Annotated in this window: 91 protein-coding genes, 2 tRNA genes and 1 riboswitch; of the genes, 52 read left to right on the top strand and 41 right to left on the bottom strand. The window is 70.0% G+C overall.

Annotated features, from left to right (window positions below):
• The 3 genes from BFN33_RS54965 to BFN33_RS44215 form a co-directional block, all read left to right on the top strand.
• A partial coding sequence (locus BFN33_RS54965) for an AIM24 family protein (protein WP_256123040.1) occupies positions 1-919 on the top strand: 919 nt, incomplete at its 5' end.
• A gap of 4 nt (positions 920-923) precedes the next feature.
• Complete coding sequence (locus BFN33_RS44210; protein WP_057612239.1) at positions 924-1,601, top strand: AIM24 family protein; 678 nt, start codon at positions 924-926, stop codon at positions 1,599-1,601.
• 19 nt (positions 1,602-1,620) lie between these two features.
• On the top strand, positions 1,621-2,358 hold the full coding sequence (locus BFN33_RS44215; RefSeq protein ID WP_069765878.1) for an AIM24 family protein: 738 nt from the start codon (positions 1,621-1,623) through the stop codon (positions 2,356-2,358).
• A 49-nt stretch (positions 2,359-2,407) separates the two neighbouring features.
• Here the strand turns inward: BFN33_RS44215 and BFN33_RS44220 are convergent, their stop codons facing one another.
• Together BFN33_RS44220 and BFN33_RS44225 are read right to left on the bottom strand one after the other, a co-directional pair.
• Positions 2,408-2,929: an NUDIX hydrolase gene (locus BFN33_RS44220; RefSeq protein WP_069765879.1), complete on the bottom strand. Its 522-nt coding sequence runs from the start codon at positions 2,927-2,929 to the stop codon at positions 2,408-2,410.
• On the bottom strand, positions 2,926-4,356 hold the full coding sequence (locus tag BFN33_RS44225) for a zinc-dependent metalloprotease (RefSeq protein WP_069765880.1): 1,431 nt from the start codon (positions 4,354-4,356) through the stop codon (positions 2,926-2,928). Before BFN33_RS44225 ends, BFN33_RS44220 begins: the two co-directional genes overlap by 4 nt.
• A 194-nt stretch (positions 4,357-4,550) precedes the next feature.
• Between BFN33_RS44225 and BFN33_RS44230 the strand changes: the two genes are divergently transcribed.
• The 4 genes from BFN33_RS44230 to BFN33_RS44245 all read left to right on the top strand — a co-directional run bounded on the left by BFN33_RS44230 (position 4,551) and on the right by BFN33_RS44245 (position 7,690).
• Positions 4,551-5,666: an SDR family oxidoreductase gene (locus tag BFN33_RS44230; RefSeq protein WP_069765881.1), complete on the top strand. Its 1,116-nt coding sequence runs from the start codon at positions 4,551-4,553 to the stop codon at positions 5,664-5,666.
• A gap of 115 nt (positions 5,667-5,781) precedes the next feature.
• On the top strand, positions 5,782-6,243 hold the full coding sequence (locus BFN33_RS44235; protein WP_069765882.1) for a molybdenum cofactor biosynthesis protein MoaE: 462 nt from the start codon (positions 5,782-5,784) through the stop codon (positions 6,241-6,243).
• Positions 6,244-6,367: 124 nt separating this feature from the next.
• Entirely contained in the window at positions 6,368-6,556 is a 189-nt protein-coding gene (locus BFN33_RS44240; RefSeq protein ID WP_069765883.1) for a hypothetical protein, read from the top strand.
• 36 nt (positions 6,557-6,592) lie between these two features.
• Positions 6,593-7,690 carry a PDZ domain-containing protein gene (locus BFN33_RS44245; RefSeq protein ID WP_069765884.1) on the top strand — a complete coding sequence of 366 codons (1,098 nt, stop codon included), beginning with the start codon at positions 6,593-6,595 and terminating at the stop codon, positions 7,688-7,690.
• Between the two features lie 90 nt (positions 7,691-7,780).
• On the opposite strand, the gene BFN33_RS44250 is transcribed toward BFN33_RS44245, so the two are convergent.
• Positions 7,781-8,323 (bottom strand): PPA1309 family protein, encoded by a 543-nt coding sequence (locus tag BFN33_RS44250; protein WP_069765885.1) that lies wholly within the window; start codon positions 8,321-8,323, stop codon positions 7,781-7,783.
• Between the two features lie 200 nt (positions 8,324-8,523).
• On the opposite strand from BFN33_RS44250, the gene BFN33_RS44255 reads away from it, so the two are divergent.
• The 4 genes from BFN33_RS44255 (at position 8,524) to BFN33_RS44270 (ending at position 13,748) form a co-directional block, all read left to right on the top strand.
• Positions 8,524-11,433, top strand: coding sequence for a UPF0182 family protein (locus tag BFN33_RS44255; RefSeq protein WP_256123041.1), 2,910 nt, complete (start codon positions 8,524-8,526; stop codon positions 11,431-11,433).
• Positions 11,434-11,487: 54 nt separating this feature from the next.
• Positions 11,488-11,561, top strand: a tRNA-Met gene (locus tag BFN33_RS44260).
• 207 nt (positions 11,562-11,768) lie between these two features.
• Positions 11,769-13,604, top strand: coding sequence for a tetratricopeptide repeat protein (locus tag BFN33_RS44265; protein ID WP_069765887.1), 1,836 nt, complete (start codon positions 11,769-11,771; stop codon positions 13,602-13,604).
• A gap of 70 nt (positions 13,605-13,674) precedes the next feature.
• Positions 13,675-13,748 (top strand) — tRNA-Met (locus tag BFN33_RS44270).
• Positions 13,749-13,797: 49 nt separating this feature from the next.
• Here the strand turns inward: BFN33_RS44270 and BFN33_RS44275 are convergent.
• The 6 genes from BFN33_RS44275 to hisN form a co-directional block, all read right to left on the bottom strand.
• Positions 13,798-14,943 (bottom strand): ABC transporter substrate-binding protein, encoded by a 1,146-nt coding sequence (locus tag BFN33_RS44275; RefSeq protein ID WP_069765888.1) that lies wholly within the window; start codon positions 14,941-14,943, stop codon positions 13,798-13,800.
• Positions 14,940-15,800 (bottom strand): ABC transporter permease, encoded by an 861-nt coding sequence (locus BFN33_RS44280; protein ID WP_069765889.1) that lies wholly within the window; start codon positions 15,798-15,800, stop codon positions 14,940-14,942. Before BFN33_RS44280 ends, BFN33_RS44275 begins: the two co-directional genes overlap by 4 nt.
• Positions 15,797-16,567 carry an ABC transporter ATP-binding protein gene (locus BFN33_RS44285; protein WP_069765953.1) on the bottom strand — a complete coding sequence of 257 codons (771 nt, stop codon included), beginning with the start codon at positions 16,565-16,567 and terminating at the stop codon, positions 15,797-15,799. The genes BFN33_RS44280 and BFN33_RS44285 overlap by 4 nt, the downstream gene beginning before the upstream one ends.
• A gap of 208 nt (positions 16,568-16,775) precedes the next feature.
• Positions 16,776-17,192 (bottom strand): Fur family transcriptional regulator, encoded by a 417-nt coding sequence (locus BFN33_RS44290; RefSeq protein WP_069765890.1) that lies wholly within the window; start codon positions 17,190-17,192, stop codon positions 16,776-16,778.
• Between the two features lie 80 nt (positions 17,193-17,272).
• Positions 17,273-17,671 carry a cyclic nucleotide-binding/CBS domain-containing protein gene (locus tag BFN33_RS44295; RefSeq protein WP_069765891.1) on the bottom strand — a complete coding sequence of 133 codons (399 nt, stop codon included), beginning with the start codon at positions 17,669-17,671 and terminating at the stop codon, positions 17,273-17,275.
• A gap of 195 nt (positions 17,672-17,866) precedes the next feature.
• Positions 17,867-18,667: a histidinol-phosphatase gene (hisN, locus tag BFN33_RS44300; RefSeq protein WP_069765892.1), complete on the bottom strand. Its 801-nt coding sequence runs from the start codon at positions 18,665-18,667 to the stop codon at positions 17,867-17,869.
• A 211-nt stretch (positions 18,668-18,878) separates the two neighbouring features.
• On the opposite strand from hisN, the gene BFN33_RS44305 reads away from it, so the two are divergent.
• Entirely contained in the window at positions 18,879-19,484 is a 606-nt protein-coding gene (locus BFN33_RS44305; protein ID WP_069765893.1) for a TetR/AcrR family transcriptional regulator, read from the top strand.
• A gap of 144 nt (positions 19,485-19,628) precedes the next feature.
• Here the strand turns inward: BFN33_RS44305 and BFN33_RS44310 are convergent, their stop codons facing one another.
• The 4 genes from BFN33_RS44310 to BFN33_RS44325 all read right to left on the bottom strand — a co-directional run bounded on the left by BFN33_RS44310 (position 19,629) and on the right by BFN33_RS44325 (position 23,196).
• Entirely contained in the window at positions 19,629-19,952 is a 324-nt protein-coding gene (locus BFN33_RS44310) for a multidrug efflux SMR transporter (RefSeq protein WP_069765894.1), read from the bottom strand.
• Positions 19,953-20,028: 76 nt separating this feature from the next.
• Complete coding sequence (gene rsgA / locus BFN33_RS44315; protein WP_069765895.1) at positions 20,029-21,039, bottom strand: ribosome small subunit-dependent GTPase A; 1,011 nt, start codon at positions 21,037-21,039, stop codon at positions 20,029-20,031.
• Positions 21,040-21,051: 12 nt separating this feature from the next.
• Complete coding sequence (aroA, locus tag BFN33_RS44320) at positions 21,052-22,377, bottom strand: 3-phosphoshikimate 1-carboxyvinyltransferase (RefSeq protein ID WP_069765896.1); 1,326 nt, start codon at positions 22,375-22,377, stop codon at positions 21,052-21,054.
• A gap of 96 nt (positions 22,378-22,473) precedes the next feature.
• Positions 22,474-23,196: a M50 family metallopeptidase gene (locus tag BFN33_RS44325; protein WP_069765897.1), complete on the bottom strand. Its 723-nt coding sequence runs from the start codon at positions 23,194-23,196 to the stop codon at positions 22,474-22,476.
• Positions 23,197-23,246: 50 nt separating this feature from the next.
• Here BFN33_RS44325 and BFN33_RS44330 point away from each other — a divergent pair, with 50 nt between their 5' ends.
• The 10 genes from BFN33_RS44330 to BFN33_RS44375 all read left to right on the top strand — a co-directional run bounded on the left by BFN33_RS44330 (position 23,247) and on the right by BFN33_RS44375 (position 33,217).
• Complete coding sequence (locus BFN33_RS44330) at positions 23,247-24,062, top strand: SOS response-associated peptidase (protein WP_069765898.1); 816 nt, start codon at positions 23,247-23,249, stop codon at positions 24,060-24,062.
• 9 nt (positions 24,063-24,071) lie between these two features.
• A complete protein-coding gene (locus tag BFN33_RS44335; protein ID WP_069765899.1) occupies positions 24,072-24,701 on the top strand; it encodes an alpha/beta family hydrolase in 630 nt (209 codons plus the stop codon).
• Positions 24,702-24,958: 257 nt separating this feature from the next.
• Positions 24,959-25,642, top strand: a complete 684-nt coding sequence (gene sigR / locus BFN33_RS44340; RefSeq protein ID WP_007384596.1) for an RNA polymerase sigma factor SigR — start codon at positions 24,959-24,961, stop codon at positions 25,640-25,642.
• A complete protein-coding gene (gene rsrA / locus BFN33_RS44345; protein WP_069765900.1) occupies positions 25,639-25,950 on the top strand; it encodes a mycothiol system anti-sigma-R factor in 312 nt (103 codons plus the stop codon). The genes sigR and rsrA overlap by 4 nt, the downstream gene beginning before the upstream one ends.
• A 115-nt stretch (positions 25,951-26,065) precedes the next feature.
• A complete protein-coding gene (locus BFN33_RS44350) occupies positions 26,066-27,406 on the top strand; it encodes an HD-GYP domain-containing protein (RefSeq protein WP_069765901.1) in 1,341 nt (446 codons plus the stop codon).
• Positions 27,403-28,671, top strand: coding sequence for an HD-GYP domain-containing protein (locus BFN33_RS44355; RefSeq protein ID WP_069765902.1), 1,269 nt, complete (start codon positions 27,403-27,405; stop codon positions 28,669-28,671). Before BFN33_RS44350 ends, BFN33_RS44355 begins: the two co-directional genes overlap by 4 nt.
• Before the next feature lie 104 nt (positions 28,672-28,775).
• Complete coding sequence (locus BFN33_RS44360) at positions 28,776-29,756, top strand: hypothetical protein (protein WP_069765903.1); 981 nt, start codon at positions 28,776-28,778, stop codon at positions 29,754-29,756.
• Positions 29,757-29,829: 73 nt separating this feature from the next.
• Entirely contained in the window at positions 29,830-30,480 is a 651-nt protein-coding gene (gene def, locus BFN33_RS44365; RefSeq protein ID WP_069765904.1) for a peptide deformylase, read from the top strand.
• A 281-nt stretch (positions 30,481-30,761) separates the two neighbouring features.
• Positions 30,762-31,847, top strand: a complete 1,086-nt coding sequence (gene cyc1 / locus BFN33_RS44370) for an epi-isozizaene synthase (protein WP_088245520.1) — start codon at positions 30,762-30,764, stop codon at positions 31,845-31,847.
• Entirely contained in the window at positions 31,844-33,217 is a 1,374-nt protein-coding gene (locus BFN33_RS44375; protein WP_069765906.1) for a cytochrome P450, read from the top strand. Before cyc1 ends, BFN33_RS44375 begins: the two co-directional genes overlap by 4 nt.
• A gap of 1 nt (position 33,218) precedes the next feature.
• On the opposite strand, the gene BFN33_RS44380 is transcribed toward BFN33_RS44375, so the two are convergent.
• Positions 33,219-34,184, bottom strand: a complete 966-nt coding sequence (locus tag BFN33_RS44380) for a GlxA family transcriptional regulator (RefSeq protein WP_069765907.1) — start codon at positions 34,182-34,184, stop codon at positions 33,219-33,221.
• A gap of 92 nt (positions 34,185-34,276) precedes the next feature.
• On the opposite strand from BFN33_RS44380, the gene BFN33_RS53505 reads away from it, so the two are divergent.
• Both BFN33_RS53505 and BFN33_RS44385 read left to right on the top strand, forming a co-directional pair.
• Positions 34,277-34,447 carry a hypothetical protein gene (locus BFN33_RS53505; protein ID WP_176742622.1) on the top strand — a complete coding sequence of 57 codons (171 nt, stop codon included), beginning with the start codon at positions 34,277-34,279 and terminating at the stop codon, positions 34,445-34,447.
• 30 nt (positions 34,448-34,477) lie between these two features.
• A complete protein-coding gene (locus tag BFN33_RS44385) occupies positions 34,478-35,254 on the top strand; it encodes a hypothetical protein (RefSeq protein WP_256123042.1) in 777 nt (258 codons plus the stop codon).
• Here BFN33_RS44385 and BFN33_RS44390 read toward each other — a convergent pair.
• From BFN33_RS44390 to BFN33_RS44420, 7 genes are all read right to left on the bottom strand, one after another.
• Positions 35,247-35,705 carry a hypothetical protein gene (locus BFN33_RS44390; RefSeq protein WP_176742624.1) on the bottom strand — a complete coding sequence of 153 codons (459 nt, stop codon included), beginning with the start codon at positions 35,703-35,705 and terminating at the stop codon, positions 35,247-35,249. The genes BFN33_RS44385 and BFN33_RS44390 overlap by 8 nt on opposite strands.
• Positions 35,706-35,756: 51 nt before the next feature.
• Positions 35,757-36,767 (bottom strand): ribonucleotide-diphosphate reductase subunit beta, encoded by a 1,011-nt coding sequence (locus tag BFN33_RS44395; RefSeq protein ID WP_069765909.1) that lies wholly within the window; start codon positions 36,765-36,767, stop codon positions 35,757-35,759.
• Positions 36,767-39,127, bottom strand: coding sequence for a ribonucleoside-diphosphate reductase subunit alpha (locus tag BFN33_RS44400; RefSeq protein WP_069765910.1), 2,361 nt, complete (start codon positions 39,125-39,127; stop codon positions 36,767-36,769). Before BFN33_RS44400 ends, BFN33_RS44395 begins: the two co-directional genes overlap by 1 nt.
• 123 nt (positions 39,128-39,250) lie before the next feature.
• Positions 39,251-39,410: riboswitch (cobalamin riboswitch) on the bottom strand.
• A 22-nt stretch (positions 39,411-39,432) separates the two neighbouring features.
• Positions 39,433-39,930: a GNAT family N-acetyltransferase gene (locus tag BFN33_RS44405; protein ID WP_069765955.1), complete on the bottom strand. Its 498-nt coding sequence runs from the start codon at positions 39,928-39,930 to the stop codon at positions 39,433-39,435.
• A gap of 73 nt (positions 39,931-40,003) precedes the next feature.
• On the bottom strand, positions 40,004-41,614 hold the full coding sequence (mctP, locus tag BFN33_RS44410) for a monocarboxylate uptake permease MctP (protein ID WP_069765911.1): 1,611 nt from the start codon (positions 41,612-41,614) through the stop codon (positions 40,004-40,006).
• Positions 41,611-41,862: a DUF3311 domain-containing protein gene (locus tag BFN33_RS44415; RefSeq protein WP_079141343.1), complete on the bottom strand. Its 252-nt coding sequence runs from the start codon at positions 41,860-41,862 to the stop codon at positions 41,611-41,613. Before BFN33_RS44415 ends, mctP begins: the two co-directional genes overlap by 4 nt.
• A 176-nt stretch (positions 41,863-42,038) precedes the next feature.
• Positions 42,039-42,800 (bottom strand): GntR family transcriptional regulator, encoded by a 762-nt coding sequence (locus tag BFN33_RS44420; RefSeq protein WP_069765913.1) that lies wholly within the window; start codon positions 42,798-42,800, stop codon positions 42,039-42,041.
• A 306-nt stretch (positions 42,801-43,106) separates the two neighbouring features.
• Here BFN33_RS44420 and BFN33_RS44425 point away from each other — a divergent pair, with 306 nt between their 5' ends.
• The 4 genes from BFN33_RS44425 (at position 43,107) to BFN33_RS44440 (ending at position 47,835) form a co-directional block, all read left to right on the top strand.
• A complete protein-coding gene (locus BFN33_RS44425; protein ID WP_069765914.1) occupies positions 43,107-44,390 on the top strand; it encodes an extracellular solute-binding protein in 1,284 nt (427 codons plus the stop codon).
• Positions 44,391-44,489: 99 nt separating this feature from the next.
• Positions 44,490-45,470, top strand: coding sequence for a carbohydrate ABC transporter permease (locus BFN33_RS44430; RefSeq protein ID WP_069765915.1), 981 nt, complete (start codon positions 44,490-44,492; stop codon positions 45,468-45,470).
• A gap of 5 nt (positions 45,471-45,475) precedes the next feature.
• Entirely contained in the window at positions 45,476-46,342 is an 867-nt protein-coding gene (locus tag BFN33_RS44435) for a carbohydrate ABC transporter permease (RefSeq protein WP_176742626.1), read from the top strand.
• An 8-nt stretch (positions 46,343-46,350) separates the two neighbouring features.
• Positions 46,351-47,835 carry a glycoside hydrolase family 3 protein gene (locus BFN33_RS44440; RefSeq protein WP_069765917.1) on the top strand — a complete coding sequence of 495 codons (1,485 nt, stop codon included), beginning with the start codon at positions 46,351-46,353 and terminating at the stop codon, positions 47,833-47,835.
• A gap of 90 nt (positions 47,836-47,925) precedes the next feature.
• Here BFN33_RS44440 and nagB read toward each other — a convergent pair whose 3' ends face one another.
• Positions 47,926-48,711: a glucosamine-6-phosphate deaminase gene (nagB, locus tag BFN33_RS44445; RefSeq protein ID WP_069765918.1), complete on the bottom strand. Its 786-nt coding sequence runs from the start codon at positions 48,709-48,711 to the stop codon at positions 47,926-47,928.
• Positions 48,712-48,885: 174 nt separating this feature from the next.
• Here nagB and BFN33_RS44450 point away from each other — a divergent pair, with 174 nt between their 5' ends.
• Both BFN33_RS44450 and BFN33_RS44455 read left to right on the top strand, forming a co-directional pair.
• Positions 48,886-49,959 (top strand): SIS domain-containing protein, encoded by a 1,074-nt coding sequence (locus BFN33_RS44450; protein ID WP_069765919.1) that lies wholly within the window; start codon positions 48,886-48,888, stop codon positions 49,957-49,959.
• A 538-nt stretch (positions 49,960-50,497) separates the two neighbouring features.
• Positions 50,498-51,973 carry a sensor histidine kinase gene (locus BFN33_RS44455; RefSeq protein WP_208612928.1) on the top strand — a complete coding sequence of 492 codons (1,476 nt, stop codon included), beginning with the start codon at positions 50,498-50,500 and terminating at the stop codon, positions 51,971-51,973.
• Positions 51,974-52,155: 182 nt separating this feature from the next.
• On the opposite strand, the gene BFN33_RS44460 is transcribed toward BFN33_RS44455, so the two are convergent.
• Positions 52,156-52,413: a WhiB family transcriptional regulator gene (locus tag BFN33_RS44460; protein ID WP_006142322.1), complete on the bottom strand. Its 258-nt coding sequence runs from the start codon at positions 52,411-52,413 to the stop codon at positions 52,156-52,158.
• A gap of 320 nt (positions 52,414-52,733) precedes the next feature.
• Entirely contained in the window at positions 52,734-53,702 is a 969-nt protein-coding gene (locus BFN33_RS44465; RefSeq protein ID WP_069765920.1) for a diacylglycerol kinase family protein, read from the bottom strand.
• A 169-nt stretch (positions 53,703-53,871) separates the two neighbouring features.
• Here BFN33_RS44465 and BFN33_RS44470 point away from each other — a divergent pair, with 169 nt between their 5' ends.
• Positions 53,872-54,321 carry a hypothetical protein gene (locus tag BFN33_RS44470; protein WP_069765921.1) on the top strand — a complete coding sequence of 150 codons (450 nt, stop codon included), beginning with the start codon at positions 53,872-53,874 and terminating at the stop codon, positions 54,319-54,321.
• Positions 54,322-54,837: 516 nt separating this feature from the next.
• On the opposite strand, the gene BFN33_RS44475 is transcribed toward BFN33_RS44470, so the two are convergent.
• The 3 genes from BFN33_RS44475 to BFN33_RS44485 all read right to left on the bottom strand — a co-directional run bounded on the left by BFN33_RS44475 (position 54,838) and on the right by BFN33_RS44485 (position 56,935).
• Positions 54,838-55,983, bottom strand: coding sequence for an RNA polymerase sigma factor SigF (locus tag BFN33_RS44475; protein ID WP_079141344.1), 1,146 nt, complete (start codon positions 55,981-55,983; stop codon positions 54,838-54,840).
• A gap of 17 nt (positions 55,984-56,000) precedes the next feature.
• Positions 56,001-56,414, bottom strand: a complete 414-nt coding sequence (locus tag BFN33_RS44480; RefSeq protein ID WP_004925829.1) for an anti-sigma regulatory factor — start codon at positions 56,412-56,414, stop codon at positions 56,001-56,003.
• A 260-nt stretch (positions 56,415-56,674) separates the two neighbouring features.
• Entirely contained in the window at positions 56,675-56,935 is a 261-nt protein-coding gene (locus BFN33_RS44485; RefSeq protein WP_069765922.1) for a UBP-type zinc finger domain-containing protein, read from the bottom strand.
• Positions 56,936-57,025: 90 nt separating this feature from the next.
• On the opposite strand from BFN33_RS44485, the gene BFN33_RS44490 reads away from it, so the two are divergent.
• Positions 57,026-58,621: a Na+/H+ antiporter gene (locus BFN33_RS44490; RefSeq protein WP_069765923.1), complete on the top strand. Its 1,596-nt coding sequence runs from the start codon at positions 57,026-57,028 to the stop codon at positions 58,619-58,621.
• 64 nt (positions 58,622-58,685) lie between these two features.
• Here the strand turns inward: BFN33_RS44490 and BFN33_RS44495 are convergent, their stop codons facing one another.
• Positions 58,686-59,597, bottom strand: a complete 912-nt coding sequence (locus tag BFN33_RS44495) for a 1-aminocyclopropane-1-carboxylate deaminase/D-cysteine desulfhydrase (protein ID WP_069765924.1) — start codon at positions 59,595-59,597, stop codon at positions 58,686-58,688.
• A gap of 10 nt (positions 59,598-59,607) precedes the next feature.
• Entirely contained in the window at positions 59,608-60,198 is a 591-nt protein-coding gene (locus tag BFN33_RS44500; RefSeq protein WP_069765925.1) for an N-acetylmuramoyl-L-alanine amidase, read from the bottom strand.
• A gap of 311 nt (positions 60,199-60,509) precedes the next feature.
• Between BFN33_RS44500 and BFN33_RS44505 the strand changes: the two genes are divergently transcribed.
• From BFN33_RS44505 to BFN33_RS44540, 8 genes are all read left to right on the top strand, one after another.
• A complete protein-coding gene (locus tag BFN33_RS44505) occupies positions 60,510-61,916 on the top strand; it encodes a family 2B encapsulin nanocompartment shell protein (protein WP_069765926.1) in 1,407 nt (468 codons plus the stop codon).
• Between the two features lie 323 nt (positions 61,917-62,239).
• Positions 62,240-63,346 (top strand): family 2 encapsulin nanocompartment cargo protein polyprenyl transferase, encoded by a 1,107-nt coding sequence (locus BFN33_RS44510; RefSeq protein ID WP_079141348.1) that lies wholly within the window; start codon positions 62,240-62,242, stop codon positions 63,344-63,346.
• Positions 63,347-63,513: 167 nt separating this feature from the next.
• Positions 63,514-64,119: a GNAT family N-acetyltransferase gene (locus tag BFN33_RS44515; RefSeq protein ID WP_069765928.1), complete on the top strand. Its 606-nt coding sequence runs from the start codon at positions 63,514-63,516 to the stop codon at positions 64,117-64,119.
• A 366-nt stretch (positions 64,120-64,485) separates the two neighbouring features.
• Positions 64,486-64,683, top strand: a complete 198-nt coding sequence (locus tag BFN33_RS44520) for a hypothetical protein (protein WP_069765929.1) — start codon at positions 64,486-64,488, stop codon at positions 64,681-64,683.
• A gap of 85 nt (positions 64,684-64,768) precedes the next feature.
• Positions 64,769-65,182, top strand: coding sequence for a YciI family protein (locus BFN33_RS44525; RefSeq protein WP_069765930.1), 414 nt, complete (start codon positions 64,769-64,771; stop codon positions 65,180-65,182).
• 5 nt (positions 65,183-65,187) lie between these two features.
• Positions 65,188-66,393 (top strand): RNA polymerase sigma factor, encoded by a 1,206-nt coding sequence (locus tag BFN33_RS44530; RefSeq protein WP_069765931.1) that lies wholly within the window; start codon positions 65,188-65,190, stop codon positions 66,391-66,393.
• 10 nt (positions 66,394-66,403) lie between these two features.
• On the top strand, positions 66,404-66,733 hold the full coding sequence (locus BFN33_RS44535; RefSeq protein WP_069765957.1) for a DUF952 domain-containing protein: 330 nt from the start codon (positions 66,404-66,406) through the stop codon (positions 66,731-66,733).
• A complete protein-coding gene (locus tag BFN33_RS44540; protein ID WP_256123043.1) occupies positions 66,730-66,960 on the top strand; it encodes a hypothetical protein in 231 nt (76 codons plus the stop codon). Before BFN33_RS44535 ends, BFN33_RS44540 begins: the two co-directional genes overlap by 4 nt.
• Here the strand turns inward: BFN33_RS44540 and BFN33_RS44545 are convergent.
• From BFN33_RS44545 to BFN33_RS44555, 3 genes are read right to left on the bottom strand one after another with little or no spacing between them, the layout of a single operon-like run.
• Positions 66,947-67,690, bottom strand: coding sequence for a VOC family protein (locus BFN33_RS44545; protein ID WP_069765932.1), 744 nt, complete (start codon positions 67,688-67,690; stop codon positions 66,947-66,949). The two genes, BFN33_RS44540 and BFN33_RS44545, sit on opposite strands and share 14 nt — an antisense overlap.
• Positions 67,691-67,708: 18 nt before the next feature.
• Complete coding sequence (locus BFN33_RS44550) at positions 67,709-68,122, bottom strand: VOC family protein (RefSeq protein ID WP_069765933.1); 414 nt, start codon at positions 68,120-68,122, stop codon at positions 67,709-67,711.
• A gap of 9 nt (positions 68,123-68,131) precedes the next feature.
• On the bottom strand, positions 68,132-68,527 hold the full coding sequence (locus tag BFN33_RS44555) for a helix-turn-helix transcriptional regulator (protein ID WP_069765934.1): 396 nt from the start codon (positions 68,525-68,527) through the stop codon (positions 68,132-68,134).
• A 103-nt stretch (positions 68,528-68,630) separates the two neighbouring features.
• Between BFN33_RS44555 and BFN33_RS44560 the strand changes: the two genes are divergently transcribed.
• The 5 genes from BFN33_RS44560 to BFN33_RS44580 all read left to right on the top strand — a co-directional run bounded on the left by BFN33_RS44560 (position 68,631) and on the right by BFN33_RS44580 (position 73,636).
• Positions 68,631-69,785, top strand: coding sequence for an inorganic phosphate transporter (locus BFN33_RS44560; protein ID WP_069765935.1), 1,155 nt, complete (start codon positions 68,631-68,633; stop codon positions 69,783-69,785).
• Between the two features lie 20 nt (positions 69,786-69,805).
• Entirely contained in the window at positions 69,806-70,042 is a 237-nt protein-coding gene (locus tag BFN33_RS44565; RefSeq protein ID WP_069765936.1) for a hypothetical protein, read from the top strand.
• A 26-nt stretch (positions 70,043-70,068) separates the two neighbouring features.
• On the top strand, positions 70,069-70,941 hold the full coding sequence (gene ppk2, locus BFN33_RS44570) for a polyphosphate kinase 2 (RefSeq protein ID WP_069765937.1): 873 nt from the start codon (positions 70,069-70,071) through the stop codon (positions 70,939-70,941).
• Between the two features lie 149 nt (positions 70,942-71,090).
• Positions 71,091-72,836, top strand: a complete 1,746-nt coding sequence (locus tag BFN33_RS44575; RefSeq protein WP_069765938.1) for a histidinol-phosphate aminotransferase family protein — start codon at positions 71,091-71,093, stop codon at positions 72,834-72,836.
• On the top strand, positions 72,833-73,636 hold the full coding sequence (locus BFN33_RS44580; protein WP_176742625.1) for a phosphatidate cytidylyltransferase: 804 nt from the start codon (positions 72,833-72,835) through the stop codon (positions 73,634-73,636). Before BFN33_RS44575 ends, BFN33_RS44580 begins: the two co-directional genes overlap by 4 nt.
• A gap of 71 nt (positions 73,637-73,707) precedes the next feature.
• Here BFN33_RS44580 and sodN read toward each other — a convergent pair whose 3' ends face one another.
• The gene (gene sodN, locus BFN33_RS44585; RefSeq protein ID WP_069765939.1) at positions 73,708-74,103 is read right to left on the bottom strand and encodes a superoxide dismutase, Ni; all 396 of its coding nucleotides are present in this window, start codon (positions 74,101-74,103) and stop codon (positions 73,708-73,710) included.
• Positions 74,104-74,248: 145 nt separating this feature from the next.
• Between sodN and sodX the strand changes: the two genes are divergently transcribed.
• A complete protein-coding gene (sodX, locus tag BFN33_RS44590; RefSeq protein WP_069765960.1) occupies positions 74,249-74,686 on the top strand; it encodes a nickel-type superoxide dismutase maturation protease in 438 nt (145 codons plus the stop codon).
• Here sodX and BFN33_RS44595 read toward each other — a convergent pair.
• Positions 74,590-75,219, bottom strand: coding sequence for an ABATE domain-containing protein (locus BFN33_RS44595; protein ID WP_069765940.1), 630 nt, complete (start codon positions 75,217-75,219; stop codon positions 74,590-74,592). The two genes, sodX and BFN33_RS44595, sit on opposite strands and share 97 nt — an antisense overlap.
• Before the next feature lie 99 nt (positions 75,220-75,318).
• On the opposite strand from BFN33_RS44595, the gene BFN33_RS44600 reads away from it, so the two are divergent.
• Positions 75,319-76,077 (top strand): trans-aconitate 2-methyltransferase, encoded by a 759-nt coding sequence (locus BFN33_RS44600; RefSeq protein ID WP_069765941.1) that lies wholly within the window; start codon positions 75,319-75,321, stop codon positions 76,075-76,077.
• A gap of 71 nt (positions 76,078-76,148) precedes the next feature.
• Here BFN33_RS44600 and BFN33_RS44605 read toward each other — a convergent pair whose 3' ends face one another.
• From BFN33_RS44605 to BFN33_RS44615, 3 genes are read right to left on the bottom strand one after another with little or no spacing between them, the layout of a single operon-like run.
• Positions 76,149-76,949, bottom strand: coding sequence for an amino acid ABC transporter ATP-binding protein (locus tag BFN33_RS44605; protein ID WP_069765942.1), 801 nt, complete (start codon positions 76,947-76,949; stop codon positions 76,149-76,151).
• Positions 76,946-77,875: an amino acid ABC transporter permease gene (locus BFN33_RS44610; RefSeq protein WP_069765943.1), complete on the bottom strand. Its 930-nt coding sequence runs from the start codon at positions 77,873-77,875 to the stop codon at positions 76,946-76,948. The genes BFN33_RS44605 and BFN33_RS44610 overlap by 4 nt, the downstream gene beginning before the upstream one ends.
• A gap of 32 nt (positions 77,876-77,907) precedes the next feature.
• Positions 77,908-78,873, bottom strand: coding sequence for an ABC transporter substrate-binding protein (locus BFN33_RS44615; RefSeq protein WP_069765944.1), 966 nt, complete (start codon positions 78,871-78,873; stop codon positions 77,908-77,910).
• A 646-nt stretch (positions 78,874-79,519) separates the two neighbouring features.
• Here BFN33_RS44615 and BFN33_RS44620 point away from each other — a divergent pair.
• The 4 genes from BFN33_RS44620 (at position 79,520) to BFN33_RS44635 (ending at position 83,148) form a co-directional block, all read left to right on the top strand.
• Entirely contained in the window at positions 79,520-80,743 is a 1,224-nt protein-coding gene (locus BFN33_RS44620) for an NADP-dependent malic enzyme (protein ID WP_069765945.1), read from the top strand.
• A 562-nt stretch (positions 80,744-81,305) separates the two neighbouring features.
• The gene (locus BFN33_RS44625) at positions 81,306-82,271 is read left to right on the top strand and encodes a zinc-binding dehydrogenase (protein ID WP_069765946.1); all 966 of its coding nucleotides are present in this window, start codon (positions 81,306-81,308) and stop codon (positions 82,269-82,271) included.
• A 104-nt stretch (positions 82,272-82,375) separates the two neighbouring features.
• Positions 82,376-82,585: an HTH domain-containing protein gene (locus BFN33_RS44630; RefSeq protein ID WP_007384656.1), complete on the top strand. Its 210-nt coding sequence runs from the start codon at positions 82,376-82,378 to the stop codon at positions 82,583-82,585.
• The gene (locus BFN33_RS44635) at positions 82,585-83,148 is read left to right on the top strand and encodes a Clp protease N-terminal domain-containing protein (protein ID WP_069765947.1); all 564 of its coding nucleotides are present in this window, start codon (positions 82,585-82,587) and stop codon (positions 83,146-83,148) included. The genes BFN33_RS44630 and BFN33_RS44635 overlap by 1 nt, the downstream gene beginning before the upstream one ends.
• A gap of 44 nt (positions 83,149-83,192) precedes the next feature.
• Here BFN33_RS44635 and BFN33_RS44640 read toward each other — a convergent pair whose 3' ends face one another.
• Together BFN33_RS44640 and BFN33_RS44645 are read right to left on the bottom strand one after the other, a co-directional pair.
• On the bottom strand, positions 83,193-84,269 hold the full coding sequence (locus BFN33_RS44640; RefSeq protein WP_069765948.1) for a PadR family transcriptional regulator: 1,077 nt from the start codon (positions 84,267-84,269) through the stop codon (positions 83,193-83,195).
• Between the two features lies 1 nt (position 84,270).
• A complete protein-coding gene (locus BFN33_RS44645; protein ID WP_069765961.1) occupies positions 84,271-85,305 on the bottom strand; it encodes a DUF4097 family beta strand repeat-containing protein in 1,035 nt (344 codons plus the stop codon).
• Between the two features lie 147 nt (positions 85,306-85,452).
• Here BFN33_RS44645 and BFN33_RS44650 point away from each other — a divergent pair, with 147 nt between their 5' ends.
• Positions 85,453-86,295: a hypothetical protein gene (locus BFN33_RS44650; protein ID WP_069765962.1), complete on the top strand. Its 843-nt coding sequence runs from the start codon at positions 85,453-85,455 to the stop codon at positions 86,293-86,295.
• A 74-nt stretch (positions 86,296-86,369) separates the two neighbouring features.
• Here the strand turns inward: BFN33_RS44650 and BFN33_RS44655 are convergent, their stop codons facing one another.
• Together BFN33_RS44655 and BFN33_RS44660 are read right to left on the bottom strand one after the other, a co-directional pair.
• Positions 86,370-86,549, bottom strand: coding sequence for a DUF6104 family protein (locus BFN33_RS44655; protein WP_003992906.1), 180 nt, complete (start codon positions 86,547-86,549; stop codon positions 86,370-86,372).
• 87 nt (positions 86,550-86,636) lie between these two features.
• Positions 86,637-90,110 (bottom strand): multifunctional oxoglutarate decarboxylase/oxoglutarate dehydrogenase thiamine pyrophosphate-binding subunit/dihydrolipoyllysine-residue succinyltransferase subunit (locus tag BFN33_RS44660; protein WP_079141349.1); only part of this gene is annotated, 3,474 nt, incomplete at its 5' end.

Consider the following 90,110-nt stretch of genomic DNA (forward strand, 5'->3'; position numbering starts at 1 on the left):
CGCCGCGCCGGTCGCCGGGACCACCCCGCCCGCGCCCGCCGCGCCGACGAGCCCGCAGACGTTCACTCCTCCGGGGCAGACCTTCACGCCGCCCGGAACGCCTCCGGCGGGTCAGTACGCGCCCCCCGGCGCACCCGCGGGCCAGTTCACGCCGCCGGGCGCCGTCGCCGGCCAGTTCGCGCCTCCCGGTGCGCCCGGAGCCTTCCCCGGCCAGGCGAAGCCCTTCGGTGGCGGCACCCAGCTCGCCCCTGTGCCGCCCGAGGCCAACGTCCGGGTCGTCCTGACGAAGTACGCGGAAGCCCCCGTCGGCGACCGCTGGACCGAGCAGAACACGAACCTGGTGCGGGCCACCCTCACCAAGGACGCCCCCATCCTCGCCAAGCAGGGCAGCATGGTCGCCTACCAGGGCGACATCGACTTCGCCCACAAGGGCTCGGGCCTGCTCGGCAAGCTCACCGGGGCGCTCACCGGCCAGGGCATGTCCCTGATGCGCTGTACGGGCAACGGCGAGGTGTTCCTCGCCGACGAGGCCAGCCGTGTCTTCGTCATCCGCCTCCAGGGCGAGCAGATCTACACCAGCGCCCAGGGCGTGCTCGCCTTCGACGAGTCTCTGGAGACCGAGGTCCGCCGCATCGAGGGCGCGGGACTGCCCGGCGGGGGCTTCTTCAGCATGCTCTTCTCCGGGACGGGAGCGGTTGTCGTCAAGACACGCGGCGTGCCCGTCGTCCTCCCCGTCGGCGCGGCCACCTATGTCGACGGCAACGCCGTCATCGCCTGGTCCGCCGGTGCGCAGGCGGTCACCACGACCTCGCTCAGGCTGCGCCGCTCCGGGTACGCCCGGCAGACCACCGAGGCCGTGAACCTCCAGTTCCGCGGCGCCCCCGGCAACTTCGTCGTCGTACAGCCCTTCGAGGTGTGAGGCCATGGACTCCCAGACTCTGAGTGCGCACCGCGCCGCCGCGACCGGCGTCCGCATGAGTGTGCACAGTTCCAAGACGCTCAAGGTCACCATGGTCACCGGGCAGGACCTGATCGCCAAGGCCGGCTCGATGATCGCGTACGACGGCTATGTGCAGTTCGACGGGGCGCCCGCGAGCCTGCGCCGCTCGGCGGAGGAGATGGTCAGCGGCGAGGGCGGCAAGCTGATGCTGGCCCGTGGCGACGGCGACCTGTATCTCGCGGACTACGGCGGCGACATCCTCGTCCTGCACCTCAACGGCGAGGCTCTGTCGGTCAACGGCGCCACGCTGCTGGCCTGCGACGCCTCGCTGGAACTGGCCATCGAGCCGGTCAAGGGACTCGCCAAGCTGTCCGGCTCCGGCCTGACCAACCTCGTGATCAAGGGCACCGGCTGGGTCGCCCTGGTCAGCCGGGGCATCCCGATGGCCCTGGACTGCGCCGAACGCGAGACCTACGTCGACCCGGACGCCCTCGTCGCCTGGACGACCGGCCTGGAGATGAAGGCCCGCCGCACCATCAAGGCGAGCGCCCTCATCGGCCGCGGCAGCGGCGAGGCCTTCCAGATCGGCTTCAAGGGACAGGGCTTCGTCGTCGTCCAGCCGAGCGAGGACACCGGCGACCGATTCAAGATCCGGGGCTGAGGGGAGCACCAGGCACATCATGCACAGCACACTCTTCGCACACGTCCCGGTCGAGTCGACCGGGCGCTACACCCTGCAGAACCCGCAGCTCCTGAAGACGGACGTCACTCAGGGCAGCAGCCCGATACTCGCCCGGCAGGGCGCCATGGTGGCCTTCGAGGGGCAGGTCGAGTTCGACAGCCAGTACCGCAACCGCAGCTGGCGCAACGTCGAGCGGATGACCGGCGAGCGCCTCGAACTCATGCGCTGCAAGGGCAACGGCGTCGTCTACCTGGCCAACCTCGCCCAGCACCTGCACATCATGGAGGTCGGCAGCGGCATCACGGTCGACAGCTCGTATGTGCTCGCCTTCGACGGCTCCCTCGGTGTCGGCATCGTCGCGGTGGACAGCGCCGTCGAGGTGGCCGCTGCGGGCGCCTACAACCTGGAGCTGTCCGGCTCCGGCCAGGTCGTCCTCATGACCTCCGGCGAGCCGCTGGTGCTGGAGGTGGGACCGGACAAGAACGTCTGTGTCGACTCCGACGCCGTCATCGCCTGGTCCACATCCCTGCGCACCCAGCTCCAGGCGCCCACCTCCACCTCCGGAGTGTGGCGCCGCCGGGGGACCACCGGCGAAGGCTGGGAGATGCACTTCGGCGGCACGGGCCATGTCCTGGTCCAGCCCAGCGAACTGCTGCCGCCGCAGGGCATGCGCAACGGCGGGGTGATCGGTCAGTTCGGCATGCGCGGCAACTCCCTGGGGGGCAGCAACAGCTAGCCATGCGTAAGGGGCGCCTGTCATTGCCGGGCGCCCCTTACCCGTGCGCTCACAGCCTCGCGCGGGTCGCTTCCAGAAGTCGTACGACGGACTCGTCGGCCACATCCGCCACCTCGTCGTAGGCGAACCACCGCACGTCGAGCGATTCGTCGCTGACCGTCTCCACGGCCCCAGGCGGAGCGAGCGCCGCGTACTGGACGTCGAAGTGGCAGTGGCACGGCGGCGGAATCGGATGCCGGTCCAGGCGCACCGGACCGCCCGGCAGCAGGGTCAGGCCGGGGATGCCGGACTCCTCCGTCGCCTCGCGCTGGGCCGCCGCCTCCAGGGAGGCGTCGGCCGGTTCGCAGTGGCCGCCCATCTGCAGCCACATGCCCAGCTTCTTGTGGAGGGTCAGCAGGGCCCGTTCGCGCTCCGGGTCGACGACCAGGGCACTCGCCGTGATGTGGCCCTCCTGGCAGGCCTTCCACATGCCGTCCGGGTGAGCCGCCAGATGGTCCAGGTAGGCCTGGCGAAGATCCGCCTGGTCCTCGTATCCCTTGAGGACCAGGACGGCGTCGTCATAGAGGCTCACTCTTCGCTGCCGCCCTCGGCGGAGTCGTCCTTCTTCTTGAGGTCGGGCTTCTCCGCGGCCTCGCCGAGCATCTTGTCCAGCTCGGAGAAGTCCAGCTGCTCGCGGTGCACGAAGCCATCCGGGTCGTCCAGGTCGGACGCGGTCGGCAGCATGTCCGGGTGGGACCACAGGCCGTCACGGCCGTCGACACCGCGCGCGTCGGTGAGCGAGGCCCACAGACGCGAGGCGTCCCGCAGCCGGCGCGGACGCAGCTCCAGCCCGATCAGCGTGGCGAACGTCTGCTCGGCCGGACCGCCCGAGGCGCGGCGGCGGCGCAGGGTCTCGCGCAGCGCGTCGGCGGACGACAGGCGCGGCTTGGCGGCCGCGTGGACCACCGCGTCCACCCAGCCCTCCACGAGCGCCAGCGCGGTCTCCAGACGGGCCAGGGCCGCCTTCTGCTCCGGCGTGTCCTCCGGCTGGAACATCCCCTGCTGGAGGGCGTCCTGCAACTGCTCGGGGTTCTGCGGGTCGAACTGGCCGACCACGTCCTCCAGCTTGGCGGTGTCGACCTTGATCCCGCGCGCGTAGCCGTCGACCGCGCCGTACAGGTGCGAGCGCAGCCACGGCACGTGCGCGAAGAGACGCTGGTGGGCGGCCTCGCGCAGGGCGAGATACAGCCGCACCTCGTCCTTGGGCACCCCGAGGTCCTTGCCGAAGGCCTCGATGTTCGCCGGCAGCAGCGCGGCCTTGCCGGCCGGGCCGAGCGGCAGACCGATGTCGGTGGAGCCGACGACCTCGCCCGCGAGCACGCCGACGGCCTGTCCGATCTGGGTGCCGAACATGGCACCGCCCATCGAGCGCATCATGCCGATCAGCGGGCCCGCCATGGCCTGCATCTCCTCCGGCAGGACATCGCCCATGGCGTTGCCCACGCGCTCGGCGACCGGGTCGACGAGCTCCTTCCACGCGGGCAGGGTCGCCTCGACCCACTCCGCGCGGGACCACGCCACCGCGGAACCCGCGCCGGACGGCAGCGACGTCGCGTCGTCGAGCCACAGGTCCGCCAGGCGCACGGCCTCCTGGACCGCGGTGCGCTCGGCGGGGCCGATGCTCGCGTCCTTGGTGCCGTCCGCGGTGCCCTGGGACACCGTCTGGCGGGCGATCTGTTTGGCCATGTCCCAGTTCACGGGACCGCCCTCGTACGAGAGCATCTGGCCCAGCTGCTGGAAGGCGGCGCCCAGGTCGGTGGGGTTCAGCGAACCGAACATGGCTGCGAGCGGATTGTCCGCACCGGGGCCGCCAAAGCCTCCGGCTCCGGGCAGACCGCCGAAACCGAACGGGTTGGCCGGTCCCTGACCACCACCGCTCTCCTGGTCCTTCTTCTTGCCCTCGTCGCCGTCGTCCGGCTCCTCCGGCGGAAGGCCGAATCCGAATGGGGTGTCACTCACGGGATTCCTCGGCTGGTAAGGCCACCGGTTTGACCCCCGGCGGCGCGGCTGCCCGATAACACCACCCAGCGTAGACACCGACGGCCGTTCGGGCCTCGGTGCTCCGCCGACTCTCCGCCTGCGGCAGGATGGATGCCACCTGGTACGTACGCGTCACTCGCGTTCCTACTGAAGACAACCGCTGGAGACGCCCGGTGAGTTCCCCTGATCCGCAGGTTCGCGCAGCGCGAAACCAGTCAACCAACCCCGCCGCGCGCCGGCCAGTCGTCGCGGTCACCGGCGCCGCGTCCGGCATCGGAGCGCTGCTCACCGAGCGGCTGGCCGCCTCGGAGGAGATCAAGCAGGTCATCGCGCTGGACGAGCGGCGTGGTGAGTGCGCCTCGGCGCAGTGGCACATCCTGGATGTGCGGGATCCGGCCATCGCGGAGAAACTGCGCGGGGCCGACGTCGTGGTGCATCTGGCGCTCGACCTCGATCTGGAGACGGACCCGGCCGCGCGTACGGCGTACAACGTCCGGGGGACGCAGACCGTGCTGACGGCCGCGGCGGCCGCCGGCGTCCACCGGGTCGTGCTGTGCACCTCCGCCATGGTCTACGGAGCGCTTCCGGACAACGAACTGCCCCTCTCGGAGGACGCCGAGCTGCGGGCCACCGCGGAGGCGACCGGGGTCGGGGACCTGCTGGAGATCGAGCGGCTCGCACGCCGGGCCCCTCGGGCGCATCCCGGGCTCAATGTCACCGTCGTGCGGCCCGCCGTGCTGGTGGGCGGAGGGACCGACACCGCGCTGACCCGGTACTTCGAGTCCCCGCGGCTGCTGGTCGTGGCCGGGTCCCGGCCTGCCTGGCAGTTCTGCCACGTCGAGGATCTGTGCAGCGCTCTGGAGCACGCCGTCCTGGAGAAGGTCGACGGGGAGCTGGCCGTCGGGTGTGACGGGTGGCTGGAGCAGGAGGAGATCGAGGAGCTCAGCGGGATCCGTCGGATGGAGTTGCCGTCGGCGGTCGCCCTGGGGGCGGCGGCCAGGCTCCACCGGATCGGGCTGACGCCGTCTCCGGCGGGCGATCTCGCGTACACGATGTACCCCTGGGTGGTGAGCGGGAGCCGGCTGCACGACGCCGGGTGGCGGCCGCAGTGGACCAACGAGGAGGTGCTCGCGGAGCTGCTGGAGGAGGTCGCCGGGCGTCACACGGTCGCCGGACGGCGGCTGGGACGCAAGGACGCGACGGCCGCGGGGGCCGCGGGGGCGACGGTGGCGCTGCTGGGTGCGGCGGCCGTGGTGCGGCGGGCCCGGAAGGCACGGCGGCGGATCTGAGGGTGCCGGGGCCCCTGAGGGCTGAATTGCCTGTAGGTCGCTCCAAGCTTCCACGCACGCGTGCCGGACGATCACGCTATTCCCCGTTGTCTCCGGCGTGCGGCACGATGGAGGCATGGCACCGACTTACGACCATCCAGGCGAGCAGGCCGCGCAGGATCCCCTCAAGCTGATCGCGATCCGTGAGACCCCGCTCTCCCTCGACGAGGTCTTCCGGGCGGTCGGGGACGACTCGGCCGGGGGGACCGCCCTGTTCGTCGGGACCGTCAGGAATCACGACGGGGGAGCCGACGTCGACAAGCTCGGGTATTCGTGTCACCCCAGTGCCGAGGCCGAGATGCGGCGGGTCGCCGAAAAGGTCGTCGCCGAGTTCCCGGTGCGGGCCCTTGCCGCCGTGCATCGGGTCGGGGATCTCGGGGTCGGGGATCTCGCCGTCGTCGTCGCCGTGTCCTGCCCGCACCGGGGAGAGGCCTTCGAGGCCTGCCGGAAGCTGATCGACGATCTCAAGCACGAGGTGCCGATCTGGAAGCACCAGACGTTCTCCGACGGCACGGAGGAATGGGTCGGCGCCTGCTGAACCCTTCCTTCACCCCTCCGGTTGCGTAACCGCACCCCTGGCGTGAGCGTTGTCCGTGCGGATGGTTAATCTGCTGATCAGTCAGTTTTTTCGCGGTCGCTCAGCGTGGGGTCGGGAGGTCGGCATGGGGGCGCTCATCTGGTTGTTGATTCCGTTCGTGGCCGCGGTCGCCGCCGGGTTGTGGGGCAGCTGGGCCAACCGGACCCGGCGGATGCGCGGCGACGGCCCCGAGCTCGACGGCTACGCCCGTTTCCGCGCCGCGATGGAGAAGTCGCACTCCGGCCCTGACGACCGGGTGACGACGGCGCCCTGACGATGGTCCGACAGGAGTGTCCCGTACTGTCGTGCCATGCCACGCCGCACCGCGACGATGCTCGCCTCCACCCTGATGCTGATCGCGCTCCTGTGCGCGGGAGTCTTCATCAAAGTGCCCTACGCCGAGATGTCACCCGGCCCCACGGTGAACACCCTCGGGGACCACGGCGGCGAGCCGGTGCTGCAGATCTCCGGGCGCAAGACGTATCCGACGAGCGGTCACCTGAACATGACCACCGTCCGGGTCACCAGCGCCGACTACAAGATGAACCTCGTCGAGGCCGTGTACGGCTGGCTCGCGCACGACAACAAGGTCGTACCGCACGACACCCTCTATCCGGACGGCAAGACCGAGGAGCAGTCCACCCAGGAGAACGCCGAGGAGTTCAGCCAGTCCCAGGAGAGCGCCAAGGTCGCCGCCCTGAAGGAACTGGACGTCCCGGTGCAGGCCTGGGTGATCGTCTCCACCGTCGTGAAGGACTCCCCGGCCGAGGGCAGGCTGCACGCCGGTGACGTGATCAAGGCCGTCGACGGTACGACGGTGAAGGCGCCGGGCGACGTCGCCAAGCTGGTGACCAAGCACAAGCCCGGCGAGGACGTCGTGTTCACGGTCGTGCCCGCGAAGGAGCAGGCCGCCGCGGAGAAGGCGAACCGGACGGCGACGAAGACCGAGAAGATCACGATCACGACCAGGACGTCCGACGACGAGGGCGAGAAGCGCGCCATCGTCGGGATCGCCGCCGGGACCGACCACACCTTCCCGTTCACCGTCGACATCAAGCTCGCCGACGTCGGCGGCCCGAGCGCCGGTCTGATGTTCGCCCTCGGCATCTACGACAAGCTCACCCCGGGCAGCCTGACTGGCGGCAAGTTCGTCGCCGGCACCGGGACGATCGACGACGACGGCAAGGTCGGCCCGATCGGCGGCATCGAGATGAAGACGGTCGGCGCGCGCGACAAGGGCGCCCAGTACTTCCTGACGCCCGCCGACAACTGCGCGGCCGCCGCCAAGGACACCCCCGGCGGGCTCACCCTGGTCAAGGTGAACACCATCGACGACGCCCTCGGCGCGCTCAAGGACATCCGCGAGGGCAGGACGTCCGACCTGCCGAAGTGCACGACCAAGAGCTGACCGGCACGCGCGTGTACGGCGACGGGGGCGCCCCTCACACAGAGGGCGCCCCCGTCGCCGTACAAGAAGATCCGGAAGGCCGGGTAGACCTCAGTCCGCGAACGTCGCCGACAGGGCCTCCGCCAGGCCGGGAACCAGGTCACGGCCCGTGCGGACCTCCGTCGGGGAGTCCTTCTCACGCAGGCGCAGGGCCGAGTCGCGGGTGCCGTCGCGCAGCACCGCGACCGTCATACGGACCTCCTGGCGCGCCGGGTGCTCGGCGACCCACTTCGCCAGCCGGGCCTCGCTCAGCCCCTCCGGGACGGACGCCTCGGCGGACGGGGGCAGCATCAGGCGCTCCACGGTGAGCGCGCAGCCGACGACCGCGTCGGGCCAGGCGATGGTGCCGAGGAACTCGTCGAGCGGCTTGCCCGCGGGAATCTCGTCCTGCTCGATGGGGGTCAGACCCGAGGACTCCTGCGCGTCCTCCAGACCGAGCTGGCTCGCGAGAGCGGGTTCCTGAGCGCGCAGCTGTGCGGTGTCTACGAGGGCGAAGAGGCGAGCGGGCTGGTCCCAGCCGAGGCCGGAGGCGTACTCGTCGATCTCGAGTACGGCCCGGGTGAGCGGGCTCGCTGCCATGGGGGTGTTGGACATGGTCACAATCCTGCCTCGTTCGTGACCGGAATCGGGAACCGAGTAAACGGTGAGTAAGTTGCATAGGTGTGGGCCCGCGATCACGGGGGCTCTGGAGGGGCTCGCGAACACGGGGGCCTGACGGATCGACAGCGAACTTCGAGGTGCGCACCTTGGCTTTCCAGATGCCGGACCGCGGCGGAGGCCCGACGGGGCCGCGGATGAGAGTGGGCCGCCCGTCCCGGCGCGCCCGGACCCTGCTCATGACGCTGGGCGTCCTTGCCGTTCTCGGCATGGCGTTCACCATGTTCGCGGGCTTCTGGACGGACTGGCTCTGGTACCGCTCGGTGAACTACTCGTCCGTGTTCACCACCACGCTGTGGACCAAGATCGGGCTGTTCTTCGTCTTCGGGCTGCTGATGGCCCTCGCGGTCGGCTTCAACATCTGGCTGGCCCACCGGCTGCGCCCGCCGCTGAGCGCCATGTCCATGGAGCAGCAGAACCTCGATCGCTACCGGATGGGCATCGCGCCCTACAAGAAGTGGCTGCTGCTGGGGATCGTCTCCCTGGTGGGCCTGATCGCGGGCGCCTCCGCCTCCAGTCAGTGGCGGACCTGGCTGATGTGGGTCAACGGCGTCTCCTTCGGCCAGAAGGACCCGCAGTTCCACCTCGACATCTCCTTCTACACCTTCGATCTGCCCTGGTACCGGTTCCTGCTCGGCTTCGGCTTCGCCGCGGCGATCCTCTCGGTGATCGCCGCCGCGCTCACCCACTACCTGTACGGCGGTCTCAGGATCACCTCCCCGGGTGCGCGGGCCACGGCCGCCGCGACCGGGCACCTGTCGGTGCTGCTCGGCGTCTTCGTCGCCCTGAAGGCGGTCGCGTACTGGCTCGACCGGTACGGCCTCGCGGTCAAGTCCAGCGACTTCAAGGCGACCGACAGCTGGACGGGCCTCAGGTACGTCGACGCCAACGCCTATCTGCCGGCCAAGACGATCCTGTTCTGCATCGCCGTCATCTGCGCCCTGCTGTTCTTCGCCACCCTGTGGCGGCGCACCTGGCAGCTGCCCGTGATCGGCTTCGGTCTGATGGTGCTCTCGGCGATCCTGATCGGCGGGCTCTACCCCGCGATCGTCCAGAAGTTCCAGGTCCAGCCGAATGAGCAGGCCAAGGAAGCGCCGTACGTCACGAAGAACCTCAAGGCGACGCGTGAGGCGTACGGCATCGATGACACCCAGGTCACCGAGTACGACGGCAAGTCCACCACCACGGACAAGACGAAGCTGCGCGACGACGTCGACGCCACGGCGAGCATCCGGGTCGTGGACCCCAACGTCGTCTCGCCGACGTTCCAGCAGCTCCAGCAGATGCGGAACTACTACGCGTTCCCGACCAACCTGGACGTCGACCGGTACAGCAAGGACGGCAAGAACGCCGGAGATCAGGACACGGTCATCGGTCTGCGCGAGCTGAACCTCGCCGGTATCCCGAAGAACAACTGGATCAACGACCACTTCCGCTACACCCACGGTTACGGCGTGGTCGCCGCGAAGGGCACCGAGGCCGACGCCGAGGGCCGCCCGGTCTTCACCGAGTCCAACCTGCCGTCCAAGGGCGACCTCGGGACGTACCAGCAGCGCGTCTACTACGGCGAGAAGACCACCGAGTACTCGATCGTCGGCGGTCCCCAGAAGGAGATCGACTACTCCGACGACGACGGTGAGAAGACCTACAGCTACAAGGCCAAGAGCGGGGTCAACCTCTCCAACCCGGTCAACCGGGCCGCGTACGCGGTGGCGTTCAGCGAGCCGCAGATCCTCTACTCGGGAGCGATCGGCGAGGGCTCCAGGATCCTGTACAACCGCACGCCCAAGCAGCGCGTCGAGGCGGTCGCCCCCTGGCTGACCATCGACGGCGACGCCTATCCGGCGGTGGTGAACGGCAAGATCCAGTGGATCGTCGACGCGTACACGACGACCAACGGCTACCCGTACTCCTCCCGCACGACCCTCGGTGACACGACGGCCGACTCGCTGACCGCGACCAACAACTCGCGCGCGGTGGTGGCCCAGCAGAACCAGGTCAACTACATCCGGAACTCGGTGAAGGCGACCGTCGACGCGTACACCGGCGAGGTCAAGCTCTACCAGTGGGACACCAAGGATCCGGTCCTCAAGACCTGGATGAAGGCGTTCCCGGGCACGGTGGAGCCGAAGACGGACATCTCCACCGACCTGATGGCTCATCTGCGGTACCCGCAGGACCTGTTCAAGGTCCAGCGTGAGCTGCTGGCGCGCTACCACGTCGAGGACGCGGACACCTTCCTCAGCGGCAGCGAGGTGTGGCAGGTGCCGGACGACCCGACCAACAAGTCGGGTGACGCGGTGCCGCCGTACTACCTGAGCATGAAGATGCCCGACCAGTCGGCACAGGCGTTCTCGCTCACGACGACGTTCACGCCCAACGGCCGGGACAACCTCAGCGCGTTCATGTCGGTCGACGCCGAGGCGGGCACCGGCGACTACGGCAAGATCAGAATCCTGAAACTGCCGACCAACACCACGGTCAACGGGCCCAAACAGGTGCAGAGCCAGTTCAACTCCGAACAGGACATCGCCGAGACCATCAGCCTCCTCAACAGAGGCGACTCCAATGTGGAGTACGGCAATCTCCTGACGGTGCCGCTCGACGGAGGACTGCTCTATGTGGAGCCGGTCTACGTACGCGGTGGTGGACTGAAGTACCCGCTGCTGCGGAAGGTGTTGGTGACCTACGGCGGCAACACCGCCTTCGAGGACACCCTCGACGAAGCCCTGAACAAGGTCTTCGGAGCGGTCGGTTCGACGACCCAGCCACCGGATGACGACGGCGGGACCACCAAGCCGCCGCCGACCTCCAGCAACCCGACGGTCCAAAAGGCGCTGAACGACGCCCAGAAGGCCTTCGACGCCGGCCAGGAAGCCCTGAAGAAGGGCGACTGGGAGGCGTACGGCCTGGCCCAGAAGGACCTGCAGGACGCGCTCAAGCGGGCCGAGGACGCGCAGGCCGCGGCGGACAAGAGCGGCAGCAGCGCGAAGCCCAGTAGCAGCCCGAGTCCCAGAAGCAGCCCCAGCAGTAGTCCCAGCGGCTGAGCAGCCGCTGGTCAAATGCCCACCCCGCGCCGTGATACGGTTGCAACACAACGGCGCGGGGTGGAGCAGCTCGGTAGCTCGCTGGGCTCATAACCCAGAGGTCGCAGGTTCAAATCCTGTCCCCGCTACTGAAAACGAAGGCCCGGATCCTCAAGAGGATCCGGGCCTTCGTGATGTGCGAACGCATGTGCCGACCCCGAGGACGGCCGTGCCGCCTCGGGGAGTTGAGGGTGACCGTGTTTGACTTGTCTCTCTGTGGGCATGTCGACAAAACGCTGAAGTGACCTCACTGGCTGCGGTATACCAGGTGTACCCGGGTTGCAGGTGGTGCGACGATGGACGTTATGGGGGACAAGGCAACTCTGTTGGAGACAGGGAGTTTTGTGCAGCCTGCCGACTTTTCGGAGTCGACGGGCGACTTGTCGCAGCCCATGGACCGGGACGAAACCGGGGAGGCTGCCGAGGAGGCACGTCAGCGTCTTGCCGCGCAGACCGGTGACGTCGAGGCGATGAGCGTCCTCGGCGCCCTCCTGCTGCGCCGCGGTGACCTCGACGGAGCCGAGCCCCATCTGCGTGCCGCCACCGCCGCGGGCGACCGGGCCGCCGCCAACAACCTGGGTGTCCTGCTGCACCAGCGCGGTTACGCCGAGGACGCCGCCGGCTGGTGGCGGATCGCCGCCGTCGCCGGATCCGCCGCGGCCGCGCACGCACTGGGACGCCACCACCGTGAGCGGGGCGACGAGCCCGCCGCCGAGTACTGGCTGCGCCAGTCCGCCGAGCAGGGGCACGCGCTGGGCGCCTACGCGCTCGCCGACCTCCTGGAGCACCGCGCGGACACGGGCGCCGAACAGTGGATGCGGATCGCCGCCGAGCGGGGGCACCGGGAGGCGGCCTACCGGCTGGCCCGCGCGCTCGACCGCCGGCTGGGTCCCGAGGGGGACGTCGGGGACGACCACGGTGCCGGGGCCGAGGCCGAGCAGTGGTACCGGCAGGCCGCCGCGCGGGGACACCGTCGGGCGGCGCTGCATCTCGGGGCGATACTGGAGCGGCGCGGTGCGCTCAAGGAGGCCGGGCGCTGGTATCTGACGTCCGCCAAGGACGGGGAGGCACGGGCCGCCTGCGCCCTGGGGTTCCTGCTGCGGGACGCCGGTGACACCGAGAGCGCCGCCGTGTGGTGGCTGCGCGCCGCCCAGGACGGGGACGGCAACGCGGCCAACGCGCTGGGCGCCCTGCACGCCGAGCGCGGCGAGTCGCAGACCGCCGAGCGCTGGTACCGGGCGGCGATGGACGCCGGTGACGACAACGGCGCGTACAACCTGGGGCTGCTCTGCGCCGAGCAGGGGCGGACCGCGCAGGCCGAGCAGTGGTACCGGCGGGCCGCGTACGCGGGGCACCGGGAGGCGGCCAACGCGCTCGCCATTCTGCTGCTCCAGGGCGGGGACACGGCCGGGGCGGAGCCCTGGTTCTCCAAGGCCGCGGAGGCCGGGAGCGTCGACGCCGCGTTCAACCTCGGGATCCTGTTCGCCGGGCGGGGCGAGGAGGCCGTCGCGCTGCGGTGGTACGAGCGGGCGGCCGCCGCCGGGCACACCGAGGCCGCGCTGCAGGTGGGCATCGCCCGGCTGCGGGACGGGGACGAGACGGAGGCCGAGCGGCACCTGCGGTGTGCGGCGGGGGGCGGCAGCGCGGAGGCCGCGTACCGGCTGGCGACCGTGCTGGACGCCCGGCGGCCGCCGGTGCCCGCGCACTCGCTCGGTGAGCCGGTGCACACGGGCAAGAGCGAGTGCGAGGAGTGGTACGAGCGGGCTGCCTCCCAGGGCCACCGGCGCGCTCAGGTCCGTGTGGGCATGCTCGCCGCCGCTCGGGGTGACGTCGTGGAGGCGGCCCGCTGGTACCGGGAGGCCGCGGAGGCGGGTTCCCGGAACGGGGCCTTCAATCTGGGGCTGCTGCTCGCCAGGGAGGGAAGCGACCCGGAGGCCGCCGTGTGGTGGACCCGGGCGGCCGACGCGGGGCACGGACGGGCGGCGTTGCGGTTGGCGCTCGTCTACGCGCGTCGGGGCGAGCTGGCCGAGGGGCAGCGGTGGGCCGACCGGGCGGTGGCCCTGGGGCCGGCCGAGGTGTCCGAGCGGGCCGCTCGGCTGCGGGACGCGCTGCGTGAGGAGCTGTCGGCGTAGCGCTCCGCGGCGGGGCGACGGAAGCGATTTGCCTCTGGCCTCCTCCTTCACGTAACGTTGCATTCATCGCCGCGGGGTGGAGCAGCTCGGTAGCTCGCTGGGCTCATAACCCAGAGGTCGCAGGTTCAAATCCTGTCCCCGCTACTGATGGCCGAGGGCCGGAATCCGAAAGGGTTCCGGCCCTCGGTGTTTCTCAGGGGCGATGGCCCACCGCCTCCTCGTACAGGGTTCTGTTCACCGTCTTCGACTCCGGCAGCGGCTCGCCCGCCGCCACGCCCTGTGACGTGTACGCCGCCTGCAGCCGGTCCGTCGTGCCGGACCTGATCTCCCAGTCCATGCGCAGGGACGGGGTGGACCTGAGGATCGCCTCGTCGGTCTTCAGGAGTTTCGCCAGGTAGGTGACGAAGGTCGCATCCGACTTGTAGTCGGCCGCGAAGTAGGTGTTCACCGTGCGGATGTACGCCCGCAGCAGGGCGACCCCGGCGTCCACGTCGTCGTTCAGCAGTCCGGGACCGTAGAGCATGCCGCCCAAGGGCTCGCCGAGCGGCTGGCCGCCCAGGAAGGCGTAGCCGGGCTCGCCGTCCACCCTGCGCCAGACCGGGTCCAGCAGCCAGGCCGAGTCGACACCGCCGTTCTGCAGGGCCGTGAGGACGTCGGCCGAACCGAGCTGCTGGTACTGGATCTCGTCGAGGCCGCCGCCGTGCCGTTCGAGGGCCTTCTCCATGGGATACGCGATCACCGAGCCCTTGCCGATCATCGTGCCCATCCTGCGGCCGGCCATCTTCACCTGGTCGCCGCTCTCGCCGTCCTTCAGCCGCACCCACAGGCCGCTCTTGGACTTGGGGTCGGGCGAGAAGTTCGCGGCGACCCAGCGGATGTCGAAACCGCCCCGGAGGCCGTTCATGACCGCCGCCTCGGGGGCCGCCCACAGCGCGTCGATGTCGCCCTTGGCGAGGAGGGGCAGCGAGTCCGGGGTCGGCAGCACCTTCAGGGTGACCTCCAGGCCCTCCTTCTTGAACTCGCCTTTGTCCAGCGCCACTTGGAGTGGTGCCACGTACTCCGCGCTCAGTGTGCCCGTAGCGATCGTGATCTTGCGGGGCTCGGGGAGAGGGACGGGGGCAGGGGTGCCGGGCTCGCAGCGGGCCGGGGTGCGGGTCGCGGAGAGGTCGGCGGGGTCCGTCCAGGAGTTCGCGCCGCAGCCCGCCACCGGGCGGACGGTCCGCGTGCCGCCCCCGCCCGCCTTCGACTCCGAGCTCCTCGCGTCATGTGACGCCGTGCAGGCCGGTGACGTCAGCAGGATGGCTGCGGTCAGTGCTGCGCCGTAGAACCGTGTTTTCACGACTGGCCCCTTCCGCGGTCCCTCGGTGCCCACGGGGTGAGCAGGCGGCCCACGACGCGGACCAGTTCGGAGAAGAGGACTCCCAGGGCGGCCACGCAGACGATGCCGACGAACATCACGTCGTTCTGGAACAGGGCGCGTGAGTCGAAGATCAGGTGGCCCAGGCCGTTCGTCGCGGCGATCTGTTCCGAGGCGACGATCACCAGGACCGCCACGCCCGCCGCGATCCGGGCGCCGACCAGGACGGACGGGAGGGAGGCGGGGAGCAGGACGTGGCGGAACATCTGCCACGGTGAGGCGCCGAAGACCTGGCCCGCGTCGCGGTGGCCGGAGGGGATCGAGATCACCGCCGACATCGTCTGGATCCACACGAAGAAGAAGACCGTCGCCGCCACGAGGGCGATCTGAGGGCCCTCGCCCAGGCCGAACATGTTGAGGAAGACGGGGAGCAGGGCCAGTTTCGGTACTACGTACAGGGCGTCCAGCAGGGGTTCCAGGGCTGCCCGCACCAGAGGCAGCGAGCCCATCAGCAGGCCGAGCGCGTAGCCCGTGGCCGTGCCGATCGCGTAGCCCGCCAGGACGCGTTGCGTGGTCGCCCACACGTCCGGCCACAGGTCGCCGGCCGCCGCGCGGTCCCAGCCGTCGGCGAGGATCGTGGAGGGGGCGGGGTAGACGCGGTCGTCCAGCCAGGCCTGGGTGGCGGCCAGCTGCCACAGGAGGACCAGGAGCAGCGGGACCGCTGTCGCCAGGGCCAGTTCCAGGGCTCGTCTGCGGCGGTGGGTGCGTACCGGGTGCAGCTCTTCCGGGCCCGGGCGGCGTACGAGTACGGAGACCTTCTCGGGAGCCATGGTCGTCATGCCGGTATCGCCTCCTTGCGCAGCAGGTCCCACAACTCGCTCTTCAGGGACGTGAATTCGGGTGCCGAGCGGATGTCGCCGGTGCGCGGGCGGGGGAAGGGCGGGCGGTGTTCGGCGATCAGACGGCCCGGACGGGCGGACATCACCAGGACGCGGTCGCCGAGGACGATCGCCTCCTCCAGGCTGTGGGTGATGAACAGGGTGGTGGTGCGCAGGGTTTGCGTGATCTCCAGCAGCTCGTCCTGGAGGATCATGCGTAGCTGTGCGTCCAGGGCCGCGAACGGCTCGTCCATCAGCAGGAGTTCCGGCTCCACGGCGAGGGCGCGCGCTATCGCGACCCGCTGGCGCATGCCGCCCGAGAGGGTCGCCGGGTACGCGTCGGCGAAGTCCGACAGGCCCATGCGGGCCAGCCACTCGTCGGCACGGGTGTTCGCCTCGCGGCGTGGGACGCGCTGGACGTCCAGGCCGAAACGGACGTTGGCGCGGACGGACTTCCAGTCGTAGATGCCGTAGTCCTGGAAGATCATGGCCGCCGGGCGCGGTGCGGTCGTGCGGATCTCCAGGGTGCCGGCGCTCGGGCGGAGCAGGCCCGCGGCGATGCGCAGCAGCGTCGACTTGCCGCAGCCCGAGGGGCCGACCAGGCAGACGAACTCGCCGGGCGCGACGGTGAGGTCGAGCGGGCCGAGGGCTTCGACGGAGCGCGGCGGGCGGCCGAAGGTGCGGGTCAGGGCGGTGGCGTGGAGTTTGGGGCGCGGAGGGTCCGGGATGGGCTGCGGTGGCTCCGGGGCGGGGTGCGGTTGTCCCGCGGTGGGTTCGGGGTGCGGATCTCCCACGGTTGCTCCTTGCGGAGTTCGGTACGGAGAGGGGGTGGCCGCATGACGATATGACGGTCCGTCAGATTCAGGAACCCCGTGGGCAGCACAAAGCCCCGGCGTCCGCGAAGGATGCCGGGGCTTGGTGATGCGGTGAAGACCGTTACGCCGCCGCGCAGTTCGGGCAGACGCCCCGGTACGTGACCTCGACGCCCGAGACTGTGAAGCCGAAGCGCTCCGAGTCGGGAAGCTCGGTCAGCGGGTCGCCCGTGGGGTGGACGTCCCGGATGGCGCCGCACTGGGCGCAGACCAGGTGGTGGTGCGGTCGGTGGGCGTTCGGGTCGTACCTCTTGGCGCGCTTGTCGGTGGCGACCTCGAGCACCTCGCCGAGGGTGACCAGTTCGCCCAGCGTGTTGTAGACGGTCGCCCGGGAGATCTCGGGCAGCTTGGCCACGGCGCGCGCGTGGACCTCGTCGGCCGTCAGGTGGACGTGTTCGCCGTCGAGGACCTCGGCCACGACGCGCCGCTGCGCGGTCATCCGCCAGCCGCGGCCGCGCAGTCGTTCCAAAAGGTCGCTCATGCGTCCCAGCCTAACAGCAAGGGACCAGAATCCGAATGGGTGTGATTTTGGATGCCTACTGGACTTGGATCGAGTCCAGATCAGGAGCGGGCCGGTACGCGCTGTCGGACGGGTGCCCAGCAGCGGATGATGTCGCGGACCGAGACGATGCCCGCGGGCTCGCCGTGGTCCAGGACGATGAGGTGCCGGAAGCCGCCGTGGGTCATCGCCTGCGCCGCCTCCTCCAGGGTCCAGGTCGGGGCGGCGAAGACGACGTCGGTGGTGGTGTGGGCGTGGGCGTACTCCGCGTCCGGGCTCTGGCCGAGCCCCACGGAGTTGAGGATGTCGCGCTCGGTCAGTATGCCGATACCGGTGCCGTCGGGATCGAGGACCACGGCCGCGCCCACCCGGCGGGTGGACATCAGGGCGGCGGCCTGGCGGAGAGTGTGGGCGGGGCCGATGGTGAGGACCACCGTGCTCATGGCGTCGCGGACGAGCATGGGTTCGCTGTCACCTCCTGGGAGCCGGTGTTAGTTCACCGGTTCACAAGTTCACAAATGAGGGTCCTCTCAGAGTCGCAGGTAAAGCGAGGGTCAACAAGAGGGCGCGCGCCGCCGATTGAGGGCGTGCGCGCTCAGATGTGCTCCCCGGAAGCGCCCCTCGGTCTCCGTCAGCGGCTTTCCGTCAGCGACTCTCTAGTAGCGCTCGTTGAGGTAGCCCAGGAACTCGTCGTGGAGCAGGCCGTTGGAAGCGGCCGCGTTGCCGCTGTGCGGGCCGGGACGGCCGTCGAGGCCGGTGAAGGTGCCGCCGGCCTCCGTGACGACGATCGCGTTCGCGGCCATGTCCCAGAGGGAGAGCTCCGGCTCCGCGCAGAGGTCGACCGAGCCCTCGGCGACCATCATGTACGGCCAGAAGTCGCCGTACGCGCGCGTGCGCCACACCTCGCGGGTCAGGTCCAGGAAGCCGCCGAGGCGCCCCTGGTCGTCCCAGCCGGTGAGGGAGGAGTACGCGAACGAGGCGTCCGAGAGCCGGCCGACCTGTGAGACACGCAGGCGGGAGGCGGAGGAGAGGCTGCGGCCGGTGTAGGCGCCGTGGCCCTTCGCGGCCCACCAGCGGCGGCCGAGGGCGGGGGCGGAGACCACGCCGACGACGGGCTGGTAGCCGCCCTCCGCCGCCTCCATCAGGGAGATCAGAGTGGCCCAGACGGGAACGCCCCGTACATAGTTCTTGGTGCCGTCGATGGGGTCGATGACCCAGCGGCGGGGGCCGGTGCCCTCGATGCCGAACTCCTCGCCGAGGATGGCGTCGCGGGGACGGGCGCGCTTGAGGTGGCCGCGGATGAGTTCTTCCGCAGCCTTGTCCGCCTCGCTGACCGGGGTCATGTCCGGCTTCGTCTCGACCTTGAGATCCAGTGCCTTGAAGCGGGCCATGGTGGTCGCGTCGGCCGCGTCCGCGAGGACGTGGGCGAGACTGAGGTCGTCGAGGTAGTCGGGCATGTTGCGAACGGTATCTGTCGGTGTCGGTACGGGGCCAGCGGGGCCGGTGTGTGGACGGTGCGGGGGTTCGTGCAGACGGGGCCCCGTTTCGCTCGCCCACGCCGGCGAAGGCGCCGCCGCGCACGCCCCTTCGTGTCCCCGCGAACCCTTGACAGTGCTCCCGTGCGCGTCAAATCTGGGCGCAGAGCTGCTTGCTCCCTGGGAGGCGCTGATGCCTGCTGCGCGGGAATCGCTGCTGGACGCCGCTTACACGGCGTTGGCGCGTCGGCCATGGTCCGCCGTGCGGATGGTGGACGTCGCGGCGATGGCCGGAGTGTCCCGGCAGACGTTGTACAACGAGTTCGGGAGCAAGGAAGGGCTGGCCCGGGCGCTGGTCAGACGAGAGGCCGACGGGTATCTCGTCGGCGTCGACCGGGCGCTCAGCACGCACGGCGACGTCCGGGAGCGACTGACCGCGACCGCCGAGTGGACCACCGTCTCCGCCCGGGAGAACGCGCTGGTACGGGCCATGCTCACCGGCTGCTGGAGTGAGCGGCTGCCCTCGCCGACGCTCTCCGCGGTGCCGTCCTCCTCCGCGGTGCCGGCGCAGCGCCGGGCCGACGGAGCGCTGCCGTCGCCCGGCGACTTCGTGGCACTGGTGCGCGACCGTGCCGTCTCCGTCCTCTGCGGACCCGGAGTGCACAAGTCGGACGTCCCCGACCTCACCCGCTCCTGCGAACTGGCCGTCCGGCTCGCCCTGTCCTGCGTGGCGGCCCCGCCGGGTGAGGGCGGAGTCGGCGACCTGGTCCGCAGCGCGCTGCACCGGCAGCCGGTGTGATGGGCCCCAGGGCCTGTCCGGCGGATCATGCCGACGTCGCGGGGCCCGGCACGCACTCCCCCAGAGGAGGGACCCCCATGACCCCGCTCACCTGCGCTGATCAGGCACCGTTGCTTGAAGTCGGCCTGATCCGCCGGACAGGCCCTAGTGCGAGGACCCCGACAGCTGGAGACCGATCACGCCGATGATCACCAGGCTGATCGAGACGATCTTCAGTGTCGAGACGAGGTCGTCGAAGAAGATCATTCCGTAGATCGCGGTGCCCGCCGCGCCGATGCCGGTCCACACCGCGTACGCGGGGCCGACGTCCAGCTTCCGCAGGGACAGGGTCAGCAGGCCGAAGCTGCCGAGGGCGAAGATGCAGAACGCCACCGTCGGCCACAGTCGGGTGAAACCGTGAGAGAGCTTCAGACACACGGCGAAACCGGTCTCGAGCAACCCGGCCACCACCACCAGCAGCCACGCCATGTGCTGTCCTCCCGTATGTCCGGCTCGGTGCGATTATGCACTTACCGAACTCGCGTACAGCCAAACACCGCGGAGGTCAGTCCCCTTCGGTCCGTTCCCGTGTCGAGAGCAGCCGCCGCAGGGAGTACAGCCGGGCCGGATCGGCGTGCCCCTCGGCCACCCACGCGTCCAGCGCGCAGTCCGGCTCATCATGACTGCACGCGCGCGGACAGCCCTCGGTTCCCGGTACCAGGTCGGGAAACGCGAGGATCACGCGCGAGGGATCCACGTGATGGAGGCCGAACGACCGTACGCCCGGGGTGTCGATCACCCAGCCGGCGTCGCCCGCGAGGGGAAGCGCCAGCGCCGAGGTCGTGGTGTGGCGGCCGCGGCCGGTCACCGCGTTCACATGACCCGTCACCCGGCGCTGCTCCACCGGGACCAGCGTGTTGACCAGTGTCGTCTTGCCCACACCCGAGTGACCGACGAAGGCCGTGATCTTGCCGTCGAGATGCTCGCGCACCACGTCCGCCGCGCCGCCGTTCTCCAGCTCCTCGCGGCTGGTGACGACGTACGGGATGTCCAGGTGGCCGTACAGCTCCAGCAGCTTGTCGGGCTGGGCCAGGTCCGACTTCGTCAGGACCAGGAGGGGGGTCAGGCCACCGTCGAAGGCGGCCACCAGGCAGCGGTCGATCAGACGGGGGCGGGGTTCCGGGTCGGCGAGGGCCGTGACGATGGCGAGCTGGTCGGCGTTGGCGACGACCACGCGCTCGTACGGGTCGTCGTCGTCCGCCGTGCGGCGCAGGACCGAGGTGCGCGGCGCGATGCGGACGATGCGGGCCAGGGTGTCCTTCTCGCCGGAGAGGTCGCCGACGATGGCCACCCGGTCGCCGACGACCGCGGCCTTGCGGCCCAGTTCGCGGGCCTTCATCGCCATGACGACCCTGTTGTCGACCAGACAGGTCAGACGGCCCCGGTCGACGGTGAGGACCATGCCCTCGACCGCTTCCTCGTGCTTGGGGCGGATGTTCGTACGCGGACGGTTGCCCTTGCGGTTCGGGCGGCTGCGGATGTCGTCCTCGTCGGTGTGCTTGCCGTAGCGGCGCATGGCGTGAGTCCCCTACGCCTTCTCGCTCCCGAGCATCCCGCTCCACATGTCGGGGAAGTCCGGCAGGGTCTTGGCCGTCGTCGCGACGTTCTCGATCTGTACGCCCTCGACCGCGAGGCCGATGATGGCGCCGGCCGTGGCCATGCGGTGGTCCTCGTAGGTGTGGAAGATCCCGCCGTGCAGCCGGCGCGGGCGGATGTGCAGACCGTCGGCCGTCTCGGTGACGTCACCGCCGAGTTCGTTGATCTCCTTGGTGAGCGCGGCCAGCCGGTCCGTCTCGTGCAGGCGCAGATGGGCGACCCCGCGCAGGCTGGAGGGGGAGTCCGCGAGGGCCGCCACGGCCGCGATGCCGGGGGTCAGCTCGCCGACCTCGCCGAGGTCGACATCGATGCCGTGGATCGCACCCGAACCGGTGAACACCAGGCCGTACTCGGTGAGTTCGCAGGAACCGCCCATCTCGGTGAAGATCTCGCGCAGCCGGTCACCGGGCTGGGTGGTGTGGTGCGGCCAGTCCGGTACGACGACCTTGCCGCCGGTCACCAGTGCCGCCGCCAGGAACGGCTGGGCGTTGGAGAGGTCGGGCTCGACGGTGAGGTCCCGGCCCAGCAGGGCACCCGGCGTGACCCGCCAGACGTTCGGCTCGCCGCCCGACTCCGGGGTGTCCACCTGGGCGCCCACCGCGCGCAGCATGTCCACGGTCATCCGGATGTGCGGCATCGACGGCAGGGCGGAGCCGACGTGGCGGACCTCGACGCCCTGGTTGAAGCGCGGCCCGGACAGCAGAAGCGCCGACACGAACTGGGACGACGAGGACGCGTCGATCTCGACCGGGCCGCCGTCCAGGGCGCCCCCGCCGTGCACCGTGAGCGGCAGCGCGCCGCGGCCGTCGTCGTCGATCCGGGCGCCGAGGACACGCAGGGCGTCGATCACACCGTGCAAGGGGCGTTCGTACGACCTCGGGTCACCGTCGAAGTGGATCGGGCCGTCGGCGAGCGCGGCGACCGGTGGCAGGAAGCGCATCACCGTGCCGGCGTTGCCGACATCGACCGTGGCCGGGCCGGCGAGGCCCGTCGGAAGCACCCGCCAGGCCTCGCCCGAGCCGTCCGGGCCCACACCCTCCTCGATCGCCACGCCCATCGCCCGCAGGGCGCCCGCCATCAGCAGGGTGTCCCGGGAACGCAGCGGGCGGCGCAGCCAGCCGGGCTCGGAGGCGAGGGCGGCCAGTACGAGGGCTCGGTTGGTGACCGACTTCGACCCCGGCACGTGGACCGTCGCGTCGACGGCTGCGCTCGCGTGGGGGGCGGGCCAGAGGGCGGTGTCTGCGGGGTTCGAGGCCATGGGGTCCACTTTAGTGGGGGGTCGTCCGTCGGGGCCGCGCCATCGAGGCTGGTCGCGCCCGCGGCGGAGCCGGCCCCGCACCTCCGAGCCGGCTGGTCACACCTCCAGCAACCACCTTCCGCCGCCTATCAAGGAGCACAGGCTCACCGCGTGGAACAGGAACAGCCACAGCCCCGCCGGTACGTGCGTCAGGCGGGACAACTGGTCCGCGTCCGAATCACCCGTACCGCCCCGGGCTCGCTTCGCCTGGAGTTCGAAGGCCGGACGCACCCCGCCGAGCAGCAGGAACCACACCACGGCGTACGCGAACGCGGCCTGCACCTGGGGGCCGGCGAGCCAGGACACCACCACGAAGGTGCCGCCCGTGAGCACCACCGTCAGCGCCCCGTACGCGTTGCGGATCATCACCAGCATCACCACCAGCAGGGTCGTCGCCACCCACAGCAGCAGGGTGATCCGGCCGGCGGCCAGCAGGGCGGCGCCGCCGAGGCCGAGCAGCGGGGGAGCGGTGTATCCGGCCGCCGCCGTGAGGATCATGCCGATCCCGTGCGGCTTGCCCCGGCTGACCGTCAGTCCGCTGGTGTCGGAGTGCAGGCGTATGCCGGTGAGCTGACGTCCCGTGAGCAGGGCGACCAGACCGTGGCCGCCTTCGTGGGCGATGGTGATGGCGTTGCGCGAGAGCCGCCACAGCGTATGCGGGACAACTATGGCGAGTGCCGCCACCATGGTGGCCAGAACCACCCACAGGTCGGGGTCGGGCTGCAGGCCGACGAGGCGGTCCCAGAGGTCGGGCAGCGCGGTCGATGCGGTGCTGTCCATGTTTCCCGGTGGCTCCCTCTCCTCGTACGGAGTCTGGCAGTGTGGCACGTATGTGCGGACGGTATGCAGCGAGTCGTAGGCCCGAGGATCTCGCAGGAATCTTTGAGATCGAGATGTGGGAACCCGAGGAAACCCTGGAGCCCGACTACAACGTGGCCCCGACCAAGGAGGTTTACGCCGTCCTGGACCGTCCTCTCAAGGACGTCGAGGACCCGCGCCCGGTTCGGCAGCTGCGGAAGCTGAAGTGGGGGCTGGTGCCGAGCTGGTCCAAGACCCCCGAGGGCGCTGCCCGGATGATCAACGCGCGCGCCGAGACCGTGCACGAGAAGCCGTCGTACAAGAGGGCCTTCGCCACCCGCCGCTGCATCATCCCGGCCGACGGCTACTACGAGTGGGTCACCGGCTCCGGCGAGCGGGAACTGGAGGTCGAGGGGAAGAAGAAGCGGCCGCGCAAGCAGCCCTACTTCGTGCTGCCCGCCGACGGTTCGGTGTTCGCGATGGCCGGACTCTACGAGTTCTGGCGCGACAAGACCCTGCCCGACGACCATCCGCAGGCCTGGTGGACGACCTGCTCCGTGATCACCACCGAGGCGGAGACGGGCCCGCTGGCGGTCTCCCCGGCCGACGGCCCGCGCTCGCTCGTCGACATCCACCCCCGGATGCCGCTGATGCTGACCCCGGACCGCTGGGACACCTGGCTCGACCCGTCCCACACCGACCTCGACGACCTGCGCGGCCTGCTCGCACCGCCGCCCGAGGGGCTGATGTGGGCCTATCCGGTGAGCACGGCCGTCAGCAACGTCCGCAACAACGGGCCGGAGCTGCTCAAGGAACTGGAGGGGCCGGAAGAGGGCACCCTCTTCTAGCCTTCTGGTGTGAAGACCGAGATCATCAGCACCGAGGCGGGGGACGCCCGCATCACCTGGCACCCGGCGCGAACGGCGCGGCTCGTGCTGGCCGTGAGCCATGGCGCCGGCGGCGGCATCGAGGCACGGGACCTCCAGGCGCTCGCCCGGGTGCTCCCCGGCCAGGGCGTGAGCGTCGCTCTGGTCGAGCAGCCCTGGCGGGTGGCCGGCAAGAAGGTCGCGCCCGCGCCGAAGACGCTGGACGCGGGATGGCGGGGCGTCTGGCCCGCGCTCGTGGGGCCCGGCCTGCCGGTGATCTCCGGCGGGCGCAGTGCCGGGGCCCGGGTCGCCTGCCGTACGGCCGTGGAGCTGGGCGCCGCCGCCGTCCTCGCCCTGAGCTTCCCGCTGCACCCGCCCGGCAGGCCGGAGAAGTCCCGCGCCGGGGAACTGCTCGGATCCGGAGTGCCCACCTTGGTCGTACAGGGCGGCAACGACCCGTTCGGGAAGCCGGAGGAGTTCCCTGACGGATCCTTCGAACTGGTCGAGGTGCCCGGCGGCGATCATGGCTTCGTCGTGCCGAAGCGGGCGCGGATCACTCAGGAGGAGGCCGTGACGGTGGTCACGGACGCGGTCGTGAAGTGGCTCGGGTCACTGGGGTGAAAGCCCGGGAATGCTGAGCCGCGGACCTCTGTTGAGGCGGACAGAAGCGCTGAAGAGCAGCGCAGACCGTCGTAGGAGAGGAAGTCCGCCGCATGGGTTCGACCTTCTGCCCGAGGCGCACCAGTCGCGCTGACCTGGACTGGACGGTGCTGCATGCGGCCAAGACCACGCCCATTCGAGGGGCGGCCGGGACGGGTAGTCGTCTATCCTCCAATTCCGGTGGCATCGGTTTCGATGCTGCCCGGAATCTTGAGGAGGTGGGTCCGGTCACTGGGATCGACGCAGGGACCGACAACGGCCAGGCGGAGCAGCCCGAGGGCCAGGGCGCGAGCACGGAGTCGACCGCGGAGCGCACCGCGCGCTTCGAGCGGGACGCGCTCGAATTCCTCGACCAGATGTACTCGGCCGCTCTGCGTATGACGCGCAACCCGGCCGACGCCGAGGACCTGGTGCAGGAGACGTATGCCAAGGCGTACGCGTCCTTCCACCAGTTCCGTGAGGGGACCAACCTCAAGGCGTGGCTGTACCGGATCCTCACCAACACCTTCATCAACTCGTACCGCAAGAAGCAGCGCGAACCCCAGCGCTCCGCGGCCGAGGAGATCGAGGACTGGCAGCTCGCCCGCGCCGAGTCGCACATGTCGACCGGTCTGCGCTCCGCCGAGTCGCAGGCGCTCGACCACCTGCCCGACTCGGACGTGAAGGAAGCGCTCCAGGCGATCCCCGAGGAATTCCGCATCGCCGTCTACCTCGCTGACGTAGAGGGCTTTGCGTACAAGGAGATCGCGGACATCATGGGGACACCCATCGGAACGGTGATGTCCCGACTGCACCGGGGCCGCCGCCAACTGCGCGGCATGCTCGAGGACTACGCCCGTGAGCGCGGGCTCGTCCCGGCCGGTGCCGGAGAGTCGAACGAAGCGAAAGGCTCGGGCTCATGAGCTGCGGAGAGCCGCACGAGACGGACTGCAGTGAGGTACTCGATCATCTCTACGAGTTCCTCGACAGTGAGATGCCGGACGTCGATCGCGTCAAGTTCAAGCAGCACTTCAACGAGTGCTCTCCGTGCCTGGAGAAGTACGGTCTCGAAGAGGCCGTGAAGAAGCTCGTCAAGCGGTGCTGCGGCCATGACGACGTGCCGACCGACCTGCGCTCCAAGGTGCTGGGGCGGCTCGACCTGATCCGCTCAGGACAGGCCGTGCCCGATCACGACGTGACGGCCTCGCCGGTGACACCGCAGGAGTCCTGAGCAGTCCGGTCGCCGTTCACTCGAACGTGCTAATCGGCGGGTGATCAGCCCACACCGCCTCCCCTCGCCGCCCTAGGCTCCTCGCAGCTGTGCGGACTTGGGCTGGAGGGGCGAGATGGAGGCGGTACCGGCTCGCGCGCGTGTGTACGTCGCCTGTGTCGCCGTAGCCGCACTGCTGTGTCTGCTGCCGTTGTCGGCCGTACGCACCCCCTGGTGGGAGGTCGCGCTGCTCGCCGCGGTCGCTGCCGGATGTGAGCGGGCCGCCGCCCGCTGGCGGTTCGCCGGCACCTTCTATCCGGTCCTGCTCGCCGGCGCCTTTCTGCTGCCGCCCCCGGCCGCCGCCCTCGTGGCGCTGCCGGGGGCGCTGCTGTCCCCGGTCGAGCAGCGCCCGCGGGGACTCCGCCGTGTCTGGCGGGCCGCGCAGCTCACGCTGGGTGCGTGGGCGGCCGCACGGGTGCACGGGGCGACGGGCGGCCGGGACGCGGTCGCGGCCTCCGACTTCCCGTACGCGCTGGTCCCGGCCGGACTCGCGGTGCTCGTCTTCTGCCTGGTGCTGAGCCTGCTGGACGGGGGGATTCTGGCGCTCGCCGTGGGGGCACCTCCCACGCCCTTCGGGCAGTGGGGGACGATTCCCGTACGGCGGGCCTGGCGCGGCCTGTTTCTGCGCTCCCTGGCCCCCGTCGCCGTACACGGGCTGGCCGGGCTCATGATGGCCGTCCTGTGGCGCAGTCCCTACGGTCCCGTCGCCGCGTTGCTCGTGCTGCTGCCGATGTGTGTGTCGTGCTGGGTGTTCGCGCAGTACCACCGGGAGCGCGCCGCCCACCAGGCCACCATCCGGGCGCTGGTGCAGGCCGTCGACATCAAGGACGAGTACACGCGCGGGCACAGCGAGCGGGTCGGGCAGGCGTCGATGATGATCGCGCGGGAGCTGGGCATGGAGGACGCCCGGATCGAGGTGCTGCGGTTCGCCGGGATCCTGCACGACGTGGGAAAGCTCGGGGTGCCGACGCGGCTGCTCAGGAAGGACGGGCCGCTGACCCCGCAGGAGCGGCGGATCATCGAGCTGCACCCCGAGTACGGGCACGAGATGGTCCGGGGCATCTCCTTCCTCGGGGAGGCCCGGGCCGCCGTGCTGCACCACCACGAGCGGCTGGACGGAAGCGGGTACCCGTACGGACTGACAGGGGGTCAGATCCCGGAGTCCGCGCGGGTGGTGGCCGTCGCCGACGCCTTCGACGCCATGACGTCCACGCGCTCCTACCGGCGGGCCCGGCCCGTCGGCGCCGCGCTGGAGGAGCTGGAGCGGTGCGCGGGCAGCCAGTTCGACCCACGGATGGTGACGGCCCTCGTCCGCGCCCTTTCCCGGCACGGCTGGCATCCGGCGGTCACGGCCGACGAGCCCGGGGTGCCGCGTCCTCGCCCGACCGTCACGGGGCGGCCGGGGGTACACCGGTGAGCGCCCGCAGCGCACCGCAGACCTCCTGCCGGGTACCGCCGCTCTTCACCCTGGTCCACACCTCCGCCGCCCTCCTCGCCACCGGCTCGCTCGCCTTCGTCCTCTGGACCGGTCTCGAGGAGCGCGGCACCGCCCTCACCTTCGGGGTGCTGATCGCGGCCGGTGAGCTCAACCGGCGCAGCGGTCCCCATGTCAGGGAGGCCGCGCCCCTCGGTGCCGCCGGGGCGCTGTCGTACGCCCTGCTCGGCGAGAACGCCGGTACGCCCACGCAGCACGGCGCCGCCCAGGTGGTCACCGTCGTCGTCGCCGCCTCGCTCGTCGGCAGCGTGCCGCACGTCGGACGCGGACAGGGCCCCACCGCCGACCAGCTCGCCCGCCGCGTCCTGACCGTCGGATTCGCCGCCGTGTGCTTCCAACCCCTGTACAACCAGGGGACCTTCGCACAGTGGAGCGGTCCCGCGTACGCCCTGCTCCTGCTCGCCCTGCTCTCGCTCACCGCGCTGTGCGACGCCGTGCTCGCGGCCGCCCTGGCGCACTCCCGCACCCGCTGGCCCTTCGGCCCGCTGCTCAGGGACGAGCTGCGGACCCTGCTCGGCATCGGGTCCGCCGTCGTGGCCACCGGGGCCGTGATGGCCCTCGCGGTCGCCGTCGCGGGACTGTGGGCGCTGCCCGTCTTCTCGGTGCCGCTGCTGCTCACCCAGCTCTCCGTCCGCCGGTACGCCGCCGTCCGCTCCACCTACCGGCAGACCATCGCCTCCCTCGCCCGTGCCACCGAGATAGCCGGATACACGCCCGCCGGGCACGCCCGCAGGGTCGCGGCGCTCAGCCGGGAGGTCGGGCGCGACCTGGGACTGTCCCGGCCCGAGCTCACCGTCCTGGAGTACGCCGCACTGATGCACGACATCGGCCAGCTGAGCCTCGTCGACCCGGTGGCCGCGGGCGCCACCGCGGGCCTGCCCCTCGTCGAACAGCGCCGTATCGCGCTCCTCGGCGGGGCCGTCGTACGGCAGACCGGGGTGGACGCGGCCGTCGCCGTGGTCGTGGAGCGGCAGGCCGACCCCTGCGGGGAGCAGCCGCTGGCCGCGCGGATCGTGCGGGCCGTGAACGCGTACGAGGAGAAGGCGCGGGACGCCGGACCCGGCGGTCCACTGACCGCGCTCGAGGAGCTGCGCCTGGGCACCGCGGGGGACTACGCTCCGGAGGTCGTGGAGGCGCTGGCCAGGGTGCTGTCGAGAGACTGTCTGACCTCCCCCGTGACGGGGTAACCCATGGGTAATGAGCGCCCTTCCAAGCACACGTGGTTGGATGCGAGAGAGAGGGTGTCCGGGGGCACAGCCAGCCCACTCGACGGAACTGGCAGGCGGGAATCGTGAGGATCTTCGGCAAGGGACGGCACCGGCCCTCCGCCTCCTGGCGGCAGGCCACGGACCGCGCGTTCACGCTGATCGGCGACGGCCGCTACGAGGACGCGGGCGCGCTGCTGACACGTGCCGCGGACCTGGAGCCGTGGCTGTCGGAGTCCTGGTTCAACCTCGCCCTGCTGCACAAGTTCCGGCACGACTGGGAGCAGGCACGGGCCGCCGGCCTCAGGGCCGTGGCGCTGCTCGACCGGGAGACCGGGGCGCCCGACTGGTGGAACGTCGGTATCGCCGCGACCGCGCTCCAGGACTGGTCGCTGGCGCGGCGGGCCTGGCAGGCGTACGGGCTGCGGGTGCCCGGTGGGGCGACCGCGGCCGGTGAGCCGCTCGGCATGGACCTCGGCAGCGCGGCCGTACGGCTGTCTCCCGAGGGGGAGGCCGAGGTGGTCTGGGGGCGGCGGCTCGACCCGGCCCGTATCGAGGTGCTGTCCATTCCGCTGCCGTCCTCCGGGCGGCGGTGGGGCGAGGTCGTGCTGCACGACGGGGTGCCGCACGGCGAGCGGACAACGGCGTCCGGGCATGCGTATCCCGTCTTCGACGAGATCGAGCTGTGGGCCCCCTCACCCGTCCCCACCTGGGTGGTTCTCCTGGAGGCGGCCACCGAGGCGGACCGGGACGCGCTGGAGCAGCTCGCGGCGGACGCCGGGTTCGCGGCGGAGGACTGGTCGTCGTCGGTGCGGCTGCTGTGCCGGATGTGCTCCGAGTCGCGGATGCCGTCGGACGAGGGCGACGGGGAGCACCTGGACCCCCATGACCACAGCGAACCGGGACACCCGGGGCCGCTGGGGCACCGCACGGACGGTCAGCTGTGGGTGCCGGAGCGGGAGTGTGGGGTGGCCGCGCCGGCCTCGCTGGTCCGGGGATTGTTGGACGGATGGGTCGCGGACAGTCCGGATTCCCGTGACTGGCGGGATCTGGAAGAGGTCTGCTGACCGTTCGCCGTACCCTGTATCAGCGTCACACCCTCTTTGTTCTTTGTTTGTGCAGGAAGGCGATCCGTAGGTCATGGCCCAGCAGGACACCGATCAGCAGCACGCGGGCGTGCTCCCCGTCGACGACGAGGGGTTCGTCATCGACACCGAGGACACCGAGGAGCGGGAGAACGCCTGGCGTGAGCGCGGCACCTCGCGGCCCATCACCGTCGTCGGGAACCCCGTGCTGCACAAGGAGTGCAGGGACGTCACCGAGTTCGGTGAGGAGCTCGACCAGCTGGTCGCGGACATGTTCGCCAGCCAGCGGACCGCCGAGGGCGTCGGCCTCGCCGCCAACCAGATCGGCGTCGACCTGAAGGTCTTCGTGTACGACTGCCAGGACGACGAGGGCCGGCGGCACGTGGGTGTCGTCTGCAACCCGAAGCTCGTGGACCTGCCCGCGGACAAGCGCCGCCTGGACGACAGCAACGAGGGCTGTCTGTCGGTGCCCACCGCGTACGCGCCGCTCGCCCGCCCCGACTACGCCGAGGTCACCGGGCAGGACGAGAAGGGCAACCCGGTCAAGGTCCGCGGCACCGGCTACTTCGCCCGGTGCCTGCAGCACGAGACCGACCATCTGTACGGCTACCTCTACATCGACCGCCTCTCCAAGCGCGAACGCAAGGACGCGCTGCGGCAGATGGCCGAGAACGAGCCCCGCTACGCCGTGGTCGCGAACGACTGACGTCCCACAACTCCCGCCCGCACGGCGTCTGTTCAGGAAGCACTCCCCGAACAGGCGCCGTTCGCATGTGCGTCGCACATTCGATCGGATGTGCTCACATAGTGATCCGATTCGAGTCACACATGGGGAGAATCCCGACACCACGGGGTAGTGAATGAAGCAAATCCGTTCCCAGAATGCTCAGTTGTGGTGCTGAATGGGAAGAGCGGGGATACGCAACGGCGCACGCCCGGTTCAGCGGCAGGGGCGTGCGTCAACTGGCGGCTGGAAGGGGTTTGTTCGTGCCTGCTTTCCCACACAGCACCACATCGACGCCGACGGCGATCGCGGTTCCACCGTCGCTCTCTCTCCCGGTGATCGAGGCAGCGTTTCCCAGGCAACTGCATCCGTATTGGCCCAGGCTCCAGGAGAACACCCGTACCTGGCTTCGGGAAAAACGGCTCATGCCGGCGGACAAGGTGGCGGAATATGCCGACGGACTGTGCTACACGGACCTCATGGCGGGGTACTACCTCGGCGCCCCCGACGCGGTCCTCCAGGCGATAGCGGACTTCAGCGCGTGGTTCTTCGCCTGGGACGACCGGCACGACCGCGACATCGTCCACCGCCGTCCGCGCGCGTGGCGGCGGCTGAGGTTCCGCTTGCATGCGGCGCTCGACTCCCCACGGGATCATCTGCACCACGAGGATCCGCTGGTCGCCGCCTTCGCCGACAGCGTGGTGCGGCTGTACTCGTTCCTGCCGCGGACGTGGAACACCAGGTTCGCCGGGCACTTCCACGATGTGATCGAGGCCTACGACCGGGAATTCCGCAATCGCACCAGGGGAATCATTCCCCCGGTCGGCGAATATCTGGCACTGCGCCGCCTCACCTTCGCACACTGGATCTGGACGGATCTGCTGGAGCCGTGTGCGGGACGTGAACTCCCGGACGTGATAAGGGAACACCCGGCGTACCGGCGGGCGGCGCTGCTGAGCCAGGAATTCGCCGCCTGGTACAACGACCTCTGTTCGCTGCCCAAGGAAATCGCGGGAGACGAGGTCCACAATCTCGGTATCAGTCTCATCAAACACGAGGGGCTGACTCTGGAAGAGGCGATCCGGGAAATGCGGCGGCTGCTCGGGAAATGCGTGGACGCATTCCTCGTCGCCGAGGCCGACGCCCTCCGTTTCGCCGACGGTCTCGACGACGGCACCGCGCGGGGAAAAGAACTGAGCGCCGCCGTCAGGACCTGCGTCCGCAATATGCGCAACTGGTTCAGCACCGTCTACTGGTTCCACCACGAGTCCGGCCGTTACATGGTCGACAGCTGGGACGACCGGTCCACGCCCCCGTACGTCAACAACGAAGCGGCAGGTGAGAAATGACCGTCGAATCCGTGAAACCCGAGCCCACTGTGACTGCCGAGTTGCGTGAGCCGCCGTTCGCCGGCGGACGCGTCCCCCTCCTCGGCCACGGCTGGCGCATGGTCCGCGATCCGCTGAGCTTCATGTCCGGGCTCCGGCGGCACGGCGACGTCGTACGCCTCAGGCTCGGCCCCAAGACGGTGTACGCGCCCACCACCCCGGAACTGACCGGAGCGGTGGCGCTCAACCCGGACTTCATCATCGCCGGGCCGCTGTGGGAGTCCCTGGAGGGACTGGTCGGCAAGGAGGGCGTGGCCACCGCGAACGGCCCCCAGCACCGGCGGCAGCGGCGCGTCATCCAGCCCGCCTTCCGGCTCGACGCCATCCCGGCGTACGGGCCGATCATGGAGGAGGAGGCGCATGCGCTCGCCGAGCGCTGGCGGCCCGGTGAGACCGTGGACTGCACCTCCGAGGCCTTCCGGGTCGCCGTGCGCGTCGCGGCCCGCTGTCTGCTGCGCGGGGACTTCATGGACGAGCGCGCCGAACGGCTGTGCGTCGCGCTCGCCACCGTCTTCCGGGGCATGTACCGGCGGATGGTGATACCCGCGGGGCCGCTGTACCGGCTGCCCCTGCCGGCCAACCGAAAATTCAATCGAGCGCTGGCCGATTTGCATCTCCTCGTCGACGAGATCGTCGCCGAGCGCAGGGCATCCGGTCAAAAGCCGGACGATTTGCTGACGGCATTGCTGGCGGCGAAGGACGGGAATGGCGAGCCCATCGGGGAACAGGAGGTCCACGACCAGGTCGTCGCGATACTCACCCCCGGCAGCGAAACCGTCGCCGCCACGGTCATGTGGTTGCTCCAGGCTCTTGCCGCACACCCGGAACACGCGGACAAGGTGTGCGCGGAAGTCGAATCGGTCACCGGCGGACGTCCCGTGGCATTCGAGGACGTCCGGGCGCTCACGTACACGAACTATCTGGTGGTCGAGGTCATGCGTTTACGGCCCGCCGTATGGATATTGACGCGTCGGGCGGTGCGGGACACGGAACTCGGTGGCTGTCGCATTCCAGCCGGGGCCGACATCGTGTACAGCCCGTACGCGATCCAGCGCGATCCGAAGTCGTACGACGACAGCCAGGAGTTCGATCCCCTGCGCTGGAGTCCCGAGCGGGCCGGGGCCGTGCCGAAACACGCCATGAGCCCGTTCAGCACGGGCAACCGCAAGTGCCCGAGCGACCACTTCTCGATGGCCCAGCTGACGCTGATCGCGGCGGCGCTGGCCCGGAAGTACCGCTTCGAGCAGGTGCCCGGATCCGACGACACGCCACGGGTGGGCATCACGCTGAAGCCGGCCGGGCTGCTGCTGAAACCCGTGCCGAGGACGTAGGTCAGGCGGCCGCCTCCGGGCCCTGGAAGGTGCGCCGGTAGGCGTTCGGGGTGGTGCCCACCGCGCGCAGGAACTGATGACGCAGCGCGGCCGCGGTGCCGAACCCCGCGTGCCCCGCGATCGCGTCCACCGTCTCGTCCGTCGCCTCCAGCAACCGCTGGGCCAGCAGCACCCGCTGGCGCAGGATCCAGCGGTAGGGAGTCGTACCGGTCTCCTGCTGGAAGCGGCGGGCGAACGTGCGCGGGGACATGTGCGCGCGCTCGGCGAGCTGCTCCACGGTGACCTCCTCGTCGAGGTGCCGCTCCATCCACACGAGCACCTCGCCGACGGTGTCGCACTTCGACCGGGGCAGCGGCCGCTCGATGTACTGCGCCTGTCCGCCGTCCCGGTGCGGCGGTACGACCATGCGCCGGGCGATCTTGTTGGCGACCTCGGGGCCCTGCTCCTTGCGCACGATGTGCAGACAGGCGTCGATACCGGCGGCGGTGCCCGCGGAGGTGATCACCGGGTCCTCGTCGACGTACAGGACGTCCGGCTCGACCGTCAGCCGCGGATACGCGAGCGCGAGCTCCTCCGCGTGGTGCCAGTGCACAGCGCAGCGCCGGCCGTCGAGCAGTCCGGCCGCGGCCAGCACGAAGACGCCGGAGCACACGCTGAGCACCCGGGCCCCGCGGTCGACCGCGCTGCGCAGGGCATCGAGCAGCTCGGGCGGGAAGTCCCGCGTCTCGTAGCGGGCGCAGGCCGGCACGGCGATCAGGTCGGCCGACTCCAGCCGCTCCAGACCGTGTTCGACCTGTACGGCGAAACCCGCCCGCGCGGTCAGCGTCGGGCCCTCGGCCGAGGCGACCGCGAAGTCGTACACCGGCAGTCCGTCGTCGCTGCGGTCGGTCCCGAAGACCTCGCAGACAACTCCGAGTTCGAAGGGGTTCACACCGTCCAGGACGACGGCGGCCACGTTCTCCAGCATGCTGCCAGTGTGCCTCAAGGGTGGCAGTAAATCGAGGGTGTGCGGCAGTCCTGCCACTGTTTGTCAGGAGTCTGCGGCGCGACAGTAGTGACATGACTTCAGCGCAGACAGAAGGACTGATCGCCATGCTGACTGTTTTCGCCATCTTCGTCCTGCTGGTCCTCCCGTCGGTGATCGGGATCGTGCACGACAAGCGCGTCGACCGGCAGATCAGGAAGGCGCACGAGTACCGGACCAGCCACGGGGCGACCCGAACGGTCTAATCTCTCCTGGATCACCAACAGGGGAGGACCATGAGACACAGACTGTGGGCCGTGGCAGGCGGGGCGGCAGCCCTGACCCTGCTCACGGCCACCGGCGCCCATGCCGAGGGCGAGGGTGACATCAGGGTCACCAAGACCGTCGTGAACAAGGGCGGCAACGTGATCATCGGTACCGCGAAGACCATCAAGTACCCGATCGCGATCACCATCAAGGACGATTCGGGCGTCAAGAAGATCACCGATCTCAGCACGTTCAACAGATCCAACGGCTACGGCTTCATCGAATGGAACGGCGACTCTTCCTGCGTGAAGAAGAGTTCGACGACCTCCGTGTGCACGGGCACGATGACGGTAGACCCCGGCTGGATCGCTGCGAGCGACGACATCGACAGCAACAGGGTCGCCGGTGTCTGGCAGGTCAACGCCACCGTCAAGGCCAACGACGGCGACTACTGGATCTCGGACCACATCGCCGAGTACAAGGTCAAGCGGGCCGCGCAGCTCACCACGGACGCGACCCCCGAACCCGTCGCCAAGGGCGCCCAGCTCACCGTCAAGGGCAAGCTCTCCCGGGCCAACTGGGAGGACCTGAAGTACCACGGCTACCCGGGCCAGTCGGTCAGGCTCCAGTTCCGCGCGGCCGGCGCCGCCCTCTACAGCACGGTCAAGACCGTGAAGACGGACAACGTGGGCCGGCTCAGCACCAAGGTGACCGCCACGTCGGCGGGCAGCTGGCGCTGGTACTTCCCCGGCACCACGACGACCTCGCTGAAGGTGTCGGTCGGGGACGCGGTCAAGCTCAGGTGACCAGCACGGTGACCCGCCACTCCTGAATCCCCTTGCACGAGACCTGGCCGGCCTCGGTTGCGCACAGCGGCCGCTGTGAACTCAGCCGCACCTGTCCCGCCGAGACCGCCTTGTAGGCGGAACTCGCGTCACCGGGCAGCAGGACGATGCCGCTGTTGGTGGCCTCCAGGCCGCTGCCGTCGACGGTGACCGGCTTCCAGGGGCGGTTCCTGGTCCCGTCCAGGCTGATCCGGATCGTGTCGCCCACCGCGAGGCACACGGTGTCCCCGCTGTCGGTGGCGCCGAGTTCCGAGCGGGTCGTACACCCCGTCGCGGTGGGCGTGGAGGTGGGGGAGGACGGCGACACACTGTCGCCGCCTCCCCCCTTTCCGTTCCCGGCTTCGGTGCCGCAGCCCGCGAGGAGCAGCGTCAGCGTCGCGAGGGCGAGGGTCGTCTTGCGGATCGGGCGCATGAATGGCCTCCTTCCCTCTTGGACGTACCACGCACCTGCCCGGATCCCGGCCTAGAAGTCCTCGTCCAGATCGACCGTGCCCTCCACCGCCACCTGATAGGCGGACGGACGCCGCTCGAAGAAGTTGGTCAGCTCCTGGACGCCCTGCAGCTCCATGAAGGAGAAGGGGTTCTCGGAGCCGTACACCGGGGCGAAGCCGAGGCGTGTCAGGCGCTGGTCGGCGACGCACTCCAGGTACTGCCGCATCGACTCGGTGTTCATGCCCGGCAGCCCGTCCCCGCACAGGTCACGCGCGAACTGCAGCTCCGCCTCCACGGCCTCCGCCAGCATGTCGGTGACCTGCTGCCGGAGCCGGTCGTCGAACAGCTCCGGCTCCTCCTTGCGGACGGTGTCGACCACGTCGAAGGCGAAGGACATGTGCATGGTCTCGTCGCGGAACACCCAGTTGGTGCCGGTGGCGAGGCCGTGCAGCAGGCCCCGGCTGCGGAACCAGTAGACGTACGCGAAGGCGCCGTAGAAGAACAGGCCCTCGATGCACGCGGCGAAGCAGATCAGGTTGAGCAGGAAGCGGCGGCGGTCGGACCGGGACTGCAGACTGTCCAGCTTCTCCACCTCGTTGATCCACTTGAAGCAGAACTCGGCCTTCTCGCGGATCGAGGGGATGCTCTCGACGGCGTCGAAGGCCGCGGTCCGGTCCTCCGGGTCGGGGAGGTAGGTGTCCAGGAGCGTCAGATAGAACTGGACGTGGACGGCCTCCTCGAAGAGCTGCCGGCTCAGGTAGAGCCGCGCCTCGGGGGAGTTGATGTGCTTGTACAGCGTCAGCACCAGGTTGTTCGCGACGATCGAGTCGCCGGTCGCGAAGAACGCGACCAGCCGGCCGATCATGTGCTGCTCACCCTCGGACAGCTTCGCCAGGTCGGACACGTCCGAGTGGAGGTCGACCTCCTCGACGGTCCAGGTGTTCTTGATCGCGTCCCGGTAGCGCTCGTAGAAGTCGGGGTAGCGCATGGGACGCAGAGTGAGCTCGAAGCCGGGGTCGAGCAGGTTCTGGTTGCTGGACATTACTGGCAGGCCTCGCAGGACTCGGGGTTCTCAAGGGAGCAGGCGACCGCGTCTTCGGGGGCCGGCTGCTGGACGGGGACCGTCGCCCGGGCGGCGCGGGCGATACGGGTCGCCGGGCGCGAGCGCAGGTAGTACGTCGTCTTCAGCCCGGACTTCCAGGCGTACGCGTACATCGAGGAGAGCTTGCCGATGGTCGGCGTCTCCAGGAAGAGGTTCAGGGACTGGGACTGGTCGAGGAACGGGGTCCGCGCCGCGGCCATGTCGATCAGACCGCGCTGCGGGATCTCCCACGCCGTGCGGTACAGCGCCCGTACGTCCTCGGGGATCCACGCGAAGCCCTGCACCGAGCCGTTCGAGTCGCGCAGCGCCTCACGGGTGCGTGCGTCCCAGACGCCGAGCTTCTTCAACTCGGCCACCAGATACGAGTTGACCTGGAGGAACTCCCCGGACAGCGTCTCGCGCTTGAACAGGTTGGAGACCTGCGGCTCGATGCACTCGTACACACCGGCGATCGACGCGATGGTGGCGGTGGGCGCGATGGCGAGCAGTAGCGAGTTGCGCAGTCCGGTGACGGCGATACGGTCGCGCAGGGCCGCCCACCGCTCGGGCCAGGTGAGTTCGACGCCGTAGTGGTCGGGGTGCAGGACACCCTGGGCGGTACGGGTCTTCTCCCAGGCCGGCAGCGGGCCGCTCCGTTCGGCGAGGTCGGCGGATGCCTCGTAGGCGGCGAGCATGACGCGCTCGGCGATCCGGGTGGAGAGTTCCTTCGCCTCCGGGGAGTCGAAGGGCAGCCGCAGCTTGAAGAAGACGTCCTGGAGACCCATCGCGCCGAGCCCCACGGGACGCCACTTGGCGTTGGACCGCCCGGCCTGCTCGGTCGGATAGAAGTTGATGTCGACGACCCGGTCGAGGAAGGTCACGGCGGTGCGGACGGTGGCGTCCAGCCGCTCCCAGTCGATGTCGCCGGTCGCCGTGTCGACGAACGCGCCCAGGTTCACGGACCCCAGGTTGCACACCGCCGTCTCCCCGTCGTCCGTGACCTCCAGGATCTCCGTGCAGAGGTTGGAGGAGTGGACGACATGGCCCGGGACGGCCGTCTGGTTGGCCGTGCGGTTGGCGGCGTCCTTGAAGGTCATCCAGCCGTTGCCGGTCTGCGCGAGGGTACGCATCATGCGGCCGTAGAGGTCACGCGCGGGGATCGTCTTCTTCGCGAGCCCCGCGGCCTCGGCCTTCCGGTACGCGGCGTCGAACTCCTCGCCCCACAGGTCGACCAGCTCGGGCACGTCGGCGGGGGAGAAGAGGGACCACTCGGCGTCCGCGTTCACCCGGCGCATGAACTCGTCCGGGACCCAGTGCGCGAGGTTCAGGTTGTGCGTACGGCGGGCGTCCTCACCGGTGTTGTCCCTGAGCTCCAGGAACTCCTCGATGTCGGAGTGCCACGTCTCCAGGTAGACGGCGGCCGCACCCTTGCGCCGGCCGCCCTGGTTCACGGCGGCGACCGAGGCGTCGAGGGTCTTGAGGAACGGGACGATGCCGTTGGAGTGCCCGTTGGTGCCCCGGATCAGCGAACCGCGGCTGCGGATACGGGAGTACGACAGACCGATGCCGCCCGCGTGCTTCGAGAGGTTGGCGACCTGGTGGTAGCGGTCGTAGATGGAGTCGAGCTCGTCCTTCGGGGAGTCGAGGAGGTAGCAGGACGACATCTGGGGGTGCCGGGTGCCGGAGTTGAAGAGGGTGGGGGAGGAGGGGAGGTAGTCGAGGCGGCTCATCAGCGCGTAGAGCGCGGCGACCTCGTCCAGTGCCCGGACCGTGTCGTCCTCGGCGAGTCCGGACGCCACCCGGAGCAGGAAGTGCTGGGGCGTCTCGATCACCTTGCGGGTGAGGGGGTGCCGGAGGAGGTACCGGCTGTGGAGGGTGCGGAGGCCGAAGTAGCCGAAGCGGTCGTCGGCGTCCGTGTCGACCAGGGCGTCGAGCCGCTCGGCGTGGACCCGCACGAACTCGGCGGTGCGGTCGGCGATGAGACCCTCGCGGTGTCCGACGGCCACCGATCCGGTGAACGACGTGACGCCCTGCGAGGCGGCCTCCGCGGCGATGGTGACGGTCAGCAGCCGGGCCGCCAGCCTGCTGTACACCGGGTCCTCGGAGATGAGACCGGCCGCCGCCTCGGTGGCCAGCTCGCGCAACTCCGTCACGTCCGCCCGAGCGGACCGGCCGCGGAGCGTGGCGGCGGCGACCCGTCCGGGGTCGGCGTCGGGCAGGTCGGCGGTCAGCTCTGTCAGGGTCCGCAGCAACGCGGTTCCGGGACCGTCCTCGTCCACAAAGGTGGTCGCTGAGGCCGGGTCGGCTGGCGCGATGGTCACGTGGGGCTCTCCCTCGCTGGGCACGGGGCCTTGCGGAGGGCAGGCGGCAGCACACGAGCGCACACGGCGTCGCGCCCACCGGCCCATTCCACGAGGCCCGGACGTCAGGACACCCGGGCCGTATGGCTCGGGCGTGCTGTCGGCAGGTCCTCGGACTGACTCTCATATGTGCTTACACACGCATGAGTACACCGTTGCGGGACAGTTCCGGATTCACACCGGATTCCCCTGCGGCGACAGCGAGCATGAGCATACATCTTGTGCCGGGTGAGGAAAGCAGGCCCATATGTTGTGTCGCGGTGACTTCAGAGCGTCAACTCGTAGGCGAGAAGCGTGAAGTCGTCGCCGGGTATCGGGTGCCAGTCGCGTTCGGGGGCGCGGGTGAAGCCGAGGCGTTCGTAGATGCGGTGGGCGGTGTGCATCGTGGGCTGGGTGCACAGGACGACGCCGGTGGCCGCGCCGCTCGCGCGGTCGACGCAGGCCTGTACGAGGGCTTGACCGACGCCTCTGCCGCGGGCCGCGTGCGCCATCGCGAGCATGCGGATCTCGGCCTCTCCGGGGCGGGCGAGGTCGGCCAGGGGGCCACCGGAGGGGACGAAGGTGACTCCGCCGAGGATGTTGCCGTTCTCCGTGGCCACCAGGACCTCCGCGGCGGACGCCCGCTTGGCCACGTCCTTGAGTTCTTCGAGGTACCAGTCGCTCTCACCGAACAGGAGAAGGCCGTCCTGGAGGTAGGCCTGGGCGGTGATCTCACCGAGGGCTTCGTAGTCGGCGGGTTCCGCGGGGCGGATCAGGATGTCCATGCGGGTGAGTGTGCCCGACGGACACGACAACGGGCCGCCGGAGGAGAACTCCGACGGCCCGTGCACACCGTGACTAGTGGCTCGTACCCGCGGTCGCCGGCGGAAGCTCCACCTGGACCCCCGGGTCGCCCGCGTCCGCCGTGTAGTCCTCCGGGCTGGTCTCGTCCACCCCGTCGGGGACCTTGGCCGCCTTCAGGGCGAAGGTCAGGACCACCGTCACGACGACGTTGAGCACGAAAGCGGTCAGGCCGATGTAGCCGATCTCGCCGATGCCCGGGATCTCCTTCGCCGAACCGCCGAAGTGCTTCTGGGTCGGGGAGGCGACGCCGTACGCGGCGACCGTGCCGTAGACCATGCCGACCGCCCAGCCGGCGAGCAGAGCCCAGCGGTGGAACCAGCGGGTGAAGAGACCGCCGACCAGGGCCGGGAAGGTCTGCAGGATCCATATGCCGCCGAGCAGCTGGAAGTTGATGGCGACCGTCTTGTCCATCGTGAGGACGAAGACCAGCGCACCCACCTTCACCAGCAGGGACACCAGCTTGGAGACCTTGGTCTCCTGCGCGGGCGTGGCGTCCGGCTTGATGAAGTCCTTGTAGATGTTGCGGGTGAACAGGTTCGCGGCCGCGATCGACATGATGGCCGCCGGGACCAGCGCGCCGATGCCGATCGCCGCGAAGGCCACGCCCGCGAACCAGTCCGGGAACATGTCCTCGAACAGTTGCGGGATCGCCAACTGCGGGTTGGTGACCTTGACTCCGGCCGCGATCGCCATGAAACCGAGCAGCGCGAGCAGGCCCAGCATCAGCGAGTACAGCGGCAGGATCGTGGTGTTGCGGCGGATCACCTCACGGCTGCGGGAGGAGAGCGTCGCGGTGATCGAGTGCGGGTACATGAAGAGCGCGAGCGCGGAGCCCAGTGCCAGCGTGGCGTACGTCCACTGGCCCGCCTCCAGCGGGACGAGGCCGCCGGCCTTGGCCGCCGTGTACTTCTCGCTCGCCGCGCCGAAGACGTCGTCGAACCCGCCCAGCTTGACCGGGACGTAGATGATCGCCACCGCGATGACGATGTAGATCAGCGTGTCCTTCACGAACGCGATCAGGGCGGGGGCCCGCAGGCCGGAGGAGTACGTGTAGGCCGCGAGGACACCGAAGGCGATCAGCAGCGGGAGGTCCTTGACGAACCAGTTCGTGTTCTCGCCGCCGCCGACGCCCATCACATCGAGGACCGCCTGGATACCGACCAGTTGGAGCGCGATGTACGGCATGGTCGCGAGGATGCCGGTGACCGCCACCGCCAGCGACAGGCCCTTGGAGCCGAAGCGGCCGCGCACGAAGTCCGAGGTCGTCACGTATCCGTGCTTGTGGGAGACCGACCACAGGCGGGGCAGGAACGTGAAGATCAGCGGGTACACCAGGATGGTGTACGGCACCGCGAAGAAGCCGGCCGCGCCCGCCGCGTAGATCGCCGCGGGGACCGCGACGAACGTGTACGCCGTGTAGAGGTCACCGCCGAGCAGGAACCAGGTGACCCAGGTGCCGAACGACCGGCCGCCCAGGCCCCATTCGTCGAGGCTGTGCTCGTTGTCGGCCTTGCGCCAGCGCGCGGCCAGGAAGCCCATGACCGTGACGGCCAGGAAGAAGATGATGAAGACGGCGAGTGCCACGCCGTTGACGCCGTCGTTCACTTGGTACCTCCGTGGCGGGCCCGCTGGTCACGCTGCCACAGCTTGTACGCGGTCATGGTCAGCGCGGTGGAGATCAGCACCCACAGCATCTGGTACCAGTAGAAGAACGGGATGCCGATGAACGTGGGGTCGACCTTGGCGTACGAGCCGACCCACAGCATCGCCACGAACGGGGCGACGAGGCAGAGGGCTATGACCACCCTTGCCGGTGTCACCACCGGCGGTCTCACTTCAGGTGCGTCCGACATTCCGCGACTCCGTCCCCTGGCCGATCACCTGTAACGCGCAGGCAATCTAGGTCACGGTGTCAGGTGAGCGGAAGACCTCGTCCGCATATCGGTATGTCGATTCTGTGAAGCATCGACAGAAGCATCACCAGCGGCATCAACAGCAACGGAAGCCCTGGCGGGGATCTCCTTCCTGACTACTCGACAGGCCTCTTGAGGCGGGCCACGAACTTGTACCGGTCGCCCCGGTACACCGACCGCACCCACTCCACCGGCTCGCCCGTCCGGTCGGACGAGTGGCGGGACAGCATCAGCATCGGCAGGCCCACGTCGGTGCCGAGCAGGCCCGCCTCGCGGGGGGTGGCCAGGGAGGTCTCGATGGTCTCCTCGGCCTCGGCGAGGTGGACGTCGTAGACCTCGGCCAGCGCCGTGTAGAGGGACGTGTACTTGACCAGCGACCTGCGCAGGGCCGGGAAGCGCTTGGCGGACAGGTGGGTCGTCTCGATGGCCATCGGCTCCGCGTTGGCCATGCGCAGGCGCTCGATGCGCAGCACCCGGCCGCCGGCGGTGATGTCGAGGAGCTCGGCGAGGCGGTCGTCGGCGGTGATGTAGCCGATGTCGAGCAGCTGCGAGGTGGGTTCGAGACCCTGGGCGCGCATGTCCTCGGTGTAGGAGGTGAGTTGGAGCGCCTGCGAGACCTTCGGCTTGGCGACGAAGGTGCCCTTGCCCTGGATGCGCTCGAGCCGGCCCTCGACCACCAGCTCCTGGAGTGCCTGGCGCACGGTGGTGCGGGAGGTGTCGAACTCGGCGGCCAGCGTGCGCTCGGGCGGTACCGGTGTGCCGGGCGACTGGGTCTCCGTCATGTCGAGCAGGTGCTTCTTCAGGCGGTAGTACTTGGGCACGCGCGCAGTACGGACGCCTGCCCCGCCCGTCTCCGCACTGCTGACGTCGCTGCTCATGGTCTGCCTTCCCGGCTCCGGATGCGGATCACATCGTGATCCCTTCTGTATACCGTCGCCGTCTCTTTTGGTCTAGTCCACAGAGGTAAGTGGTCTAGCGGACGACAGTACTCCGGCGCCGGTGTTTTCGCTGGCTTCTTTACTAATGGTTCCTGCATATGTAGCTCGCATAACGGCTGGTCAGGGCCATTTCGCGGGCTCTTGACAGGCTTCGTGGTCTGGTCCAAGCTCCCCCTACTGGTCTACACCATTGGTCCAGGTCCCGGCCTGTGGGCGGGAGGTGTGGGCATCCCTGAGGAGGGTGGCGTGAAGCGCAAGCTGGCAGCCGCGATCGGTATCGCGGGCATGGTGGTCTCCGTCGCGGCATGTGGGAACAGCGACAGCGGAAGTTCGGACAACAGCGGCGCCGACGCCAAGGAGCTGACCGTCTGGCTCACCGTCGACGCTCAGAACAACTGGCCCGGGCTGGTGAAGGCCGCGGACGCCGCGGTCCAGAAGAAGCACCCCGGCATCAAGATCAACCACGAGTACTACGGCTGGCCGGACAAGAACACCAAGCTCGACGCGGTCCTCGCCACCGACAAGGCCCCCGACGTGGTCGAGATGGGCAACACCGAGATGCTGGGCTACATGGTCAAGGGCGCCTTCGCACCCCTGGACCCGTCGAAGTTCACCAGCTCGGCCGCCTGGCTCGACGGTCTCAAGGCCTCGGTGTCCTACGACGGCAAGACCTACGGCGTCCCCTACTACGCGGGTGGCCGCGTCGGCAACTGGCGCAAGGACGTCTTCGCCTCGGTCGGCGTCAAGTCCACCCCGAAGACCTACGCGGAGCTCACCGCCGCCCTGGACAAGGTCCAGAAGAAGGAGGGTGACAAGTTCTCCGCCTGGTACCAGCCCACCCGTGACTGGTACGCGGCCATGTCCTTCGTCTACGACGCCGGCGGCTCCATCGCCAAGGAGGACGGCGGCCAGTGGAAGGGCAACCTCTCCTCGCCGGAGTCCATCAAGGGCCTCACCGAGTTCAAGAACGTCGTCGACAAGTACATGCACGGCGACAAGACCAAGGACGAGAACGACCGTTACATCGTCTACGGCCAGGGCAAGTCCGGCATGATCTTCGGCGCGGCCTGGGAGGGCGCGACCTCCGCCGACCCGAAGAACGACAAGACCGGCAAGCTCAAGGACAACCTCGAGAACTTCGTGATGCCGGGTCCCTCCGGCAAGAACCTGCCCGTCTTCCTGGGCGGTTCGGACCTCGCCGTCCCGGTGAAGTCCAAGGCGCAGGCCGTCGCCGCCGAGTGGATCAACGCCTTCACGGGTCCCTCGGGCCAGAAGGGCCTGATGGCCAAGGGCAACCTGCCCAACAACAAGACCGACCTCGCCACCCTGAAGAACGACCCGGCGACCGCGGTCCCGGCCACCGCGGCCGAGTCCAACTGGTTCGTCCCGATGGCGCCCGGCTGGGGCCAGGTCGAGAAGGCGCAGGTCCTGCAGAACATGCTGCAGAACATCGGCACCGGCAAGAAGTCGGTCGAGGCCGCCGCCAAGGAGGCGGACGCCGCGATCGACAAGGTCATCAACAGCAAGTGACCGCCGGCAGGGCCCCGTTGAGACCGGCGGGGCCCTGCTTCCCGTACTACGTGCGGGCTTTGCCTTCGTACGACCAGAGGGACCGCTGAGGAGCGCGCCATGAGTGCCGCAGACACGACCACCCCCACCGAGGTGCCGCCGCCGATGTCGGTACCACCGCCGTCCAGGCCGGTTCTGCCGCGCAGAAAGCGGACCTTCAACGCCACCCCCTGGCTCCTGCTCGCCCCCTGTCTGCTGATCCTGGTGCTGGTCCTCGGCTATCCGCTGGTCCGCTTGGTCACACTGTCCTTCCAGAAGTTCGGACAGTCCCAGCTGTGGGGCTTCCTGCCCGCCGACTGGATCGGATTCGACAACTTCACGGGCGTCCTCGACGACGGCGAGTTCTGGGCCGTCGTCGTCCGGACCGTCGTCTTCGCGGCCGGCTGCGTGATCTTCACGATGGTCGCCGGCATGCTCATCGCCCTGCTGCTCCAGCGGGTCTCCGGCTGGGTGAAGACCCTCGTCAACATCGCGCTGGTGGCCAGCTGGGGCATGCCGATCATCGTCGCCACCACGGTCTTCAAGTGGCTGTTCGACGCGGACTACGGCATCCTCAACGCGCTGCTCAGCAAGCTGCCCGGGGTCGAGATGATCGGCCACAACTGGTTCGCGAGCGGTCCCCAGGGCCTGGCCGTGATCATGCTGCTCGTGGTGTGGGGCGCGGTGCCCTTCGTCGTGATCACCCTGAGCGCCGGGCTCACCCAGGTCCCGGCCGAGCTGGAGGAGGCGGCCCGGCTGGACGGCGCGGGCGCGTGGGGCATCTTCCGGTACGTCACCCTGCCGATCCTCAAGCCGCTCATCGTGATGCTGACGACCCTCTCGGTCATCTGGGACATGGGCGTCTTCCCCCAGGTGTTCGTCATGCGGGGCGGCCACCCGGAGCCGGAGTTCCAGATCCTGACGACGTATTCGTACGACCGCGCCTTCGTGGTCAACGACTACGGGCAGGGCTCGGCGATCGCCCTCATCACCGTGCTCCTGCTGCTCGGGGTCGTCGCCGTCTACATGCGCCAGATGCTGAAGATCGGAGAGGTCGAATGACCATCATGGACGCCGTTGCCAGGACAGGGGGCGGCACGGGGCGCACCTCGAGGCCCCGGAAGTCCAAGGCCGGCTGGAACCTCCTCGGTCTCCTCGTCTTCGTCACCGCCGGCTTCCCCGTCTACTGGATGCTGAACACGGCGTTCAAGCCGGCGAAGGACGCCATCGACCCGGACCCGAGCCTGCTGCCGACGGGGCTGACGCTGAGCAACTTCAGCCGCGCACTGGACATCGCCGACTTCTGGGGCCCGGTCGGCCGCAGTCTGATCGTCTCCCTGTCGGTCGTGGCGATCGGCGTCGTGGTCGGCACCCTGGCCGCCCTCGCCATCTCCCGCTTCGCCTTCCGCGGCCGCAAGATCGTGATCGTGGGCATCCTCGCGGTCCAGATGGTCCCCCTGGTCGCGATGATCATCCCGGTCTTCCTGCTCCTCAACGACCTGGACCAGTACGACAAGTTGTCGGGCCTGATCATCACGTACCTGACCTTCATCCTCCCCTTCACGGTGTGGACGCTGCGCGGCTTCATCGTCAACATCCCGAAGGAGCTGGAGGAGGCGGCGATGGTCGACGGCTGCTCGCCCACGGGCGCCTTCCTGCGGGTGGTCTTCCCGCTGCTGGCCCCCGGCATGGTCGCCACCTCGGTCTACGCCTTCATCCAGGCCTGGAACGAGTACCTCTACGCCCTCATGCTGCTCAGCCAGAAGAACCAGACCGCGACCGTCTGGCTCGGCAACTTCACCACCAAACACGGCACCGAATACGCCCCGATGATGGCCGGTTCCACCATGATGGCCGTGCCGATCGTGGTCCTCTTCCTCCTCGTCCAGCGCAAGATGGCCGCGGGCCTCACCGCGGGCGCCGTGAAGGGATAACGCCCCCGATGACGACATTCGCCAGCGGCACAGACACGCTGACCCGCGACGCGCTGACCGTCCTGCAGCCCGGCTTCACCGGCACCACCGCCCCCGACTGGCTGCTGCGCCGCCTCGGCGAGGGCCTCGCCTCGGTCGGCCTGTTCGGCCGCAACATCGCCTCGCCGGAACAACTGACCGCCCTGACGGCCCAGTTGCGCGCCGAACGCGACGACGTCCTGGTTGCCATCGACGAGGAGGGCGGTGACGTCACCCGCCTGGAGGTGCGCACCGGCTCGTCCTTCCCCGGCAACCACGCCCTCGGCGCGGTGGACGACGTGGAACTGACACGTCAGGTGGCCGCGGAACTGGGCCGCCGTCTCGCGGCCTGCGGGGTCAACCTCAACTGGGCCCCTTCGGCCGACGTGAACTCGAACCCGTCCAACCCGGTGATCGGCGTGCGTTCCTTCGGCGCCTCCTCGAAGCTGGTCGCCCGCCACACCGCCGCCTACGTGAGCGGCCTCCAGTCGGCGGGCGTGGCGGCCTGCACCAAGCACTTCCCGGGCCACGGCGACACGGCGGTCGACTCCCACCACGCGCTCCCGCGCATCGACGTGGACACCTCTGTCCTGGGATCGCGTGAACTCTCCCCGTTCCGCGCGGCCATCGCCGCCGGAACCCGCGCGGTGATGACCGCCCACATCCTGGTCCCGGCCCTGGACCCGGACCGCCCGGCCACGTTGTCCGGCCAGGTGCTGACCGACCTGCTCCGCGGCGAACTCGGCTACACCGGCCTCATCGTCACCGACGGCATGGAGATGCAGGCCATCGCCGGCACCTACGGCATCGAGCGTGGGAGCGTCCTGGCCATCGCCGCCGGCGCGGACGCGATCTGCGTGGGCGGCGGTCTGGCCGACGACGAGACGGTACGGCGCCTGCGCGACGCCCTGGTCTCGGCGGTGCGCTCGGGCGAACTCCCCGAGGAGCGGCTCGCGCAAGCCGCGGAGCGCGTGCGCACGCTGGCCCACTGGACGGCGGCCGGCGCGGCCGACGCACAGCTGCCGGCCGACGAGGAGGTGGGGCTGCGCGCGGCCCGAAGGGCGTTGCGCATCACCGGCGCCGACGGCTTCACCCCGCTCACCACGGCGCCCTACGTCGCCGCCTTCACCCCGGTGGCCAATGTGGCCGTCGGCGACGAGACCCCCTGGGGGGTCGCCGCCGAACTCGCCCGTGTGCTCCCGGGCACGGAAACGGGCAGCTTCGCCGGCGAGGACGCGGGCCTCGCCACCCTGGCCGCGGCCGGCCCCCGCCGCGTCGTGGCCGTGGTGCGCGACGAACACCGCCACCCTTGGATGGGAGCGGCCCTGGACACCGTCCTCAGGACCCGCCCGGACACGATCGTGATCGAAATGGGCCTCCCCGAGGCCCCCGCCCGAGGAGCCCTGCACATCGCGACCCACGGCGCCGCCCGGGTCTGCGCCAGAGCGGCGGCGGAGATCATCGCGGGGGAGTAGGGCCGCAGCGGGGTTGTATGCGCAAAGGTGCCGGTCCCTCGACGGGACCGGCACCTTTGCGCATACAACCCTGGAGCCGAGAGGACCGCCCTAGATCCCCTGCCAGTCCGGCTTGTTGACGAACGTGTGCCGGAAGTAGTCCGCCAGCTTCAGCTTGGACGCGGCACCCTCGTCGACCACAACGGTCGCGTGCGGATGCAGCTGGAGCGCCGACGCGGGACACACCGCGGCAACCGGCCCCTCCACGGTCGCCGCGACCGCGTCGGCCTTGCCCTCACCCGTGGCGAGCAGCACCAGATGCCGAGCCTCCAGGATGGTTCCGATGCCCTGGGTGATGACGTGATGCGGGACCTGCTCGATGTCCCCGTCGAAGAACCGCGCGTTGTCCACCCGGGTCTGCTCGGTCAAGGTCTTGATCCGGGTCCGCGAGGCCAGCGAGGAACACGGCTCGTTGAACCCGATGTGCCCGTCCGTCCCGATCCCGAGCAACTGCAGATCGACGCCCCCGGCGGCGGCCAGCGCCGAGTCGTAGGCCTCACAGGCGCCGGGGATGTCCTCCGCCGTGCCGTCCGGCCCCATGAAGGAGGACATCGGTACCCCCAGCGGCTCCAGCACCTCGCGCCGCAGCACCGAACGGTACGACTCCGGATGCTCGGCCGGCAGCCCCACGTACTCGTCGAGCTGGGCTATCCGCGCCCGCGAGGCGTCCACGGCACCGGAGCGCACCTCGGTCGCCAGCGCCTCGTAGACGGGCAGCGGGGTCGAGCCGGTCGCCACGCCGAGCAGGGCGTCGGGCTTGCGTCGGAGCAGCTGGGCCATGGCCCCGGCGATGAGCTCGCCACCCGCCTTGGCATCCGGAACGATGACAACTTCCACGCTGGGCCTGCCGATCTGAGGAAACGGTCTGATCTGGAGAAACGGTCTGAGTGGTTTAGACCAATCTAACAGAATCGGGTTCCCGGGCCCAGGTCCACGAAAGCCATCACCGTGCCACATCTCGGACAGGCCCATTCCACGCGGTGGAGCGGGAGGAGGAGTGGAATAGGAGTCATGAGCACCGTCACGACAGCCGACCCCCAGAGCGAACTGCCCGGCCGGATCATGGCCCGCGAGATGGCCGAACAGCCCGCCGTCCTGCGCCGCATCCTGGACGAGGGCGCCCCGGCGATCCGCAAGGTCGCCCAGGAGATCGCCGCCCGCGCACCCCGCTTCGTCCTGCTGACAGCCCGCGGCACCTCCGACAACGCCGCCCTCTACGCCAAATACCTCCTCGAGATCCGCCTCGGGCTGCCCTGCGGCCTGACCTCCATGTCGACCACCACCGCCTACGGGGCCCGCCCCGACCTCACCGACGTCCTGGTCGTCACCGTCAGTCAGTCCGGCGGCTCCCCGGACCTGGTGGCCTCGACCCGGGCCGCCCGCGCGGCCGGCGCCATCACCCTCGCGGTGACCAACAATCCCGGCTCCCCGCTGGCCGGCGTCTCCGAATACCACGTCGACATCATGGCCGGACCGGAGAAGGCCCTCCCCGCGACCAAGACGTATACGGCCTCCCTCCTCGCCCTCTATCTCTTCGTCGAAGGTCTGCGCGGCGGCGACGGCGCTCCCGCCCAGGTGCTGCCGGACCTGGCCGCCGGGCTGCTCGCCCGGCAGGACGAGGTCCGCGCCCTCGCCGCCCGCTACCGCTTCGCCGAGCGCATGGTGATCACCTCCCGCGGCTACGGCTATCCCACCGCCAAGGAGGCCGCCCTCAAGCTGATGGAGACCAGCTACATCCCCGCGCTCGCCTACTCGGGTGCCGACCTGCTGCACGGCCCCCTCGCCATGGTCGACAACGTCTCGCCGGTCATCGCGGTCGTCACCGACGGCAAGGGCGGCGAGGCCCTCCAGCCCGTCCTCGACCGGCTGCGCGGCCGGGGTGCGGACCTGGTCGTGGTTGGCCCCCGGAGCCGGGTCGAGCACGCCTCGGCCGGCTTCGTCCTGCCGACCGAGAACGTGGCCGAGGAGGTCCAGCCCGTCCTGGAGATCATCCCTCTCCAGCTCCTGGCCTACGAGGTCACCATCGCCCGCGGCCAGGACCCGGACGCACCGCGAGCACTCGCGAAGGTGACGGAGACGCACTGAACCCGGACTGCCGCGAGCTCGGTGACCACTCAGGGTGCCACTGCCGTGGCGCCGCCCGCAGGGCTGCGCCGGGCGCAATCGCGCACGGCATGTCCCCACAGGCGTGCGACGGCGCGAGCCGGGAGGAGTTGGAGGCGGTCGCGGAAATTGCCATGGCTATCTGGCCCCGCACATGAACCCACACGCGTTAGGCTGCGTGGTGGTTGTCAGGGCGTCCGACCAGTTGACTCCCGTGAGGGAAAGCTCCAACAACTAACAGGCTCCAACGCATGGACACACCTAGTGGTCTAGTCCACAATTGAACGCGTGACTTCCGTCTTCCCCGCACAGGAAGGCGGACCGAGGAACCGGAGCTCTCTGCCCTGACTGCCCCGGGTCCTCATCCTCGGCCGACCGGGACCGCACACCCCACGGCCGAAGTTGCTCCGGGCTGCGGTGCCGGGAAGGCTGAGGGTCCTTCCCAGGCGCCGCGGCCCGCGGGTGTTCTCGGGCCCGGTGTTTTTAGGTCACTCACATACCCCCAGGTACGCTCGCACCTGTGCCCTCCATGAACGAACTGGTCCGCCAGCACACCGCCCTCGACGACTCCGACCTCGAGTGGCTGCATCTGCTGGTGTCGGAGTGGCAGTTGCTCTCCGACCTCTCCTTCGCCGACCTCGTTCTGTGGGTCCCCACCCGTGACGGCACCCGCTATGTCTCCGTCGCCCAGATGCGGCCCAACACCGGCCCCACCTCCTACCAGGACGACATGGTCGGCCACCTCGTCCCGCGGGGCCGCCGCCCGCTGCTGGACGCGGCGCTCGACGAGGGCCGGATCGTGCGCGAGGGGGACCCGGAGTGGCGCGAGGAGGTCCCGGTCCGTGTCGAGTCGATTCCGGTACGACGGGAGGGGCGTGTCCTCGGTGTCATCGCGCGCAACACCAACCTGCTCACCGTGCGCACCCCGAGCCGTCTCGAACTGACCTATCTGCAGAGCGCGTCGGACCTGGCGCAGATGATCGCGGCCGGCTCCTTCCCGTTCCCCAACCAGCAGATGGACATGGACGCCGCCCCGCGCGTCGGCGACGGGCTGATCAGGCTGGACGCGGACGGCATCGTCCAGTACGCCTCCCCGAACGCCCTGTCCGCGTACCACCGCATGGGCCTCGCCTCCGACCTCGTCGGCCAGCACCTCGGCAGGACCACCGCCGAACTGGCCCCGACCCGCGGCCCGGTGGACGAGGCGCTCGCCAAGGTCGCCAGCGGCTGGGCGCCCCGTGAGTTCGAGATCGAGGCGCACGACGGGGTCATCCAGTTCCGGGCGATTCCGCTCAAGCCCAAGGGCACCCGCATCGGTTCGCTGGTCCTGCTACGGGACGTGACCGAACTGCGCCGACGCGAGCGCGAGTTGATCACCAAGGACGCGACCATCCGGGAGATCCACCACCGGGTGAAGAACAACCTCCAGACGGTGGCGGCCCTGCTCCGCCTCCAGGCCCGGCGCATCGAGTCCGACCGTGGCCGGGAGGCCCTCGAAGAGGCGGTACGGCGGGTCGGCTCCATCGCCATCGTGCACGAGACGCTCTCTCAGAACCTGGACGAGCGCGTGGAGTTCGACGAGATCGCCGACCGGGTGCTCGCGATGGTCGCCGAGATCTCCCCGGGCAAGGTCACCGGCCGACGCAGCGGACGCTTCGGCATCCTGGACGCCGAGGTCGCCACCCCACTGTCGATGGTCCTGACGGAAATCCTGCAGAACGCCCTGGAGCACGGATTCCGCGAGGGCGAGACCGGCACGGTCGAGGTCTCGGCCGTCCGCGGCGGCACCACGAAGGAGGCCCGCCTCCTCGTGACCGTCCAGGACGACGGTGTCGGTCTGCCCGAGGGCTTCGACCCGCACACCGGGGGCAACCTGGGCCTGCAGATCGTACGGACGCTGGTGGAGGGCGAGTTGGGCGGTACGTTCGACATGGTCCCGGCACCGGAGGGCGGCACCCGGGTGATCCTGGACGTACCGGTGCTGGCGCACAAGTAGATCCGCGCACGGACCGGGGCACCGGCACAGCAAAAAGCCCCGGACCGTTCAGGGGTCCGGGGCTCAAATGCTCGTTGCCAGCGTTTGCTGCGCATCGGGGGTACTGCGCGCTGCGGCTCGGGGGCGGGAGAAGCGTACGCGGTGTACGCGCCGCCAAGCTCAGGCTGTGCGGGGCGGGTGTGTCAGGCGGAGGCCTGACGGGCCCGGTTGCGGGCGGCACGGCGCTTCATGGCGCGACGCTCGTCCTCGCTGAGACCACCCCAGACGCCGGAGTCCTGACCGGACTCGAGCGCCCACTGCAGACACTGATCCATAACGGGGCAGCGACGGCAGACGGCCTTGGCTTCCTCGATCTGCAGCAGCGCAGGACCGGTGTTGCCGATGGGGAAGAAGAGCTCGGGGTCTTCCTCGCGGCAAACGGCGTTGTGACGCCAGTCCATGGCTGCTACCTCTCCTTGGTATTACGTGCAAGTTGCTTGTGAATGTGAACGCTTTCACGAATCCCTCAACAAGTGAAGGGCCGTCCGCCGAGTCTTCCCCGGCGTGGTCCTTGGATTGAAGAGGGGTTCCGGTGGTCTGTGGACGCTGGTGTTGCGGGCTGTCCCGACCGCCACGTAGAGACTCGCAAACCTCAGCGGCGGATACAACCCCTTCCGGAAAGTTTTTTTTGATTCCTCGGTGTCGACTAGGTCACAGCCGTACTTCCATGGGGTGGACCCTGGTCTAAACGTTCGAGTGAAAGGACTTTAGCCCCTTCTGCTCACACAATCACACGCAGTGCACGGCGTACGCCTGTGAACGTCACGCTCGTACGCAGTCCAAGGTGGTCGCCGTCCATCTGGAGGGGCAGAGGCACCTTCGAATGCAAGGTGAACTGGTCCAGGTCATGCAGGGACACGGCGTGCTTGCCACGGGGTCCGCGTTCGGGGGACGAAGTGAGCAACTGGGTGCCATATCGGGTGATCGCGGCCGTCGTCATACGGCTGAGCCCCAGTACGTCGAGGCCTTTATCGAACGAGGCCTTAGGTGACGCGTACATCGGGTGATTGCCGAGGAAGGTCCACGGAGAGGTGTTCGAGACTATGGAAAGGACCAGATCGGTCACCGGCTCCTCGTCCGGACGCTCCACGGTGATCGTCCCGTGCCGGCGGTGCGCCTCGCCGAAGAACTGGCGCAGCGCCTGGCGGACGTAGAGAGCGTGGGTGGACTTCCTGCCGCGCTCACGCTGCTGCTCGACCCGCCCGACCACACCGGCGTCGAATCCGAGCCCCGCGTTGAAGGTGAACCAGCGTCCCGGGACGGCCTCGTCCTCGGTGCCCGGCGTACCGGAGGCCAGACCCAGGCCGACCGTACGCTCGCCGCCGTCGCGCAGCGCGTCCAGGAGGGCGCCGGTTGCCTCGACGGCGTCGTTGGGCAGGCCGAGGGCTCGGGCGAAGACGTTGGTGGAGCCGCCGGGGACCACGGCGAGGCCGGGGAGGTGCTCGGGGGCGGGGCCGGCGTGCAGGAGACCGTTGACCACCTCGTTGACCGTGCCGTCGCCGCCCAGGGCCACGACCAGGTCGATGTCCTTGCTCTCCGCGGCCTGCCTGCCCAGGTCGCGCGCGTGGCCGCGGTACTCGGTGGTGACCGCTTCCAGTTTCATCTCGCTCGCGAGCGCGTGGATCAGGACATCGCGCGTACGTGCGCTTGTGGTGGTTGCCGCCGGATTGACCACGAGAAGTGCACGCATGGGTTGCAGCGTACCTACTGGGTGGTACCGGGCACAGGCCGAGGTAGGGATCACGTAAGACTCCGGTGCGTGAACCTTGCCACGGGGGCGTGAGGCAACCCGCGTGCGGCGGTGTGCGTTGCCCGCTCCTCACCCGTGAGGCGCCGGGGACGAGGGCTACCCTTCAGGGGTGAGCAGCGAGCAGACCCCCGCCACCCCCGAGACCGCCGGTCCGCGCCCGCGGCGCCTGACCTACGCCGCCGCCCTGGCCGCACTGGAAGGGCTCGCGCTCGTCGCGGGCGGCGTCTGGATGCTCGTGGAGGGCCTCGTCGGTGACCCGGACGACCGGCCGTCGGCCGTCACCGGGGGTGTCACGCTGATCGTCCTCGCGCTGCTGCCGCTCCTCGCCGCGCGTGGGCTGCTGGCCCGGCGCAGCTGGAGCCGGGGGCCGGCCGTCATCACGCAGATCATGGCCCTGCCCGTCGCCTACAACCTCCTCCGGGCCGACAGCGTGGCGATCCCGGCGGGCATCGCCCTCGCGGTCGTCGCGGTGGCCGCGCTGATCCTCCTGATCAACCCGGCGACGACCCAGGCCCTCGGCATCAGGGGCCCGGGACGGGCACAGGACGGCAAGCAGTAGCGGTAGAGGTGCGGGCGGCGTACGCCCACCGGTGGGCGAGCCGCGGCTGCCGGCTCTGCGTGCCGAGGCGGCGGGCAGCGGCCGTAGGGCTCTCGGCGGCTGCATGGTCGCGGCGAGTCGTCGCAGCCGCTCCCGGGTACGGGCGTCGGATCGATCCGCGGGCGAGCGTCGTGGAACCCGGGTGCGTACGGCGAGTGCGGTGCCGGTGGGCACCGCGGCCGTCGATCTGTGCATGGCACTCGGCCGGGGCGGCGGTGGCACGGGGCGAGCGTGGGGCGGTGGGTGCCGTGGCTGTCAGTCTGGTGGTGCACGGCCGCCGGTCGAGGGCGGCGTTGGAACCTGAAGGGGTGGCGAGCGTCGAGCCGTCGCCCCAGAGCGCCGGTGGCGTCGCATGGCAGACGCGGTGGACGGGCTCCGGCCTGCTCCCCGGCCCGAGGGCGGCGCCCGGTGGGGAGCGGTGACGTCGGGCCCGTAGTGGAGGTCGCCGGTCTCGGAGCCGTTCTCCGAGGGCTGGGCCTACTCCTCCACCAGCAGCTTCTCCCGGAGCTGGGCCAGGGTGCGGGCCAGCAGGCGGGAGACGTGCATCTGGGAGATGCCGACTTCCTGGGCGATCTGCGACTGGGTCATGTTGCCGAAGAAGCGGAGGAGGAGGATTCGCTTCTCGCGCGGAGGAAGATCCTCGAGCAGCGGCTTGAGCGACTCCCGGTACTCGACGCCTTCCAGCGCCTCGTCCTCCGAGCCGAGGGTGTCCGCCACCGCCGGCGACTCGTCGTCCGTGTCGGGGACGTCCAGGGACAGGGTGGAGTACGCGTTGGCGGACTCCAGGCCCTCCAGGACCTCTTCCTCCGAGATGGCCAGCTTCTCGGCCAGCTCATGGACCGTGGGGGAGCGGCCGTGCTGTTGGGAGAGTTCCGCCGTGGCCGTCGTGAGAGCCAGGCGCAGTTCCTGCAGGCGCCGCGGCACCCGCACCGCCCAGCCCTTGTCGCGGAAGTGGCGCTTGATCTCACCCACGACCGTGGGGGTCGCGTAGGTCGAGAACTCCACCCCGCGGTCCGGGTCGAATCGGTCGACCGACTTGATCAGGCCGATGGTGGCGACCTGGGTCAGGTCGTCCAGCGGCTCGCCGCGGTTGCGGAAGCGGCGCGCGAGGTGCTCGACGAGCGGCAGGTGCATCCGGACCAGCCTGTTGCGCAGCTCCGCGTACTCCGGGCTGCCGTCCTTCAGGGCGCGCAGCTCGACGAACAGGGCGCGTGCCCCGCTGCGGTCCTGGGGATCGTGCCGCGGGACCGGCGTGTTGTTCGCGCCCGCCACGCCGTCCTCTGCGTTTCGCTCGTGCTCGCTCATCGTCCCGCCCGTTGCCCTTCCACGAGCCCTCGCCTCCGTCCGCACCGGGACGACCCCGGCCGGCCCTGCCGGAGGCGCACCCTGCACGGCACCTTTCCGATCACGCTGCCCGTCGTCCAGGAGGCCGGTCGCCGTGGTGTCGACGGCGCCCTGCTCCGGATGCGGCCGGGCCTGCTCGGGGATGCCGTCGATGCCGTCCGCCATGCGTCGGGAACCGCCGGGGCCGTCGTCGCCCAGGCTGTCGGCGCCGCTCGGGCAAGGAAGGCGGTGTCCGCCCTCGGCCGGCAGCTCCCGTGTGCCGCGCTCTTCGTCCCGCACCGGCCCGTCCCCGTTCCTCACGCCGGCCCGGGTCCCGCGCCGCGCTGTTTGTAGAGGCTGATCGAAACGGTCTTGTCCTCGTCCACGGCCGACGAGACCTTGCCCGCGAGGGCCGAGAGGACGGTCCAGGCGAAGGTGTCCCGCGAGGGTGCGTGACCGTCCGTGGTCGGGGCCGAGACGGTGACCTCCAGCGAGTCGTCGACGAGTCGGAAGACACAGCTGAGCACCGAGCCGGGCACGGCCTGCTGGAGCAGGATCGCGCAGGCCTCGTCCACCGCGATGCGCAGGTCCTCGATCTCGTCGAGGGTGAAGTCCAAACGGGCTGCGAGGCCGGCCGTGGCCGTCCGCAGCACCGACAGGTAGGCACCCGCGGCCGGCAGCCGGACTTCCACGAAGTCCTGGGTCGCGGGCTCGCCTGCGATCTGGGACACCCTCACCTCCAAGGTGGTACAAGCTTTACGGGGGCCGAGGGTCGCCCCCCGGAGTAACGCGAAGTGTGGTTCAGCGGTGACGCTACCGCGCTCTCGGCTTTCCTGTCCCCGGGACCCCAACCCCTTGCCGTCACTCACAGTAAAACTGTGAACACGCTCCGTGTCTAGGGGTTTGCGGCTCCAATTGGGAAGAACGCGCGCCGGGTTGACGTACCCAGACGTCAGACGGTCGAACCGTCCTGGAACCCGACGATCCAGGGTCACACAAGGACATGGTCCACGAAGCACCAACGCCAGTTCTCACCCGGTTCGTGGGTCCGCATGATCGGGTGGTCGGAGTCCTTGTGGTGCTTCGTCGCGTGTTGTCCCGGCGAGGAGTCGCAGCAGCCGACGTGACCGCAGGACAGGCACAGCCGCAGTTGTACCGGGTGGGTACCGTCCCTCAGGCACTCCGGACACGTGTCGGCCAGCGGCTCGGGTTCCGGGTGCGGCAGCGCCTCGGCGTGCGTGCACTGTTTCATGATTGCCAGGTTACGACGGCCGCGCGGGCGGACGCGCACAAAATCGACGAGGGGCGGGCGCACGACGATGAGCGAGGGCGGGCGAGGGCCATGGACGTGATGCCACTGCTGTTGCTGGTGGCGGGGAGCGCGGCGATCGCCGCGGCCGCCCGACGCACCCCGATTCCGGCGCCACTGCTGCTGGTCGCGGCCGGCCTGGTGATCTCGTACGTCCCCGGGGTCCCGGAGTACACGCTCGACCCGGACGTCGTCCTGCCCATCATCCTGCCGCCGCTGCTGCACTCCGCGGCAACCGACAGCTCCTATCTCGACCTCAGGGCGCAAATGCGGCCCGTGGCGCTGCTGTCGGTGGGATACGTGCTCTTCGCGACCATCGTCGTCGGCTGGGCGGCGTACCAGATCGTGCCGGGGCTGTCCCTGACCGGGGCTCTCGTGCTGGGGGCCGTGGTGGCGCCGCCGGACGCGGTCGCGGCGACGGCGGTGGCACGCCGCGTGGGGCTGCCGTCCCGGATCACGACCATCCTCCAGGGCGAGTCCCTGGTGAACGACGCCACCGCGATCACCGCCTACCGCGTCGCGCTCGCGGCCGCGGTGGGCGAGGGCGCGACCTGGGCGGGCGGCATCGGCGAGTTCCTGCTCGCGGCGGTCGGCGGCGTCGCGGTCGGCCTGGTGCTGATGGTGCCGATCCACTGGCTGCGCACGCATCTCAAGGAGCCGCTGCTGCAGAACACGCTCTCCCTGCTGATCCCGTTCGTCGCCTACGCGGCGGCCGAGCAGTTCCACGCGTCCGGGGTGCTCGCGGTGGTCGTGGTGGCGCTGTTCCTCGGACACCGCGCGTGGGAGGTCGACTTCGCGACCCGCCTCCAGGAGGCCGCCGTCTGGAAAATGGTTGCCTTCGTCCTCGAATCGTCGGTGTTCGCCCTCATCGGGCTGCAACTGCCCGTCGTGCTGAAGGGCCTCGGACCGTACGAGGGCGGCCGCGCCGCCTGGTACGCGGTCGCCGTCTTCCTCGTGGTCGTCGTGTCGAGGTTCGTCTGGGTCTATCCCGCGACCTTCCTGCCGCGCATGCTCTCCGCGCGGATCCGCAAGCGCGAGGACAATCCCACCTGGAAGGCGCCGTTCGTCATCGCCTGGGCCGGGATGCGGGGCGTGGTCTCGCTGGCGATCGCCTTCTCGATCCCGGAGCACCTGCACAACGGAGAACCGTTCGCCGGCCGCAACCTGATCCTCTTCCTCACCTTCACCACGGTCATCGGCACCCTCGTCGTCCAGGGCGTCACCCTGCCTCCGCTGATCCGCTTGCTCAAGCTCCCCGGCCGCGATCAGCAGGCCGAGACCCTGGCCGAGGCCAACGCCCAGGCGCAGGCCTCCAGGGCCGCCGAACGCCGCCTGGACGAACTCCTCTCCGACGAGCGCAACGCGCTCCCACCGCCCCTCGCCGACCGCCTGCGCATGGTCCTGGACCGGCGCCGCAACGCCGTGTGGGAGCGTCTCGGCCAGTCCAACCCCCTCACCGGCGAGACCGTCGACGACACCTACCGCCGGCTGTCCGGGGAGATGATCGGCGCCGAGCGCGCGGTGTTCGTGAAGCTGCGGGACCTGCGCTACATCGACGACGAGATGCTGCGGACACTGCTGCGCAGGCTGGACCTGGAGGAGGCGGCGGCGTATCGGGAGGCGGAGTGAGGCGGCGGTCCAGCGTGGGCGGCACCGCCGGTCGTGGCGGCCAACAGCCGCCTGTCCGCCCTCCTCAGACCTGCTGAGGTGTCCCCGTGACGACCGCCACGACGGTCGAGCCGCGCGGGAAGGCGCCTTCGTCTGTCAGGACGACAAGTCCGTACAGCAACTTGGCGACATAAAGACGCTCGACGGGCACACCGTGCCGTTCCTCGAAGTCCTCGGCGAACGCTTCGAGTTCGGGAGTGGTGCGGGCGTAACCGCCGAAGTGGAAGCGGTCGTCGAGCCGCCAGTCGCCGCGCGGACCGCCGAAGGCCTGGTGCTGGAGGGCACTTATGTCCGCCGTCAGGAAGCCGCCTCTCAGGACCGGTACGCCCAGGGCGCGCTGGTCCGGGGAGAGGCCCGCGGCCAGGCCCGCGAGGGTGCCGCCGGTGCCGCAGGCGATCGCGACGACGTCCGCCCGCCCCGACAGCTCCTCGCCGAGCGCGCGGCACCCCCGTACGGCGAGGGTGTTGCTGCCGCCCTCAGGGACGACGTACGCGGCCTCTGCGTCCGCCGCGCGCAGCACGCGCGCGAGGACGTCCGGTTCGGTCTTGCGGCGGTACGTCGACCTGTCGACGAAGTGCAGTCGCATGCCGTCCGCCGTGCAGCGGGCCAGAGAGGGGTTCAGGGGGCGGTCGGCGAGTTCCTGGCCGCGGACCAGGCCGATCGTGGGCAGGCCGAGGAGTCGGCCCGCGGCCGCCGAGGCGCGCAGGTGGTTCGAGTACGCGCCGCCGAAGGTGAGGATCGGACGGCCCGCGGCGGCCGTGAGGTTCGGGGCGAGTTTGCGCCACTTGTTGCCGACGAGGTCCGGGTGGATCAGGTCGTCGCGCTTGAGGAGGAGCCGGACGCCCCGGCGGGTGAAGCGCTCGTCCTCGACCTCCTGCAGCGGCGACGGGAGCCGGGGACGCAGGGTGGTGAGGTCGGGGACGCCGGGGCTGGACACCGCTTCATTGTCACTTGAGGCGGTCCCGGATGCGCGCCCGCATCGAGGCCATCGTGAAGCCCCGCGGATCCACCTTTCCCGGCTGCCACTCCAGGTGTCCGATGACCGACCGTTCCGTCCAGCCGTGGTGGCGGCACACCGCGGCGGAGACCCGCTCGATCGCCGTCAGCTGGGCCGCCGGCCAGGGGTCCTCGCCGTCGCCGAGGTTCTCGCACTCGAAGCCGTAGAAGTGGCGGTTGCCGTCCGTGTTGGCCTCGTTGTCGAGGGGGAGCGCCTTCTCCGCGATCACCGCGCGCAGGACGTCGTCGTCGCCCAGGCCGGCGTGGTTGGCGCGGCCGTAGCCGACGAGATGGACGGTGCCGTCCTTGGTGATGACCCCGTGACAGAGCGGGCCGGGCAGGCCCGTGTAGCCCTTGCGGCACAGCTCCACCGTCGCCGCGCTGCCCTTCGTCACCGTGTGATGGATCATCACGCCGTGCACCGGACCCCAGGCGCCGACGTGGTTGCGGTTGTGGTGCTCCCAGTCGCCGACCTCGACGACGGTGGCGCCCTCCGCCCGCAGGACGGCCAGGAATCTGTCCGCGGACATGGGTGAGGCCATGGCCCCTCCTTCGCACTGCGCACCGGCCGCCGACCGCGCCCGGCTCGTACCGTTGCTTGTACCGAAAACGGCGGACTCCGACTCCTGGATCGCACAGCGTGCGAGCCGATTCGGACAGACAAATTCCGTTCCCGGACGTGGACTTGATCTGTCGTCAGTGGACATGAACCGCGCATATGCCCAGCCTCGCGATGATCCATTCCCGCTCGTTCGTGTAATAGCACCGCCACGCTCCGTAAGGAAGGCTTGTCCCTGCACACGATGCCCGGGAGCAGATCGCGTTCGGGCATGTACCGGGAGGGCAATTCCTTATGTCGGTAGGCGAAGAGGTCCGCACCCAGCAGGACCGGCCGCAGCAGAGTCTCGGCACGGCGGCCGCGCGGAACCTGGCCACCACCACCAAGTCCGCACCCCAGATGCAGGAGATCAGCTCCCGCTGGCTGCTGCGCATGCTGCCCTGGGTGAACGTCCAGGGCGGCACGTACCGGGTGAACCGACGACTGAGCTACGCCGTGGGCGACGGCCGGGTGACCTTCGTGAAGACCGGAGACCGGGTCGAGGTGATCCCCGCCGAGCTGCGCGAGCTGCCGGCGCTGAGGTCGTACGAGGACGACGAGGTGCTCTCCGAGCTCGCCCGCCGCTGCCAGCAGCGGGAGTTCACCCCGGGCTCGGTGATCGCCTCGTTCGGCGCCCAGGCCGACGAGGTGTACCTGCTGGCGCACGGCAGGGTGGAGAAGGTCGGCACCGGCCCCTACGGCGACGACGCGGTCCTCGGAGTTCTCGCCGACGGTGCCTACTTCGGCGACCAGGCGCTCCTCGACCCGGACGCCATCTGGGAGTACACCGCCCGCGCGGCCACCGCCTGCACGGTCCTCGTGCTGCCCCGCCAGGACGTCGAGCAGGTGGCCGAGCGTTCCGACGCCCTGCGCGAGCACCTCCGGGAACAGCGCGCGATCCCCTCGCAGCGCACCAACAAGTACGGCGAGAAGGAGATCGACCTCGCGGCTGGCCATGACGGCGAGCCCGACATCCCGCACACCTTCGTCGACTACGACGCCAGTCCGCGTGAGTACGAGCTGAGCATCGCCCAGACCGTCCTGCGCATCCACACGCGGGTGGCCGACCTCTACAACCAGCCGATGAACCAGACGGAACAGCAGATCCGGCTGACCGTCGAGGCACTCAAGGAGCGCCAGGAGCACGAACTCGTCAACAACCGCGAGTTCGGACTGCTGAACAACTGCGAGTACGACCAGCGGCTCCAGCCGCACGACGGCGTGCCCAGCCCCGACGACCTCGACGAGCTGCTCAGCCGCCGCCGGGGCACCAAGCTGCTGCTCGCCCACCCACGCGCGATCTCCGCGATCGGCCGTGAGCTCAACAAGCGCGGACTGGTCCCAGAGACCATCGACATGGGCGGCAACCGCATCCCCACCTGGCGCGGGGTGCCGATCTACCCGTGCAACAAGATCCCGGTCACCCCGGAGCGGACGACGTCGATCATCGCCATGCGTACCGGCGAGGCCGACCAGGGCGTCATCGGCCTTCAGCAGGCCGGTATCCCGGACGAGATCGAGCCGAGTCTGTCGGTGCGGTTCATGGGCATCAACGAGCAGTCGATCATCAAGTACCTCGTGACGGCCTACTACTCGGCGGCGGTGCTGGTGCCGGACGCGCTCGGCGTCCTGGAGAACGTCGAGATCGGCCGCTGGAGGTGACGTCCCCGCACCTGGGAGGCGTGTCCCCGCCCACCGGGGCGGAGAGACCTGGGTGGAACGCGCCCACCCACAGCGGAAGCACCACCGTCCGCGGCCTGACCGAGGGGGGTTCCATGGCCGAGTTCACGAAGGGGACGCAGGCGTGGGCGACAGAGAGGGCGGAGGCACGGGTGCCGACGGCCGGGGGGACGGAGGCGGCGACCACCGGGCGTACCGGGGAGCGGGTACAGCCCGGCGAGACGGACCCGCTTGACGGGCTCCAGATACGTTCTCACCAGGGGGCTGAGGCGTGCTCGCTTCACGGGTTGGAGGTACCGGCCGAGATGCCTCCGCTTCACGGCCCTGACCCGCGCCCCGAGACGTCTCCGCCTCACGGCCCCGCCCACCGCTCCGGGACCCCTCCGCTCGACGGCCAGGAGGCCGGGGTGATCCTGGAGCGGGTCCGGGCGTCGGTGGATCCCGAGTTGCGGTCCGCCCTGGAGTCGTTGCCCGGTTCCCTGCGCAGGGTCGCGCTCTACCACTTCGGCTGGGAGCACGCCGACGGCACCCCGGCGGCGGGCAACGCGGGCAAGGCGATACGGCCCGCACTCGTCCTGACCGCGGCCGCCGCCCTCGGAGGTGACCGGGCGAGGGCGGCGGCCGTCCGGGCGGCCGTGGCGGTGGAGCTGGTCCACAACTTCACGTTGCTGCACGACGACGTGATGGACCGCGACACCACCCGCAGGCACCGGCCCACCGCGTGGACGGTGTTCGGCGACGCCGACGCGATCCTCGCCGGGGATGCCCTGCAGGCGCTGGCGCTCCGGCTGCTGGCAGAGGACCCGCACCCCGCTGCGGGAGCGGCCGCGGCCCGGCTCGCGGGCTGCGTGGTCGAGCTGTGCGAGGGCCAGCACGAGGACACCGCCATGGAGGCACTCGACCCCGGCGAGGTCACCCTCGCCCAGGTGCTGGTCATGGCCGAGGCCAAGACGGGGGCGCTGCTCGGGTGCGCCTGTGCCCTCGGGGCGCTGTACGCGGGAGCGTCCGCCGAGGAGGTCGGGGCGATGGACGCGTTCGGCCGGGAGGCCGGGCTCGCGTTCCAGCTGATCGACGACGTGATCGGCATATGGGGCGACCCGAGCCGTACCGGCAAGCCGGCCGGCGCGGACCTCGCCGCCCGCAAGAAGTCTCTCCCGGTGGTCGCCGCGCTCACCTCCGGCACGGCGGCGGCCGCGGAACTGGCCGCGCTGTACGCGGCGCCGTACGACGAGGGCGAGTTGGCGCGTACGGCTCTCGCCGTCGAGGAGGCCGGCGGGCGCGACTGGGCGCAGGTGCAGGCCGCCGACCGGATGGCCCGGGCGATGGGGCAGCTGGCCCGTGCGGTGCCCGATCCGGAAGCGGCGGGCGGGCTGCTGTCCCTCGCGGAGTTCGTGACGCGGCGCAGCGCCTGAGACGACCGGACCGTCCGGTACCGTGCGGTCCTGACCCCGCGCGGCCCTCCGGGGGCTCCGGCCGGCGGGTCCCGCACATCCCCACGGTGTGCGGGGCCCGTTTCCGTACTCACCGGATAGTCTCAACATCCTTGTGGCCAAGGGTGGTTGAGACAAAGGGGTGGGGCATGGGTGTGGCGATACGGACGGCCGGCGCAGACGAGCGCGAGTTGGTCGCGCGGCTGCTGGACTCGGCCTTCCAGGACGATCCGGTCAGTGGGTGGATCTTTTCGGGAGAGGAGGAGCGCCGGACGATCCACCCCCGGTTGATGGCCGCGTTCGTCGACATCGTGCTCGCCGAGGGGCGGGTGGATGTCACGGAGGACGGGGCGGCGTGCGCGTTGTGGCTGCCGGTGCCGGCCGAGAGCGTTGACGGGCATGACGACGAGGACGGGTTCGCGCAGTTGCGGGAGGCTCTCGATCCGGGCAATGAGCGGATCGAGTTGATCGGGCGGCTCACCGCGGAGGTGCATCCGTCGGGACGGGCGCACGAGTATTTGTGGATGGTCGGGGTGGCTCCGGAGCGGCAGGGGGAGGGCCTCGGGACCGCGCTCATCGGGGCGGTTCTGGAGCGGTGCGACCGGGAGACGGTGCCCGCCTATCTGGAGGCGAGCAGCGCGCGGAGCCGGGGGCTGTACGAGCGGCTCGGCTTCGAGCTGGTGGGGCGGCCGCTCGACCTGCCGGACGGACCTTCGATGTGGCCCATGTGGCGCGAGCCGCGCGCTGCGCGATAGCGCCGGGCGGGTCGTCGTGCGGTTGCGGTCGGGTGGGGGCCGGCCGCGCCCGCGCGGTGGTGGCCGCAGTTTCCATGCGGCCCGTGCCGCGAGTAGGGGCTGGTCGCGCTCACGCGACGGCAGCCGCAGATTCAGCTCGCCGGCGAACAGCGCGACGATATCGACGAACTCGTCATCAAGACCCACCCGGTCGTGCTCGGCGGCGGCATGCCGATGTTCGCCGCGGACTTCCCGTCGCGGGGTTCGCGCTCGACGAGGTCCGCCGCCTCGACCACCGCGTCCTGCTGCGGACGTACAGCAAGGGCTGACGGCAGGAAGGGCTGACGGCGGGAAGCGCCCGTGGCCCCCTCGCTCTACCCTGAAGGCATGGACAGCGACGAACACGTCTGTCCCGTCTGCGGACAGCCGGTACAGACAGTCGTACGGCGTCACAAGACGCTGGGTGCGTGGGTCCCCGTGTGGGTCGGCGGCCCGTGCCACAACCCGGAGTGCGAGGCGAACGCCGACAGGGTCACCGCGCCCGGCGAGGACCACGGTGGCGCCCCCGCCGGAAAAAGTTCCTGAAGCCGTGTCGAGAATCCGTCCCCGGCTCCGACGTCCCCCGTGAGAGCCGCCCGCACGGGGCGGCCGAAGCCCAAGGAGCGGAATCATGAAGTACCTGGTCATGGTGCAGGGGACGCAGGCCGACTACGAAGCCATGCGCGGCAAGGGCTCCGAGCACTCCCCGGCCTGGAGCGAGCAGGAGATCCAGACGATGTACGCGTTCATGAGCGCCGTCAACGACGACCTGTCCGAGACCGGCGAGCTGCTCGACGCTCAGGGGCTCGCCGAGCCCGCGAAGGTACGGCACGTCAGCCGGGACGCGGACGGCAAGGCCGTGATCACCGACGGGCCGTACAGCGAGACCAAGGAGCTGCTGTGCGGCTACTGGGTGCTGGAGTGCGAGAGCCTGGAGCGCGTCTCGGAGATCGCCGAGCGCATCGCCCAGTGCCCCCAGCCCGCCGGCGCCCCCGACTACCCGGTGGTGATCCGGCCCATCCTGGACGGCGCCGGGGACATCTGAGGACCGTGCGCGGAACCACCGAGACCGAGGACCTGCTGCGCCTGCACGCGCCGCAGGTCCTCGGCGCGCTGGTCAGGCGGTACGGCCATTTCGACGCCGCCGAGGACGCCGTACAGGAGGCCCTGCTCGCCGCGGCCGGGCAGTGGCCGTCGGCAGGGGTGCCCGGCAATCCGCGCGGTTGGCTCATCAAGGTGGCCTCGCGGCGGCTGACCGACGCGCTGCGTGCGGAGGAGGCGCGGCGGGCGCGGGAGGAGCGGGTGGCGGCGCTGAGCGTGCGGGACACGACCGTCGCCGGCCGTGCGCCGCGCGAGGACGACACCCTGTCCCTGCTGTTCCTGTGCTGCCATCCGCAGCTCACCGCGTCCGCGCAGATCGCGCTCACCCTGCGCGCGGTCGGTGGTCTGACCACGGCGGAGATCGCGCGGGCGTATCTCGTCCCCGAGGCGACCATGGCCCAGCGCATCAGCCGGGCCAAACAGAAGGTGCGGGGCGTCGGTTTCGGCCGGCCGGAGAACTGGGAGGAGCGGCTGCCCGCCGTCCTGCAGACCCTCTACCTGATCTTCAACGAGGGTCACACGGCGACCTCGGGTCCGGCCCTCCAGCGGCGCGACCTCGCGGGCGAGGCGATCCGTCTGACTCGCACGGTCCACCGTCTCCTGCCCGACGACTGCGAGATCACGGGCCTGCTCGCCCTGCTGCTCCTCACCGACGCCCGCCGCGACGCCCGCACCGGCCCCGACGGCGACCTGGTTCCTCTCGACGAACAGGACCGCGCCCGCTGGGACAAGGCGGCGATCGAGGAGGGCGTCGCGCTGGTCACCCGGGCGCTGGCCCGCCGCCGTGCCGGGCCCTACCAGATCCGCGCGGCCATCGCCGCCGTACACGACGAGGCGCCCGCACCGGAGGCGACCGACTGGCAGGAGATCCTCGGCCTGTACGACGTTCTCGTACGGCTCGTGCCCGGGCCCGTGGAGCGGCTGAACCGGGCGGTCGCGGTCGCGATGGTGCACGGTCCGGAGGCGGGGCTCGCGGAACTCGAAGACCTGGACGACGAGTTGGGGCACCGGCTGGGCGCGGTGCGTGCGCATCTGCTGGAGCGGGCAGGTTCCCACGACGAGGCGCGTGCCGCGTACGAGTCGGCGGCGGCGAAGACCCTGAGCCTGCCCGAGCAGCGCTATTTGCAGGGGCGGGCGGCCCGGCTGAGGCCCTAACGTGGACCCCATGTCCACGACACCCATCCTGCACCTCACGGAACGCTCCCTGTGGGACGAGGCGCGCGCCCGGGGCACGTACGAGATGTCCACGCGCGGCCGCACCGTCCAGGAGGAGGGGTTCATCCACTGCTCGACGCGCGAGCAACTGCCCGCCGTCGCCGCCTTCCTGTACGGCTCCTACGACGGTCCCGACGAACTGGTGCTCCTCGTCATCGACCCCGCCCGGCTGGACGTACCACTGAAGTACGAGGCCCCCGAGCCCGGTGCCGAGGAGTTCCCGCACGTCTACGGGCCGATCCCGGTGGATGCCGTCGTCGACGTGGAGCCGTGGGGGTGAGCGGTCGCCGTCGCTTATGGCGCCGGATCCTGCTGGTGTGGGCGGTCCTCGTGGTCGCGGCGGGTGGGCTGACGCTCTGGCTCCAGGACTCGGACGAGCCGTCGGGGCCGTACGTGTGGGAGCGGGCGAGTCCGACGCCCTCGCTCCCGGAAGGGTGGGAGACGGCGTGCTCCCGCTCCACGCCCGACGCGCAGGGCCGGACCCTGTGCTTCTTCAGGACCCGCTAGGCAGCCCGCCCGTCTCCGGGTCCCGGCCCGTCAGGCAGTAGGTGCCGCCCGCCGGGTCCCTCATCACCGTCCAGCTCCTGCCCTCGGCGACGAACTCGGCGCCCAGGCGCTCGTGTTCGGCCCGCGTCGCCCCGATGTCCGCGCAGGCGAGGTCCAGATGGGCGGAGACGGGGCGTTCCTCGTCGAGGCGCTGGAGGAGGATGCGGACCGGGAGGCCGGCCGGCGGCGTGAGCACATGGAATTCGGGGAGCGAGCCGGAGCGGGATTCCCAGTCGGGCAACAGGGCGGCCCAGAAGGCTACTTCGGCGTCGTGGAGGGAGGGCGGGATGTCGAGGCAGACCTGGTCGAGGCGGGTGCCGCGGACCACCGGCGGGCGGGTCGACTGCCCGCGCCAGGGATTGGCGCAGAACAACTGGCCGGCGGGGGAGCGGAGCACGACCAACGTGCCCTGGTCGGCGACCACATGCGCGCCGAGCGCCTCCGCGGCCTTGGCGAACTTCCGCACGTCGTCCACGCAGAAGTCGAGATGGGCACCGCCGGGTCCGGAGGCGACGGCCTGGACCTTGACGCAGGCGTCGGCCCCGCCGGGCGGCAGGAGGGTCACGAACTCCCGCCGCTCGCCCCGCGGTTCGGACAACCGGGTGCCGGTGGCGCCGGTCCAGAAGTCGCAGGCCTGAGCGAATCGTGACACGGGCCGGTCAACGAAGGCGTACGTCCAGCGGGTAGTCATGCCGTGATCGTAGGCGCCCTACTTCGGCGCTTCCATGAACCGCAGCATGTTCCCCGCCGGATCCCGGAAAGCGCAGTCCCGCACTCCGTACGGCATGTCGGTGGGCTCCTGGATCACCTCCGCTCCCGATTCCCGCACCCGGGCGAACAACGCGTCGCAGTCGGACGTGGTGAAGTTGACCCCCCGCAGCAGCCCCTTGGCCAGCAAGCGGGCCATGGCCTCCTTGTCCGCGGGGGAGGCGTCGGGATCGGCGGCGGGCGGCTCCAGGACGATGTCCACGTCCGGCTGGAGCGGCGAGCCGACCGTCACCCAGCGCATGTCCTCGTACCCGACGTCACCGCGCACCTCCATGCCCAGGACGTCCCGGTAGAACGCGATCGCCTTGTCGTGGTCGTCCACGGCGATGAAGCAGTTCTTGAGTCTGATGTCCATGGCTTCACGTTAGGCCCGTCGGGGCCGGGTGTGCCTGCGGACCACGCACGGCGGGATCCCCGCGATCTCCTCGTGGGAGCGGGCGCGGTACGCGCTCGGTGTCTCGCCCACCAGTTCCGTGAAGCGCGAGCTGAAGGACCCGAGGGACGTACACCCCACGGCCATGCACACCTCGGTGACGGACAGGTCCCCACGCCGCAGCAGCGCCTTCGCGCGCTCGATGCGCCGGGTCATGAGATAGCCGTACGGCGTCTCACCGAACTCGGCGCGGAAACTGCGCTGGAAGTGGCCCGGTGACATCAGCGCGGTGCTGGCGAGGGCGGTCACGTCGAGCGGCTCGGTGTACTCGCGGTCCATCCGGTCCCGCGCCTGCCGCAGCCGCACCAGGTCCTCGATGCTCACCATCACGCCAGCATCGCACGACGCACACGAGCTGGGCGCGTGGATCTGGAACGGGCTTTGCCTCGCGTTCGCCTGCCGTACGGAAGCGCTTGCTCCCATGAGAGGCATGGACCACATCACGTTCCTCGTGGCGGTCGTCATCGTCACGGCCCTGGCTTTCGACTTCACCAACGGATTCCATGACACGGCCAACGCGATGGCGACGTCCATCGCGACCGGCGCACTGAAACCCAGGACCGCGGTCCTGGTGAGCGGCATCCTGAACATCGTCGGCGCCTTTCTGTCGACCGAGGTCGCCAAGACGATCTCCGGCGGCATCGTGGACGACACCCTCGTCTCACCGGGGATGATCTTCGCGGGGCTGGTCGGAGCGATTCTGTGGAACCTGCTGACCTGGCTGGTCGGCCTGCCGTCGAGCTCGTCGCACGCCCTGTTCGGCGGACTCATCGGCGCGGTGTGGGTCGGGGCCGGCTCCCACGGCGTGCACTTCGACAAGGTGGTCGAGAAGATCCTGATCCCCGCGGTGGCCTCGCCGGTGGTGGCCGGTGTGGCGGCGCTGATCGCCACGTACTTCGCCTACAAGCTCACCGCCCGTGCCCGCAAGGACTCGGTGACCAAGGGTTTCCGGCTCGGTCAGATCGCCTCCGCGTCCCTCGTCTCCCTCGCGCACGGCACCAACGACGCCCAGAAGACCATGGGCGTCATCACGCTGACCCTCATCTCGGCGGGCGCGCTCGGCCATGACGCCGGTCCGCCGGTCTGGGTCATCGCCTCGGCCGGTCTCGCGATCGGTCTGGGCACCTACCTCGGCGGCTGGCGGATCATCCGCACCATGGGCAAGGGCCTCACCGAGATCCAGTCCCCGCAGGGCTTCGCCGCGGAGACCGCGTCCACGACGGTCATCCTGACCTCCGCCCACCTCGGTTTCGCGCTGTCGACCACCCAGGTCGCCTCGGGCAGCATCCTCGGCGCGGGCCTCGGCCGGAAGCTGGCGGAGGTCCGCTGGGGCATCGCCGGGCGCATGGTCGCGGCCTGGCTGATCACCCTGCCGGCGGCCGCGCTGGTCGGCGGCATATCGGCGAGCGCCGTGAAGCACGGCGGTAACTTCGGCACGGTCGTCGTCGCGCTGGTCGGTGCCGCCGTCGCCGCGGGCATCGTGCTGCTCTCGCGCCGCAACCCGGTCAGCGCGCACAACGTCAACGACGCCCACGAGGTCACCCTCCGCACCGAGCCGCCGGCCCGCGTCGGTACGGCCGCCTGACCCTCCCAGGAGTTCCTGTCATGAGCATCGACTGGTCCGCACTCGGCCAGGTCACCGCGGTGAGCGTCGGCGTCACCGTCGCCGTGGTCGTCGTCTTCGCCCTCGGGGTCCTGGGCCTCGCCCGCTTCGAGGGGACGAGGGAGGATGGCGGTGGTGGCACCTCCACACTCGGCATCGCCCAGGCCGGCCTGTGCTTCCTCGCCTGCGCGGCGGTGGTGGCGTACGGCATCTATCTGATCGTGCCGCAGTTCCACTGATCCACCGAGACGAGAGGGGAGCAACGATGACGCCCCTGCTGACCGATCTGAAGGTCGACTACACCGACCCCGACGACCCCGTCCTGATCCGCCCGGACGGCAGCGCGATCGACACCTGGCGAGAGAACTACCCCTACGCGCACCGCATGGAGCGCAAGGAGTACGACTGGCACAAGCGGCTCCAGCAGATAGAACTGCTGAAGCTGCAGAGCTGGATCAAGGAGACCGGGCGCCGGCTCGTCATCGTCTTCGAGGGGCGGGACGCGGCCGGCAAGGGCGGCACCATCAAGCGCTTCACGGAGCACCTGAACCCCCGTGGCGCGCGGGTGGTGGCGCTGGAGAAGCCCACCGAGCGCGAGCGCGGGCAGTGGTACTTCCAGCGATACGTCGAACATCTGCCGACCGCGGGCGAGATCGTGCTGTTCGACCGGTCCTGGTACAACCGGGCCGGGGTGGAGCGGGTCATGGACTTCTGCACGGACGACGAGTACCGGCGCTTCATGCGGCAGGCCCCGCTGTTCGAGCGGATGCTCGTCGACGACGGCGTGGACCTGCTGAAGTTCTGGTTCTCGGTCTCCCAGGGCGAGCAGCGCACCCGTTTCACCATCCGTCAGATCGACCCCGTACGGCAGTGGAAACTCAGCCCCATGGACCTCGCGTCCCTGGACCGCTGGGACGACTACACCGCCGCCAAGGTCGCCATGTTCCGTGAGACGGACACCCAGTTCGCGCCCTGGACGGTGGTCAAGAGCAACGACAAGAAGCGGGCCCGAGTCGAGGCCATGCGCAGCGTGCTGGCCCGCTTCGACTACACCGGCAAGGACGACGAGGTGGTCGGCACGCCGGACCCGAGGATCGTGGGCGCGGCAGCCGGACTGCTGGAGGCGGGCGAGGACTAGGAGGCGTGGCGAGAGCGGGCCGGGTGCCGGAGCACACAGGGGGCGACCGCGCCTGAGTACACGTACTCAGGCCGGTAGGGGTGCTCGGCCCTGGCGGGGGCGACGCGGGTTTTCCATGATGCAACCCACCCGCGTCGAAAGAGGTGCTCATGGTTCGTGACCTGCAGCTGCGCTCAGCCACTTCCGAGGATCTCGACTGGATCCACGAACTGCGTCACCGGGTCTACGCCCAGGAGTTGGGCCAGCACGCGCCGGATCCGTCCGAGCGGCTGCGCGACGGTCTCGACGGTGACAACGTCTACCTCGTCGCGGCGCGCGGAACGGCCCGCATCGGCTTCGTCAGTCTCACTCCGCCCTGGCTGGGGCGGTTCGGGCTGGACAAGTACCTGACCCGCGACGAACTTCCCGCGCTGTCCGGCCACGACGTGTTCGAGGTGCGCATCCTCACCGTCGAGCCGCGCTGGCGCGCCACCTCGGCGGCGCCCCTGCTGATGTACGCGGCGCTGCGCTGGATCGCCTCCCGGGGCGGCCGCCGGGTGGTGGCGATGGGGCGCACGGAAGTGCTCGACATGTACCGGGCCGTCGGTCTGCGCCCGGTCGGCCGTACCGTCCGCAGCGGGGCGGTGACGTTCGAGGTGCTGACCGGCGATGTGCCCGAGCTGACCAGGCGGGCCGGGGAGCGGCACGGCAGCGCCCTGGAGCGGTTGCGGTCCGTGGTGGACTGGCGGCTCGACATGCCGTTCGCGCCCCGGCCGGACGGCTGCGAACACGGCGGTGCCTCGTTCACCGCCATCGGCACGGACTTCCGCACCCTGCACAGGCGGCACGACATCGTCATGGCCGATGTGCTGGACGCCTGGTTCCCGCCGGCCCCCGGAGTGCGGGCGGCCCTCGTGGACGACCCGGACTGGTCCGCCCGTACCTCGCCGCCGTCCGGCGCCGAGGGTCTGTCGGCGGAGATCGCCGCGGCCCGGCGGCTGCCGCAGGACGCGCTGGCGGTGGGCGCCGGCTCGTCCGACCTGATCTTCCGGGCGTTCGGCCGCCGGCTGACCCCGCAGAGCCGGGTGCTGCTGACCGACCCGTGCTACGGCGAGTACGCCCACGTCACCGAGCGGGTGATCGGATGCCGGGTGGACCGGTTCCCGCTGCGCCGTGAGGACGGCTGGCGGATCGATCCGGACCGGCTGGCAGCGGCCGTCCGCTCCGGCCGCTACGACCTCGTGGTGGTGGTCAACCCGAACAATCCGACAGGGATGCACGCGCCGGCGGCCGGACTGCGCGCACTGATCGCGGCCGCGCCGGACCGCACCCACTGGTGGATCGACGAGGCGTACCTGGGCTACGTGGGTCTGGACGAGTCACTCGCCGGCCTCGCCGCGACGGACCCGCGGGTGACCGTCTGCACCTCGCTGTCGAAGATGTACGCGCTGTCCGGCATGCGGGCCGCGTACGCGGTGGCCGAACCGGCCACGGCGGCGGAACTGCGCCGCTGGACTCCGCCCTGGCCGGTCAGTCTGCCGGCCCAGCTGGCCGCCGTGGCGGCGCTGCGCGCTCCGGAGTACTACCTCGACCGCTGGCACGCCACGCACGCCCTGCGTCGGGGACTTGCGGCGGATCTGGCCGGGTCGGCGCCGGACGTGACGGTCGAGGAGTCGGTGGCCAACTTCCTCTCGGTCACTCTGCCGCCGGGCGGACCGAGTGCCGCGCAACTGGTGCACGAGTGCCGCCGCCACGGTGTGTATCTGCGCGACCTGTCGCCGTTGTCGCCGCGGTACGAGGGGCGCACCGTGCGCATCGCGGTCCGGGACACCGCCGAGAACGCGCGCATCGCGGCGGCGTGCCGGGCTGCCCTGGACGTGCTGCGGCCGACGCCCGCCACGGCAGCCGCTCGGTGATCACCGTGGCCTCGCTGGCGCCGTACCTCGGTGGGGCGCTGGCCCTGGGCGGTGTCGCGGTGGCGGTCTCCGGGCGCCGCGAACTGATGGTCCGGTGGTGCGCCTGGGCGGTCGGCGTGCCCCTGGTCACCGGGGCGTTCTGGTGGGGCGAGCCGGGTACCGCGGCCCTCGCCGTCGTGGTCGGGGTGATCGCGGTTCTGGAGTTCGGCGGGCTGATGCTGCTGGGCCCGGTGGACCGTGCGGTGCTGGCCGCGGCGGTGGCGGGCGTGGTGCTGACCACCTGGCTGGCGCCCGGAGAGGTGCTTCGGGCACTGGCGGTCGGGGCGCTCGCGCTGGCCGCGGTGCCGTTGGTGACCGGCGACGCCGACCAAGGGCTGCGACGGCTCGGCGCCGGACTGCTGGGGCTGGCGTGGCTGAGTGTCCTGGCCGCGCTGGTGCCGCTCGGGGCGAGCGCGCTGGCGTTGTTCGTGGCGGTCTCGGTCGCCGACATCACGGCGTACTTCGCCGGACGACGGCTGGGTGGGCCGCGGTTGTCGTTGCTGTCACCGGCCAAGCGGTGGAGCGGGACCCTGGCCGGGGCCGCGGCCGGGCTCGGCGTGCTCGCCGTGCTGTCCGCGCTGAGCCCACCGATGGCCGTCGCGGTGGCAGTCGGCGGACCGGCCGGGGACCTGCTGGAATCCATGATCAAGAGGGGCGCCCAGGTCAAGGACGCCGGCCACTGGCTGCCGGGCTCCGGCGGCCTGCTGGACCGGATCGACTCCCTGCTCGTCGCACTGGCCGTGCTGCTCGTGCTCAGCTGACGTCCTACGCGGAAGGGGCTCGGCCGGTATCAGCCGGCCGAGCCCCTTCCACACGTCTGCAGACCCGGGAGTCAGGCCTTCTTGGTCTCCCAGAAGATCTTGTCGATCTGGGCGATGTAGTCCAGAGCCTTCTGACCGGTGGCCGGGTCGGTCGACGCCTTGGCGGCCGAGAGGGCCTTGAGGGTGTCGTTGACCAGCTGGTGCAGCTCCGGGTACTTCTCGAAGTGCGGGGGCTTGAAGTAGTCGCTCCAGAGCACGGAAACGTGGTGCTTCGCGAGCTCGGCGCGCTGCTCCTTGATGACCGTGGCACGCGTCTGGAAGTGCGGGTCGTCGTTGGCGGCCATCTTCTCCTGCACGGCCTTCACCGACTCCGCCTCGATGCGGGCCTGGGCCGGGTCGTACACACCGCAGGGCAGGTCGCAGTGTGCGCTGACCTTGACCTTGGGGGCAAACAGGCGGGAAAGCATGGAGCATTCCTTCCTCGTGATCGTCTTCTCAGGTGCGACATTACTCCCTGGGAGAGGCGAATTCGCGGGTGCCCCCATGGGCTTAGGACAAAAGTCCGGGGTCAAACTGAGACTGGTGGATGAACGTACCGGGGAGGTGCCGGGGATGCCGGAGCTGTCGCAGGAGACCGAGCGGGAGAGGTCATTGCTGCCCTTTGTCGGGGTGGCCGAGGTGACCGGGCCGTCGATGGTGCCCACGCTCCAGCACGGTGACCAGCTCGTCGTGCACTGGGGGGCCAGGGTCGGCCCCGGTGACATCGTGGTGCTGCGGCATCCGTTCCAGCAGGACCTGCTCGTCGTCAAGCGGGCCGTCGAGCGGCGCGAGGGCGGTTGGTGGGTGCTCGGGGACAACGCGTTCGCGGGCGGCGACAGCACGGACTACGGCGTCGTCCCGGAGGAACTCGTGCTGGGCAAGGCCCGGCTGCGTTACCGGCCGCTCAAGCCGGGTCAGCGCTCGCCGCTGGCCGCCGCGCGCTGGGCGCTGTCCGCCGTGCGGCCCGTCTTCCCCGACCGGTCGGCCTCCAGGCGTTTGCGGGCCCGGTAGGCGGCCACGTTGGCGCGGGTGGCGCAGCGGTCGGAGCAGTAGCGCCGGGAGCGGTTCGTCGAGGTGTCGAGGTAGGCGTTGCGGCAGGGCGCGGCCTCGCACAGGCCCAGGCGGTCCACGCCGTACTCGGTGAGGTGGAACGCCAGGCCCATCGCCGCGATCGCCGCGTACCCGGCGGTGGCGTTGGACGGGTGGTCCGCCAGGTGCATGTGCCACAGCGGGCGGCCGTCGTCGTCGCGGAAGTCGTGCCCGGAGATCTGCGGGCTCACCGGGAACTCCAGCAGGAGCGAGTTCAGCAGGTCCACCGCGAGCGTCTCGTCGCCGTTGTCCGCCGCTTCGAAGACCGACCGCAGCCGGGCCCGGACCGAACGGAAGCGGGTGACGTCGGCGTCGGTGGCGCGGCGGGCGCCCGTGCCGTAGCCGCCGAACAGGTCGCGGACGGCCTCCACCGAGGTCAGGGTGTCCTTGCCGCGGGCCGGGTCCTCGCTGTTGACCAGACGTACGGCGTAGTCCGAGTAATAGGCCAGTTCCACTTGTAGTCCTTACGGAGGCGTTCTATCGTCGTGGCACGGTCGGGTAACAGCTGATCGTGCTTCCAGGGTATTACGACAGTGAGCGGACAGGGGGCTCCCATGACGACTGGTGTCGGCACCGACTGGCAGGCCTGGCAGGAGAGCTGGGACCGGCAGCAGGAGTGGTACATGCCGGACCGCGAGGAGCGGTTCCGGGTGATGCTCGACATGGTCGAGGCCCTCGTCGGGCCCCGGCCGCGCGTGCTCGACCTCGCGTGCGGTACGGGAACCATCACGGCCAGGCTGCTCGCCCGGTTCCCCGAGGCCACCAGCACCGGCGTGGACCTCGACCCGGCGCTGCTCACCATCGCCGAGGGCACGTTCGCGGACGACGAGCGGGTCACCCTCGTGACGGCCGACCTCAAGGACCCCGACTGGCCCGCGAAGCTGCCGTACGACACGTACGACGCCGTCCTGACCGCCACGGCCCTGCACTGGCTGCACAGCGAACCCCTCGCGGCTCTCTACGGCCGGATCGCGGAACTCGTCCGAGACGGCGGTGTCTTCATGAACGCCGACCACATGATCGACGAGACCACGCCCCGGATCAACGCGGCCGAACGCGCGCAGCGTCACGCGCAGATGGATCGGGCCAAGCGGGACGGCGCCCTCGACTGGGCCGCATGGTGGCAGGTCGCCGCCGAGGACCCCGTCCTTGCCGGGCCTACGGCGCGCCGCTTCGAGATCTACGGCGAGCACGCCGACGGGGACATGCCGTCCGCCGCCTGGCACGCACGCGTGCTGCGCGAGAAGGGCTTCGGAGAGGCCCGGCCGGTGTGGTGCTCGCCTTCGGACACGCTGCTGCTGGCGCTGAAGTAGAGCTCGACGGCAGAGCGCATGAGCAAGGGGCGGTACGAGATCCTCGTACCGCCCCTTGCTCGGTCGTACCGTCAGAGCACCTTCGAGAGGAACGACTGCGTCCGCTCGTGCTGTGGGTTCGTCAGGACATCGCGCGGGTGGCCGGACTCGACCACCACGCCGTCGTCCATGAAGACCAGGCTGTCGCCGACCTCGCGGGCGAAGCCCATTTCGTGGGTGACGACGATCATCGTCATGCCGTCCGCCGCGAGGTCGCGCATCACGTCGAGGACCTCGCCGACCAGCTCGGGGTCGAGCGCCGAGGTCGGCTCGTCGAAGAGCATCAGCTTCGGCTCCATCGCCAGCGCCCGCGCGATGGCGACGCGCTGCTGCTGACCGCCGGAGAGCCGGGAGGGGTAGTGGTCCTTGTGTTCGGCGAGGCCCACCCGGTCGAGGAGCCGCTCCGCCCGCTCCCGGGCGACGGCCTTGGACTCGCCCTTGACCTGGACGGGCGCCTCCACGATGTTCTCCAGCGCCGTCATGTGGGGGAAGAGGTTGAAGCGCTGGAACACCATGCCGATGTCCCGCCGCTGGGCGGCCACTTCCTTTTCCTTCAGCTCGTAGAGCTTGTCGCCGCTCTGCCGGTAGCCGACCAGCCTGCCGTCGACGGACAGCCGCCCGGCGCTGATCTTCTCCAGGTGGTTGATGCACCGCAGGAAGGTGGACTTGCCGGAGCCGGACGGGCCGATCAGGCAGAACACCTCGCGCGGGTTCACCTCCAGGTCGATGCCCTTGAGGATGTGCGCGAGCCCGAAGGACTTGTGCACGCCCTCGGCCTTGACCATGGGATGGTCGCCGGCGCTCGGGACGCTGTCCTTGATGAGATTGCTCATCGGGTCACCTCCGGACGGCGGAACGAACCGAACAGATGGAGGTTCTTCCGCAGGCGCTGCAGCGGGGTCAGCGGCAGGGTGCGCATCGAGCCGCGGGCGTAACGGCGCTCCAGGTAGTACTGGCCGACGCTGAAGACGCTGGTCAGGATCAGGTACCAGATCGACGCCACGAAGTACATCTCGACGACCGCGAGCGTGGTGCTGGAGACGTCCTGTGCCCGTTTGATCAGTTCGTTGAACTGGACCGCGTAGGCGAGCGACGAGGTCTTCAGCATGTTGATGTACTCGTTGCCGGTCGGCGGCACGATCACGCGCATGGCCTGGGGGAGGACCACCCGCCGGAGCGTCTTGCCCTGGGTCATGCCCAGCGCGTGCGAGGCCTCCGTCTGCCCCTCGTCGACCGACTGGATGCCGGCCCGGACGATCTCGGACATGTATGCGGCCTCGTTCAGGCCGAGACCGAGCAGGGCCGCCAGGAACGGCGTCATCACGTCGTTCATCTCGTCCTTGTAGAACCCCAGGTTGAGGACGGGGAAGACGAGGGCGATGTTGTACCAGAGGAGGAGCTGCACCAGGACCGGGGTGCCGCGGAAGAACCAGATGTAGAGCCAGGACACCGTGCTGGTGACCGGGTTCGACGACATCCGCATCACCGCGAGGATGACGCCCAGGACGAGTCCCACCACCATGGCGAGCACCGAGATGTACAGCGTGTGCCAGACGCCGGACAGGATCAGGTCGTCCGTGAGGTAGTCCGGGATGATGTTGTAGTTGATCTTCGCGTTGGAGAACGCGATCCCGATCAGCACGATGACGGCGATGACCGCCGCAGCGGCCACCCAGCGGCCGTAGTGGCGCACCGGGATGGCCTTGATCTGCTCCGGCGGCACTGACGGCGTCGGAGCCTTGTCGACAATGTCGGTCACAGTGACTGCCCTTCAGTGGTGCGTCAGGCAGGTCAGGAGCCGCCGTTGATCTTGGCTTCTGTCACCGCGCCGTCCGTGACGTTCCACTTCTCCATGATCTTGGTGTACTCGCCGTTCTTGATGATCGCGTTCATGGCCGCCTGGAGGGCGTCACGCAGCTGGGTGTTCTCCTTGCTGACGCCGATGCCGTACGGGCCGGCCTCGATCTGCTCGCCGACGACCTCGAAGTCGTTGCCGCCGCCCGAGGTCTTCGCGTTGTACGCCGCGACCGGGAAGTCGTTGAGGTCGGCGACGGACGCGCCCTGCTTGAGGCGGAGCAGCGCCTCGGGGTCGGTGTCGAAGGTCTGCAGCGAGATGGCCTTCTTGCCGTCCTTCGTGCACTTCTTGCTCTGCTTCTGGGCGATGCCCTCGGAGGTGGTGCCCTGCTGCAGTGCCACGGTCTTGCCGCACAGGTCGTCCAGGGACTTGATGCCCTTGGGGTTGCCCTTCTGGACCAGGATCGAGGTGCCGGCGGTGAAGTAGTCGACGAAGTCGATGCCGTTGCCGACCTTCTTGCCGGAGTCCGAGTCGATGCCGCTCTGGCGGTCCTTCGTGTCGTTCATCGCCGACATGATCACGTTGAAGCGGTTGGACTGCAGACCCACGATGAGCTGCGCGAACTTGCCGTTCTGGAAGTCGAACTTCACGCCCAGCTGCTTGCCGAGGGCATCCGCGACGTCAGGGTCGATGCCGACGGCCTTGCCGCTCTGCATGAACTCGACCGGCGGGTACGCGATGTCGGAGCCCACCTTGATGACGCCCGCCTTGCGGATGTCGGCGGGGAGCTTGGAGGCAAGGGGTGCGGAGGACGCGGACGAGTCCGACGTGCTGCTGTCGCTGCTTTTGTCCGTCTGGTCACCGCAACCGGTGAGAATCAGCGCGCCTGCGACCGCGATCGCACCGACCGCTGCTAGCCGGGAGTGCGCGGCGGTCGTACGACGGGTGGAGCTTGCGGTCATGGTGGGTTCCTCCGGCGGATGGGTCGAGTTGCCGATGGGGCAGGCAGCCGCCGATGGGTTCGACGGGTGCCGTGGGTCGACGAGAGCACACGCCTTCGAGTGTCGCGACCTCGTGTGATGACGGCATCTTGCCATTCGGACACAGCCATTCAGGGCACACGCCATGTCAAAATCGGATAACGGGTGACCCCCGAACCGTACGAGGTCGGCACGTCATGACCGCCTCATCTGCGGAAATCTGCTGGAATCCGTCCTTCCGGCCGGAAGGTCTCCGGCGCGAATCGCGGCGCGGGTGATCGGGACGGGGCGGGCCCGGGGTCGGTTGAGCGGCTGTCGGGTGATCGTCAAGGGGCTGCCGAGGGTTTGTCCGGATGGCCCTCCATGATTCATGTCACCGGCCTCCGATGATCGATGATCGATTTACGTTCCGGCATGTGACCTTGGACGTATTGGACTCGTCCTCGACGCCGGTCGTCCGGTAAGAAGGTTCTTTACACCCCTCATCCGGGGCTCAGGGCGCGTGTGCGGCGCGCCCGTCGTGTACCGGCCCGTACGCATCAGTCACCAGGGCCGTACGCGGTGCCCGCCCACTTCTCAACCAGGAGTGGCCACCCTCAAACCATGCAGACCTAAGGGGTAAGACAAAGTGGCAGCGGAGATCGTCAATCCTCGCAGCGACAGCGATACGGGACAGGACGGAGGGGCGGAGCCCCTCGATTCCATCGACCCCGCGTTCGCGCTGCACCGCGGCGGCAAAATGGCTGTGCAGGCCACCGTGCCGGTCCGTGACAAGGACGACCTGTCCCTCGCGTACACGCCCGGCGTGGCGAAGGTGTGCAGCGCCATCGCCGAGCAGCCGGACCTCGTCCACGACTACACGTGGAAGTCGTCGGTCGTCGCCGTCGTGACGGACGGTACGGCCGTGCTGGGGCTCGGTGACATCGGGCCCGAGGCCTCCCTCCCGGTCATGGAGGGCAAGGCGATCCTGTTCAAGCAGTTCGGCGGCGTGGACGCGGTTCCGCTGGCGCTGGCCTGCACGGACGTCGACGAGATCATCGAGACGGTGGTCCGTCTCGCGCCGTCCTTCGGTGGCGTGAACCTCGAGGACATCTCGGCTCCTCGGTGCTTCGAGATCGAGCGGCGGCTCCAGGAGCGGCTCGACATTCCCGTGTTCCACGACGACCAGCACGGGACCGCGGTCGTGACGCTGGCCGCCCTGCGGAACGCGGCCCGGCTGAGCGGGCGGTCGATCGGGGATCTTCGTGCGGTGATCTCCGGTGCGGGCGCGGCGGGCGTGGCCATCGCCAAGATGCTCGTCGAGGCGGGCATCGGGGATGTCGCCGTCGCCGACCGCAAGGGTGTCGTGTCCGCCGACCGGGACGACCTCACGTCCGTGAAGCGGGAGGTGGCCGGGTTCACGAACAAGGCGGGGCTGTCGGGGTCGCTGGAGGGCGCGCTCGCGGGTGCGGACGTCTTCATCGGCGTGTCCGGCGGTACGGTCGCGGAGTCGGCCGTCGCCTCCATGGCGGAGGGCGCCTTCGTGTTCGCGATGGCCAACCCGGACCCCGAGGTGCACCCGGATGTCGCGCACAAGTACGCGGCCGTCGTGGCCACCGGGCGGTCCGACTTCCCGAACCAGATCAACAACGTGCTGGCGTTTCCGGGGATCTTCGCGGGGGCGCTGCAGGTGCGGGCCTCGCGGATCACGGAGGGCATGAAGATCGCGGCGGCCGAGGCGCTGGCCGCGGTGGTCGGGGACGATCTGGCGGCGGACTACGTGATTCCGTCCCCGTTCGACGAGCGGGTGGCTCCGGCGGTCACGGCGGCGGTTGCCGCGGCGGCTCGGGCTGAGGGTGTTGCTCGCCGCTGAGCCTTTTCGGGTGTGAGGTGGCCTCGTCCGGGTGTGGTTTCCGGGCGGGGCCGTTTCTTTGCCTTCGGGTGGGGCTGATCGGGTGGCTGTGGGTTGGGTGGGGGAGGGCGTTTTGCGCAGTTCCCCGCGCCCCTGGGTGCCTGCGGCGGCCTGTTTCGGCTTCGGTGGGGGCTGGTGTAGCGCGTGGGGTTCGGTGGGTGGGTCGGGGCCGGGGTGGGGGGTGTCCGTCCTCGGTCCGGCGGCTCGGTCCCTTGAGCAGGTCTCGGTAACGGACGCCGGCCGCTGCGGGCGGACACCCCCCACCCCGGCCCCTTCGCGCCGTACGCGGCCAACGGCCCGTCCTGGCGCACGGTACGGCGAACGGTTCGTCGTGGCGCGTGAGGTGCGGATCGGCCCGTCGTGGCGCAGGGGACTGAAGCTCCCCAGGGGCGCGGGGAACTGCGCGACCAGCCGCCACCGGCCCGCACTCGTTCGACAACCCCCTGCCCCCAAACCGCAACAGGGCGTGTGTCACAACGCGACCCGGTTCCCCGCGCAGCCCCCGTTGCCTATCGTCAAGGTCATGTTCGCTGTCTACGCCGCCCGAATCGACCGCGACAACCCGCTCTCGGGACTGGAGTCGGGGGAGCGCCCGGCCCCCGAAGCTCGCCCGGGTTGGAGCGTCGTCGACGTCAAGGCCGCTTCCCTCAATCACCATGACCTCTGGTCCCTGCGCGGCGTAGGCCTCGCGGAGGACAAGCTGCCGATGATCCTCGGCTGTGACGCCGCCGGTGTCGACGAGGACGGCAACGAGGTCGTCCTGCACTCCGTCATCGGGCAGAGCGGGCACGGCATCGGCCCCAAGGAACCCCGTTCCATCCTCACCGAGCGCTATCAGGGGACGTTCGCCGAACAGGTTGCCGTGCCGACCTGGAACGTCCTGCCCAAGCCGAAGGAGCTGTCCTTCGCGGAGGCCGCCTGTCTGCCCACGGCCTGGCTGACGGCGTATCGGATGCTGTTCACGAATGCCGGGGTGCGGCCCGGGGACTCCGTGCTGGTGCAGGGCGCGGGCGGTGGCGTCGCCACGGCCGCGATCGTGCTGGGGAAGGCCGCGGGGCTGCGGGTCTTCGCCACCAGCCGGGACGAGGCCAAGCGCAAGCGTGCGGTGGAGCTCGGGGCCGTGGAGGCGCTGGAGTCGGGCGCGCGGCTGCCGCAGCGGGTGGACGCCGTCATCGAGACGGTGGGCGCGGCCACCTGGTCGCATTCGGTGAAGTCGCTCAAGCCGGGCGGCACGGTGGTCATCTCCGGCGCCACGAGCGGCGACCGCCCCTCGCACGCCGAACTGACCCGGATCTTCTTCCTGGAGCTCAAGGTCGTCGGTTCGACCATGGGGACCAAGGACGAGCTGGAGGACCTGCTCGCGTTCTGCGCGGCGACGGGTGTGCGGCCCGTGATCGACGAGGTGCTGCCTATGGACCGTGCGCGTGAGGGCTTCCAACGGGTGGAGTCCGGTGAGCAGTTCGGCAAGATCGTGCTCACGAACAGCTGATCTCTTCTTTCTCTTCGCGTCGGCGGCCGGTCCGGTTTCGGATCGGCCGCCGACGTTTGTCAATTGTGGTTGACAGGTGTCTGGCGTCAACGTAGGTTGACAATATGACCGAAGCAACGGATCTCGCCGAGCGCGCCGGCGATCGCGATCCCCGCGTGGGGCTGCGTGCCGTCGCCGCGCTGCGCAGGCTGCTGGAGCAGCTGGAGTCGGTGCAGGTGCGCAGTGCGCGCAATCAGGGCTGGTCGTGGCAGGAGATCGCCGCGGAACTCGGAGTGAGCAGGCAGGCCGTGCACAAGAAGTACGGGAGGCATTGATGTTCGAGCGGTTCACGAAGGACGCCCGGACGGTGGTCATGGGCGCGGTCGAGCATGCCGAGGGGGCCGGGGCGGGCTCGGTGGAGACCGAGCATCTGCTGCTCGCCCTGCTGGAGCGGGAGGGCAGTCGTGCTTCGTTCGCCCTGGCCGCTCTCGGGCTCGCCGAGCGTGGGGACGCCGTACGGGAGGCGCTGGGTGAAGCCCGGCGGCGGGCCGGGCTGTCCCAGGCGGACGCCGAGGCGCTGGCCGGGCTCGGCATCGACGTCTCGGAGATCGTCGCCCGGGTCGAGGAGGTGCACGGGGTCGGGGCGATGTCCGGAGATCGGAAGGACAAGGGGTGGTTGTCCGGGCGGCGCTCGTTCGGGCGGGGCGCCAAGGAGATCCTGGAGAAGGCGCTCCGTATCGCCGTGGCCCGGCGGGACCGCCATATCGGCGACGAGCACATCCTGCTGGCCCTGACCGTCCGGCCGGGGGTGCCGGGGGAGGTTCTCGCCGATCACGGGGTGACCTACGAGTCGGTCGTGCGTGTCCTCTACGGCGAGGGAGAGGCGAAGGCCGGCTGAGCCCCGCGGGGCGCCGACGTCCAGGACGGCGGCGCCCGGCCGGCTCACGCCTTCGGCGCTCGCAGCAGTGCTCCTATGTGGGCCGCCGCCGTCGACAGATGGCGGCGGGCGTCCCGGACCTGGTCGGCGGTGATGCCGTGGTCGCGGGCCGCGTCGCGGATGTCGTCGCGGAAGCGGTCGAGCAGGCGGTCCAGATCGCGGGCCGGGTTGCCGGTGGAGTCCTCGTGGGCCCAGGACGGTTCGTACTCGGCGGGGAAGTCCTCCGGGGTGGGCGAGTACTGGGGGGCGGGTGGCGTCCCCTCGGCCTTCTCGGACCTCGCGCCGCCCCGGCCGAAGCCGAAGTCCTTCCCGAACTCCTTGCCGTAGTCCTTCCCGAACTCGCCGAACTCCTTGGCCAGTTCGGTCAGCCCCTCGCGCACCCCCGTCGGCCAGTCGCCGCGCGCGAAGTGGTCCTGCACCTGCTCCTGGACGCGCTTGGCGATGCGCTGTACCTCCTCCTGCGCCTGCTCCCGGGCCCGGTCCTGGGCCTCCTTGGCCTGACGGCGGGCCCGCTGGGCCTCCTCGCGGGCACGGCGGCTCTCGTCCTTGGCGCGCCGGGCCTGTTCCTTCCACTCCTGCTTGACGCGGCGCATCTCCTCCTTGGCGGTGCGCCACGCCTCCTTGTCGGCGTACTCCGTGAAGTCCCCGAAGGGGCCCTCGTGTTCGCCGGTGCCTTCCTTGGTGCCATCGCCCCGGCGGGCCTGGGTCGCGGCAGCCCGCATCTCGCGCCGCAGATCACCCGCCGCGCCGCGCACATCGGCCCGGATCTCGGCGGCGAGCTCGGCGACCGAGTCGCGGATCTCCAGCTCCAGGTCGGCCAGTTCACCGCTGCGGTCGGCCAGCTCGGCGCGGCCCGCGTCCGTGATGGCGTACACCTTGCGGCCGCCCTCGGTGGTGTGGGTGACCAGGCCCTCCGCCTCTAGCTTGGCCAGACGGGGGTAGACGGTGCCGGCCGAGGGGGCGTAGAGGCCCTGGAAACGCTCCTCCAGGAGCCGGATCACCTCGTAGCCGTGGCGCGGGGCCTCGTCCAGCAGCTTCAACAGGTAGAGACGGAGTCGGCCGTGGGCGAAGACGGGAGGCATGTCAGAGCACCTTCTTGTCGGTCGTGCCGTCGGCCGGGGCGCGGGTCGGGTCGTCCGTCGGGTCGTCCGTGGGGTCGTGGTCGTCCGTGGGGTGGTCGGCCTGGCCGGAAAGGGAATTGTCCCCCGAGGCGCCGCCCCCGCCATCCACCGGGTCGGTGGCGGCGGCCGGTCCGGTGGACGTGTCGGCGTCCTTCACGAAGGGATCCGTCTCCCACGGCTCCTCCTCGTCCTCCCGGGGTGGGCGGCGCAGAAGGGCGATGGAGCCGGAGACGGTGGTCGCTCGCAGCTTGCCGGTGCCGGCGCCGAGACGGCCCGTGACCTTGTGGGCGCCCCACTGGCCGTGCACGCGCAGGCCGTCGAAGGCGTTGGAGATCGTCCCGCTCGCGGTGTTGGCCTCCACCTCCGCGTCCGCCGGCTGGGGGAGCCGGATGGCGATCTCACCCGAGACACTGGTCAGCCGGACCTCGGTGGGGCCCTCCGGATCGAGGTCCACGATCATCGAGCCGCTGACCGAGTCGGCCCGCACCGAGGGCCCGGAGCCTTCCACGACGGTGAGATCCCCGGAGACCGAGTTGAAGCGCAGGTCACCGGTGACGGCCTGGGCCTCCAGGTTCCCGGAGACGGTGTCGGCGCGGACGGGGCCGGAGAGGCGGACGAGGGTCGTGTCGCCGTTGACCCCCTTCACCACCGACGGACCGCGCACCCCCGACACGACGGCCGCGGCACTGACCACACCCACCTCGACCCGGGTGTCGGCCGGCACGGCCAGCGAGACCACCGCGCTGCGCCGCCAGCCCTTGCGGTCGAGCCACTTGAGGAAGCCCTTCCAGGGCAGGTCCTCGTAGGCCACCGTGAGGGTCCCGCCCTCCTGGGTGACGACCAGGGGCGGTCCCTCGATCTGGGACACCTCCAGGCGCGCGGAACCTTCTTCCGTGCCCACCACGTTCACCGTTCCGTTGACGATGCGCACGTGAAGTTCGCGTACGGGCTCGTCGAAGGTGAGTTTCCTGGGCTCCGTGACGGACCACTCGGACATGGTGCAGACCTCCCCGTAGCAACGCGCCATATCGCGTCTCCTGCAATTCACGATATATCGTGGGGTTCGAAAGTCAAGACACTCTTTCCGGGGACGCCCCAGGCCTCAGATATGACCAACCACCGCAAATCGCCCTAGCGTGTGACCATGTCGACGGAAGCCACCTCCCGTACCGGTCGCCCCGGTCCCGCCCCCGGCGCCCTGCTGCTCTGCCGGGCCGAGCCGGATTCCGTCGCCCCCGCCGCCCGGCTGCTGCGGGACCGCATGCTGCTCACGCGCGCGGGCGAAGGCTGGAGCGTCCTCGTGCCGGAAGGCGGGCCGTGGCTGCACGGTGAGGAGCCGGTCGACCGCGTCATGACGGGTTGGGCCACCGCCCTGGCCGTCGGCGCTCCCTGGCCCGTTCTCGCCCTGTGGTGGGATGCCGACCGCGGCGGCTACACCCTCGGGTCCGGCTTCCGCCGCCCCGTGGGCTACGTCTGGCTCGCCAACGGCACGCCGGCGGGCGAGGACGAGGCCATGCGCACCTTCGCGGCCCGCCTGGGCCTCGACCCGGTCCTGGACGTCCAGTCCCTCGACCACCTCACGAAACCGGACCCGGCCGCCGACGCCGGCGCCCGCCTGCGCGGCCTGCTCGCGGTCCTCACGCGCGTGGGCCTGGACCTCCCCGCAGGCCTGGCTCCCGGCGCACCGGCCGACCGCCTGTGCGAGGTGGCCCGGGACCGGCCGGACGCCCGCCCGATCGAGTGGGAGGGTTGGCAGACGGTCCGCGGCGAACTCGAAGTGGTCGCGGGCCGCCGCCTCACCCCCTGGCTCCCCTGGTCCGGCGACCCGAAGGCCCGCACCCTGGCCCTGGCCCAGATGGCGGCAGGCCTCCCGCTGGCCGCCTGGGGCCTGCGCCACCGCAGCGGCGGCTGGCTCACCGCGGGAGCCCTGCTGCTGGCCCACGGGGCGCTCGGGCTGTCGTACGACCTGACGCACCCCCGCGACTGACCCCACGGCCGGTCGCACCGGAACGCGAAGCGGGGCACCTCAGGGGCGCCCCGCGGTGGAGAAGCCGTACGGCCTTATTCGTCGTCCTCGTCGTCCAGCCGGGCCAGCCAGGTGGCCAGCCGCTCCACCGGCACCTCGAAGTCGGGATTGAGGTCGACGAACGTCCGCAGCTGCTCGGCGAGCCACTCGAAGGTGACCTCCTCCTCACCGCGCCGCTTCTCCAGTTCCTCGATGCCACGGTCCGTGAAGTACATGGCTCAAGGATAAGTGTGCCGAAACGGCCGGGCCGCACCCCTCTCGAAGAGGGATGCGGCCCGGTCACGTACTGCCCGCGAGAGCGGTTACGCGTCGAACACCTCACGCACGAGCTGCTCCTGCTCCGCCTGGTGCCGCTTGGCGGAACCGACGGCCGGGGACGAGCCGTGCGGGCGGGAGATCCGCCGCAGCCGCTCGCCGTGCGGGATGTCCGCGCCGACCGCCAGGTCCAGGTGGTCGATCAGGTTGAGGGCGATGAAGGGCCACGCGCCCTGGTTCGCCGGTTCCTCCTGGGCCCACAGGTACTTCTCGGCGTTCGGGTACTTGGCGATCTCCGCCTGGAGCTCGGCACCCGGAAGGGGGTACAGGCGCTCGACGCGGATGATCGCCGTGTCCGTGACACCGCGCTTCTGACGCTCGGCGTCGAGGTCGTAGTAGACCTTGCCGGCGCAGAAGACGACCTTCTTGACCGCGGCCGCGTCCACCGACGTGTCGCCGATGACCGGGCGGAACTGACCCGACGTGAACTCCTCCGTCTTCGACGCGGCGGCCTTGAGGCGCAGCATCGACTTCGGGGTGAAGACCACCAGCGGCTTGTGGTGCGGGTTGTGCACCTGCCACCGCAGGAGGTGGAAGTAGTTCGACGGGAGGGTCGGCATCGCGACCGTCATGTTGTTCTGGGCGCAGAGCTGGAGGAAGCGCTCCACGCGCGCGGACGAGTGGTCCGGGCCCTGGCCCTCGTAGCCGTGGGGGAGGAGCAGCGTCACACCGCTCGTCTGGCCCCACTTCTGCTCCGCCGCCGAGATGTACTCGTCGACGATCGTCTGCGCGCCGTTGACGAAGTCACCGAACTGCGCCTCCCACAGCACGAGCGCGTCGGGGCGGGCCAGCGAGTAGCCGTACTCGAAGCCCATGACCGCGTACTCGGACAGGAGGGAGTTGTAGACGTTGTAGCGGGCCTGGTCCTCGTTGAGGTACTGGAGCGGGGTGTACTCCTCGCCCGTCTCCCGGTCGATCAGGACCGCGTGGCGCTGACCGAAGGTGCCGCGCTGGGAGTCCTGGCCGGACAGCCGGACCGGGGTGCCCTCCAGGAGCAGGGAGCCGACGGCCAGCGTCTCGCCCATGCCCCAGTCGATCGTGCCGTCCTCGACCATCGACGCCCGGCGCTGCAGCTGCGGCAGCAGACGCGGGTGGACGTGGAAGGTGTCGGGGATGTTGACCTGGGACTCGGCGATCCGCTTCACGGTCTCCGAGGAGATCGCGGTGTTCACGGCGACCGGGAACTCGGCCTGCGGGTCGGAGACGGGTCCGGCGGCCGGCTGGGCCGTGACGGCCTCGCGGACCTCGGTGAAGACCTTCTCCAGCTGGCCCTGGTAGTCCTGCAGCGCCTGCTCGGCCTCTTCCAGGGTGATGTCGCCGCGACCGATCAGGGACTCGGTGTACAGCTTGCGCACCGAGCGCTTCTTGTCGATCAGGTCGTACATCAGCGGCTGGGTGAAGGCCGGGTTGTCCGACTCGTTGTGACCGCGGCGGCGGTAGCAGATGAGGTCGATCACCACGTCCTTGTTGAACGCCTGGCGGAACTCGAAGGCCAGCCGGGCCACCCGGACCACGGCCTCCGGGTCGTCGCCGTTCACGTGGAAGATCGGGGCCTCGATCATCCTCGCCACGTCCGTCGCGTACATCGACGAGCGGGAGGACTCCGGGGCGGCCGTGAAGCCGACCTGGTTGTTGATGACGATGTGGACCGTGCCGCCGGTGCGGTAACCCCGCAGCTGCGACATGTTCAGGGTCTCGGCCACCACGCCCTGGCCCGCGAAGGCCGCGTCGCCGTGCAGGGCGACCGGCAGGACCGTGAAGTCCGTGCCGCCCTTGTTGATGATGTCCTGCTTGGCGCGGGTGATGCCCTCGATGACCGGGTCGACCGTCTCCAGGTGGGAGGGGTTCGCGGCCAGCGAGACCTTGATCTGCTCGCCGTCCAGGCCCGTGAAGGTGCCCTCGGCGCCCAGGTGGTACTTCACGTCGCCGGAGCCGTGCATCGACTTCGGGTCGAGGTTGCCCTCGAACTCGCGGAAGATCTGCGCGTACGACTTGCCGACGATGTTCGCCAGGACGTTCAGCCGGCCGCGGTGGGCCATGCCGATGACGACCTCGTCCAGGCGGGACTCGGCGGCCGAGTCCAGCACAGCGTCGAGCAGCGGGATGACGGACTCGCCGCCCTCAAGGGAGAAGCGCTTCTGGCCGACGTACTTCGTCTGCAGGAAGGTCTCGAAGGCCTCCGCCGCGTTCAGCCGGCGCAGGATGCGCAGCTGCTCCTCGCGCTCCGGCTTGGTGTGCGAGCGCTCGATGCGGTCCTGGATCCACCTGCGCTGCTTCGGGTCCTGGATGTGCATGAACTCGACGCCGGTGGTGCGGCAGTACGAGTCGCGCAGCACACCGAGGATGTCGCGCAGCTTCATCAGGGACTTGCCGGCGAAGCCGCCGACCGCGAACTCCCGCTCCAGGTCCCACAGGGTGAGGCCGTGCTCGGTGATGTCCAGGTCGGGGTGCTTGCGCTGGCGGTACTCCAGCGGGTCGGTGTCGGCCATGACGTGGCCGCGGACCCGGTAGGAGTGGATCAGCTCGAAGACGCGGGCGGCCTTGGTGACGTCGTCGTCGTGCGAGGCGTCGATGTCCTTGAGCCAGCGGACCGGCTCGTAGGGGATGCGCAGCGCCTCGAAGATCTCGTCGAAGAAGTTGTTCTCGCCGAGCAGGAGGTTCGCGACGATCCGCAGGAACTCGCCGGAGGCGGCGCCCTGGATGACCCGGTGGTCGTAGGTCGACGTGAGCGTCATGACCTTCGAGATGCCGAGCTTGTTCAGGGTGTCCTGGGAGGTGCCCTGGAACTCCGCCGGGTAGTCCATGGAGCCGACGCCCATGATGACCGACTGGCCGGGCATCAGACGCGGCACGGAGTGGACCGTGCCGAGGCCGCCCGGGTTCGTCAGGGAGACCGTCACACCCGAGAAGTCGTCCATCGTCAGCTTGCCGTCACGGGCGCGGCGGACGATGTCCTCGTATGCCTGCCAGAACTCGAAGAAGTTCAGCGTCTCGGCCTTCTTGATGCCCGCGACGACCAACTGGCGGTCGCCGTTGGGCTTCACCAGGTCGATGGCGAGGCCGAAGTTGACGTGCGGCGGCTTGACGAGGGTGGGCTTCCCGTCCTTCTCCGCGTAGTGCCAGTTCATCGACGGCATGGCCTTGATGGCCTGCACCATCGCGTAGCCGATCAGGTGCGTGAAGGAGATCTTCCCGCCCCGGGCGCGCTTCAGATGGTTGTTGATGACGATGCGGTTGTCGAAGAGCAGCTTCACCGGGACCGCGCGCACGGACGTGGCCGTGGGCAGCTCCAGGGAGGCGTTCATGTTCTTCGCGACCGCGGCGGCGGGACCGCGCAGGGTCACCATCTCCGGGCCCTCCGCGGAGGAACCCGCGGCGGCGGCGGGCTTCGCGGCGGCAGCGGGCTTCGCGGCGGCCGGCTTGGCGGCCGGAGCGGCCTGAGCCGGAGCGGCGGCCGGAGC

It is taken from the genome of Streptomyces sp. LUP47B (assembly GCF_001746295.1).
In the GTDB taxonomy this organism is placed as follows: Bacteria; Actinomycetota; Actinomycetes; order Streptomycetales; family Streptomycetaceae; genus Streptomyces.

Coding starts and splice junctions, on each gene's coding strand:
- BFN33_RS44280 (WP_069765889.1), bottom strand. CDS start 15,800: ATGACGACCATGGCTCCCGAGAAGGTCTCCGTACTCGTACGCCGCCCG.
- BFN33_RS44465 (WP_069765920.1), bottom strand. CDS start 53,702: ATGCGTGCACTTCTCGTGGTCAATCCGGCGGCAACCACCACAAGCGCA.
- BFN33_RS44630 (WP_007384656.1), top strand. CDS start 82,376: ATGACCGAAGCAACGGATCTCGCCGAGCGCGCCGGCGATCGCGATCCC.
- BFN33_RS44490 (WP_069765923.1), top strand. CDS start 57,026: ATGGACGTGATGCCACTGCTGTTGCTGGTGGCGGGGAGCGCGGCGATC.
- BFN33_RS44575 (WP_069765938.1), top strand. CDS start 71,091: ATGGTTCGTGACCTGCAGCTGCGCTCAGCCACTTCCGAGGATCTCGAC.
- BFN33_RS44555 (WP_069765934.1), bottom strand. CDS start 68,527: ATGGTGAGCATCGAGGACCTGGTGCGGCTGCGGCAGGCGCGGGACCGG.
- BFN33_RS44505 (WP_069765926.1), top strand. CDS start 60,510: ATGTCGGTAGGCGAAGAGGTCCGCACCCAGCAGGACCGGCCGCAGCAG.
- BFN33_RS44215 (WP_069765878.1), top strand. CDS start 1,621: ATGCACAGCACACTCTTCGCACACGTCCCGGTCGAGTCGACCGGGCGC.
- BFN33_RS44325 (WP_069765897.1), bottom strand. CDS start 23,196: ATGGACAGCACCGCATCGACCGCGCTGCCCGACCTCTGGGACCGCCTC.
- rsrA (WP_069765900.1), top strand. CDS start 25,639: ATGAGCTGCGGAGAGCCGCACGAGACGGACTGCAGTGAGGTACTCGAT.
- BFN33_RS44380 (WP_069765907.1), bottom strand. CDS start 34,184: ATGCTGGAGAACGTGGCCGCCGTCGTCCTGGACGGTGTGAACCCCTTC.
- BFN33_RS44415 (WP_079141343.1), bottom strand. CDS start 41,862: ATGTCGGACGCACCTGAAGTGAGACCGCCGGTGGTGACACCGGCAAGG.
- BFN33_RS44635 (WP_069765947.1), top strand. CDS start 82,585: ATGTTCGAGCGGTTCACGAAGGACGCCCGGACGGTGGTCATGGGCGCG.
- BFN33_RS44440 (WP_069765917.1), top strand. CDS start 46,351: ATGACGACATTCGCCAGCGGCACAGACACGCTGACCCGCGACGCGCTG.
- BFN33_RS44405 (WP_069765955.1), bottom strand. CDS start 39,930: ATGGACATCCTGATCCGCCCCGCGGAACCCGCCGACTACGAAGCCCTC.
- BFN33_RS44265 (WP_069765887.1), top strand. CDS start 11,769: ATGGACGTTATGGGGGACAAGGCAACTCTGTTGGAGACAGGGAGTTTT.
- BFN33_RS44250 (WP_069765885.1), bottom strand. CDS start 8,323: ATGTCCAACACCCCCATGGCAGCGAGCCCGCTCACCCGGGCCGTACTC.
- BFN33_RS44510 (WP_079141348.1), top strand. CDS start 62,240: ATGCCTCCGCTTCACGGCCCTGACCCGCGCCCCGAGACGTCTCCGCCT.
- BFN33_RS44645 (WP_069765961.1), bottom strand. CDS start 85,305: ATGTCCGAGTGGTCCGTCACGGAGCCCAGGAAACTCACCTTCGACGAG.
- aroA (WP_069765896.1), bottom strand. CDS start 22,377: ATGGCCTCGAACCCCGCAGACACCGCCCTCTGGCCCGCCCCCCACGCG.
- BFN33_RS44385 (WP_256123042.1), top strand. CDS start 34,478: ATGAGACACAGACTGTGGGCCGTGGCAGGCGGGGCGGCAGCCCTGACC.
- BFN33_RS44535 (WP_069765957.1), top strand. CDS start 66,404: ATGTCCACGACACCCATCCTGCACCTCACGGAACGCTCCCTGTGGGAC.
- BFN33_RS44330 (WP_069765898.1), top strand. CDS start 23,247: ATGTGCGGACGGTATGCAGCGAGTCGTAGGCCCGAGGATCTCGCAGGA.
- BFN33_RS44460 (WP_006142322.1), bottom strand. CDS start 52,413: ATGGACTGGCGTCACAACGCCGTTTGCCGCGAGGAAGACCCCGAGCTC.
- BFN33_RS44350 (WP_069765901.1), top strand. CDS start 26,066: ATGGAGGCGGTACCGGCTCGCGCGCGTGTGTACGTCGCCTGTGTCGCC.
- BFN33_RS44560 (WP_069765935.1), top strand. CDS start 68,631: ATGGACCACATCACGTTCCTCGTGGCGGTCGTCATCGTCACGGCCCTG.
- BFN33_RS44565 (WP_069765936.1), top strand. CDS start 69,806: ATGAGCATCGACTGGTCCGCACTCGGCCAGGTCACCGCGGTGAGCGTC.
- sodN (WP_069765939.1), bottom strand. CDS start 74,103: ATGCTTTCCCGCCTGTTTGCCCCCAAGGTCAAGGTCAGCGCACACTGC.
- BFN33_RS44235 (WP_069765882.1), top strand. CDS start 5,782: ATGGCACCGACTTACGACCATCCAGGCGAGCAGGCCGCGCAGGATCCC.
- BFN33_RS44550 (WP_069765933.1), bottom strand. CDS start 68,122: ATGGACATCAGACTCAAGAACTGCTTCATCGCCGTGGACGACCACGAC.
- BFN33_RS44615 (WP_069765944.1), bottom strand. CDS start 78,873: ATGACCGCAAGCTCCACCCGTCGTACGACCGCCGCGCACTCCCGGCTA.
- ppk2 (WP_069765937.1), top strand. CDS start 70,069: ATGACGCCCCTGCTGACCGATCTGAAGGTCGACTACACCGACCCCGAC.
- BFN33_RS44390 (WP_176742624.1), bottom strand. CDS start 35,705: ATGCGCCCGATCCGCAAGACGACCCTCGCCCTCGCGACGCTGACGCTG.
- hisN (WP_069765892.1), bottom strand. CDS start 18,667: ATGCCCGACTACCTCGACGACCTCAGTCTCGCCCACGTCCTCGCGGAC.
- BFN33_RS44305 (WP_069765893.1), top strand. CDS start 18,879: ATGCCTGCTGCGCGGGAATCGCTGCTGGACGCCGCTTACACGGCGTTG.
- BFN33_RS44310 (WP_069765894.1), bottom strand. CDS start 19,952: ATGGCGTGGCTGCTGGTGGTGGTGGCCGGGTTGCTCGAGACCGGTTTC.
- BFN33_RS44435 (WP_176742626.1), top strand. CDS start 45,476: ATGGACGCCGTTGCCAGGACAGGGGGCGGCACGGGGCGCACCTCGAGG.
- BFN33_RS44515 (WP_069765928.1), top strand. CDS start 63,514: ATGGGTGTGGCGATACGGACGGCCGGCGCAGACGAGCGCGAGTTGGTC.
- BFN33_RS44290 (WP_069765890.1), bottom strand. CDS start 17,192: ATGAGCGACCTTTTGGAACGACTGCGCGGCCGCGGCTGGCGGATGACC.
- BFN33_RS44420 (WP_069765913.1), bottom strand. CDS start 42,800: ATGAGCAGCGACGTCAGCAGTGCGGAGACGGGCGGGGCAGGCGTCCGT.
- BFN33_RS44240 (WP_069765883.1), top strand. CDS start 6,368: ATGGGGGCGCTCATCTGGTTGTTGATTCCGTTCGTGGCCGCGGTCGCC.
- BFN33_RS44295 (WP_069765891.1), bottom strand. CDS start 17,671: ATGCTCGTCCGCGACGCCATGAGCACGGTGGTCCTCACCATCGGCCCC.
- BFN33_RS44525 (WP_069765930.1), top strand. CDS start 64,769: ATGAAGTACCTGGTCATGGTGCAGGGGACGCAGGCCGACTACGAAGCC.
- BFN33_RS44600 (WP_069765941.1), top strand. CDS start 75,319: ATGACGACTGGTGTCGGCACCGACTGGCAGGCCTGGCAGGAGAGCTGG.
- BFN33_RS44500 (WP_069765925.1), bottom strand. CDS start 60,198: ATGGCCTCACCCATGTCCGCGGACAGATTCCTGGCCGTCCTGCGGGCG.
- BFN33_RS44655 (WP_003992906.1), bottom strand. CDS start 86,549: ATGTACTTCACGGACCGTGGCATCGAGGAACTGGAGAAGCGGCGCGGT.
- BFN33_RS44625 (WP_069765946.1), top strand. CDS start 81,306: ATGTTCGCTGTCTACGCCGCCCGAATCGACCGCGACAACCCGCTCTCG.
- BFN33_RS44255 (WP_256123041.1), top strand. CDS start 8,524: ATGAGAGTGGGCCGCCCGTCCCGGCGCGCCCGGACCCTGCTCATGACG.
- def (WP_069765904.1), top strand. CDS start 29,830: ATGGCCCAGCAGGACACCGATCAGCAGCACGCGGGCGTGCTCCCCGTC.
- BFN33_RS44650 (WP_069765962.1), top strand. CDS start 85,453: ATGTCGACGGAAGCCACCTCCCGTACCGGTCGCCCCGGTCCCGCCCCC.
- BFN33_RS44450 (WP_069765919.1), top strand. CDS start 48,886: ATGAGCACCGTCACGACAGCCGACCCCCAGAGCGAACTGCCCGGCCGG.
- rsgA (WP_069765895.1), bottom strand. CDS start 21,039: ATGCGCCGCTACGGCAAGCACACCGACGAGGACGACATCCGCAGCCGC.
- BFN33_RS44545 (WP_069765932.1), bottom strand. CDS start 67,690: ATGACTACCCGCTGGACGTACGCCTTCGTTGACCGGCCCGTGTCACGA.
- BFN33_RS44395 (WP_069765909.1), bottom strand. CDS start 36,767: ATGTCCAGCAACCAGAACCTGCTCGACCCCGGCTTCGAGCTCACTCTG.
- BFN33_RS53505 (WP_176742622.1), top strand. CDS start 34,277: ATGACTTCAGCGCAGACAGAAGGACTGATCGCCATGCTGACTGTTTTC.
- BFN33_RS44430 (WP_069765915.1), top strand. CDS start 44,490: ATGAGTGCCGCAGACACGACCACCCCCACCGAGGTGCCGCCGCCGATG.
- BFN33_RS44520 (WP_069765929.1), top strand. CDS start 64,486: ATGGACAGCGACGAACACGTCTGTCCCGTCTGCGGACAGCCGGTACAG.
- BFN33_RS44210 (WP_057612239.1), top strand. CDS start 924: ATGGACTCCCAGACTCTGAGTGCGCACCGCGCCGCCGCGACCGGCGTC.
- sodX (WP_069765960.1), top strand. CDS start 74,249: ATGCCGGAGCTGTCGCAGGAGACCGAGCGGGAGAGGTCATTGCTGCCC.
- BFN33_RS44605 (WP_069765942.1), bottom strand. CDS start 76,949: ATGAGCAATCTCATCAAGGACAGCGTCCCGAGCGCCGGCGACCATCCC.
- BFN33_RS44485 (WP_069765922.1), bottom strand. CDS start 56,935: ATGAAACAGTGCACGCACGCCGAGGCGCTGCCGCACCCGGAACCCGAG.
- BFN33_RS44640 (WP_069765948.1), bottom strand. CDS start 84,269: ATGCCTCCCGTCTTCGCCCACGGCCGACTCCGTCTCTACCTGTTGAAG.
- BFN33_RS44245 (WP_069765884.1), top strand. CDS start 6,593: ATGCCACGCCGCACCGCGACGATGCTCGCCTCCACCCTGATGCTGATC.
- BFN33_RS44375 (WP_069765906.1), top strand. CDS start 31,844: ATGACCGTCGAATCCGTGAAACCCGAGCCCACTGTGACTGCCGAGTTG.